We start from the raw sequence: 98,055 nt of genomic DNA on the forward strand, positions 1-98,055 counted from the left end.
GTAAATTGTGAAGTATCAACTTTATAGGTACGGTCTGGGAATTGATGCTTCATGACATCGAGCCTGAATAGCGTCAGCGCTTTTCCAATTCCCTTTTTATGAAAATCTGCGTGCACCATCCCCCAGGATAATCCCACCTCATCGCTCTGCTGATCAAGGAATATACCGCCACATCCAACCACCTCCCCTTCTTCCTGTATCAAATAATAATTGTCATCAATATCATGGTCCAGGAAGTCGGCAAAAAGCTGCAATTCCTCTTCCGCAAAAAACTTCGGTTGATTGCTTTTGAAAATAACGATGCAACGCGCTCTAAATGCAGGTGTATATTTTATAATGTCCATTTCAATTCTGCCTAGATGTTGCAGGAGTGACTAATATAAGCCGAATATCACATCAACAAAGAAGGAATCAGGTATTCAGCAGCGCGATGGCATTCTTCAATACCGGGTTCCTGTTGGTCTTTTTCCAGATCACTGATAACTCCGACTGCTGCCTGATGCCTTTGATCTCGTAAAATTTTACATCAAGGCTATAGCCATACTTCAGGGAGCTCGGCACAATTGCGACTCCAAACCCTTCTTCGACCAGCTTGAAGATCGTCAACGCATGTACCGACCGGTGAAAGACTTTTGGCCGGAACCCCTGGTCTTCACATATGCTCATGATCAGCTCAAAGTAAATCGGACTGTCGTCACTAGAGAAGAAAATAAAGGGCTCATTGCTAAGCTGGGCAATATTACTAAAGTCGGCTTCTTTCAGCGGATAGTTTTTAGGCAGCACCACAGAAAATGAATCCGTCAGCACCAGCTTTCTCTCCATAGTCTCCGGCACACGGGGCAGGCGTACAAACCCCAGGTCGAGCTTTCCCTTGTCTACCAGCTCCAGCTGCATCTTATTCGACAGTTCTTCCAGACTGGTCTGTATCCCGGGATAATCTTTGTTCAGTTTCAACAGCAGCTCTGGCAAGATCTTCTGCGCAGCAGAGCCCAGGAAACCAATCCGCAGTTCCGCTTCCTTACCCTCCTGAATGTTCTCCAGCCTTGTTTTTACCATATCCAGATGATTGAATATAAAATCCACCTCGCCCTTTAGGTAACGTCCGGCTTCCGTCAGCTCCACCTTCCGCTTGCTACGGTCGAACAGAGAGACCTTCAGGATCTCTTCCATCTGCTGGATCTGCCGGGTAAGGCCGGGCTGCGATATAAACAGCTTCTCCGCCGCTGTCCGGAATTTCAATTCCTCCGCCAGTACCTGGAAATATTTAAGATGCCGAAGATCTATCTGATAACCCACAGTTATTAGTTATTGATGTAAATGGTATTTATAAGCATCAAAACTATGGAATATCTTTGTTAAGATAAAACGAAAACCACGTGGAAAAGACATTTCAATACGGCATAGATTACCTCAGTGCAAAAAAGGCACTTGCAATCAGTAAAGGACTGATAAAAGGCATTTTAAACGATGAAACCCGTCAGAAAGTAAGACGCAGCAGCAGCATAGTGGAACACATCTCCATGTCGGACAAAGCGGTATACGGAATCAATACAGGTTTTGGCCCGCTCTGCACCACCATGATCTCCAAAGAAGATACCGTTAAGCTGCAGGAGAACATCCTGAAAAGCCATGCGGTAGGTATCGGTGAACCTGTGGCGGACGAAATCGCAGCACTAATGCTCGTCTTAAAAATACAGGCGCTGGCACAGGGATATTCGGGGATTCAGGAAAGCACACTCGACCGGATCATCTGGCACCTGGAAAACGGCGCCATTCCCATTGTGCCCATACAAGGTTCTGTAGGCGCTTCCGGTGACCTGGCACCACTCTCCCATTTGTTCCTGCCATTGATTGGCCTTGGTAAAGTACGCCACCAGGGTATCATCATCAGCACTGCAGAATTGTTTGAACAACATCAACTCCAACCCATTGCCTTGGGAGCCAAAGAAGGACTCGCTTTAATCAACGGCACCCAATTTATTGCTGCACATGCGGTAAAGGTAGTCGAGAAGATGCAGCAACTGCTGGATTCAGCAGACATCACTGCCGCACTGATGCTGGAAGGATTAATGGGTTCCACCAAACCCTTTAGTGCTGAGCTGCACCAGCTCAGGCCTTTCAAGGGAAATATACATGTTGCTGCCAGTATGACGAACCTACTGAGGGATTCCGAAATTGTAGCCGACCATGCCAACTGTGCTCGTGTGCAGGATCCCTACTCCCTGCGTTGTATCCCACAGGTACATGGTGCTTCCCGGACCGCATGGTTACACCTCAAAGAACTGCTGGAAGTGGAACTCAATTCCGTAACCGATAATCCTGTGATCTTCACCGAGGAGCTCACCATAAGTGGAGGCAATTTTCACGGGCAGCCGCTGGCAATGGCGCTCGACTATGCCTGTCTGGCGATCTCTGAAATCGGAAACATCTCCGACCGCCGCATCTACCTGTCGCTGGAAGGCAATACTCCAGGGGTGCCTAAGCTATTGTTAAAGGATACGGGACTGAACTCTGGCTTCATGATCCTCCAATATACATCCGCCGCGTTGGCCAGCGAAAACAAAGGACTGTGCTTCCCTTCAAGTGCAGATAGCATCCCAACATCACTGGGCCAGGAAGACCATGTCAGCATGGGCTCCATCAGCGGGCGCAAAGCCTTGCAGGTATTGGGCAATGTAGAAAAGATCCTGGGCATTGAGCTGTTCTCGGCAACACAGGCCATGGAGTTTCATGCGCCCTTAAAATCCAGCAAAGTACTGAACACCATACTGGCACATGTCCGTCAACATATTCCATTTATCACTGAAGATCAGGTAATGTATGACTTTATGGAACAGTGCATTGAATTTATAAAGGAGGGGCGCCTTCCTCAACTGGTAAAGGAGCTCTCGGCAAAGGAACAACTGTCGCAGGACACCCCGTATTCCGGACTTTTCGAAACCTATTAGTCTTCATCTGGAGCCAGTAACCGAAACCATGACCTTTCAAAACGAAACCATGACCTTTCAAGAACAAATCAAACAAGGTATCCCAGAGGTACTTCCTCCGGCGAAACCTTACCACAGCAGTGCCAACCACGCACCCAAACGAAAAGACATCCTCAGTCCGGAAGAAAAAAAACTCAGCCTCAGAAACGCGCTGCGCTATTTCCCCGAGGCGTGGCACGCGGACTTGGCGCCAGAATTTCTGCATGAGCTGAATACTTATGGAAGGATCTACATGCACCGCTTCCGGCCCGGCTACGAAATGTATGCACGTCCTTTTAGCGAGTATCCTGCGGAAAGCAGCGCGGCGGCATGCATCATGCTGATGATCCAGAACAACCTGAACCCTGCAGTGGCCCAGCATCCAGAGGAGCTCATCACCTATGGCGGCAATGGCAGTGTGTTTCAGAACTGGGCGCAATACCTGCTGGTGATGCAGTATTTATCAAAGATGTCCGACGAACAAACCCTGCACATTTACAGCGGTCACCCTATGGGGCTATTTCCATCACCTGCCGCAGCTCCACGCGTGGTGGTCAGCAATGGAATGATGATTCCCAATTACTCCAAACCGGATGACCTGGAGCGCTACAACGCACTTGGCGTAACGCAATACGGACAGATGACTGCCGGATCATATATGTATATCGGGCCGCAGGGGATTGTTCATGGAACGACCATCACCATCACGAATGCCTTTCGTAAGCAGCTGAAAGCAGGGGAAACACCGGCTGGAAAACTATTTCTTACTGCCGGACTGGGCGGCATGAGTGGTGCGCAAACCAAAGCTGGAAATATCGCCGGCTGTATCACTGTGTGCGCCGAAGTCAACCCAACCGCCGCAAAAAAACGTCATGCCCAAGGCTGGGTAGATGAGCTCATGGAAGACATCAACCTGCTCCTGACACGCATCAGGGTCGCAAAAGCAAACAGCGAAGTAGTATCCATAGCCTATATCGGCAACGTGGTAGAAGTATGGGAAGCATTGGCAGAAGCAGGTATAATGGTAGAAATCGGGTCCGACCAAACCTCGCTCCACAATCCATGGTCTGGAGGTTACTACCCTGCCGGCATCAGTTATGAGCAGGCAAATGTCATGATGGCCGCGGATCCGGAAAACTTCAGACAACTGGTGCAGGAATCTTTAAGAAGACATGCCTCAGCCATTGCCCTTCATGCCGCAAAGGGCACTTATTTCTTCGACTACGGCAATGCGTTTCTATTAGAATGCAGTCGCGCAGGTGCCGATGTTATGGCTGCTGATGGTATCAATTTCAAATATCCATCCTATGTTCAGGACATCCTGGGTCCGATGTGTTTCGACTATGGCTTTGGCCCTTTCCGATGGGTATGCAGCTCCGGAGAAGAGTCAGACCTCGCCCTCAGTGATCAGCTGGCGCTGGAGGTACTGGAAGAAATCAAAGCAACTGCTCCTACAGAAATCAGGCAGCAGCTGGAGGACAACATCAACTGGATCCGCGCTGCGGCCGAGAATAAACTGGTGGTAGGTTCACAGGCGAGAATCCTCTATGCCGATGCGGAAGGAAGGATGAAAATTGCTGAACGGTTCAATACCCATGTTAAAAATGGCATGCTGAAAGCGCCCATTGTCCTGGGCCGCGACCACCACGATGTGAGTGGCACAGATTCGCCCTACAGGGAAACCAGCAACATTTATGATGGCAGCAGGTTTACAGCAGACATGGCCATTCAGAATGTCATTGGCGACAGCTTCAGGGGTGCCAGCTGGGTGTCCATACATAATGGTGGTGGCGTAGGCTGGGGTGAGGTGATCAATGGCGGTTTTGGACTGGTGCTGGATGGTTCGGCTTCCGCTAACGAACGGCTAAAAAGCATGTTGCTTTTTGATGTCAACAATGGCATTGCCAGACGCAGCTGGGCACGGAACACGGAGGCAGGATTTGCCATCCGCAGAGAAATGGCCCGTACCCCCGGACTGGAAGTTACACTGCCCAACCTGGTCGACGATCAGCTACTGGAAGGACTGGACAACTGGCATAAAAATTCATAACGCACATAAAGATGAACTATTATAAATTCACTGCAATCCGTTTAGCAGATTCCTGGCTCAGTCCCGCTTACGTAGGAATTACAGCTGATGGAACGATCGGCTACCTATCGGGAACCGGTCCTACCGATATTGAAGCAACTCAGGTGACCACAGTAAATGGTGCCGTGGTGCCCGGCTTTCAGAACGCTCACTCCCATGCTTTTCAGTATGGCATGGTGGGCGCTGCAGAACAACATCAGCATGGTGCAACAGATGATTTCTGGAGCTGGAGGGAAGCGATGTACCAATGTGCGCTTCGATTTAATCCTCAGCAGGTGCAGGATGTCGCTACAGCGCTCTATCGGGAAATGCTTCGGAATGGCTATACTCATGTGGCTGAATTTCATTACCTCCATCATGACGAACAAGGTAAACCTTACGACAACCCCGCCGAAATCGGCGAGCGCCTGATTCATGCGGCAGCAACGGCTGGCATTAAGATCACCCTGGTACCGGTTTTTTATCAGAAAGGTAACTTCGGACAAGCTCCACAAGAGCGCCAGCGCCGGTTTATCTCCAAAACTACTGATGATTACTTCCGGTTGCTGGAAAACAGTAAGCAAGCAACATCGTGGTATAAGGACGCGCGACTAGGCTATGGGGTTCATTCACTTCGTGCCGTTGATGGCCGGGATATCATTGAAACAGTCGCCCAGGGGCCTCAGGACCTGCCTTTTCATCTTCATGCTGCGGAGCAATTAAAAGAGATCGGTGATTCGCAGTCCTACCTCGGCAAACGTCCAGTGGAATGGCTGCTGGACAACCTCCCTCTGGATCGTCGATTTCACGTGGTGCACTGCACGCACATGACCGAAGAAGAAACCAGACTCCTGGCACAATCGGGCGCCAACGTAGTCCTTTGCCCCGGAACTGAAGGCAACCTTGGCGACGGCATCTTTAACCTGAGCAGCTATGCTAACCATGGAGGTTCCTGGTCTATAGGCACCGATAGTCACATCAGCCTCAACCCCCTGGAAGACCTGCGCTGGCTGGACTATGCACAACGGCTGATCAGTCATAAGCGAAATACCTTTGCAGATGGTGCAGTCACGCTGATGGATACAACCCTCCAGGCCGGACGACGGGCCATGGGCACTGTAGAAAAAGAAGATTTTCCTTACTTTGAAATTGGAAAGCCATTTGACGCGGCGGTATATGATCTTGAACATCCTATGCTTTCACAAGCTCCGCTCAGACATCTCTTATCCACAATCGTCTACGCCGGAGGTACCAGTTTATTAATGGGAACCATCGTTAACGGCCAGTGGACCTATCAGAAAAACAGGTTCTAGTGGTTATCGAGCTCCCTGTTTAACGCAATGAAAGCCTCCCGAAGCAATTGTTGCATCTCCGCAGCCCTGCTCTCGCTGTAGGATGTCTCAGCATCATCCATATATTTATCTTTTGACATCTCCAGCTGCAAGGCATACTGCCCTTCCCCCGGTTTACCGAAAGAACGGGTGATGTAACCACCTTTAAAAGGGTGGTTTTCCTGCACATTCAAGCCCGTAGAAGCAAGTACTGCAGCGGCCAGTGCAGTCAGCTCCGGTGCTGCGGAACTTCCATCCACGCTGCCAAGTACCAGGTCTGGAAACGGATGCTCAGCGATGGCTGGCACATGACGACGGATAGAGTGACAATCCCAAAGCAGGGCTTTCCCAAACTGAGCTTTGGTGATGTTCAGAAGTTCCTGTACCTTCTGATGGTAAGGGTCAAAATAAAGGGATTTCCTCCTGTACATCTCTATAGGATCTACAGACTTGCGCTCATCCTTGTAAATGGGCGATCCCGAAAAATCGGTGCTTGTACACAAGGAGGTGATGACACGTCCATCGTTATAAAGGGGAATATTTTCAGGATTTCTGTTCAGGTCGATCACCCACCTGCTGTGAACTGCGGAGATCGTCATCATTCCCAGGTCATTGGCAAACCGGTACAGCTGATCTACAAACCAGTCTGTATCATCCGGTGGCAACAGCTCCTCTTTGAACTCCTGCACCAACTCCTCCGGAAAGGCTGTTCCGCAATGTGGGATGCTGAGCACAATCGGCGAGGTCAGCTGCGCTGGTAACGTGATTTTGTAAATCTCCATAAACAAATGTAGCTAAAAAAAACCTTGCTAATTTGCCTTCAGAGCCCATTTATACCAGATCTTGCGGTGCAATTGAAAAAAAGTTATTTTTTTTAAAACCTTTTTGACCTTACTAGCGTTTATATATCCAGAGAGCGTTAATTAGGGGGTTACATCGAAAGGTGAACCCTCTTTTTTATGCCTTAGATTTTCATTTTGCATTCAGGTATGTCTTCATCATCATTCCACCTTAACTTCTTCCGCCACGCGTTTGATGAAAAGATAATTTACCGTCCCACCAATCACCGCACCAACCACGGGCACCAGTCGTCTGGCGGCTCTTGACCCTATCCCCATCAGAATTTTCTCAGCAACTTCTTCCATAATATTTTTGGAGATGGCCAGCTTGGCATCTGCTTTTACAGACGAGGCCACGATCTTAAAGAAATCCTCAAATCGAATGCTGTAACGACCAGTAGTGTGGTAGGAAATGGCTAGTGTGACCCTAAACTGCTGGGTGATTAAGTTGATCACATCAAGCGGCATACCAATCACCGCAGTGCCCAGTCCGCCGATACCAGTAATGACGCCTGAGCCGGCGGCCATCAGTGCACATTGATTGATGAACCTATCAATTCCCATGCTATCCACCCCTTTTTTTATTCCAAGCTGGTCAATGTGTTTGAAGATCTGTTGAAAGCCTCCCGTGGCCAGATCACTGATACCAGTTTTAAGATCCGCCTTCACTTTTCTCATATTCAATCCCGGTAATTTCATGGTATTAATTTTAAGTACACCTGACAGGTACTACTTTCATGCCAATAAAATCCGCTATACTGATCATTCAACAGCCCGCCGAAAGGATTTAAAGAAAGGAGTGATCAAATGAAGGGTCAAATTGAGTATTTAAAATGAATGGTTAAAACGAGTGTATAAAGACTACTAGCCTTTAAGAAAATAGTCTGGAGGATACATCTTCTGTCCGTATTTCTGCGCAACTTCCTGGATATGCTTCAGACCTTCCTCGTCCAAAGGCGGTGGTGGCAGAAATTCATTTTCACGAACGGGTACACCAATTTCCAGGAACATTTCTTCCAGGCCTGACGGAACCACCACACAAAGCAGTTTTGCTAAATGATCAGACTTGTTCTTAAAACCATGTACAATGCCACCCTTTGGGATCGAAATGTAACTGCCCTTACCAGCGGTATATATTCCTTCTTCCGACTGCACCTCCACCTCTCCTTCCAGCACGTAAAAAGATTCCTGAAAATCAGGATGTGCATGTGGCCCAGGACCACCACCGGAAGGCACATGCATCTCAATAGTTGCAAATGCCCCGCCGGTCTCTGCTCCCGAAATCAACACCCGGTAATTCCCGCCAGCCACGGCAAGATGCGTGCCCTCATGAGCACTTAACGTTACGATGGTATCTTTAGCCTTTTCCATGATTGTAAATTGAAGATTAACAAGTAATTGACAATATACGGATCATACTGTTTGAAAAAAATGATTTATCCGATGCTTATTATTCAACACGCCAATTGTTGCAAGGCAGTGGTGAGTTGTAAACGCGATGATAGTATCTATAAAAACACACAATAGCTTGCAATTTATATACTCGGTTTTATCATGGTATTATTCAGACTGGGAGAAATAATGGTTCTAATACCTCACGATGAGTTTCTCCCCATTGTGCAGTCACCTCGATCACGGGAATCAGGCTCTTGCCCAACTCCGTCAATTCGTATTCTACCTTTAATGGCAACTGATTGAAAGTAATTTTGGAGATGATGCCTTGCTGGAGCAGCTGTTTCAGTTGTGAGTCCAGTATACGCCTTGATGCTTTAGGCATATGGCGGTGTAGTGCTCCCGGTCTTTTTATGCCTGAGTAGATACACCAGATCAGGCCGATCTTCCATTTCCCGCTCATCACTTCCATAAACAGGTGAAGGCCACATTCAAGCTGGACAGGTATCTTTCTTTCGTACATACCCCCAAATATAGGTCATCAGATTGTCTTATCCGATAGGGCTGAATTTAGCCATACTTGACTTTCCAGCATAACCCTTCGACCTTTGGAAGATGAAAAATAAACTATTCGGATTACATACTGGCCTGCCTGCCAGCGAACTGATACTTGGCGCTGCAAACTTTGGCAGTCGACGTCGATATGGCGCCAGTCCTGAGGAAATTGAAAAAATCCTGACTACCTACACCGATGCCGGTGGCAACTTTATTGACATAGCCGATCAGTACCAACTTGGAGAAGCGGAGGAAGTCATCGGGAAGTTCTTAGCTGGTCAGCGCGAAAACTTTATCATCTGCACCAAGTATACCAGGAGCAGTGAAAAAGAGCCTTCCTTTCAGAATTCCGGCAACCACCGTAAAGCCATGAGACAGGGTATCGAAGCCAGCCTTAAGCGGCTAAAAACAGATTACATCGACATCTATATGCCACATTATGATGATGGATACACACCAATAGATGAAATTGTACGCGGACTGGAAGACCTGGTAAAATCTGGAAAAGTTCTTTTTACCGGACTGGCCAATTTTCCTGCATGGAAAGCAGCTGCAATTGCAACTACGCTCCCACTGGCTGCATTGCAAATCGAGTATAACCTGGTGCAAAGAGTAGCAGAAAGAGAATTAATCCGGATGGCCGATCATTTCGGATTGGGCAAAATGTTTTATTCGCCCTTAGCAGGAGGATTGTTGACTGGGAAATACCGTCATGGTCAGTCGGGGCGCCTGAATGTACTTTCTCCAGATGGTGAAAAAGAAAGCGACACGACCAGGGTCATTATTGATGCCCTGGAACAGATCTCTGCTGAACTTGAAGCCAGCCCGGCACAAGTGGCGCTGGCATGGACACTGACTAAAAATGCCTTTCCCATCATTGGAGCCAGAGATCTTTCCCAACTCAATGAAAGTCTGAAAGTTTTAGAAGTAAAGTTATGTCCAGAGCATATACAACATCTGGACGCAATCAGTGCTATCCAGTTAGGGTATCCTCATGATTTGCTCAAAAGTGTACAGCCAAAATTTGACTAAAATCGAAAATCTCCCAAATGCAACAACACCTCTTCTAAATCAGATTTAAAAGAGGTGTTGTTCAAAAAGCAGATTAAACTATTATTTTAATCTCGCGATGGACTTAACATAAGTAGCATCAACAATAGCTCCTTTTGTAGCGGTAGCCGTTGCAACATCAATCTGATAAATATTATTAACGCTATTCACAACAGCGGTAGCATATACTTTACCATCATCATATAACACATCTTCAGCACCAGAATACGTAGGTGAATTCCTTACGGCAGTGATTTGTTTTGTCACAAGGTCAACGATTGCAAATTTCAGGTTGTCACTGGTCCACTGACTAGCCTGCGCACCTGTGCTGATCTGAGCAAACAGCTTATTGTTGCCAATATAAGCAGCACGTACAATTCTTCCGCCATTGGTAGCCTGTGCAGTATTGAAGTAATATGATTGGTCAAACTCACTGCTTCCAGCAGCAATTTTAAGGATACCCGCATCTTTTGTAGACTGGGAGAAACCGTAGCCATTATGAGACACGGTATAGATGTCGCCAGATTCTGTCATAAAAATCCCGGAGCGCATGAAAAATGTTCCTGCCGGCCCCACACGTGTATCTCTGATCACTTTCTGAAACTGAAAATCAGGATAGCTGTAAACAGCCACTGTTACTTCATTTGTTTTAGTAGTTGCCCATGAAATTTTATCAAATGCGAAGAACGTTTGGAATGCCTGGTTACCACGAACCACAATACCCGAGTTCCTCCACCAGTCTGTACCATTTATTGGAGATACCGATTGCATCGGCACATTTACCCTTTTTGTAATGGCGTTTGAAGCCACATCAACAGTTACAAATTCTGCATTTGTACCTTCAGTTTCACTACCTGGCATATTGACCACCAACATGGACTTACCTGTGCCATCCAAATCTTTCAACTCATCTGCAGCACGACCGAAATTCAGCCCTGTTCTAGTTGCAATCTTATTAGATGCATCAAGATATAAACCATCAACAGCTGTTACCCCAAGTCCGCCGATGCTGAAGAAGAAACTTCCGATCTTCACATAGTCACGGTATCCTTCCTGAAGTAACCCCTTACCCACTAGCGATAAGGTCCCATTCATCAGGTCGTTGGTAGGCAACACATAATTGGTGCTTTCCCCATTGGCTGTAACACCCAGCCCCAGGACATACACTTTGTCACCTGTTATTTCTTCATTGCTGACTTTGTCTTTGCTACATGAAGTTACAGCTATTGTAAGGGCAGCCAACAGCACTGCACTCAAAGATTGTCTAATTGTTTTCATTTCTTATTTAATTAATATATATTACTTGTTTATGAAATAGCGAAGTTTGACAAAAAATGACCGGCCTGGTTTCTGCAAACGGTAATTATCGAAAAGGTCATTATCGGTTAAATTACGGCCTTCCAGTGACACCGTATATTTGCCCTTGGCCATCGCATAATCTGCACTCAGGTCATGGGATGTTTGACGGGGAATGATGTCCTGGTTATTAAGCCCAAGGTGTTCCAACGTACGGTAGTATTTTTCAACGAAATTAAGAGCGTAGTTTACACTCAGCGTATTGTGTTGAATGCCTAGGTCGTTAAATTTAGTACCCAGATTTACATTACCAAAGAAATATGGAATATTAGGTACCTTGTAACCATACCCCAGGTTTCTGGTTACCACTGTCCCACCCAGGTTTGTATTTGAATTAAATTCGGTTCTGTCTGTTATATTTTGATAGGTGGCATTGACACTGGCGAAGATTCTATTTTTCCAGGTATACCGGACCTCAGCCTCCCCACCTGTTGTGGTAACCTTTCCAACATTAATATACCTATTGCCTACCGGTGCTAGTCTGGCCTGATCTACCCTGATGTAGTCTTCCGCTTTGCGATAGATAAAATTACCTTCCACATCCAGTCTGCTTTCATCTGGGAGAGGTTGACTGAAAAGAGCTCCCAGGTTGAAGTTATGGCTGCGCTCTGGTTTTATCGCGGAATTGGCAAGATAGTAAAGCCCATCCCCAAGAAATTCCGATGCTTCCGGAAGACGGTAAGCCCGCTCATAAGATGCCTTCACCTGCAAACGCGGTAAAAGATAATAGGCAGAGGCCATCCCATAACCCACATATTGTTTGTTCTGAGATATAGGCTGGTAATCAGCCTGCGTAGTTGTCGATACATTTTCAAACGATTCTCCGTGAAGGAGATATAACTTGCTGAAAGCAGTAGCGGTAAACCCTTGGTAATTCGCCTGCCACGCCAGTCCCATATTCTGTTTACGCAGACTTTGTGTAAGGTTAAAAGTATAATTATCAGGATCTTCCACGTCACTTGATTTTCTATCAAAACTGGTCAGGACGTAGTTGTAAGATAAAGAATGATGTTCATTGAGCTGATAAGAAAGGTTGGCTGTAACCAGCCCGTCATTGTCACGGTTTTTCAATTGCGTACGCCTCAGCTCCGCTGCTTCCTTATAAACGGATTCCTGTAACCAGTTGTATCTTAGCGCTGTAGTGTCAATAAAATTATTTCTGGTCATGTTGTATGCCGCATACACACTTGCCGTCAACCCTTCAGTAAAAAGGTTCGCCTTCTTATATTTTAAGGTCGGGATAAAAGAATGGCTATTCGCCGTCCGCGCACCAAAAACCTGGTCCATGGTTACACCGGTCTGTATATCTCTTTCGTTGCCAGCGGCAATGATGCCAATCAATAATTTGTCGGCAAAAGATTTACCGGTCAAACCGGCTTCTACCTGTCCACCGACAGAAGAATAATTGTCATGAAATCTTTCCACCTCCTGGATTGGCCCAGCGATACCAGTTGAGAGGTTTACCGGTGCTACATCAACCTTATAATTGTTATCCGAGTAATTGAAGAAGGTATTTGCCCTTAAGGTAAAACCAGATTTTTTATCCGTATAAGCACCAACAACAGAGGCTTTATGGGTATTAAAAGATCCATAACCATAAGAAACATCCAGAAACTGGGGATTATCCCTGGTTACCAGGTTCACCGCACCACCTAAGGCATCTCCGCCGAGGGTAACCGGTAACACGCCCTTATACACTTCCACACGCTCGACCATAGTTGTTGGCAGGTTGTTTAGCGTTAAAGAAGAACCAAAATTATCCATGGGGATACCATCAAGGAAGAATTTCACCTGTTTCCCGCTGAAACCGTTCAGGGAGAAACTGAAACCCGATCCAAGTCCCCCATCCTCGCGTACACGCACGCCCGGCAGGCGGTTGAGTACTTGATTTAGATCGGCAGAACTATTATATAGCCTTTTGGCATCGACAATATCAACATTAAAACCCTGATCTTTGATCTTTTTAGCTTCGGTTTTACCAGCCACAGTCACTTGGTTCAATGATTGTTCATCTGGTAGCAGCTTCCAGTCTAAAGACTTTTGCTCCCCTTTTGCCAGGACGACCTTCTTATACTGAGTAACGTAACCTACAGACCGCAGGAAGATTTCATAACTCCCCTCTTTCTCTAACGAGATCGTATACCTTCCATCCTTGTTTGTTTCTGCCGAAATGTTCGGGCCTTTAACGAATAAGGTAACGTGAGACATTGGCACTCCTGATTCATCAATCACCTGACCCCTGATCACCGGACGTTGCTGTGAACTAATGACAACTGGTCCAATATTATATCTTGTATCAACGTGAGCAACTGAGACTTCAGCATGAACTGCGGAGGAATTAACGATTGATCCGAAGATCACCAAAGTCCGCAATGATAGGCGGATCAACGATTTAATTTTCAAAGCTTAGTTATTTTATAATCTTCCCGGCTATCACTATAGCATTGTATAGCTTCATTAGCGTTCGCAAATATATCTATTTAGAATCATTTTCAATAGCTTATTCAATAATTAGTCTAAATAAGACGCCTAGACATTTTTATATACACGTAAGTTTCATTAATATAGCGCTTGACTGGAAGCGAAAATCTCAGAAGGTCTCCTACCGTCAGGCTTATCCATAGCAGGCAATGGCAGGATTTTTGAAGCATGTCGGAAAAGCAAAAATGAAGTATAACTTAACGCTTGTTCTCTTTATTGCAGGTTTATTTTTGAATTCCTGCGGCGGACAAAGTCCTGAAAAAACCAGGCAGGCAAAAGAGTATATCGCTTCTCTACAAGCGATGAAGCTTGGTGACCTTAAAGATCAATTAAAAAAAGATACCGTCCTGCTCAACAAGTTGATCAAAACCGCCACCTTTACTATGCAGCTGACATCACACTTTTCATCTGGTCAAAAAAGTGGTGTGCAAAAATCAGAGCCTGAATTCATCCTCAACAACAATGTATCGAAGATTACTGAGGCTTTTAAAGATTATTCCAGACAATTGTATTTTAATCAGGATTTTAACGAAAGCTACCAGGAGGATAAATTGAAGTTATATGCTGCAAATAGATTTGAATTCGAAAGCGGGTATAATGATCATAAAGAAGGGGATAGCCTATTTAAGCCCTTTGAGCAATCAATAGAAACGGTTGAAAAAGGCTACTTTTTCAAAGGCAAGAAACTCGCAGGAAAAGACATTGGACTCAAGCGTATTGATAGCATAGAAACCGAAATCAGCTTAAAACTCCCTTTAGAATTTGAAAAATTCAGCATTGAGAAATCACAAAAAATTAAACAATATAAAAATCAAACGATTGAAGTCGAATCAATTGAAGACAACATAGTCAAACTAAAAATACCAGTTGAGATTTACAGCGCTATTATTGGGTATCAGGGTTATAATGATCAGAATTTCAGGATGAACAGCAACGCTTTAAGCTCGACCCCAATTCTTGAAATCAGGAAAGATGTTAAAAGCAACTTAAAGAATCTACTGGATATCTTTTCAGCTGTGCTTAAAACCAATGATGCAAATGAAGCCAAACAGATACTAACTAAGATCAATCAGAACCAGTTAACGGCGAGGCACCATATGGCGGAATTTAACAGCTACTTTTCCGGTTTAACTGAGAAACGAATTAAAGAACTTGGCGATATACCTTTCTACGAAGAGATCGCGGAGAAAGGGAAAAACGTTATTGCCGCTGAAAATGAATTTGTATTCGTAGAATTTCCAGATGACATAAAAAAGATTGAAGTTTTTGTAGCCACAAAATTTAATGACCTTCGTCAGACCAACATGGTAAAGTTCAACAACCATCGCTCAACGCCGAAATACTTCGATGTAAATCAACCGAATATCATTTATAACACATACGAAAAAGGTAAGGGTATAACATATGGAGTGTCCAATAAAGATGGCGAGAAAATTATACCTGCAAAGTTCGACAACCTCCAGCAAGCTGGAAACGATTATTTTATCATCGATGATCAACTACAGTGGTTAGATATGGCTGGAAAAAAAATGGTTGCCTTGCCACAGTATCAGAATTATTTACAAACCTTAAAGCCTGGGTACGATGTTTTCGAAAAATCGATTGAGGATGCACCGGCAGTTGGCGTGGTATTGAATCGTACTAAAGTGATTTTGCCTTTTGAGTACCATGGTTTTGACAAATATGGAACATTTATCATTGCGCATAAAAACTCCGATGTTGATGAGCTATATGATCTAAACTTTAAGCGGCTGCCCAACCATGGAATAAAAAGTATACAGACCATTAACGAGTTTATCGCATCTGAGACCAAATACCCATTGCTTTTCGTTGCCGAAGACGACAAAAGAAAGAAAGCTTTAACAGATAAAAACCTGAAGTTGTTAACGCCATTTAAATATGAATTTATAAGTCCATTTTTTGAAATAAAAGATCATTACATCGCAGGCATCCGCACACCCGATGGCAGTAGTTACTATTACGGGCTGATCGATCAAAACGGCAAAGAAGTGGTTCCTTTTATCTTTGAAAACATTAATGACGAACTGGACAAGTCAGGAAAACTGAAATACCGCCTGAAAAATAAAGCTCAAGCTGCCCCGCTTGAGGTCTTTCTGAAAACCTATGGAAAGAAGAGCTGATGCTTCAGATTAATTGAAGCACAGCATCTGCTCCTCTACATTTAAAGCGAAAATTCCGCTAGCGGAATTTTCGCTTCAGACTGTAATAACGAAACAGAAGTCTGTCGTACCATAATGCAAACAATAAAAGCGCACCAGGAAGCAATAATGTCTTTAATGCAAAATGGCGGTAGCAAATGCCCCCAATGATCCCGCCCAGGAAGAAAAACCCAATGATCATTAATTTTAAAAACAGACTCCTTCGCAACGTCCGTTGATCCTCTTTGTCACGGTAAAAAAACAACTGTGAAAGCTCAATTCCCAAATCTGTAAAAAGTCCGGTGAGGTGCGTTGTCCTTACCACCGATTGTGACACCCTTGTAACCAGGGCATTCTGAAGCCCCATCGCAAAAAGCAGTCCTGCGGGGATGAACATCAAATGAACCAATTGTTCATTCTTCATTTGAACAGGACTTAGACTGATGGATATCAATATGAATATTTCAATTAAAATCGGAATGATATACGCATTATAAGGCTTGTTCCTGGCACCCCATTCTACGAATAGCCCGGAAACAAAGGAACCCAACAGGAAAAAGATGATATAGGATAAATACACTAAAGAAGTGCTGTAATTCTCCAGAAAAAGCTGTTCTGAGAAGTACGCGAAATGACCGGTAACATTGGTCGTCAAAGTACCTACTCCTAAAACTCCGCTAATGTTTACAAGACCTGCAACTCCGGATAAAATGGACGCTAACCTGAGATTATGGGAATACGTACCTGCTTTCCCCCTGATGCCTAAACATGTTGAATTGTTTGATGCAAATTTACATCATTTTAGGATGCCTATTTGTACAATTAATGGTATTCCAATGTCATATATAGCAGGAAAGATGTTTATTTTTTTTGTAAATTGCTTAAACAACATGCTATACATAATAAATAAATGTTATAACTTTTTTTTACATTTGAATAAGGGAACAGCCACGACATCTTCACGTTTTCTTCAACCTGTATAGCAGCAATCGTAGGTCAACACCTGATAACAGACAAACATGTAACCAATTAGAAGACGATGAAGTTGCTAATCAAGAATATGGTAAGCCTGCGCTGCAAAATGATAGTCAAGTCAGAGTTGACAAACATGGGCCTGCATTTCACTGTCGTTGAACTTGGTGAAGTAGAGATTCTGGAAGACCTGAGCAATCAGCAATATCAACAACTTCAGTCTGTATTACAAACCTATGGACTTGAGCTCATGGAAGATAAGAAGAGCATCCTGATTGAAAAAATAAAAAACATTATTGTCGAGATGGTACACTATAATGAGATTCCGATTAAAGTCAATTTCTCAGATTATCTCAGCTCCAAACTCAACTACGAATACAATTACTTATCCAATCTTTTCTCAGAATTTAAAGGAACCACCATTGAGCAGTTTATCATTGCACATAAGATAGAACGCGCGAAAGAACTAATGATCTACGATAAACTCACCCTGACCCAAATCGCGAACCAACTCGATTACAGCAGTGTATCCCACCTTTCCAGGCAATTTAAAAAAGTAACAGGGTTGACTCCCTCCTTTTTCAAACAAATGAAGGATAAGCGGTTAAAGGCCAGAGAAGATTTGTAAGTATAAAATATGATTAATTCATACCATTCTACAACTTTTAATCAGCACCTTTGCAAACGGCATTATCCGAACACATCATATGCAAGACAACAATTTTAAAGCTGAGCTGGAGAAATCAAAAGCGCATATCATCGTTGAGATCATCGAATATATACCAAATGCTGTACTAAGCAGGACCATCATAAAAAAAGCCAGTGGGAATGTAACCGTTTCTTCTTTCGACGCTGGCGAGGAGCTGGAGGAAAAAAGTTCGCCATTTGACAATTTTATCCAGATCATTGACGGAACAGCAGATTTGTTAATTAAAGGAGAGCGTTTCAAACTGTCTCTCGGACAGGGAATTATCATTCCTGCTCACGCCCTCCACTCATTCAATGCCTCGCAGCAGTTTAAAATGATTTCCACCGTGATCAAGAGCGGCTACGAAGATCAACTCTAAGTTACCTTTTCTTTCAATTTCTGTAAATTATACAACTTTTTTGTGATTTTATGCAAAGATCTCAGCGTGATAAATGTGGAGCTTTACGTAAAAATAAGGGACATAACCAGGCAGATTTGTCTAACAATGCTTTTGGCGAGTTGGGGCTCAATAAAAGGAACATCAATTCGACATAATTAAGCAAAAAGCGGTTAGCAGTTAATTGACGAGTTATTACGCCATATCAAAACTGAGAAAAAATATGACATTCCTTGTGATTGATGAATATACTCAAAATTCCTAATTATGATTGAGAACTTGGAAATGCCCGAATCAAGCGAGGATCGACTACCCTTAGGCATAGACGACATTGTTACACCAATTCAAGCTCAGCAACTCCTTATCGATGCAGTCCGGATCATGTGCAAAAGCGGCACGCATAGATTCATGGTTTTTGAAGGTACTGAAGTGCTTGGCACGCTATCCGCTAGTGAAATATCCAAATTCCTCTATCATAATAAACAAAAAGACCTCATCGCGCATAAATTGTGTTATACGATGGAAAGCTTCCTTTCACTAACAAGAAGAAAGCTTTATTAATTGACTCCCAGGGCCCGGCGACTCTTGTATTCATAACAAAAGATTTAAGTGTAAGGTTCGATTTGAAGAGGTAAGCTGGCAGCACAGTGCTGCACTGCCAGTTTACCGGTGTTTAGGCCTGCAGTTTAATTAAGCCCAGATAGGTGGTTGCAGAAAGCTCCTGTCCATCTGCCGAAACAAAGAACACCCAACCGTGGATGTCCGACTCGGCGAACAGCCTTGGTAATGTTGCGGTGACTGTTTCTGTAGACCTTGTCACATCCGGTGCAAGGATATACATGTCCCTCGTTGGGCTGTAAAACAAAAACTTCGCAACATCAGTTCCATTGGTTTTGTCTACATCACCAGCTTGGATATTAGTCCAGTCTATCTTTACCTTGTAGAGCGGTAAAGGTGTGACCACCTCTTCCATCATCATTTGCAACCAGAGGTACCTGTTTTCATCCGTCCATTTGACTTTAGCATAATCGATTTTAAAGTCAGGATAGGCACCCATCACCGCGTGCTCGTCATGGTACTGGAAAGCCTTGTTGTAAGGCGTTAGTTTGCCAGTATTTTCCTGGTATCCGATTTTGAAAATCCCCTGAGCTTTGGTAATAAAGCTTGTGATTACTTTAAACCTGGCCTGCTGAACCAGTTGTTTAAGTGTTTTAGGTTTTGTGGACTTGCGGGGCTTGGCCCTCATCGTATCCTGACCTCTTACCCTGGCACCGACTACCGGTCCAGTTTTACCGGAGAACCCTCCGATCGCTCCATGTTCAATAATTGACATAGTCTTAAAATTTAATTGTTAATAAATCTGTTCATTCAAGTTCTTCAAACCAGATGTTTCTCCGAACTCGTTGAACGAATGTAGAAACATAAAATATAACAAACTAATAATCAGATGATAACTGCGGAAGACTACGGAAGATTGCGTCGCTATTGCGGTACATTGCACCATCACGCTCCTGGAATTTCAGCTAATTCAATCGTTGGCATGGTATCGTTAACATCATCACAAAAACTATGCACATTATGATTTATATTTGTGATGGCTTCACTCAAGCAATTTTCCATAATTTATGAAGTAATTTTTTTTGAACTTTTACCATATTTTAATGACCGCCAATTTCGAAGCACTTTATAATTACACCGAACACCTTTCAGGTATCACGTTGTCAGCGGATGAAAAAAAGATCTTCTATACACATTTCAAACCAAAAAAGCTTCGGAAGCGACAGTACTTTTTGCAAGAGGGAGATGTATGTAAATACACTGGCTTTATCACCAAAGGCGCAGCAAAGACATTTACAGTAGATGAAAAAGGAAATGAGCATATTCTCAGACTGAGTGTCGAAGACTGGTGGCTGGCCGACTTTGAGAGCTTTTATAAGTTAACACCAAGCCGCTACAACATAGAAGCACTTGAAGACATGGAGATTTTACAGATCACCAACGCGGTGGTTGAGGAATATATAAAGCCTATCCCATCTTTTGCAGCCATGCAAAACGTGCTCAGCCAGAATAACACCATAGCTGCCCAAAAGAGAATGCAATCATCCATCAGCCGGACCGGAGAAGAACGCTTCCATGAATTTATCCACGATTTTCCGCACTTCCTACAGCGGTTCCCGCAAAACCTGATTGCTTCATACCTGGGTTTAACACCGGAAAGTCTGAGCCGGATACGAAAGAATTCCTTAAAATAGATTGATCATTGGTAAGCGTATTTAATGACTTTTGGTAAGATTTAGCCACCCGGCAAGCTACATCTTTGGAGTAAATAAATACAAAAGATCATGAGTAAATTAAAGAACAAAGTAGCCGTAATTACAGGTGGAAACAGCGGCATCGGGTTTGGCATCGCGGAAGCATTCAAAAATGCGGGTGCTTCGGGAGCTATTGTGGGTAGAAATCAGGAAACCTTGAAGCGGGCTGCATCTCAGTTGGGAGACGGGTTCATTGCGATCAATGGGGATGTAACCAATCCTGGCGACCTGGAGCGCATGATGAGAAATACATCCGAGCAATTTGGTAAAATAGATATTTTAGTGGCCAATGCTGGTGCAGGAACGACAGGCACAGTTGCCGACATAAGTGAATCAGACTACGATAAGACAATGGATCTTAACCTTAAAAGCGTTTATTTCACTGTCCAAAAAGCCCTACCATATATGGCGGATGGAAGCTCCATCATTCTTATTGGTTCAAATGCTGCACATCGGGCTTATCCATCATTTGGCCTTTATGGCGCTGCAAAAGCTGCTGTTATATTTTTGGCAAAAAGCTTTTCAAATGATCTGCTAGACAGAAAGATCAGGGTAAATGTCATCACGCCAGGTACCACAGATACACCAGCCTTCGATAAGTTCGTTCCGGCCGAACAAATCGAAGCGCTGAAAACACACTTTGCAGGTACGATGCCGATTGGCCGGATTGGCCAACCATCTGACATAGGCAAAACGGCCGTTTTCCTGGCTTCCGACGATTCTTCTTTCCTACTTGGAGCTGAACTGCTTGTTGATGGTGGTATGACTTATCTGGCTAAATAATTTTTCAACATCAGCGAGTATGGAAGCTAAATTTACAGCTTCCATACTCCTGCTATTATAGCGCCTGTCGCCAGGAAACATGATTTATGTGGTATTTAATTTTTTTATTTAAAAACTTTAGTGTTAATTACCCTAACATGTTTGATGTATTCGCCAGATATTTACAGGATAAAGCTGACCTAACGGAAGAGGAACTGCAGCAGATACAGCAGGTTTGTATTTTCAAGAGACTTCGTAAACAGCAATACTTACTACAAGAGGGAGATATAAATCATCATGTTTGTTATATCATGAAGGGCTGCTTACGCAATTACTGGGTGAGTGAAGATGGCTTAGAGCATATACTTAAGTTCGGCATTGAGAATTGGTAATGTCATCAACATCAGCTCTGGTGCAAGCAAAATGCCGCTGCCTGCTGCTTCGTTATATTCCGCCAGCAAGGCTGCACTGGATGCGATTACCATTTCTTTGTCTAAAGAATTGGGTTCAAGGAACGTTCGCGTGAATTCCATACTACCCGGCGCGACCGAAACGGAAGGTGCGACGAGTGCAGGTGTAACCGCAGGGAGTTATTATGAAAAGATGTTTATTGCCAATACCCCTCTTGGCCGCAGAGGCCAGCCAAATGATATTGCAAAAGCTGCTGTATTCCTGGCATCTGATGATGCGGCTTGGATCACAGGAGAACAAATTTCAGTTAGCGGCGGCATGTATGGCTTTTAGATAACGAAATTCATCATCATTTCTTGGTTACTAAAAACTCCCTTTTCTTCGAGAAGAGGGAGTTTTTAGTACACGTTGCCCGCAGACTTTAAGTAGCCGCTAATAAGTAGCTCTATCTGTATTCATTCCTAAATTGTTTGCGAATTATACTAAAAATATTAGCAAAACACACCCTGCGTTACCTATCTTTGAAAACTCAATTATCAATTGTATGCTAAAGTTCAGGAAGCACCGTCAGAAGAGAGATGTATTAGGGTTCAGACTTCCCATGTTAACACACGAGGAACCGGATCTGGATGTTTCAGAAATCATTGTCATAGATCCCGACAATACATTTTATATGAGAATGGGTAGTGAGGCCATGACCGGCTATCACATACTTAAAGACCATATCCTGGTGATCGACCGGACGCTAAAGCCGGTGCCCGGTAGCATTGTTGTCTTTTTTCACGAAGGCGAATTTTATACCCGGCAATATATGCCAGAGCATAGCAAATTGATACTTAAAGCCCAAACTGAAGAACAAAGTGTGACTATAGAAGATGGTGAATCATGGAGTTGCTGGGGTGTAGTCACTTTAACACTTAATCCGGTTCTCCAGCCAGCACATAAGATAGGGAGGTACACCCGTGTTTGCGCATGTTGACATCAATAACTGCTATGTAAGCTGTGAAAGGCTGTTCCGCCCGGAGCTGGAACGCCGCGTCGTTGTGGTATTGAGTAACAACGATGGCTGCGTGATTGCCCGGAGCAACGAGGCAAAAGCGATCGGCATCAAGATGGCCGATGCCGAATTTATAGTGCGCGAAAGGTTAAAAGAAAGTAATGCAGTCATCTTTAGCAGCAATTATGCGCTGTATGCGGATATGAGCGCCCGGCTGATGAATAATCTGGCAAGGTATACCTATACGCTGATGGTCTATAGCATAGATGAGGCTTTCATGGCCTTGGGTAATATTAAAGGCATTGACCTTAGTCAGCATGCAGCAACCATCAGCAATAATGTTTTTCGTGACACCGGATTGCCAATTACTGTAGGTGTGGGTCCTACCCTCTCCTTGGCTAAGCTGGCCAATAAAGCCGCCAAAAAGCAAGGTCGTAATTTTATGGTGTTAGATACGGAAGAAAAAATCAATGCAATGGTGCAAACCTTTCCGATTGAAGATGTCTGGGGAATTGGTATGGCTTACTATAACAAGCTAAGGGAAATCAATATCCAAACCGCCCATGATTTCAGATCGCTCAAAGCGGATTTTGTGCGAAAGCAAATGACTGTTCAAGGATGGCGGCTACATCAGGAACTTTGGGGGATTCCATGCAATGTGATCAAAGATGTGGCAGAGCGCTCAAAAGGCATAGAATCCAGTCAGAGTTTCAACACTTACCAAACTACCCTCGAAAAGGTGGAAGAAGCTGTAGCCATGCATGCTGGCACAGTAGCTTTAAAATTGAGACAACAAAAAAGCATGGCACTGAACCTCACCGTTTATCTGCGTACCAATAAACACAATGTAAAGCATGACCAGTATTACCCCAGCCTCACCGTAAAAATTCCTTTCGCCGCCAATAGTGTGCATGAACTAACCCAGGTATGCGTGCAGGCATTACGGGCAATCTGGCAACCGGGTTACAATTACCTGAAGACAGGCGTGCGTGCAACAGGGATCATACCGGAAGGTGAAGTACAGAATAATCTTTTCAATGAATATGACAATAGCCGCAAGCAGGAGATTTCTAAACTGCTGGACCAGATCAATGATCGTTATGGTAGAGGGACGCTGAGGCTAGGTGTGGAGGGATTTGACAAAACCTGGAAAATGAAACAGGATTATCTCAGCAGACAGTATACGACCAATTGGGCAGAAATCATTGTTACGCGATAAGTAACAAGCTGCCAGCAATTTGTATATTTTTACTAAAATTATTAGCTTTACGTATTAAATCTTTTTAGCTATGTGTGGACACGTTGAAATTGGAGAACAAAAGGATATTAAAATCATCAAACGCGATGGCGGTTCCTACACCGCAAAAAATAACTCAGCAGGCAATCCAGGCTCTATGCTGCCTGTCGTAACAGATGCCCTTCCCGATAAAGTGCAGCAATACCGCTGGGGACTGCTGTCTATTGACGACGACAAGATCCATAGCAAAAACAGACATGCCCGTATCGAATCCTTATTCTTGGCTCCTCTGTGGCAGGATTTGATTGGCAGGAAACACTGCGTAGTACGAATTCAGGCTTTTTTTGAATATAATAAGGAACAGGAACGAAGCTACCGGATCGAGCGCAAGGACGGTCAGCCCTTTTACATTGCTGGTTTATGGGACATTTGGTTCGACATCAAAACAGGTATACTCCTCCCTACCTTTACCATGATCACCATGCCGCCAAATTCGGCCATGTCAGCAATCCATGATCGGATGCCCGCGATACTTGAACGTACTGATGTGAAGAAATGGATCAATGGCAGCTACACTGGAGTACAGCGTGTGGCATGGCTTCGTGCTAATCCATGCTCATCCGATCAGTTAAAAATCAGTATTCATAAAGATAATAAATCATAAAGGCGCTGGATTGTACTGACAAACTGCACCAGCCGCTGTTACATTGCCAATTCGGTAGTCCGATGCTGGTGTTTTTTAATACTACGAGTATTCATCAAGTACTTTAACTTTGTGTGATGAAAACGAAAATATCAATTGTCGTAACGTTGCTATTCATTGTTATCGGCTGCACTGCCGACACTGAGCCATCAACTAAAACAACTAAAGGTCACGATGCAATGCGACCGGCAATTAATCAGCCTGATAAGGTGCAAGCACAGGCAAAAGAATATCCTCCCCATCCCTACTTACTCGACTCATTGCCGCTGAATACCATACTTATAAATGGAAACAGTCCGCAGTTAACAATCCATCAGTTTTATAAAATCTATCCCAGACAGAGCAATGTTAAAAAATCAGTTTGGGAATGTGGTAGCCCTTTCGATAGTATAGATAGAGATTGGATGATCAAGACTTATGGCCCATACGACCAGCAACACGGCACATTCAAAAACTACGATGGTCAAATCACCACAATGTCCGTAAATACAGCAGAATACGCTACCAATGGGCACATGGTGTTGTTAGTCAATGCAGCATCAGCAAGTAATACGGTGATCATTCCATCCCATCGGATCAAATTAAATTCACAAACCAAAACTGCCGAGTTCGAGAAGCTCTTTCCTAATGTCCGTCCGGAACAAACCGGAGATACTAGCGTCGTCAGATACCGCATTCCCATAAAGCATGACTATGATGATGCCTTTCTTTTCTATTTTAAAGATGGTAAATTTGATCACATTGATCTATGGTTCTTGCTGTGCTAAACTTATTTACAACGTTTGCCTTGACCTCCTGGTACCAAAAGTCTTTGATAAATTTAATCTGAAACGGATTTTAGTGCTTCATTAAATTTCTGCAGATGTCGTGAGATATGTATTGTGTTGTATTCAAAATGCCAAATATTTATGATGAAAGATTCACAAATCAACTTTGTTTACAATATCTGATTGTTTACTGACAGTAAACGCAAAGAAAAACAAACAATATGACTGTTCATGATCTGTGAGAACAAGGAATGAATGCGTTATCCAAAGTTTGTATTCGCCCCTATTATTTATCCAAAAATAGTCGATGCCATGTACCAGTAAATCCGGAAACAAGTACGGTTCTCCTTTAGCCACATTCGATTCAAAGACAAGTATTTATGTAAAAAGCCTTTTTCCTTAAAACTGCCGAAACTGGCTACTTTTTGCATAACTTAAAATAAAAAACAAAAATATTTAAACTAATCTGTGATTTTTGATCCACCACTCACACATATTGGATATGTCTTATAATTCGGGTGAAACTAAAATCAGGTTTATAGAAATCATTCGTGAAAACGATGGTCTTATTTACAAAGTTTCCAAAATGTATTCTAACAGTTTTGAAGATGAGCAGGATCTGTTTCAGGATATCGTTTATCAATTATGGAAAAGCTTTTCATCTTTTCGGAACGAATCCAAAATCACGACCTGGATGTACCGGATTGCGCTAAATACTGGAATACACTACTTGGATAAGGGAAAAAAGAAAGCGCATAAGGTTTCACTGGACGAAACTCTGCTAAATAGACCAGAGATAATTGATGAATCTAAGCAGGATCAGTACGACATGATGTTTGCCCAGATTAAAAGACTGAACGATATCGAGAGGGGAATCATCTTCCTTTACCTTGAAGGAAAGGCCCACGATGAAATTGCTATGATCACAGGCTTTACAATTACAAATATTGGAACCCGCATAGGCCGGATTAAGCAAAAACTAATTTCACAAATAAATTTAAATAAAGCAGGCAATGGAATTTAAAGAACTAGAAAACCAATGGAAAGAAATGTCCGGCAAAATTGACAACCAGAAAAAATTGGCCGATTCTAAAATAATTAAAATGACAGAAATCAATTACACAAATAAAATTAATAAAATGAAATTCCCGGAAATTACAGGCGCCGTTGTTTGCTGTGTTGCATTGTTTTTTATTGTCAGCGGCATGCATAAACTTGAACCATGGTATTTAATGATGTGCGGGATAGTTTCCGCAATCATGCTGATACTAATGCCGGTGATATCCATAAGGGCAGTTTTTAAGATTCAGTCTTTCGATGTTTCGACAAACAATTATAAGCAAACACTATCAGCGTATAACAAAAACAAAATGCATTTTATAAACGTCCAAAAGCTTAGTATGTGCCTCGGTGCATTATTATTCGTAACGATTTTGCCGGTTATAGGTAAGTTAATGAGCGGAAAAGATTTGTTTAAGTCTACTTTCATTTGGTATATATATTCTGTAGGCTTTCCATTCCTCTACTATTTTGATCACTGGGTATTCAAAAAATACAATAGCGCGTTAAGTAAAGCCGAAGACATTATCAGAAAGTTAGAAGATTAATAACAATTCATCATTAACTGTTTAATCTGAAGCAAATTATAAGCTGCAAGTTAAGATAAGCCCTGATTGTTTTTGATGCAAGGTTGGCCTATATTCATGTTACTTATTTGTTCACATAGAGATGGGCCAATCCTGTCAAACTTCGAAGTTTTGACTGCGACAAAAAGCAGGTGCTTTTAGCATATCATCCCGTTTAAATATCCACACTTCAATAGCCAAATATTTGTTCAAGTGTCAGTTGCTTTACCTCACCGTATTTTTTCAGCGTGTCCTGATTAACGTTTTTTTCAGCACCCAAAACGCAGTAATTGTATGGCTTGCCAGATAACTTCTGCTTGTGAAAATTCCGGATATCATCTAAAGTCAACGACTGCATGGCTTCATATTGCGCTTTTCGCGAATCACTCGCATACCCCAATTTTTTATCCGCAAAATATGCCCGTATAATCCCATCGTTCGTAATGCGGGACGTCTCAAGCCGGTTAATTACGCTTGCCTTCGACAGCGCAAAGCCGCTTTCAGACACAGGCAAATCGCTGATCAGCTCATTCATGGACGTCATCGCATCGTTCATCTTATCAGCCTGACACCCTACATAAGCGATGGTATAAGCCTGCTTTTCCCTGCTGTCGGGCGTCCAAACCATCGCATAAGTCGAATAGGCTAGCGCCTTAGACTCCCGGATTGTCTGTGACACCAGCGATCCCATCCCGTCACCGAAGTAATTATTAAACGTAGTGATGGTTGCTGCTTTTTCGGGGTTGTATGCTTCGATGTTGCGTATCCAGGCGATCTCCGTTTGAACCATGTCATAGTTGGCAAAATAAACTTTAGGCGCTGCTAAAGGGCTATATGTAAATTTCTTCACCACCGGGGTGTCCCTGAATTTGCGGGGTAAATGATGCAATCCGGCTATCTCCTTTGAAAATAAAGCGGCACTATTGGGACCATAATAGGTAATGATGTGCTCATACTGATTCAGGCCATGAAGCAGCCCGACCAGATCTTCCGCCTTTAATTTCCTGATCTCATCATTGGTTATTACATAATTGAAGGGATTATCTGCACCATACTGCGCATAATCCATCAGTCCGGCCATGATCAGGTCCTTTTTTAGCTTTGCATTGTCACGGGATTTAAGGTTGCGGCCCTTAAGATTTGCCAAGGCTTGTTCATCAACCTTACAGTTTGACAACAGATTTTCAAGCAAAGCCACCGCCTGGTCAAAATTCTCCTGCAGTCCCCCTATCGATATACTGGTCTTTTCTTTACTTACCATAACACTATAGCTGCACGCCATGTTATAAAACAACCTGTTAATTTCCTCACTAGAATATTTATCTGTGCCCAGAAATGCGAGATATTCCGCCGCATAAGGGAGCAGCTTGTTATGGTGTGCACCCATATTAAAATGATAGGTCATTCTAAAAAGCCCATTTTCGGTGTTTTTAACGGAAATTATCTCGGCCGCCCCGGCTTTACTAAAGCTCAGGTCCCGCTTGTAGTCCAGAAATTTTGCCGAGATCGGCTTTACCGGCGCGTCGGCAATGCGTTTAGCAAAAGGCGACACCTCATTAGCATTGGTCTGTACCGCAGTAATCTCCGGCTTGCTTATTTTCGTCATGTCTTCATGGGCGCCTTTGTGTTTAAATACAGCAACGTAATTATCGGCAAAAAACCGGTTCGCAAACGCTACAATTTCCTGCTTTGTAACTTTAGACATGAGATCGGTCCCGCTTAGCATCTTTTCCCATTCCTGCCCCTTGTTCATCACAAAGGCTTCTACCAGATTATCCGCGCGGGTGTCATTGCTTTCAAAATCCTGGAGTTCCGAAAGTTTCATATTGGCGACTGTTGCTGCGATCAGGCCCTCGTCAAAATCACCTCTTTTTAATAAGTCAATCTGGCTCAACAACAAATCCTTCACCTGCTGCAGGGTTTGCCCTTCCTTCGGAGCGCCGGTCAGCACAAACATACTGTAGTCTTTTTTCTGGTAATAGCTGGCCCCTGCACCCATCATCTTCTGCTGCTGAGCGATATTAACGTCGATCAGCCCAGCCTTTCCGTTGGCCAGGATCCTGCTGGTCAGGTTCAGGAGCATACTTTCATAAGTGTTCTGAGCGCCGCCCCGGTATCCAACATGCAAAGCTTCTGCGCCCGGACCAGAAATATCAATGCTGGTTGACCTTAATATGGCGGCTTCAGGAACAGGCGCATAGGGCGTAAATGTTTTCGCTTCCATGTATCGGAAAGCCTCATCAATTTTCCGGATCAAGTCATCGTAGTCGAAGTCGCCCGCCATGATGATCGCCATATTGTTGGGAACATAATATTTTTCATAATACGCCTTGATTTCAACAAGCGAGGGATTCTTCAGATGCTCAATGGTGCCAATGGTAGTTTGCCGACCATAATTGTGCGTGGGAAACAGTGCCGCCATCATCGTTTCATACATTTTGCTCCGATCATCGTCAAGCCCCCTGTTCTTTTCTTCGTAAACGGCCTCTAATTCCGTGTGGAACATTCGGAATACGGGAGACCGAAAGCGCTCGGCCTGTACAGCGATGAACTTGTCGACTGCATTTGACGGAAGGTCTTCAATATAGACGGTTTTCTCGGAAGATGTGTAGGCATTGGTCGACGAACTCCCGATTGTTTTCATCAGTTTATCGTACTCGTTGGCGATGGCGTACCTGGAAGCCGCTCCCGAAACTGCATCGATCTCTTTGTAAATCGCCTGCCGCCGTGTCTCATCTGCGGTCTGCCGGTACGTCTCGTAAAGCGATGTGATCTTGTCCAGCAAAGGTTTCTCCTTCCCATAATCAAGGGTCCCGAAACGGTCTGTTCCTTTAAACAACAGGTGCTCCAGGTAGTGCGCCAGTCCGGTGCTGCTTGCCGGATCTGTGTTACTGCCGGCGCGGACCGCCATTCTGAAGACAATATTTGGTTCTTTATTATTTTGCGACAGGACCACCGTCAAGCCGTTCTTAAGCGTGTAAAACCTGGCCTTAAGCGGGTCGTTGCTTACATACCTGTACTCATAACCTGCCGATGATGCGGTCTTCCAGCTGTGCTTCTCCTGAGCCTGAACGAACAGTCCACAGGAAACCAGCAGAACAGGCAATGCGCTTTTAAAAAATTTCATCATATATCCTTTCAATTCCATTAATCCAACAGTTCCCTGAGCTTGTTTTCAAGCATCTCTCCTCTTAAGTCCTTAGCCACGATTTTTCCTGATGGATCAACCAGTAAGTTGCTGGGGATGGCCCGGATACCGAAAAATACCGACACTTCATTGTCCCAGCCTTTCAAATCGGACAACTGTGTCCATGGCATTTTGTCGTCCCGGATGGCCTTCTTCCAGTTGGCCGCTTTGTCGTCCAGGGAAATCCCCAGAACGGTGAAGCCTTTATCCTTAAAAGCTTGGTATGCTTTCAGTACATTCGGATTTTCTGCGCGGCAAGGCATACACCAGCTCGCCCAGAAATCCACCAATACGTACTTACCTTTGAAATTGCTGAAGCTGACCACATTACCGGTAGTATCAGCCTGTGCAAAAACTTTCACCTGCGTGCCGATCTGGCTGTTTGCCATAACGCTCAATTGGCGGGCGATTCTCTTCCCTGCAAGGGTCTCTTTTGCCGACTTGTGAAGCATGGCATACAAGCGGCCTATCTCCTGGTAATCATTCTCCAGCCCGATCAGATACACGCTGTATGGACTTTTAGGGTGACCAGCTATAAACTGTGCCGTTCTGGCCGAAAACTGCTTTCTGTTTTCCTCCCGCTGTTGCTCAATTGCAGCTTTCTCCGCTTCAGAGGTGGCTCTTTTTAAGCGGACATATAGGGAATCCCATTGGACCCTCAAGTCCTCGGTCAGCAATACAAAGGCATCATGATCCCGCTGCATGGGTGCTCCGGTGAGCTTGTAAGAAGCAATGGAATCTTTAATTCCGGTAAGCTTCATGCGACCAGGCGTTGCAAAAAAGAAATAGTGGTTACCACCGGCACTCAGGGAAACTCGCACGGGCTCATTCAGGTCCGCTTTCCAGGTGAAGACGTCATTTGAGGCGGTCAACGTATCTGTCGTAGATCCCCCATCCTTATTGTAAAAGATTTCAACGGTATCGCTGCCAAGGCCTTTAAGCCTTCCGGAAAGTATCGTGTTTTGTGCCCTGGAAGTCATTGTCAGGGTAAGCAGTGCAATGAATACACCACTCAGGTATTTCAGTTTTTTCATCAGTGTTCAGATTTATAGGAATAAAAGCGCTCCGGAAACACATCGCTTCCAGAGCGCATACTAATAGCGCGTTAAACTTTTCTTATGGTTTACTAGTTTTATGGTTTAGCGGTACCCCTCGTTTTGGCTCAGGGCCGTATTAAGGTCCCGCTGGTCCTGAGGTATCGGGTATAAGGCCGCTCCCGGAGTATAACCGGCCTTCTCCGCGTTCAGTACAGTTGCGGCAGAGGTCGACGGGGTAACGTTTCGTTTCAAATCAAACCAGCGGTTTCCCCATTCAAAACACAACTCCACCTGCCGTTCATGCATAACGGCGTTTAATACGGCCTCCTGCGAAGTCACATCTGCCGTGCTGCCCTCCAGCCCGGCCCGCTTGCGAATGATATCGATATCTGACAAGGCGCCAGCGAGATTGTTCAGCCGGGCAGCAGCTTCGGCCCGGATAAGCAAAACCTCGGCCAGCCTGAAGATCATATAACCCTCAAGAGGTAGGTCGGTTGCCTGCCGGTTACGATACTTGAAGGGATAGCTAAGCGCATTGCCATTCACTACTGTTGTACCCACCCAGCGTTGCCGGCGCTGGTCGCCAGCCTCAAACTTGTTCAAAAGAAAAGGCGTCACGAGATACCTGGGCGTCGTTGCTCCGGAAGGTATAAAATTCTGCGCCTCGGCGGTCTGCTGATAGGAGTTTTTGGCTGGTATCTGCCATATGGCTTCCTCGCTTTCATCAAGAAACACCGCATCTAAAGGCACCTCTGCCAGACCGTATACATTTGAGCCGACGATGTCACCGGCCTCCTTATACGCCGCTTGCCATTTACCCTGGTAAAGATATACCTTGGCTAACAAAGTCTTCGCTGCATACAGGTTCGGCCGGTATCTTGCCCCCGAGGGGTAATCCGGGGAGAGCTTACTGAGCGCATCGCTCAGGTCGGCTACAATCTGTGTATATACCGCGTCCACGGAAGCTCTGGGCAAACGCGAATTCACGCGGTAGTCTGTCGACGTGACCAGGGGTACTCCGCCAAAGATATTGACCAGGTTAAAGTAGTATAATGCCCTTAGCACCTTCATTTCTCCGGTAATCTGATTTACAAAGGAGGTCGATAGCTTGTCATTGTTTGCGATCCCTTCGAGTACATCATTTACCTGGTACAGGCCTTGATAGGGATATTGCCACAGCGAAATGATGCTCGAGTTGATTGGTGTAAGGGAATAGTTATAAAACTGGGGCTGATCTGAAGCGCCTTGGGTGGTCGACAGCTCATCGGCGGAAAGACCTGTAGCTATGGTAAAGTTACCATCGCTGTAGCCGAAGCCCTTCGACTGGTTGTAGGTATACACGCCGGCAACAACCGACATAACCGATGTGCTGTCTGCGAATTGCTGTTCCCTGGTAATGAACGATGGTGGGTTAGCGGGTATCTCTACCAGCTTTTTGCAGGATGCGAGTATGCTGACCATGATCAGGACATAACCTGCGCTGAATATATTTTTATTGAATGACCTTGTTTTCATGACAATTTAAAATTTAAAGTTCAAACCAAATGCGACGATCCGCTGAAGCGGGAAGGCCGTAAAGGTGCCCGGCTGTTCAGGATCGCCCGCTTTATAGTTCGTAATTGTAAAAAGGTTCTGTGCATTCATGTAAATGCTGCCGCTTCTGACATGTATTTTCTGCAGGAAATTTCCCGGCAAGGCATAGGATAAGGCCACCGTCTTGACGCGCAAGTACGTATTATCGCTGTAAACTCCGTCAGACCGCGTGAAGGGCGGAATCGTACTTAGAGAACCGGAGTAAAAGCTGCTGCCTAACCGTTGTATCGTCGCCTGATCATTCGGGTTTTTCCAGTATTTGCCCAATATCTCAGCCGGCTGGTTGGCAATCGATCCAGGAAAGTCGGTGTTGTAAAGCGCAGCGAGGTAATTAGGTGCATTGCTGCTTGAAAACTGGCAGAAGACATATAGTCCGAAATTACCGTAAGTAAAATTATTACCAAAACCGCCCATATACTTCACTTCCATATCTCCTAGGGGGACCTCATCACCGCCATTGGCCACCCTGCCTGATCTTGGACTGGAGGTCACCTCGCCGTTTCTATCGTAAAACTCATAAAGCCCGGTCGTTGGGTTAACCCCTTTATACCTATAGCCTATAATGGTCGAAACCGGCTGCCCGATAATATATTTGTTGGCATACGCAGAGGACTCCAGGTTGGGGAACTCAAGCAGTTTGTTCCGGTTTAATGTTAAGTTAAAGGTGGTCGACCAGGTAAAATCCCGCCCTTTCACATTCGTGGTCGTCGCAGTAAACTCCCAGCCCTTATTCTGCACCACCGCATCCAGATTTCCAAACACACGCGTAAAACCACTTTGAGCAGCCAAAGGCATATCTACCAACTGGTTGCCTTCCCTATTGCGGTAATACGTAGCGTTTAAAACCACCCGGTTATCTATAAAACCAAGATCCAGCGACAAGTTCAGGGCTTTCTTTGTGGCCCAGCTGAAATCCGGGTTATAAAGATTGTAGGCATAAGCCTGTTTGATGTCCTGGAATGCCGGTACTCCCGATAAATTCTGATACAATGCCTGGTAAGAATAAGCCCTGGAAGCATCGCCTCCGGATGTTCCGTAACTTCCGGATAACTTTCCATAGGTCAGTGTTGGGAAACTATCAAACAGGCTTTCTTCCGAAAATATCCAGCCCGCACCTACAGAGGCGAAATTACCGAACTGCCGCCCCGGCCCGAAATTACTGGAGCCGTCTCTTCTGCCCGAGACCTCGACAATGTATTTCTCGTCATGAACATATTTAAGTCGCGCAAAACCGGCATTGTACCTAAGCATATCCAAGGTTTGGGAAGGATAGGTCGTCGTGGCCCCGATGATTGTCCTCAGAAAATAATCGCTTGAGTAGCCGTAGCCCTCCACGCGGTAGGCATCGCTGGTCACCTTTTTATAAGTAGCGCCCAGTAAGGCGGTCAGCACACCTTTGCCCAATGGCAAGGTATAATTCAGCTGCGGCTCCACGTTAATCGTCTGGGCCACATTATCGCCAAAGGCCGCACTTGGCTCCGCGTAAGTAGGCTCCTGGGAACTGGCCGGGTTTTCAGAACGTTCCTCCGTGCTGCTCCGGTTATAGCCTATATTGGCACCGATCGTCAGGCCGGTCAACACCTTGTAAGAAAGATTGAGCGCCGTGTTGAAGTTGTAATTCTGAAGGTACACCCGCCGCAAAAGCCCTGCGTAAAAGTTTTGGCCGTCTAAGGAATATCCCTTGTAGTTCCAGATCAGGTTTCCCGACGCATCTTTCAGATCGGGCAGATTTGGTGCAAGCACGACACTCTGGTTACCACCATAAGCGGCTGAGTTGTTCTGGTCGTAGCCATAGTCTGTAACCAGATCGAGAGTAAATCGGTTATTGGCCGAAGCACTGTGCAAAGCACTGTGTAAAGTAAATCGCTGGTTGGAGAAATCGCCTGGATAATTGTAGTTGGAACGGGTATAGCCTGCCGCAACCAGGTAAGTGCTCGCCGCAGTTCCGCCAGACACTGTGGCATGGAAGTCGGTATTATTTGTTGTCCTACCCCTGATGAGCTTTTGCCAGTTCGTGTATTTATTCTGGTCGAAAAGTGTCAGATCGGGCGCATAATTGCTATAGTCTTCCGGATTACCCGAAGGTGTAAGTTCATCTGCAGCAAAGGCTTCTCTCCGCAGCTGAAGATATTGTTGCGTATTCAGCATTTCAACCGGACGGGCCACGAAGTTGAACTGCGTATTGAGGTTCACGTCTAAGGTTGTTTGTCCGGACTTACCCCGTTTCGTTGTGATCAGCACGACCCCGTTTGCACCCTGCGAACCGTAAATGGAGGTAGCAGCGGCATCTTTAAGGATAGTGATGCTCTCAATGTCGTTGGGATTGATACTGTTAAAGGGACTGATCCCTGTAGCCTGGCTGATGCCGCCCGTAAAGGACTGTGCAGTTGCCAGACTGTTGAGCTGGTTGATGTTAACGTTTTGCTGAGCGAAGGGCACCCCGTCGATAATAAACAGGGGCTGGTCGTAGGGCTTCACCTGGAGTGTCGTGCCCAGGGTATTCTGACCGCGCACCTGTACCAGCGCTGTGGAACCCGGCACGCCGTTGCTGCCATTAACTGCAAGTCCCGCAATCCTGCCCTGCAGGGCGAGCAGCGGATTGGTCACCGGCTGCTTTTCAATCTCACTGGCATTTACTGAAGCTACCGAGCCGACACTAAAGCGCTTTTCCTCGTTACCGTAGGCAATAACCTGCACCTCGTTCAGCTTCGACTCGATCAGCTCAAGTATAAGATCACCAAGTTCTGCACGTACCACTACGCGCCTTGTCAGATAACCCACATAAGAAATTTCAATCTCTGCTTTTTCATTCACTCCCCCCAAATAGAAAGTGCCGTTTGTGCTGGTTATGGTGTTTTTAGATCCTCCCACTACGGCTATGTTAGCGCCCGCAAGAGGCCTGCCGTTGGCGTCTACAATGCGGCCGCGTACCTCAATTTTTGCAAAAATTGCGCTTACCTTCTCAAGAATGGAGGGCTCTTTCTTTTTGATAACAATTGTTTTTTCGATAAGCACATAGGTAAAAGGCTGATTCTTCAGGCAGGCACTTAAAGCGTCCTGAATAGTAGCATCATGGATGTTCAGGCTCACTGGCTTCGCGTTTAGCAGCAGGTTTTCCTTCACGACAAAGTCGTACCCGCTTTGCTGCCGGATCGCGTTAAAGACCTGTTCAAGCGACAGATCTCTTCCTTTAAGGGAGATCCTTTGCCCGTAACTGGCAGCCGAGACCTGCATAAAGGTGAATAGCAATAATACGGTGGTTAGTCGCATAATGAGCAGAATTTTAGCCGCATAGCCTTTAGGCACCGCAGGGTTATTGGTGTAAAATTTATACATTTGTTTTGTCTGGTTAGTTGATAAGTCAAATTATTTCGCCTGATCCGGACCATTGGCCAGTTGTGTAGCAACCACATCTGGCTTTTTTATGGATCATTCCGATATTGTCTGGTAGCTATTTCGTCACCGTAACCCTCCTTCCTTCTACGTCAAAATGAACTTCCCCTGTTTCCTCTATTACTTTCAATATGGCAGATATATTTTTAGACCGGGAGACCACGCCTACCAGTTTCAGGTTTGAAGGAGCAGAGGGGGCGTAAACGATTTCCACATTATACCATCGCGCGATCTTGCGCATCAAAACATCAAGATCAGTATCATTTAATACGAAGTCCCCATTCTTCCAGGCAACAGCACCCGCTATGTTTACCGCGTTCACCCGGATTACACCAGCAGGGCTAACGGTAGACTGCTCACCCGGCCGCAGCCTGACCTTCTCCGACGACCATACATTGACGCTGCCCTCCAGCAAGGTGGTTTTTATAACCGGCTCATCATCGTAAGCGTTGATGTTGAAATGAGTTCCAAGGACTTCGACCGTCTGATTTCTGGAAGACACCAGAAAAGGTACATGACCTGCAGTTTTCGCAACCTCAAAATAAACCTCACCACGGACCTTCACCTTCCGGACTTTCGCTCCTGTAAATGAGGCGGGGTATGTTATAGAGGAGCCCGCATTCAGCCAGACTTTAGTCTGGTCGGGCAGGATCAACTGATACTGTTGTCCCTTTGATGTACTCAGCGTGTTGAAAGATTGCTCCCGGCCGCTGGCTTCGCTTTCATCAGCCTGATACGCCACCTGACCTTTGGAGGTTTTAACAATGCTCGTTCCCGATTCTTCTGCAAGTTTACCGTTCAGAGCATCCGAGAGGCTTATGCTCCGCCCGTTGCCCAAGGTTAAAGTCGCACTATTTGTCCCGGCCGGAATGTCCTTTAACCCACTTATACTAACGGTTTCCCTTTCTGTCGTAGTCAAATTAAACCATAGCAGCGCAGCCGATCCAACGATCAGTAAGACAGCTGCAGCAATAATTTTATAGGAGAAAGGATAAGCCTCTTTGGCTTTAAGTTTACTGAGCGTTTTATTCCAAACAGCATCCTCATCCAAAGAATTATATTGAATCAGTAAATCGCGTAGCCGCTCTTCGGTCCCAAACTGCTCCTGCAGATACCTGCTATTTTGAGGAGAGGCATCGATCCATGCATTTAATTCAGCAACTTGTTCTTCGCTAAGTTCCCCCTTTAAATAGCCGGAAATAAGCTTTGAAATGTAAAATTGATCTTTTAGCATCGGTCGGGTTTGGTTCCTATGTTTATTATAGAAACGAAGCAGCGTCCGGTTCAACCCATAAAACCTAAGATTTTTTAACGTCCTTCGATAAAGAGCAGTAAAGCAACTACTCCCATCGAAGAAATGCCCCTTTTCAGCATCGCCGTTTTCAGCAAATTTACCGCCCTGGCTTTATAATTACGTACTGTTTGTTCAGAGAGGCCCAGCTGATCTGCAATTTCCTCCGTCTTTTTCAGATCAAAATAAATCAGCTTAAACACCTCCCTGTAGTTATCCGGCAGCATCGCTATCTCCTCGTCCAGTATTGCAAGAACCTCCGCCGTGATGATGTGTTTTAAAATCGTATCCTCCGCACCCTCCTGCTTACTTGAATACGCTTTTTGTGCAAGGGTTTTAACCTTCTCGCGACGTATATAATCCAGGCACGCATTTCGGCAGCTGATATAGAGAAAAGCTTTTATGTTTTCCTCGGTTTGAAAATCCCGTCTTCGTTCCCAAAGTTTAGCAAAACACTCCGCTACTATGTCTTCAGCCTCCAACGGATCGTTAATAAGGCGGTTTGCGAAAAAGCCAAGAGACCTTGCGTGAAGCTTAAAACAAAATGACAGGGCCGAATGATCGCCCCTGCGGAGAGATTCCGTCCATTTCGTTTGCCCCTGCCATGCCATCATAAATCCTTGTATTTGCGACTCAATATCTTAAAATATTTTGACTCTACCAGATTTTACATGACGTTACCCGATAAAACGATCGTTTAATCGAATATCCGGTCCACTAGCTTTAGAACAGATTGTAAATTTAATCTAAGCTGGAGCAAACTTCTACGTAATTGATTTTTAAAATGCTAATCAAATTAAAGGTATCTCAACTTTCAACGCTGGAATGATGTGAGGGAATGGGAAAATAAAAAAAATGGCTTCTGGTGTGATATAAGATTTACATCACGCCAGAAGCTTATTAATAAACACTATGAGTGTTGTCAATAGCGCTAAAGTCTATCCTGCCACTTTTAAAGAATCAATGAGATCGTTCGCTAATCCCAAATGAAACTGAAGGACTATTGGACTTCCCGGAAATGTGCCGGACACCCTTGCAGTAAGTACCCCAGTTGAGCCAGACTCCTCGTATTTGAGTGGTTCCATTGAAGACTGATAAGCCTCATTTGCATGTTCGATCCACTGGCGAATTTCGTGCTTGCCAGTATGTACTTTGCCTTCGTCATGAACGATGGCCGATTCAGTAAAGCATTCTGTGTAAGCTTTGCTGTCATAATTGTTCTGCGTCTCTACGAAGCGCGCTACTACTTTAGGTAATTCCATGATGATATAATTAAGTTTTAAATAGTCGGTACCGTTCCGCCGTCAATGACGAAATTTGTTCCTGTCAAGTAATTGGCTCTTGGAGATACTAAAAAGCCAACTAATTCAGCTACTTCTTCCGGCTCGGCGGGCCTGCCGTAAGGTATTCCACCCAACGCATTCATGACACTTTGCTGAGCTTCTTCTACTGTACTATTTGCATTTCTCGCAATTTCCCCCAAAAAGGCTGTCGATGCTGCTGTGTTTATCCATCCTGGCGAAACAGTTAGTACGCGGACACCTTTTGGCGTAACTTCATTTGATAAACTTTTACTGTAATTGATTAATCCTGCTTTTGAAGCTGCATACGGCAAAGTAGAATCATGTAGCGGCAATTTGCCCTGGATGGAAGCGATGTGAATAATAACACCACTTTTCCGATCGATCATTTGCGGTAAAAATCCCCGGTCAAGCCTAACCGGAGCAAGTAAATTAGCTTGTAGGGTTGATATCCAATCTTCATCACTCAATACTGAAAAACCACCGGCGGGTGTTGATGAAGCACCCAGGTTGTTCACCAGGATATCCAGCCTGCCATATGTCGACAGCACTTCGCTGATAACTTTTTGTGCATCTTCTGCCTTGCTCAGATCACCCGCAATAAAATTCACCTCCGGATCGGGCTGATCGGGCTTGTTCCTTGCTGTGATGATGACGGTTGCACCTGCCGCCTTCAAACGTTCTGCTATTGCTTTTCCGGCACCTTTTGTGCCACCTGTTACCAACGCTATTTTACCAGATAATTCGTTACTGTAATTGATTTCCTGTGTCATAATTATTTTTGTTTCCGAACAAATTTCGATAGTACGCCGGTATCAAACAATTACGGAGTTACGAATCAAATAGGGATAAATTTATCCGTATTGCTCAGCTGCCGAGTGTCTTGTATATTTGTACTTATGTATGAAAAGAAGACTACCCCCTCCCTTAACTGTGGTCTTGACCTGGTAGGAGAAGTGCTCTATGGCAAATGGAAGATTCGCATCCTATGGTTCATCCATCAAGGCCACCTACGGCCGAGTGAACTTCAACGGAAAATCCCGGACGTAACGAGGCGCGTACTTAATGTGCAACTGAAGGAGCTTGAAGATCATGAACTGGTCACTAAGAAAATTTTTCCCGTATTGCCCCCGAAAGTTGAATACAGCCTTACCGAATTCGGTAAAACACTTATCCCATTGATCAGTGCTATTGGCCTCTGGGGTGACGAAAATCAAGATCGGCTGAGGAGAGTGATTTTGAAGCACAACCAGAAATCATCAAACGAGACGGAGAATCGGTATGACGAAGCTCTGCCAGTTCCACAGAAGCTTTCACACTAACCGGTTCCTGCAGCTATTCCTTTAAAATTTTCCCTGTCCCATATTTTACAAATATAAAGGGCTATATAAGCCCTTCATCCTCAAAGAAGAAGTAACCACTTTGGTTAAGATTGATAATTTTCCCCCTGGTTATAAATTGCAAACCAGTTTACATTTGAGCCGAACATGTAAACCAATCGGTTATTTAGTTTACATCTGCACTTATGATGTTAACTAAATAAAACTATGATTATTGGAAAATTGATAAAACAACCGGAAGGCTTCACCGCATTTATACCTGGTGAATTTCCAGCAAAAGAACTAATGGACTTTCCATTTTGATGAAGCTAAAAGATCAATCCCAAAGCTCAAATTAAATCATTTGAAGACCGATCACCTTCAAATTAATTCGCCCCTTTTCTAGCCCCTTGAAGCAAAAAAGCCAGCAGTTATGTATAACTACTGGCAAAGTAAGTGGTCTCGGAGATACAAGACTCGAACTTTTTTATTGATGACCTGCGGAATGCCGCTGGTTTAGAAGATGATTTGTTTAATCCCCTTCCTCCAGGTTTAACGGGGCTTTAGTAGTCAAAATTTTTAAGGCTAGCATGGAATCTTTGATGGCCTTTTTGTTTACTCATAAAAACCTCATGATCGGATACGAGCGGTTACCTTATAATGTTTCCTTAGAAGGTCAAGCTTTTAATTAATGCTCTAATAAACTCTAATTAAAAAGATGTGTTAATTACATCTAAAACCCTCTTTTATCAATTTCGTCTAATAACCCTCTAATTGATCGCGACTAAATAATGTCATTTATTAGAGCAATCTTTAAACACCTTCTTGGTAATAATCATCATTTAATATCCATTTAGGCTTTGCAAATGTCCCCTCATTTTGGATCATCTCTTTTTTCCTCATTTCTGACAGTAGGTTATTCACCTTAAACTTCTTTTGTTGCTCATCCATCCACCCAGGAAGTTTATTAGACAATAATTCATCTATATCTTTTCGTTCTACCTGTTTATGGTGTTTGATGAACTGAATGATGAGGTCTAAATAATAAGCCTTATCAAAAGCCCTGTTCTTCGTATATCCCGCTTTTTGTCCTGCTTGACTAGCAACCTTCAATGAAAGATAGTAATTTGGTTTTCTACCTTCTATTAGTTTCTTAGCCCTGAGATGCTTCTCTTCCTGATTGGATAGTCTCTTTCCTTTCTGGACTTTATCAAGTGCGATTATTTCCTCAAGTGTTAACTCCTTATGCTGCGCAAGTATATTAGCAAACTCCGTATCAAGTACTTTCCCAGTAATAGTCACCTTAACTTTACCCCCTGAAAGATCATAATCAGGTAATGGAAACAACCGCTGCCGCTGATAATTAAAAATCTTTTTTATCCCGCCCCCCGCAGTATCTACCATCTTGAGATTAAACATGGCCGTTGCCAAGAACTTGTTTCTATAGAATTCTTCAGGAGAGTCATCCATTACCACTGTCTCAACAGATCCTGGAATAAAAGCACCGTAATTTGTAAATATAAGTTCATCATCCTCCTTTTCGATCACATTGATCCTACCACCTTTCGTATAGTCTTGATGAGCGATACAGTTATTTAGCGCTTCACGAATACTGTAAGGCTCATACCTCAATGTCTCCTCCGGAAATAAAGTAGATTGGGTAATGTATCTGTACTTAAGATTCCGGATCTTATTATAGACCTTGTCCACGGCCAACAAAAAAGGACAAGTGAACACTTCATAGTCCTTCTCCATATTGTCAGCACCTTTCAGTACCCATCTGATTTTGATTTCAGCAGGACTCAAAAAATGCTCTGATTCTTCACGACCGAGTAAAATGATAGCTGTTTTTGTGATTTTATTTTTAATAGTGATCTTGGCCTTATTCAAAAACGTGATATCATCCCAACTTGCACCTTCAGCTTCCTTTGCCGGAAATTTACTAAAGTAATTTATCCTAGCAACATGGATTGCCTCAGGATCAAGATCGTCTATTGTTGCACCGTGAACAATTTCTGCACTCAAATCGCTGACCTGTGACTGAGCTCTGATGCGTTCAATTTTCTCTATGTTTAACGGTACTAACTCCTCACCATTTCTGGCATAATAGTGACCTTCAAAAGAAATAGGCATACCTTGAGGAGCAGGTGGTATTTGAAAAAGCAGTACACGTTTTCCGTCAATTTTAAATTCGTGTATATCTACAAACGTAACTTTAGGGTCTGTCTTATTTGCTATTTCACCTTTAAGACTATTTAGTTTTTGATGTTCTAGACGAAATGCTGTCCCAATAATCTTTCTCCTATCAGTAACACCCATGACAAACCAAGCTGAAGCATGACGGCCAAGGTTTGCCTCATTTGATAGTGCAGAGAAATATTTACCAAGTTTAGAAAAGTCATAACTTGTGTTAGCTTCCTTGAACTCAACTGTTTCATTTTCGCCAGGGAGGTTAATCAAATCGTTTAACTTTTGTTTCAAATATTCCTTGTCCATGCCAATTACTACTATTTAAGCAAAGCTATATAATATATTATACATTTTAGGATAATGGGGAAGAGTGACTTTTGATGTCCAAATTTTAAAATGCACATGTTCAAAAACGTGAACTCATCCACCGCTAAATAAAAAAAGACCTCCTGATATTCATCTAAAGGTCTTCTGTTAAACCATTTTATCCGATATGAAAACTTTCGGATAATCTTCCCATGTTGTTCCCCAGGTGGGAAGTTATGTGGTCCCGACGAGAATCGAACTCGTATCTTAATTCAGGTGGGTTCCATTTAACGGCGGAACTCGGATACGGTTTAACTGCTTATATCGCTTTTGACGCTCGATTGTAGATTTTTGTATTGTTGAATGCCTGTTATTTCGTCAAATTTTTAAAGCAGCAGCGGCTTTTCTGCATTAGAAAAGCCGCTTAAAAGTTATTACAGTCTCCAAAAGTTATCCTAACAGACTACTGCCCATCTCCTTCCCGCAGCAAACGAATTACGTCCGATTTCCGGAAACGGTTAGATCCGTTGATCTTTATTGGTATCAATATCTTCCTCTCAATCCAATAATCGAGCGTTCGTGGCGAACGGTCTATCTTCATCAATACTTCCTTTGTGCTTAAATACTCTTCTTCCTTCTCCTCCAGTTTCTGAAAGAAACCTGTCATGCTCTTCATCACGCTCAACTGCTCCTTCTGACCATTGATCAGAAGTTTTAATAGAATGCTAATATATTTCATGTGTTTAGGGATTTAGAAATGATGATCTGTCCGGTATAGACGCTATTGGAAATCATTTTTTGATTTCCGGAACGGAAACTCATATAGGTTTCTACTATGGTTACTCCTTTTAGCTTAGGCAGTGCAAGTACCGCGCGAAGTGAAGATCTTTTTCCGCCGGCAATAACAAACACTGCATGATGGATCTCCGGATAGTAAGCCAGTAGCATAACCTGATCAGAGGCATAAGAAGCCCCCGGGCCAGCCGGATCGTCCCAGGTAAATTGCAATTCATTACCCTGCAACTCGACGCGTGGTTCAGCCGGAGCTTGTAATGTTCCTTTCGAAAGGATCATTTTCGTATAATCAAACTGTACATTCGGATAGGTCCCAGATGCGGCGTCAAAATTCAGCGAGACTGCGATGTTGTGGGGATTCTTCTTTTGTTTTTTCGCCGTTACCTCAAAGCCGATATTGATGTAAGGATAAACCGAACTAAGCACTTTAATAACGGTACTCATCTTTTGTCGTACCGTTCGCTGCTTATCACTGACGGAATTGGTCTTCCCGATTGTTCTGGAAACAAGTTTGCCATTTAAAATGTAGAAGACAACGTTTCCAATTCTTCCTGTTGAGGCTTCACTACCATAGCCTGTTTTTTTGTGTATTGCCATATATGTATTTATTTAAGTTTTACAAGTATTAATATTTCAGCCTGTCCTTTTTATAGGTATAAACCCTGCTAAAAACGCGTTGGCTATGCTTTCCGCTGTGCTTTTATAGCCTCTGGCTAAACAATTTCCTAACCAATGGTTACGCAATGGTTACGCAACCCTTTTCCAACAGCGAACAAGGTGCGAACGAGCACACAATAAGGTCTACTCAAAGACCTTAAGTTCTCAAGTCTTCAGTATATCTCGTACAAACTTGAAAACCTGCTCTACCTGGGACAAATCAGCGGTAAATAAATCAAGATCCAGTCGTTCTATAGGTTCATTCTCTCTACAGCACCTCACTTTAGCCAAACTGCCAAAGGCAACCTCATCACACATTTGCTTAACTTGTGCAGGATTAAGTTTTAGCTTCAGGTTGATTAAGGCAAAATTCCCGGAATTTGAAAAGTGAAGTGTTCCGATTTCGCTGTAATTGTTGTAGATAGCAGTCAGTCTGTAAGTTGCTTTTTTCCTGTGCTCGGCAATCTTCAATTGTTGGCTATAGATGAGATCGTTATTGTAAGCATCAACTAAGGCCATCTTATTTACACGTTCCAATCGCGTATCCTTTTTCGTTACATTTTTGGCAAACTTATGTATATAAGGGTTGAAACCAACCACCACTTCTATCGCTTCAAACAAATACCCTACCCTGCTTATCGGAAAGCAGTAGAGCACAATTCCACTTCTGAGGGCCAGACTCAACCCGGGTATTGGCCTGGTTTGATAATTGTCATCCCAAATGATGATATAAAATCCGTACTGCGCGGCCATTTCCAATAACCCCACCCAGCGCTCGGCACAGGTGGGTTCAAAGTAAGAATGATCTGAACCTGGACGCATTAGCACTACCCTGACAGTTTGATGCTTGCAATAGGCGCTCAAATTATCCAGGTTGATCCCACATTCATCGGAAGTAACAAATTCTATGTTCAGGTTTAACAAATTCAATTCCGAAATCAAATCCTCATCCATGCAATCAACGATGAGGCTGTCTCTCTCGTTAGTCAGCGTCCTTAAAATGGCTTTTATAGTTTTACCCTCCCGGGAGATACAGGATGAATTCTCTGGGAACCAGAGCCCCTTTTGATGCAACATCTCATAGATGACTTGATTCAAAGCTTCATCAGACTCCTTGTTATTTTTCTTTTTTCTGTTTTCATCTATAAAATTCTGACAAAGATGGGAGTCAAAGCTCCAATCATATTCCTTTTGTCCGATGGTCAGATAATTTGGTTCTTTGAAATTAATGTTGCTCGACTTGCGATTGACAATTTGAGAAGGTAAGGTAAAAGCCGGCGTAGGGACTTTTTCCGTTGGACAGGGATTGGTCATAAATGTTGCCACTTTTTTTTCTGTATATAAAATACCATGGATTTCCCTCAGCTCTTTATAAGCTAATCCCACATTTCCCGGTTTTGTGCCTAAGTGTTTGGCAAAATTGTTTATGGATGGCATTCTAAATTTAGGGGGATATTGTTCAGCAAGGTACTTCTGACGTATAAAATTTATGATTTGATGTTTGTGGCTCTTACCCTTCCTGTTTGAGGGTTTTAATTTGAAGTCGTTAGTCCAATCTTGTATCAATTTGAGATTCATTTACAGGCGCTAATAATAAACAAAAGGAGATTTATGCAATAATAGCAATCAATGTCATAGTTATAAAATAATTCTATCTATATTAATATTACTGAACGTCCTTTATTAAAAATCTTTACAAAAGATTGATTTGCAGCGCAATAGATGGAAGTAAAAACCAGTTATTTGTTTTGAAAAGTGTTCAGATCACGTTTGGAGTTTGGATGTGGTGAACTTTTTTAACTGACGATTAGCAGCTACTTACCATCCTGAGGCAGGATTTCAATGACAATAAGCCCCTCTTGCCGCCAGAACTGTAGTACGGAATGTTAGGTTCATAAATTCATGTGAATAAATATCAATAAATGCTATAATTTACTAAAAATTATATTTTATTAACTGTTAAAAACATTAAAAATACTATTAGTATATTTACAATATCAAGATTAAACGGGGGTAGCTCTTGGATAATTTTGATAAATTTTAATTGATTTGGCTTTTAAATCAACGAAACTTTGCATCAGTAGGCCTAGTAAACCAGAACAAGCAAAGTATGGATTGATAGACGGCCCAATTTCTGTAACTTTACCCAGAAATATGGGCGTCTTCCGTGCTGCTTGTTCGGGAACTTCGGTTCCTACCCATACTAGGGGGTACTGATGCGTGCGGGAGGCGACCATATTTTATTGTTCCCTCCTGCTATTAGGATCATTGCTTTATTGCCCTTAAACCCAAAAAGCAATGATGACCTTAAACTCTTACCCTACTTCCGTTACCTTATCAACTTTCAATCTTGAACGGCATTGTCGTATGCCCTTAATCATATTCATTAACCCGGATCCACCAGGTTAACCCTAACCTCCTTTTTCCCTTTTTTATCTTTTGCCATTTCAAGGATTTTATCCCCATGGCAGAGCTATGTCCAATTTTTTAACCTCTAAAAAACAGCAACAATGAAAACCTACATTAACAGCAGCAACCTGAACCTGGAGATCATTTTTCAGGTGATGAAAAAACGGATTGCCAAAGGATTCAAATCCAGCGATCTTTCCTTCCTGATTGGAAAAGAACACAACTACATAGACGGTGTAGAAAGCCTTGTTACACCATCCTATACCACACAAGATCTGAATTTCATTTCTGAAGCTTTGGAAGAACAGATCAACCCATCACCCGATGACACGGATATCAAAGAATATCCACTCTTTATCAATATAGAACGGCATCTCTTTGAATCCAGATACTTCCATATTTGCACCTCTTACTCATCCGTTGGGCACGCCCATGTTTATTTCATCCTCACTGAAGATGCCGACCTGAGACCAAAGCCGGTATTCGCTCAGATGCAATATGATCAGCACGACCTGGTTAAACAAAAAATAGGCGCAATGCGGGACGAAGGATATTTTGAACAGCCCAAATGGCCTTACCAGATCTACCAGCACATCAGCAGAACCCTTGGACTAACCATTGATCCCCGATTGCTTAAAGACCTTTTGGATGACTTCTGCCTGGGCGATGGATTGGGAGGATTAAAAAAGCAATACGACAACGACCGATATCAGTACGTATTTAACGCTACCCGCATCCGTTCTATTTTAGCAAAATCTAAATCGCTTTAACCATGTATGAATTAAGTAAAGGAATGGCCACGATCCATATTCCCATTTTTGAAGATTTTGAATCTACCTTCATCCTGGAACTACAGAGAGACCTCGTCTCGGTAATGGACATGATCCAGATGGCGCGGAAAACGTCTGACCTGGATGATTATCCCCAGGGAAACATGGAAAGTATTTTCCAGTTGTACAGGGCACTCATGCCTACACGGGAAGAAATTGAAGAAACACACCCATTTATTGAAGACTTATAAACCATTACGTCATGTTAAAGAACCTCCACAATATCCCAAGCATCGAGCTGAGTTTCAAGCCTAAATTCAAGCTCTGTGACCGTCCAAAAGTAAGCAGGTCACATGACCTCTATCAGATCCTGATGAACAACTGGAATCAAAATACCATCGGCTTTATCGAAGAATTCAAAGTGATTCTGCTCAACACATCAGGCATCGTATTGGGACTGCTCCCTGTTGCGTCAGGTGGAATTGGTGGGGTGTTAGTAGACATCAGAATTATACTGGTAGCAGCAATCAACAGTGGCGCCAGTGGAATCGTACTCGCACACAACCATCCCTCGATGAACCTTGCTCCAAGCAAGGCAGACATTGACATCACCAATCAGATCAAACAAGGCGCTGCGCTTTTGAACATCAAGCTGATTGACCACCTGATCATTAGTAATGATGGTTATCTAAGCTTTGCTGATCAGCAGATGCTCAACACCAAACAGCCAAGGCAGCTATTAGAAAACTTCGAAATGACGTTGGTCTAAGTTAGCCAGCCTAATATACAGGAATGAAAGTTATTCGGGCGATGCCCGAATAACTTGTACGCATCAAAATATCATTTAATTGGCACTCCATTTATTGTTCTCAGTATTTCCGTCAGGCAATACTTCATCTGGATCTATGGTTACCTCAACAAGGTCCTCTGTTGTTGGATATCTTACTGTCCACCCTTTGTTTTTCATCCAAACATCAACGGGAATCTTAATTCGATCAGACTTCCCACTTTTTGTTTTTATACCAAGAATGATGGGCAATGGCATCTTTTCCATATTAACCACCCGAATGGTATAGGCGACCAAAGCACCGTTTTCTTTGATTGGCTTTACTTCGGCAATGGCCTGGTCGTTTTTCCAGTTATTCAAAAACCAGCTTCTCCAAAACCAGGACAGGTCTTCCCCTGCACCATTTTCCATTGACCGGAAAAAGTCAAATGGAGTAGGATGTTTGTAGGCCCAATTTCTGATATACTCTTTAAATGCATAGTCGAAACGCTCCTTACCAAGGATCTGTTCCCGCAGCAGCGTCAAGGCATTTGCAGGCTTATCGTATAAATTGATCCCGATGTTCCATTCGGACATGCCATCTGGAATCAACATGACGTTCTCGACAGCAGGCAGACCTAGTATAGTGCCGATAGAATGCCATGGCCAGGCGCCCGGATCATACTCGCCTTTATTGAACTCTACAGTCGAAATTCGGTTAATAAAACTATTGAATCCCTCGTCCATCCATCCAAACTTCCGCTCATTCGAGCCAACGATCATTGGAAACCAGGTGTGACCAAGCTCATGGTCCACTACCCCCCATGCATCAGCCCCTTTTGCATCCCATCTACAAAAAACAATCCCGGGATATTCCATTCCGCCTAAATTAGCAGCAATATTTACCGCCATAGGATAAGGATATTCAAACCACGTGTTTGAGTAGTGTTCAACACTCGCCTTCACGTACTCCACTCCTCTCCCATAGCTGTCTCTGCCATTGCTTTCTATCGGCTGTGCAGAAACGGCAAGCGATTTTTTACCACTTGGCAAATTGATGCGCGCAGCATCCAGTACAAATGCCTTCGACGATGCCCAGGCCGCATCCCTGGCGTTAGTAATCTTGAACTTCCAAACCAGATTGTCTTTTGGCGGCCGCGACGTTGGCTCAGTTACCTCTGCCTCGGTGCGGATGTGAACGATCGCATCACTTGACTTAGCCGCATTCCATCTTCGTAACTGTTCTGCAGTAAAAACTTCCTGCGGATTTAACAGTTCGCCTGAACCCATAACCAAGTGGCTGGCCGGTGCAGTAACCGAATAGTTGATATCGCCATACTCGCAGTAAAACTCACCACCACCCCAGTAAGGCAAGGTATTCCATCCAATAACGTCGTCATAGACGCACATGCGTGGAAACCACTGTCCGACGGCATAAATTTCCCCGTTCTTTGTTGTAAAGTGACCGGTGCGATCCGAACCTTCTTTTGGAATGATATACGAATAGTTCATTTTGATGGTGATGACATCCCCGCTGGGAGCCATTGGCTGATCCAAACGGATCTGCATCCGTGTGTCTTCGATAAGCGAAGTAAATTTTACCTGCCTGGATTTTCTGGAAACACTCACATTTGAGATTTTATAACCGCCGTCAAACTTCTCGCCCTGTGCACCATACCTGCTGCCCGGAGCTGTGATCGCAAACCCTCTCGAGCTTTCCTTGAATGTATTTTGGTCCAACTGCAACCAGAGAAATTGCAGATGGTCCGGACTGTTGTTTTTATAGGTAATGGTAATTACCCCGCTTACTTCATGCTTCGCTTCATCCAGGCTTACGGCAATTGTGTAATCTACCCTATTTTGCCAGTATTTTGGTCCCGGTACGCCACTGGCCGATCTCCTGTCGTTTCCATCCTGGGTGTAAAATAAAGGATCAAATGCAGCAGAAGGGCTATAGTTGCTTACCCCTAACTTTGATGGGGTCTGTTGCGCGAATGCATGAAATTGGGAGACACAAAGTAAGGCGATGCCGCAAATAAAGAATTTAAACATTGAAATGATTGTCTTTAGTTATAGGATCTACGCTTATTAAATTGCCTTTTGTGATTGCTCAATCATCGCAGCTATTTCTTCAACCGCAGCCTCCTGGCCACCGGAAAAACCTACGACCGAAAAACGGATATTGCCGTTTTTGTCTATCACTATTTTAGCCGGAATCCCCCCAACGTTATAGCTTTGGGCAACGGGGTTAGCACCCTTATCATTCTTAAGGTCCATCAGCACTTCAAAAGGATAATGGTTTTCCATCATATAATTTTTTGCAAGCATTGGCGCATTTGCATCATTTTCGTAGGTATGAATGAACAAAAATTTCACATTGGGATCGTCCTTGAAGCGCTCAACAGCATTTTTCATGATTGGAAAAGAAGCTTTACAAGGCCCGCACCATGTTGCCCAGAAATCAAGAACAACTGTTTTCCCTTTTAAATCTGCCAGTGAAACGGTTTTCCCGTCCAGATCCTTTAAACTGAAGTTTGCTGCAGGAGTATTTATGATCGTTTTCGATACATCCTCCCTGATTTTCTCCACCATTGCTTTATTGACAGAAACCAGATAGGCATCATAATCTGCATTACTCCCTTTCACCTTGCCAAATAAGATTTTTAAATTGCGCTTCATCGATTCGGAGGCTAAACCCAATTTTGCTGCCTTATCCAGCACTTCGAAACCCTCACTGTCCTTACCCAATTGCATCAATACAGACGCATAGGACTCGTATGCTTCTGCATCTGCATATTCAGGACGTCCATATAACTGCTTGAGTACCGGTAAGGCTGCCTGGTAATTCTTCTGCGTAACGTACAATTTGCTTAACGCTTTTGCGTAAATAGGATATCCCGAGGCAGCAATTTGCACAGCCGGGTCATAATTATTGGATATGACACAGCGATAGGAATGGACCAGGGCCCTGTTATACAACTCAATTGCCAACTTAAAATGTCCTTTTTTTTCCAGGTCAGAAGCCACGTTTGCCCAGCCTTGCGCTTTCCAGGACTGGGTTTCCATCATATTGGCATACTTCATTGCCTTGGCCGTATTATTCACTCTTGCATAGGCAGACGCCACAGAATAGCGTGCGTGATCATACTGTATCCTGTCGGCAGAATCACTCTTCAGCACTGGGAATTTCTGGAGCCAGGTGGCATATAACTTTTCCTTTTTTACAGCGTCTTTTTCATCGTAGATCAGGCGTAAGTTTTCGCTTCTGGAGCTGCCCGTCTTTTTTGGTTGATCATTTCCTTGTGCAAAAACTTGATAAGCTGAAAGTTGCAGCATGACCATTAGTATTAAAAGATTCTTTTTCATATAGCTTGATTAGTGGGAAAGTGTGCTTTCGCCTTTTGTTTATTTTTTGTTCGTAATTATGGATGGATATCGGCAATCAGGGATTGGGATATAGATTTGGATTGGCTTGCAGTTCGCCGATAGGAATTGGGAATAGGGCGGCAGTCGGCTTCCAGGAAGGTTTTGCTACACTCAAAACCGCATCTATGGTTTTTGTGCGTTTTAAATCTATCCAGCGGTTTCCCCATTCACAAAATAACTCCACCTGGCGCTCATGTAATATTGCCTTCAGAAGATCGGATTTGACATTTGTGCTGATATCCGCACGGTCTTCTGCCCTGTCTCTGATCCTATTTAAATCTGCCAATGCTTCCGGATACCTATCCAGCTGTGCATAAGCTTCGGCACGGATTAAGTAAACATCAGCTAACCTCAAAATCATGTAATCTTCCAGAGGAGTTTGATCGGCGGCATTGTTTTTATACTTAAACGGATAATAATATTTCGTGCCGTCAACCGTATTGAAGCTGGCCCAGGTGTTTAGACGAGGATCGTTCGGTTCAAATGCACTGAGCAGCTGCTCAGAAAGTGTATAATCGGGCTGATAATCGGAACTGAAAGGAATAAAAGCAGCTCCTTCAGGCGTTTGCTGGTAAGGACCCTTTGCTGGAAGCTGCCAAATGGCTTCCTTACTGCCACTTAAAAACACGCCATTTAACGGCTCCAACTGATAGAGCGGAGATCCAATCACACCATTTGCCGCAGCGATCGCATTTTGATACTGCCCAAGATATAAATACACTTTTGACAGTAATGCCTGTGCAACGTGCAGGTTAGGCCGTTTGCGTCCAGCTGATGGATAGTTAAAAGTCAAGGATTGTTGGGCCTCCGTTAAATCTGATAAAATAAAGGCAAGTACATCAGCTACTGAGGACCTTCCTGCCTTTTGCGTGATTTTATAATCCGTAGAGGTCACAATGGGTACATCCCCCCAGAGATTGATCATGTGATAATAATAAAGCGCACGATCCACTTTTAGTTCCCCAATCAATTGCGTCTTTAAGTTGGAGCTTATTGCATTGGTAGCCGTGATGCCTTCGATACAAAGATTGATTTGAAATATGTTTTTATAGGCATCAGACCACATGGAGCGAACATAGGAATTATCCGGAGCGATGGTATTGTTATAAAAGTCAGCAACACCAAAAGCGTTTGGACCTACAGTGAGTTCATCTGCGCTTAATCCAGTATTGATGGTAATTAAGCCGCTGGCGAATTGGGCATAAGATGCAGCGGTTGCGAAGTTGCTGTAAACTCCTGATACAGCAGCAATGATATTGGTACTATCAGAAAACACACGGTCTGCAGATACCTGATTTTTTGGATTTAATGGTATGTCAATTAATTTATTGCAGGAGGCCAGTATTGACCCAATTGAAATGACCACCGAAAGCGCTATTGTATTCAGAAATGTTGTCTGTCTCATAACTATAAATTTATTGTAAGACCAAAATTGATGGTGCGTTGTATAGGAAAACTAAAAATATCCGTAAGCTCCGGATCACCCACTTTATAATTGGTCAGCAGGAATAGATTTTGTCCATTTACGTACAGCTTCCCGTCAGATATTCCAAGTTTTTTCGAAAATCCAGTTGGGAGTGTGTAAGACAGCGCAGCTGTTCTTAACCTCACATAAGAGCCGTCACTATAGGCGCCGGATGACATCGTGAAATAATACGCGGGCATGTTGAAGCCCCTTGTAAATTTTTGAATGGAAGCCACATCACCCTGCTTAGTCCAGCGGTCTAAAATTTCCACCGGCTGATTGTACATCGCCCCCGGTCTGGTATTGGCATACAAACTCCTTAAATAATTTGCCTGCTGCTTGCGTTGAAACTGAAAATGGAAGTATAAACTGAACCGCTTATAACTGATCGTATTTCCCAACCCACCGATAAACTTTGGTGCAGTGTTGGCAATGGTCTGAAGGTCCCCTCCCTCAGACGGGATTCCATATACCGGATCGGAGGTGACAGAACCATCACTTTTGTAAAATTCAAAAAAGCCGGTCTCTGAGTTCACCCCCTTAAGGCGATATCCTTTTTCAATATTGACGGATTCGCCTATGGTATAAAGTGCCGCATAGGCAGATTCTGCTAAGCCGGGAAATGCAATCAGTTTATTTCTGTTGGCTGAAATATTGAAGCTGGTGTTCCAGCTGAAATTCTGAGTCGTAATGTTTTTGGAGGTCAGATTGAACTCAAGCCCTTTGTTTTGTACAACTGCGGGGAAGTTCGACAATACAGAAGAAAATCCAGTTTGGGATGGCAGGGAGTAGTTGACCAGCTGATTCCCGGTCCTGTCCCTATAATAGGTTAAGTTCAGCAACACACGCTCTTTAAAAAAACCAAGGTCCAAACCAAGGTTCAGTGATTTTTTGGTGTCCCAGCCGTAATCTGGATTGTAAAGGTTTTGCACGTACAAAGGACGTACGCCCTGGAAATCCGGCATGGACGTATTGGTGGTAAAAAGCTGCTGATATTGATAAGGACTGGTCGCATCGGTACCTACCGTTCCATAACTCCCAGACAACTTACCATAGGAGATGACCTCATTTGCAAATTTAAAAAAGCGTTCCTCTGAGAAAATCCAGCCCAGCCCAACGGCTCCGAAATCCGCATATTTTCTCCCAACTCCGAAATTACTTGAACCATCCCTTCTACCGGAAACCTGCACAATATATTTACTGTCGTAGGTATAACCCAACCTTGCGAAAGCCCCGATATATTTGTAGGGATTGTAGGAGTCAGTAGCCTGGATGGTAGCTGCCGAAGCAATCGAACCCAATAATGCTTCGTCGCTGAATCTGGTTCCATTCAGCTGAATTCTTGAAACGTTGTTCTTTTTATAGGTACCTCCCAATAGTGCGGTAAAAATCCCTTTCCCGAAATTCCGCTGATAGTTTAGCTGTGGCTCGATGTTGATCGTTTCAAAAGTATTAGTTGTAAAGGAAGCACTTGAGACAGGATTGTTCCTCGGGTTAATTGTGCTGGCAGGAATTTGCTGATCTTCATTGCTGAGTAGTCGGTTGTAACCGAGATTGATATTGAACTTAAGACCTTCAACTATGCGGTAACCTAAGGCAAGTGAATTCTTCAGGTTATAAGCATTCAACAGACTTGGTTGCTTTAAGGCCGCGGAGTATTGAACAAATTGAGAGGTATTATATCCTTTGTAATTCCAATTGGGTTTGCCCTCAGCGGTATATAAATCTGGAAAATTCGGGGGCGTTAAGATACTTGACACGAGCGATGGAGAGGCCGCTGAGTTGTTTCTTTCATACGAATAATCAAACCCAAAATCTACAGTAAACCGGTTGTCCGGTGATGCATAGTTCAGATTGGAATGCAACGTAAAGCGCTGATCATAAAAGTTGCCATTAAAATTATATTCAGACTTGTTGTAACCTGGTGAGATGAGGAAGGTGATCCGATCAGAGCCCCCCGACAAGCTTACATGCGCATCTGTGTTTCTGGCTGTTCTGGAAAGATAATAGTCTACCCAGTCGGTACTTTTATCCTGATCAAAAAGTAGCAGGTCCGGATAGGCTAAAGGTGAAGCTGTGGAAAGGTTGACACCATCATTTGCTAATGCTTCGCGCCTGTAAGCCAGGTATTGATCCAGATTTAACAACTCATATTTCCTTGAAGCAGAATTTACAGCGGTGTTAAAAGTGGCTTGTAACTTTGTTTTTCCAGCTTTGCCCTTTTTTGTCGTGATTAATATGACCCCATTTGCTCCCTGTGTTCCGTAGATGGCGGTAGCAGAAATGTCCTTTAATATGGTGATGCTCTCAATATCGGACGGATTTAAGTTATTGAACGGACTCATTCCGCCGAAGCTTAATGTCCCATCGCCACCACCAAAGGAACTTAACGAATTGATATTGACGTTCTGCGCAGCAGTAGGGACACCATCAATCACAAACAATGGCTGGTCATAAGGCTTTTGACCAAAACCAATTTGCGACAATGAGTTTTGTCCCCTAACCTGAACTTTGATTCCAGCACCCGGCGCGCCTGAAGTCGGTGTAATATTCAAACCTGGAACAAGGCCTTCCAGTGCAGCCAGGGGATTACTGATCGGCTGTTTTTCTATTGCATCTGCCTGTACGGAAAATGTTGAGCCCACACTGAGGCGTCGCGATTCGGTGCCATAACCAATAATCTGAACTTCATCGAGCTTTGAATCGTTTAGTTCCAGAACAATGTCTTCCATATCAGGTTTTGCTTTTAATCGTTTGGTGACATAACCGACATGAGAGATCTCAAGGGTGGCTGTTTCAACAATCCCTGCCATGAAAAAAACGCCGTTGGCATCGGGAGTGGTGCGGTTCCTGCCAGGGTATGCGATGATATTAGCGCCTGGAAGTGCCTTCCCGGATTTATCTACCACCCGGCCACGCACGTCGATAGCCGAAAAACGATCGAGGACACGTTTGAGGAGGGAAGGTTCACTCCTCGTAATACTTACCGTGGTACCCTCGATGTTATACCTCAGGTTCAATCCATTTAAAACCGCCTTAACAGCATGATCGACGTCAAGGTTGGTGATGGATACATTGATTTTTTGGTCAGCAGATATGGTTTTACCATCATAGTAAAAGTCATACCCGCTTTGCTTGCGGATCTCTTTCAATACAGACTCCAAAGGGACGTTCTTCCTGGAGATGTTGATGCGCTGGCCAAATGTGCTGGCACTGACCTGCAGGAAAGATGCTATAAGTATTACGGTGGTTAGTCGCATAATTAGCAGTAAGCGATGGTATAATGGTCTAGGTATACCAAGTTTCCTAGTATTTTTTTGATACATTTGTTTGGTTTGTTAAGCAGGAATGCCTGTACTTTCGAAGGTTTAGGGCATCCTGTGGTTCAGCAATTGATTAGTTGATTGTTTTCAAACTTTTACCAGGAGTGTTCGTAGCACTTCTGGTTCGTTTTTAAAGCCTAGCTTTCCTGTCGTAAAGTTTTTCTCATTCTTTTGTGTTAGTGGTGAATAAATTGATGAATTGAATATTATCGGGATACATACACCTTTCTGCCTTCCACTCTAAAATGCACCTGACCGGTCGACTCAATGAGTCTCAATACAGCAGACAGGGGCCGGTTTCTTGAAATCCAGCCGCCGGATTCAATATCATCCGGCACAGACTGGTCATAGATCATCTCCACGTTGTACCAACGCTCAATGTTTCGCATAGCAGTTTTAAAGTTTACATGGTTCAGATAGAAATCATCCTCTTTCCAGGCGGTTATATTTTCGAGGTTCGCAGGGCTGACTTTGATGTGATGTCCATTGTTTAAGGCCTGCTCGCCGGGCTTGAGCAATACGCCGTTGCCAGTGGGAGAGACAATCTTCACACTGCCCTCTACCAAGGTTGTCGCTACTGCAGGTTCATCCCCGTAAGCCATTACATTAAAGTGCGTACCTAAAACCTCAATCTTCTGGCTGCTCGTTTCAACAATGAACGGTACACGCTCATTGGTTGGCTTTGTCAGCTTGGCAATCTCAAAAAAAGCTTCCCCCTTAAGACGGACGATACGCTTCCCCTGCTCCATCAACGTTGCTGAATAGGTCAGGCTTGAGGCAGCATTCAAATACACCAAGGAGCCATCAGGCAAACGTACCTGATAAGTTTCCCCATTGGCTGTAGCTATGGTATTCATCTTGTTGGCGCCCTCTTGCAATTCCTTTACTTCATAAACCAGCTTGCCATCAGCAGATTTCGTAATGACTACGCCAGCCTCTTCTGCCAGTTCGCCATTCAATACATCAGACAACCTGATCTTTTTACCGTTGGCCAGCGTCAGCGTAGCGCCTTGTCGGCCGGGAGCCACATCGTTTTTATAGGCCACATTATCGGTCTTATTTTCTCTTTGAACATTGAAGTAGAATAACCCCGCACCTAAAACCATGACCGCCACAGCTGCTGCAACCGCAATTCGTGGCCAGATGGAACGAACGGATTTTTTATACTGTGGCTGAGCGACCACTTTCAGGTATAGCTCATCAAATCGTTCTATGTTCAGGTCTTGTTGCTCCTCACCATTTGTCTGATGCCAATGACTGTTCATTAAGTCCTCAATTGTCTGATTCCATTCTGGATCAACTATTGCGGCCTTCCATTCCAGCAGTTCATCAGGCGACATCTGATCACCTAAAAATCTTTCATGCAGGTATTGCAATCTGTTTTTGTCCATTTGATTGTCTAAAATTCATTAATGGGAAACACTAAATTAACGTCCTTTCTTATCTGAACGGACGGGAAAGAAAACAGGGTGAGTTGAAAATAAATTTTATGGTAATAATTTGAAGATCACCAGCAGCGCGGCGATGTCTGTGTGCTGCTTCAGATATTCCCGAAGAAACTTCAACGCGAGTTTCATGTGAGAATGCACCGTGGAGACCGACAGGTTCAATTCTTTTGCAGCTTCCTCATATTTTAATCCATCCTGGTGACAAAGTTTGTATACCTGTCTCTGCTGGGGAGTCAATAGCTTGATCCCTTCATCCAGCACCTTTTTGGTATCCTTCAGGATAATGAGTTCTTCGGTATGGTTGTGAGCTTCCTGCCAGTTTACGGCAACGTCCAGATCTACATGATTTTCCAGCACCTTCCTGCGTAACACATCGATGGATCGATTACGCACAAGAACCTGGAAATAGCCGTCCAGGTTTCCAATAGGAAGTGAATTAGGGTCACGGAGCCATAGTTTCAGAAATACCTCCTGGATGATTTCTTCAGCATCCGTTTCCGACTTAACATATTTGAGGGCATAACTGAAGATCTTGCGATAATAGCTGTCATAGATGACTTTGAAGGCCCTTTGGTTACCCCCGGCAATTTCCGTCAATAGCTCTTGTTCAGAAAACTCCCCTTTGCCTGTCATCTTTTTTACAAACCTTTATTAACGATATAGCTATTGATATGCTGGAACAAGTTTCACAAATACCTGGACAATAGCAAGAAAAAAAGTACAATAAAATAAATTGCAACAGTTCCATCCGGAGACTGTTGCAATTGTTACCCTAAATTTTACTGCATATGATGTATTGTATTCAATTACTATTTGATAAGCTCAGCAATTTTTTGTTCAACTTCTTCTCCTCTTAAATCCCTGGCAATAATTTTTCCGGAAGGGTCAATTAAAAAATTAGCTGGAATGGTCTTGATGCCATACAATACTGCCGCCTCATTTCTCCAAAAATTGAGGTCAGATACATTTGTCCAGGACATTCCATCCTTTTCAATCGCCTTTAGCCAGGCTTCTTTGTCCTTAGCCTTATCAAGCGAGACGCTTAAAATTGTAAAGTTCTTGTCCTTATATTTATTGTAAGCGCTAACAAGCATTGGTGTTTCCGCGCGACAGGGGCCGCACCAGGATGCCCAGAAGTCAAGTAACACATACTTACCTTTAAAATCTGAAAGGCGAACAGGTTTTCCACTCCTATCGGGCTGCGTGAAATCCATGGCCATCAGTCCAATTCTTGTCTTCTTTAATCCATCGATTTGTTCCTGGATACTCTTGCCCAGGTCGGATGCCCGTACTTCTGGTGAAAACTTGTTGAACTCTGATAGGAAACCATCATAATTCGTGTTCAAGTCCATAGCGCCCGTTTCCAGGTAAGCAATGAGTGCCACATAAGAATTGTAGTGGCCTGGTATAAACTGCCTTTTTATTTTCCTGGTTTCGAGTTCAAGCTCCACTTGTTTTGCCATGAGATCGCGGCGAAAAGCCGTGTCCATTCGCTCTTTTTCTGGCATTGACCTGTTTAACTTCATCAACGAATCATTTTTGCTGGTAACAGGTTTGAGGAGTGTGAGTAAAGTCCTGTAATCGTCATTGAGTGGAGATCCGGTAACTACTGCATCCTTAATGAAAGGTGTGGCAGATTTTACGTTCATCTTTAGCGGTTCCAGGTAAATCTTTATTTGGTCAGTAACACCCTTGGTGTGGGTAAGGGATAGGTAACCATCTCTGACACCCGACAAAGGACCACTTAGGACAAACTTACCGCCCAGTACCCTGGAAGAGTCCGTGATCAGACCAGCGTCGGTATTGTATCGCATGTATGCCATAGACTTTTCATCTGTCCCATTTATTTGGCCATACACGGAATAGCGCTTTTGCGCCTTGCCGTTAACAGCCAACAGGCACATAAGGGCAAATATTAATGTTCTCATTTTTGTTTCTTTAGATAAATTCATTTCAGTGACAAATAAGCAGGGTTGCAAACCTGGTTTAATTGTACCCTGGGTTCTGGTCAAGAAAAGTATTTGTTTTCGTTTCTGTCAATGGCACCGGATAAAGTGCATCGGTAGCTTCCCATCCAGGTTTAAGAGGAGCTAAAACTGCATTGGCTTTACCGGTTCTTTTCAAATCAAACCACCTGTGCCCCCATTCGGCAAATAGCTCAACCCGGCGTTCCCTGGCAATGGCTGCCAGAACCTCGTCTTTGGTTACAGCGGTTGTACCGTTCAGCCCCGCACGTTCCCGAATTTTATTGAGGTCTGTGCGGGCAGCGTCAAGCAGGTTCTGCTGCGCCAATGCTTCCGCACGGATCAGGTACTGCTCGCCTATACGAAAGATCATATAATCTTCCATTGGGGTGACAGTGGCATCGGTGTTTTTATACTTCGCGGGGTATAGATAATCAACACCAGCGACGGAATTTATCCCCATCCATTGCAGCTTCCTTTTGTCCGTTAAACCTGCAGCGTTTTCATCTAACGCATTTTCCAGATCTTCAGTAATCAGGTACTGTGGTACATCCGAAGGATTCCTTGGAAAAAGCGCATCAGCCTCGGATGTCTGGCCCCACAAATTCAGCGTCAGCACCTGCCAGATGGCTTCTTTGCTTCCATCGATAAATACACCATTGGGTTCTACAAGTTCATAGATCCCGGCGCCGATAACCAGTCCTGCCATATCAGATGCATCTTTCCATTGCCCTTTGTACAAGTATACCCTGGAAAGTAAAGCCCGGGCGGCATTGATGTTCGGACGTACACGTCCTGCCGTTGGGTAGGCATCTGTCAACAGCGTAATTGATTCAGTGAGATCGCTGATGATAAAAGTATAGATTTCATCTACTGTAGACCTTGGCATTACACCGTTCACTCTGTAGTCCGTAGTTTTGACCATTGGAATTTTACCGAAAACGTTCACCAAATTAAAATAGTAAAGGGCCCGTGTTAAAAGAGCCTCTCCACGCCCCTGCCGTTTAAATGACTCCGAAAGTTTTGGATTATCTGCGATGCCCTCCAAAAATGCATTGGTCTGGTAGATGCCGCGGTAACCGGTAGTCCACATCTCGGCGGCGATCCCGTTGTCAGTGCGCATGCTGTTCCCAAACGTTTCGTCCACAGCCGGAGTAGAAACTGTGTTCATCAGCTCGTCTGCAGACAAACCGGTGAATACGCTCAGGGTCCCCCCGTTGATGCTGCTCAGATAGGTGCCCGTATTAAAATTCGCGTAAAGCCCAACCAGCGCACCAAGCGCATTTTTATCGCTCGAATAAACCCCTTCAGCTGATATTTTATCTGGTGGATTTGGTGGAATTTCAATCAACTTCTTACATGCAGCGAGTGAGAGACCGAGTGTCATGGTCAACACCATCAGTAATTGACTATAGTAATTTCTTGTAGGATATTTCATGATTACTAGTGTTAAAAGTTAAAAGAAAGACCGCCGACAATGGTACGTTGGAGCGGAATGGTGTAAAGAGATCCTGCCTGTTCAGGATCACCCAGCTCATAGCCGGAGATGGTGAATAAGTTTTGTGCATTGACGTACAGACGGCAGTTTTTTACCCCCAATCGTTTCACAATATTCTCCGGGAAAGTGTAGGAAAGCGAAACGGTTTTCAACCTGAGGTAAGATGCATCACCATAAGCGCCGTCAGACATTTTAAAGGCATTGACGGAATTGGTCGGCGCCCCATTTAAAGTGGAAATGCGTTGCATAACGGCCTGATCATCTCCCGGCTTCTGCCAATACTTCCCAATTACTGCTTCAGGCAAATTGAACAACTGACCAGGTACACCGTAATTATAAATACCACCCAGGTAATTGATGCCGCGCTTTTTGGTGAACTGGAAGAACGCATTCAGACTCCAGCCTTTGTAGCTCAGTGTATTCCCAAATCCTCCTGCGAATTTAGGATCGGTATCGAATAAGGGCTGTAAATCGCCGCCAGTGCTGACGTGTTGATTTGACGGTGCGCTAGATACCTGACCATTGGCCTTGTAAAACTCGAAAAGACCCGTGGTCTGGTTGATGCCTTTGTACTTAAAGCCCTGTACCAAGGAAGCACTTTTACCAACAGTATAAAACTGAGCATAGGAAGATGACGCTATACCGGGAAACTCAGCAACAATATTCCGGTTGAAACCGATGTTAAAATTGCTGGTCCACCTGAAACTGCCACGCTGTAAATTGGTCGACGATAGGGAAATTTCCAATCCCTTATTCTGCATGGTAGCAGGAAAATTATCCAATACCGAATTGAAACCGGCCTGTGCTGGCAGCACGTAAGCAAGCAGCTCGTTAGTTGTCCGGTTTAAATATCCGGTGACATTCAGCAACAAACGATTGTCGAAAAAGCCAAGGTCGATAGCAGCGTTCCATGATTTTTTGATCGACCAGCTGTAATCAGGATTGAAGAGGTTAACCGGTGTGTATACCCTGGTTCCCTGATAGGTCCCCGTAGTGGTGCTCTGGGCGATTTCGTAGAAAGCCTGGTAACTGTAAGGAGCGATACCGTCAGAACCATTCGTACCATAATTGGCCGACAGCTTTCCGAAGCTGATCAAAGGCAGACTCCTGGCGAATGCTTTTTCTTCAGAAAAAATCCATCCAATACCTGCGGAGCCAAAGTTACCGAACTTTTTGCCTGGTCCGAAATTGCTGGAGCCATCTCTTCTTCCAGTGATGCTCAGGATATACTTGTTATCGAATATATAACCGATACGGGCGAACCCAGCTACATACTTGTAAATATTCCCCGAATTACCAGCAGTGATGGTCGCCGCACCTGATACAGCACCTAATAAATCGTCATTTGGGTAATTAACCCCTCTCATGAAGTCTGTGGAATTGTTTAATTTCTTATAGGTTCCCCCAGCCAGCACACTGAGCACACCGCCACCAATTTCACGTTCATAATTCAACTGCGGCTCGATGTTGATGGACTGGTAAACGGTATTGCTGAAATTCGCCGAGGAGAGGTAAGTAAGTCCATTGGGATCCAGTGCCGCCAAAGGTGTTGCCGAATAGTTGCTCCCTGTAGTCCGGTTATAGCCGAAATTACTGCTGATGGTGAGGTTAGGAATAACCTGGTAAGCAATCCTGGCAGTTGAATTCAGGTTGTAAGCCTGTACGTTGGCCGGCTGGCGGAGTCTGGCATACTGGTTAACACCATACGAATAGGTGCTGTACTTCCAGACCAGGTTACCATTGGCATCAACCATTTCCGGGAAATTTGGTACCGTAGACATGGCAGCTGCGACTGATGGCTGCGCACTCGCATTGTTTTTATTGTAGGCATAATCGGTGCCGAAGTCAACAGTAAGTTTATTGTCTGTAGAACGATAAGTATAACCACTATGCAGGGTGAAGCGATTTTCAGCAAAGTCACCCGGAAAATTATAGGAACTGCGTCCATATCCTCCTGAAAGTATAAAAGTGGAATTGGCCTGTCCCCCACTAAAACTCATGTGGATGTCTGTATTGACCGGCATGCGGTCAAAAAATTCATCGTACCAGTCAATACTTCTTTCCGGATCGAAGATGCGGACATCCCGGTAAGTGTTCAGGTTACTAGGCGTGAAAACAACCTTGTCATTTGCGATCGCTTCATTTCTGATGGCCAGATATTGAGTGGTATTCATCATAGCCAGCTTCCTGGTAGGAACAGTGACCCCTGAATTCGCATTGATGCTCAATGAAGGCTTCCCAACTTTACCTTTTTCGGTGGTGATCAGGACGACACCATTTGCTCCCTGAGATCCATAGATGGAGGTGGCATCGGCATCTTTTAAAATGCTGATGCTTTCAATGTCTGCCGGATTGATGGTACCGAAAGGGCTGATCCCGTTATCTGGGATGATACCTTCACTATTTGAGCTCACGCCTTGGGTAAGCAGGTTACCCAGACTATTGTTCTGGGCGGCAAAAGGCACGCCGTCTACGATAAATAAAGGTTGATCGTATTTCACCGCACCTGCAAAAGGCTGTGTACGCAGGGAGTTCTGTCCCCTGATCTGCAATTTCACCGCTGAACCTGGTGCGCCCCCTGTAGGTGAGATATTGAGTCCCGGTACCTGCCCCTGCAAGGCAAGTAACACATTTGACACCGGCTGATTGGCAATTGTAGTTGCGTCGACTGTTGCAATGGATCCGACACTGAATCTCTTCGTATTCTTTCCATAGGCGATCACTTGTATCTGATCCAATTGTGAAGTAGCCTGCGCAAGGGTAATCTTCAGGTTGATCGATTCTCCACCAACATTCACCTGCCGTTGCTGTTTCTCAAAACCGATAAAACTGACGCTGAGTTTATAAGATCCGGAAGGAATTGAAGAAAAGGAGAACTTTCCATAATTATCAGTAAGTGCATGATAAGATTTGGCACCCTTCAGGTCTACGGATGCACCTGGCAATAAACGCCCAAGGGAATCCGTGACCGTTCCGGAAACACTGCCATCCACCAGGCGAGCCATGATTGCTTCCAGGATGGAAGGCTTTTTATCATCCGACATTAATACGACATTGTTTTTAACAATCTGCCATTTCAATGGCAGATCATTCAATGTTTCCTTCAAGGCCTGCTGAATGTCTGCGTCCTTGATGTCTACAGAGATCCTGGTGTCCGGCAAATCCTTACGGTCGTAGAAGAACACATATCCAGATTGCTGTTTGATTGACTTTAAAGCGTCGGCAATAGTAACATTGTTGGCCTTAAGTGTTATTTTCTGTCCATAGGTGTTCGCTGAAACCTGAACCTGGAACAACAGGATAAGTATGGTAATTAACTTCATGGTCAATAGAAGTTTAGGTGGTAGCCACGGAAATAGCATACCTCGTGCAAAAGGATTTAAATTCATACCTTTATAAGGTTTAGGTTTTTACAAGAATATATATCGTTATCGTTCTTCCGAATTATCGGCATTAGGTTGACCTGAACACCTGCGCAAGGATCCTGAGAAATCCTTGCGCTATGTTTTACTGGAGGCCAGCCTTTTTCAGAGTTAGTGGGGTCGTAGCTGTCTTTTCATGTCTTTTAGTTTGGTTGGTTTAGTGGATTCTCGAGATGATTTAAGGGGATATAATGACTTTCTTACCTTCTATTTCAAACTTGACTTTTGCAAAGCCAATAATTTTTAAGGCCTCCGCGAAAGAGACATTTCTATAAATATCGCCGGTGAACTGGCGAACAGGCATCTTACCCGTATAGATGACTTCGATGTTGTACCAACGTGCAAACTGCCTCAAAACCGTCTCCACACTGGCATCTTCAAAATGGAAAAATCCGTTCTTCCAGGCGATGAAATTTTCTGCTTCGACATTCTGAACAGAGATAACATCAGTGGAAGACAACACCGCCTGCTGTCCCGGTTTCAGTGTCACCCTACTGCCGGAAGCTTCCGTTGATGCAGACGAGGACAGAGAAACCCTGACAATCCCTTCGAGAAGTGTTGTTTTCACCGCTTTTTCATCAGTATAGCTGTTGACATTAAAGTGTGTACCCAATACTTCAATCTGCTGCCTGTTGGTTTCGACGATGAAAGGCACAAGCATCTGCGCGCGACTCCCTTTTCCGACAGGCCTGGAAACCCGGGCAACTTCGAAATAACCTTCTCCCTGCAACTTAACACGCCTTTCCGGGGAGTTCGCATAAGAAGATTCGTAGGTAATGGAAGAGGCAGCATTCAGGTAAACCACAGTACCATCCGGTAGCTTCACCTGATAGGTTTCACCTTTTGCGGTAGATAGCGTATTGTAATGCCTCATTTTCCCTTCTGCCGCGGCTGGCGCATCGGAAATGTGATATTGTAACGTGCCATCGCTGGTCTTGGTGATGGTGATTCCCGCTTCATTGGCAATTGTACCGTTATTGGCGCCCGACAGCCGGATCTTCTTTCCATTTGCCAGTGTCAGCGTCGCCGCCTGATTGCCGGGTAAGATTTTTTCCATAGCCAGCTGATCCTGGCGCTCCTCCCGATTCTTGTTAAAGAAGTAAGCTCCTACGCAGATCACAATTGCCGCCGCCGCAGCAGCTCCTAAACGGGACCATAAAGGGCGCACCTTTGTTGTCAGTACTGGCGCTTTACCGGATTTAAACACTTGCCGCAGCATGCTTTCCGACTGAGATTGCTCCAGGGAGTAGTCGTCGGTCTGGCTTAGAAAAGCAACGGATAAGAGCTCATCAACGTTATTGTTGTAAGCCGGATCATCTATGTAGTCCCAAAATTCCTGCTGCTCTTGTTGCGTCGCCTTTTTAGCGACATGCAGCGCGAAGAGTTCCTGAAGCCTTTCGGAGGTATTCATATTTTGTTAGCCATTTTATAACATTGACACCAACGGTAAAACTTCGGGGTATACAAAATATCGAATCAGTTAGAAATAAATACAAACAACTGATTTACAGCGATTTTATTTTATCAAAACCAATGCAATTGCGGGGTACAGAAAAGCATTTCTCCGTAAATGTTCGCGGATTTTACTCAATGCATGTTTCATATGAACATGAACAGTACCTGGAGAAATCCCCATTTGGGCGGCAGCCTCGTCATATTTCATTCCCTGCTGATGACAGAGCTGATAGGCCATCTTTTGTTGCGGGCTGAGTAGGTCTACTGCCTGCGAAACGACACGAAGTGTCTCCTTATAGTCCAGTAATTGCAAGGTTGAATCTTCGATTTCCAGTCCCGCCAGTTCCAGATCACCGGTGATTCTTGACCTTTTGGACAGTGCCCTTAATTGGTTGAAGGCATGGTTACGAACCAGCCTGTTCAGGTAAGCGATGAAGTGTTCGACCTCCAAAAGGCTTGCGCGCGAATGCCAGATTTTAATGAATACCTCCTGCACAAGGTCCAGGGCCATCTCCTCTGAATGTGTCAGCTTCCTGCCGTAGCTATATACAAATCGTTGATAATGGTTGAATAAATTGGTAAAGGCATACTGATCTCCCTGAGCTATTCTGGATAGAATTTCTTTTTCATTTAAGAGGGGACTGACTACCATTTATTGCTCTTAAGATCTTTATAATTTAAGTTCAGGCTGCAATCCTTATGCTTCCCCATAGATTTTTGAAAATCTGGTGTATTTACTTCAACTATGAAAGTATGAAGCTAACACCCGGCTTTTCCTACGAGCAAATATAGCTTTAAAAAATACTAAGTAGTGACTTTGCAGCGGAGAACAGCAGAGAAACAGAAGATTTTGTACATGATGGTATCACCCAAATCAAAAAAATGCCATGAAGTTCACCTCTACGGTGATCTTCATGGCATTTAATCATGCTCAAATGATGAGATCAGGATATGGGCGAACTCGCAACTGATACCCAATCCACCCACATCATCGTTTTACTCAGAACATTTAAATTGGCATTGTTGAACATAGGTCCGCCAACGCATAAATTAAACAGAATGTTATGGGCGCTAAAGTTTTGCAACTGCAGGTTGGCATTGACAGAATTGGTGTAGGTGGCCACAGTAGCACCATCTAGTTGTATGACAATCGTCATTGATCCATTGTCATTGATCCAGAACATGTCGTAATTGTGCCAACCATCACCAGAGGCGTAAGACCGCTCACAACTTGTCCCTAGTTGATTGACACCTGTGGAAGTCCCATAAAACAAATTGCTGGCGTAGGTTTCGCTTCCGCCGAACGAGTAACCTTCAACGATATCTGTCTCGCCATTGACAGGCCAGTTGGATTCGTTGGTCATCCAAAATGCCGGCCAGACACCATACGTCTGCTTAAAAGATTTATATGCTGCACCTTCAAGCGCGATTAGTTTAATCCTCGCCCGGATCCAATACTTCTGATTGACGGGTGGCTTAAAGCTGGCTTTCGACTTGACATGCCCGGAAGCAAATGCATTTGCACTACCCGGTTTAGTAGCACTGAGGACCAGGCAATCCGTCTGGTCGTAATAACCAATACTCACACCTGCATTCGCATAAGTACAATAAGAAGAATTGTAGTCCGTGCGATTCGTCACCGTCCAATTGGCGGTATTTAACGTGGCAAAATCGTCTCTGAAGATTTCAGTCCATACATCCGCTCTTTTTGCAACAGACTCCTCCTTTGTAATGGAGTCTTCTTTTTTAATCGCCTTCAACTCTTGTCCCTCCAGTTGTTCACATGAAGTCAGGCAAATAAGGACCGCCACGGTAGCCAGCATTCTGGCCTTTTTAAATGTTTTTTTCATTGATTTTAGCTTTGAAATTAATATATAATTGACCACTCCCCTGTTCCGAATTATTAATGAGACACCCTTATCCAATCAATTTCCATTTTAGCAGGCAGTTCGCTGTCTAGGATTAACCCGGGCCAGGTATCAGGCCCTCCAACAGCATAATCGAAAATCACATAAAAAGGGACATCAAAGGGCCATTGTTTCTTCTCCGCTTCATCAGGAAGGTGCAGGTTTTTATAGCGGAATGTTTCCCGGCCGTTGACCATAAACACGATTTCTTCCGCATTCCATTTCATACCATACACATTAAAATCATCTGCCACAATAGGCGAAGTGGCGGTGACTTCAGGAGTCTTATTGCCCAGGATATTTGTGAAGTGAGAATGGACGGTGTGGTGAACAATTTTTTCGTGGTTCAACTGTTCCATGATGTCTATCTCTCCACCGTAAGGCCAGCCTCCCGGGTATTTGCCCGTCTGCGGCATCAGCCAAATGGCTGGCCAGCCTCCTTTTGCAGTTTTAGTAAATTTGGCCCGAACTTCAACTTTTCCATATTGGAAAGAGAACTTGTTGCGGGACTCCAGACCTGAAGTCTGATACTTGCCATCTTTGATTTCGGCTTTCAAAACCAGCATGCCCTTATCCACATAAACATGGTCATAACTTTTTGAGAGGTAGCGGTTCCAGTCGGAAGTACCGGGATCGCACAGTGACCATTTATTGGGGTCAGGAATGGCTGAGGTTTGTTCGAAGTTGTCTTCGAAAATCACATTGCCAAGCTTGTCGACGGAAAAAGCATAGATGATCCTGGACTTGTCGGGATTGACCATCATTCCACTGGACCTAAAACTCACCGGCAAAACATACCTGGCAGGTTGAAGCTGGGCAATCTTATGGGGATTGTAAGTCAAGATACCCGCACCGGTTTTCTGTCCTTCGGGTAAACTAACTCCGGATTTTTCGATAGAATAACACGATTCCGGCAGCAACACATAGTTGGCATTGGTCGCACGATTTAACGAGTCCAGCGCTTCGGGCGCAGCCTGAAATGTAATGGTGGTAGCGAAGTCCTGTATGCCACCTTTAGTGACCGATAGCATTAACGTTTTTGTTTCATCCACATCGCTGGCAAATATCTCGGCGACAGATGAATTTGCGGAAGATACCCATCCCATCAGGTCCTCATTCTCCTTTTCTTTTTTACAACTTGAGACCAGGACCATTAGGGTCAGCATCTGCAGCCACAAGGATTTATGTTTAAAAAGCATATCTATCTTTTTTTATGATAAGTGTAAAGTATTTAAGCTGCAAGGCCGGCTAATTGTGCCTTTGTCCCTGAGCAATGTATTGGTAAGTATTCAAAAGGTACTGTGTAGCATTATGGCCGTTCATCGCTCTCACCCACGTAGAAATCATCGAAGTAAAATATTCCATCTTCGTAGGCCTGAATCCTTAACACGCGGTCATTCTCGTCTGCACCCGGTGTATACTCAAAAGACTTGGTTACCCATTGACCCTTGGCGATGTCAGGGATCCAAAGGAAGAACTGGTGCCAGTTAGGGATGAGCCAAAAATTCAGGCCGTTACCTGTCGTTGAGGGATCTACCCAGATGTTATATTTAAACAGATATTTTTTACCGGCTTTCAAATTAAATTTCGCACCGACACTTTCGGCATGCACACCATTATTCGCAGCGGTCTTGACCAGCTTCATGCTATAGCGTCCGCTGGAAGCTTTGTCTGTCGTAAACGAAACTGCGCCGTCACCATCCGCCCTTACCCAACTTGATCCGCCGTTCTCAAAACCAAACTCCTGGGAAGAAAGCAGGTTGCTACTGTGCATGACGACCTTTTGATTGGAAAACGATGCAAGACTTCTTGAATCTGTGGATGATAAATTCCCACCTGCATAAGAAACTGTGATCACATCGGAACCATAAATCTTATCCGACAGCTGAAGCTGCAGTTTGGTCGCATCTCCAGGCTTAGTGCTTACCGACCGAACGCTGAACGATTTACCGTTTAGTTTCGGCCCCGAAACCGCAACGCTAAAGAATTGTTGCTGATTGGTAAAAGGGGCAAACTCACTATTAAAGGGGATCTCTATCGTTTCATTAGCCAGTTCAATGATCTCCCCTGAGATCACAAATGGACTTTTTGAAGGAATCACTTTAATGGGATTTGGAATTTCGATATCGTCCCAATCACCAGGAATGTGCTGACCCGTACGGCTGGATTGGAACTTCCCGGAGAAAACACCCATCTTTTTAAATACTATGGTAGCAGCGGAATCTGTACTCACTTCTCCCCCTATGGTCCAGCGCCTGGTATCCGGACGACCTATTGTGGTCAGATCGATAAATTCCAGGCTTTGACCCGCTTCAACATAAATTGTATCTGCACTGAGTGGTACAACAACACCCTTCTGTTTGATTTGGATGTTTGCAACGATTGTGTCGTAAACATCGACGGTAAAAGTGGTGTCGACTACATACATGTTGCCGACCTTTTCTGAATTGGCTACTTTTTCAGAAAAGGTATTGTATAAACGCACTTGCTGAAGACCACCTTTTTTAAAAAGGACGTTGACACTCTTTTCCGGAGATCTCAACTCTGTTCCGGAAATGAACTGATCTAAAAGACTGTCCTGAGCAGTGATTTTCCCTTTCAGGAAGAAGCTACCGTCGTTGATGATCCATAAATGACTAGTTGGATTTTTTGATACGTCTGTAAAGGAGACAAAATCATTTATGCCTATCCTAAAAGCCTTCTCGCGGAACTGACTGGTATACCAACCTGAATCAGAAAATTGATTGGGTTCAATGTATTCTTTTGAACAGCCATAAAAGACCATCAGAAAAAAAAGGATCAGATAATGTGTGCATTTATATGAGCCCGAAACTATTTTGGTTGAAATCATGATTTCCTATAAATATGATGTTGCTGGTGATTAATGTTTTTTTACTTCTTGCCGTTCAAATCCGGATTGGAAATGATCTCACTACTTGGAAGTGGCCAATAGGCATGAGCCTCCTGGTTATAGTTACCTGCTGCCTGCGCATAATCCTGAATTACTTTGTAACCGTCCTTACTTCCCTCATTGAGTATTGACTCCCACCTCCAGTCGGGCGTGTTATCGACCTTCACATACTGAAAGTGTTCACCGTAATAACGTTTCTGGGACAGCTCCAGAAAACGTTGTTTAGTGATGCCCCACCTCCTCATATCGATGGTGCGGACTGCATTGCCTTCAATTGAAAGCTCCAGCGGACGCTCCAGGTACATTAGGTGATCCATTAAAGACTGCGCGGTGTAAGTCACATTATCATGCTCCGCATTGGGAAACTCCCCACTGCCATTCGTGCCCAGCAGTTGAAGCGCAGAGCGGTGCCTTACCTTGTTGATCAATGCCATCGCCTCCTGTATGGCACCTTCCTGGATCAGACACTCTGCCTGCATCAGGTAAACATCTGCCAACCGGATTACCCGGACGTTCACACCCGAGCGTATGTTTGGTACTATGTCCGTTTCATTTCTTACGATGTCCCAGTTGGTATATTTCCTGAAGTACGCCGTTTCCTGGTTGTTAAAATACGTAGCCTGTGCAGTCGTTAGTCCGTAATATTTCAAATCCGGATCGTCGACCAGGGCAATGGAATACGAGGTCCGCAGCGAATACTTGCGCAGCCGCTGTGTACCATCCGGGTCGCTGACAAAGTTCCGGGGATCAGTTTTATCCAGCTTATCATTTTTGTAGGCCATGATTAGCCATGAGCTTGGGTATAACGTTTTCCATCCTCCTACCGGACTCAGCGCATAACTTAAGGTATTGGAAACCTGGTCTTCCGACCATACGCTGATCTCTCCTTTATATTTAAGGGAATAGCCGATCTCCAGGATAGATTCTGAATTCAACTCATTCCGCGTGGTAAAGTTGTCTCCAATATCATTGACCAATGCATAACCATAGGCAGGATTTTCGATCACATCTTTAAAATAGGTTTTGGCAGTTGCATAATCTTTATCATACAAATAACTCTGTCCCAGCAGGCTTGCTGCAGCTCCGGCAGTTACCCTTCCCAAATCCCGCTCGATCGTCCATTTCCCGGGAAGATTTTCGTGCGCAAACTTTAAATCAGCCAGATAAAACGCCTGCACTTCAGTGGCAGGTTTGACAGACTGGTAAAACTCACTTTCATTTTGCGGGACGAAATCGTAAATAATCACACTCCCTTTATTGAAAGAATTGTGCAGGTAGAAGTAGAACATTCCCCTGAAAAACCGGGCCTGGGCCAAGATGCCATTCCCACGCTGTGTTTCCGCAGCTGTTTTGAAACCAGCCGATAAGTCTGTGACGGCTTTAATTACTTGATTGGCCCTAAAAATTCCTCTGTAGAGCGCTTCCCATTTTGAATTTGCTGCCTGGGAAGCGTTCGTGAACATTTGCAGATAATATTCGTTTGACGTGTTCGGACGCCCGTAACCGGGATAAGTCAGATCGCTTCTGTTGGATTCCGCCTCAATTGCCAGGACATTTGGATTTTTAAAAGCGGAGTATACGGAAGTCAGACCTGCATCGCAGTCATCCAGGGTCTTCCAAAAATTATCAGTTGCCAGTTTGTTAGGATTGACCTCCTCTAAGAATTTCTGGCAGGACATTGAAAACACGGATATCATGGTTAATGTCAGGATCAACTTTATTTTTTGCATAACTCTAAGTCTAAAAGATTAAAAATTAACTTGGACACCCGCCCTGTAAATGGCACCTATCGGATAGTTTCCTTTGTCAATGCCTCGGGATTCAAGACCATCATTGCCCACCTCAGGATCGAATCCCTTGTACTTGGTAATGGTGATCGGATTCTGGGCCGCAACGTAAACCCGTAGGTTTGAGGCGAAGCGGATCAGCTTGGGAGAAAATTTATAGCCCAATGAGATGTTTCTCAGACGGATATAACTACCGTTTTCAATCCAGTAGTCAGAATAGCCACGGTAGTTGTCATGTGAACCACCCCTATTGGCCGGAATATTTGAATCTGGATTGCGTGGAGACCATTGGTACACCAGATCTCTGTGCGTTCCCCCTAAGTAGGCATAGATCCGGCTGCTGTTGACAACTTCGTTGCCAAAGGAACCATACCACTGCATGGCAAGGTCGAAGCCTTTGTAAGCACAGCTGATATTTGATCCTATGACATATTCAGGAGCACCGCTACCATAATAAACGCGGTCATCATCAGTTAATTTGTTGTCATTGTTGGAATCGATGTATTGCAAGTCGCCCAGCTTAGCCGTAGGCACAAGCTTTTTATAGGTCAGCAGCTGTTCCTCTGTTTTTATCACGCCATTCGTTGGCATCAGAAAGAATGCACCGGCTTCGTATCCTTCCTTGATGACCGTCAGCCGATCCGGGTTGGAGATTCCATCCACAGCAGTTCCCCCGTTCATGTAGGCGATTTTATTCGCACCACTCATCTTGGTAATCTTGTTCACATTGCGCGCGAAGTTTACGCCAAACTTCCAGGAGAAAGTACCATCATGGGCGTAGTTGGCTGCCAGTTCAACGCCTTTATTATTCATGTTACCAACATTAAGGATCACGGTGCTGTTCTGACCCGTTCCTGTTGAGCTGGGTACCAGTAGAGGGAATAACATATCCCGTTTGTCCGTATTGTAAAGGTCGCCGGTGAAGGTTAGCTTATTATTTAAAAAGGTAAGGTCAAAACCGACATTACTTTGCGCCGTAGTTTCCCACTTTACATTTTTGTTGGCAAAGGCGGTTTGGATGGCCCCCAATGTCAGGTGATCAGATGTTTCAGGACCAAAAACGTAGTCTTTCCCAATCGTTATTGCGGCAGCATTGCTGTAGTCCTGGAAGTTCTGATTTCCAGTAGTACCATAGCTTGCCCTGATTTTCAGCGTATTGATCACATTGGCGACGGGTTTCCAGAACTGCTCATCTGACACATTCCAGCCTGCGGATACAGACGGAAATGTTCCCCATCTGTAGTCTTTGGAAAATCTAGAAGAACCATCCCGTCTGGCACTCACGCTCAGGAGATACCGGCCTTTGTAATCATATTGGACACGCGCCAGCATACCAATCAATGAATTCGTCCGGTCCTGGTCCCAGTCAGTTCCCGAACCGGCATTGGGATCGGCCGTGGCACCGTTCAGCACGACGACGTTGTTGTTGATCAGATCAAATTTCTGAGCGAAGAAACTCGTGTACTGGTACCTTTCCACAGAAAACAGTCCCAGAACTTTCAACTGGTGATCACCGAAACGTTTGCTGTAATTTGCGGAATTTTCCCATGCCAAACTTGATGATTTGTCGCTGGAATTATAGACACCTGACCGCTGAGCCATAGGAATCAAATTGCCTAAGTTATCATACGCTTTAAACAGGGGATTTACCCTGATCCGGGTATTATCGGTATAGCTCCCACCAAACCTGGTTGTGAGCTTGACACTCTCTACCAGATCATAATCAACCTGCAGGTTAAAGTTTGTATGGTTTCCGTTTCTTTTATCTTTGGTTTTCAGTTGTGAGGACAGGTAGCTCAAGTTGATCGTCTCGTTACTTCCCGGAATTCCCCCATTTGAAACTTCTTCCTGATCAGGATCAATTAATGGCTGGTAGGGCTGATATTTGTAAGCATCCAGCAGGATCTGCCAGGGTTCATATTCCTGTTTATCCAAACGCAGACCTATACCCGTGTTGATGTTCCATTTCCCTTCACGTATAGATGTATTGGCCCTCACATTAAATCGATCAAAGCCAGAGTTGATGATCATACCGCTTTGTTTGATGTAGTTGGCACTAACATTATAGGTCAGGTCCTGCTTCCCACCCGAAACACTTAAGCTATGATTTTGCATCGGACTATTGTCGCGTTCAATGACATCACTCATCTTTGTGTTATTCGTGAAGTAATACCTGTTCTCTTCCAGGGGTGTCCAGGTATCTCCAATAGGTGTCCCATTGAAATGGTAAGCATTGATGAACATCGCATAGATGCTCTCATCGAAATTCATTACGGGAATGCCGGAGGTAATTTTCTGCGTTCCCACATAACTATCGACGTCGACCTTCATTTTCCCCGACTTGCCTTTCTTTGTAGTGATCAGAATGACACCACCCGCTCCGCGCGTACCGTAGATCGCCGCAGAAGCAGCATCTTTTAAAATATCAACCGATTCAATTTCGTTTACACTCAACTGTGGATCAGCATTATATGGGATCCCATCCACTACAAAAAGAGGCTCGTTGCGTCCTGTTACAGAACTCAGGCCTCGTATCTGGATGTTGGACACGGCTCCCGGGCGACCCGAGCTTGCCTGAACCGTGACACCAGGGACCTGCCCCTGCAATGCGGTACCAAGATCTGCGGTAGCAGACTGTGACAGAACTGAGTTGGTAACTCTTCCTACGGCGCCGGTCACTTCTTTTTTCTTTTGGGTACCATAACCGATGACCACCACCTCATCCAGCTTTTCCGAGCTGGATTCCAAAATTACATTCAGGGCCCCTTCCTTTACAGCCACTTCTTTTACCTGGAATCCAAGATAGCTGAAGGACAAGATCTGGTTTGGACTGGCGCCTCTGATGACATATTCTCCTGCATTGTTAGTGGTCGTGCCGACAGACGTTCCCTTGATTTTAATGGAAACACCGGGCAGCACCCCACCTTTATTATCGGAAACCTTCCCGGTAACAGTGATGTTCTGGGCAATCAACTCAGCACAGAATAATAAGAAAAAAGTGAATAGTAATAGTTTTTTCATTCGCATAGGTTTATTTGGTTAGAAATTGAAATGATTAAAGCCCGACAGTTGTCGTAGCTCAATCACACACTGGCAACTGCGCAGCATTGCCGCAAACAGAAAGGAAGATGATCATGCAGAAGGGAATCGAATAAGCACCACCCCGATGGGCCTGATCCCATAATTGGGATTAAGAAAACTCACGTTCATATTATTTGGTTATGTTGTAGTTACAAATATGTTTCTAATATCTATCGCCAAGGGGGTAGGAACTTATGCATTTGGGGGTAGTTTTGTATCCGCCTATTTTGCGTGAATACCGCATTAAATTACCTATAGTCAGCCGAAATCATTGCCAAATCACATTGTCGTTTACAGCTATTTTTTGAAATTCGGAGCTGAATAAAGCGGCTACCCGTTTAGAAAAACGGATTTTTCGCAGGATTTGCATTCATGAGCTTTAACAGAAAACGTAAGTATGAAAAGGTCTACAGGCAAGTGATCATTGAGCAACATCTGGAGTACGGAGCAAAGCACATTTGGAAAAGCAATTCATATTAAGTTCAGCCGATAGCATTTATGAATGGCTTTTTGGAATATATTTACAAATTCAAAACGATATTATGAGAGACCGTAAGATCTTAGTTATTGAGGACAACGACGAGGTCAGAGAATTTATCAAAATGTGTTTGGAGGGGGAATATGCGATCATGGAAGCACGCGATGGTAAGGAAGGATGGCAGACAGCTGCCGAACACCTTCCTGATCTGATCATATCCGACATCATGATGCCTGAGATGGATGGCAATGAATTTTGTAAGCTGGTGAGACAAGATGAGCGTACCAGCCATATCCCTGTCATCATGCTGACGGCAAAGGTTGCACTTGAGCAGCAATTAGAAGGTCTGGAAAGTGGCGCGGACATTTATTTGACTAAGCCTTACAACATTCAGTTACTCAAATCGTACATCAGCAATTTGTTGAGGTCTAAGGAAACCTTAAGACAGCGTTACAGCCAGAAGATATTTTTGGAGCCCACCATGGTGGAAATAGGCACTGTCGATAAAAAGTTCATGGAAAAACTCATGAACATTATCGAAGCGAATCTCCATGACACCGATTTTCATGTGGCGGTGCTCGCGGAGAAGATCGGGATGAGCAAGGCTGTGCTTTATAAAAAATTTTATGCCCTTGCCCAGACGCCCATTGGAGAGTTCATCAAGACGATACGTCTGAAGAAAGCTGCCATCCTGCTGACGAACGATAAGTTTAACATTTCCGAAGTGGCCTGGGAAGTAGGATTTAGTGACCGAAAATACTTTAGTAAAGAGTTCAAACGCTTCTTTGGGAAGTCGCCATCAGAATACATCGCCAGCAACAACTAACCAGCAGGTCGATAAAAATTAAAGGCGAAACGCACTTACCTGAGCAAGAACTCAAAATGGGGCGTAATGAGATTGCCAAATATCAGGCGGTTTTAAAATGATGTTAATTTTCGATAAATTGCAGTGTGATCAGAAGGCCGTCAACATATGCTAAACATACCGACCAAAAGTTAGCTGCCCTTTTACAGCAGGGCGACGAATACGCCTACACAGAAATTTTTGAGCGTTATAAGGTATTGCTGTACAAACATGCCTACCGATTATTGGGAGATGAGGATGAAGCGAATGACATCATTTCCGATCTCTTTTTAGCTTTGTGGCAAAAAAGAGAAAGCCTTAACCTGCAGGTATCTCTTTCTTCTTACCTGTATGGCTCCATTAGAAACCGCGTTTTTGACCTGATGACGCACCAGAAGGTGATTGTACGTTACCTCGATTCTATCCAGGAATTTATAGCGCAGGGACATTACGAAACTGACGAACGCATCCGGGCAAAGGAATTGGCTGCGATCATTGAGCGGGAAATTGCCGCATTGCCACCTAAAATGCGTCAGGTATTTGAGTTCAGTCGCATGGGTGACCTTTCTTATAAAGAGATTGGCGAAATGCTGGATATCACTGAGGGCACAGTTAAACAGCAGGTGCACAATGCCGTAAAAACTTTGCGATTGAAAATCCATTCCTTTATGGTACTCTTTTCATTGTTATAAATTTTCATTTTCATCTATAACCTAGCCTTTGCTTTGCCGTCTTAATGGTATAAGGGATCATCAGCCTTTGCATTATGGACGAAAAAGAAGTCAACACTTTAATTGAAAAATACCAGAACGGAACCATTTCCGCCGGTGAAAAAGCAATCCTGGAAAGCTGGTACAACCAGCAGGCCGCAGCGCGCCCGCTGAACCTCAGTGATGAAACACTTGAGCGTAACCTGGAGAAAGTAAGCAGCCGTCTTCCACTAAAATATCCTGCTCAACATAAAAGATTATGGCCTCGTGTTGCGGTAGCCGCATCGATTGTAATGCTGATGGGCGCCGGACTCTTCTACTATCGGTACCCGCAATTCAGCCAGCAGGTTAATGTGGTGCAGCAGGATATTGGACCGGGTGGAAACAAAGCCTACCTGACGCTGGCAGATGGAAAGAAAATTTCCCTGACTGACGCCGCTAATGGTGCGATCGCAACGCAGCCTGGCATGAGCATCACAAAAACCGCGGACGGGCAGTTAATTTATTCCATCGTGCAAGAACATGACGGCAGAGCAAAAGCCGGTTACAATACCATAGAAACCCCTAAGGGTGGGCAGTTTCGGGTACGGTTACCTGATGGTACGGAGGTTTGGCTCAATTCGCAATCTTCGTTGCGTTATCCGACGTCCTTTGAATCACTGGATGAACGCCGCGTGGAATTCGCTGGAGAAGGTTATTTTGAGGTAGCTAAAGACCAGGCACATCCTTTCATTGTGAAGAGCAATGGTCAGACGGTAAAAGTATTGGGTACGCATTTTAATATCAATAACTATGCAGATGAACAGGCAACAAAAACCACCCTGTTGGAAGGTTCAGTTCAACTGAACGGACAGACCATACTCAAACCCGGCGAACAGGCCACATTACCGGCTTCTGGCAAAATCAGCATCAGTCAGATTGACGTGGACGAGGCCGTGGCCTGGAAGAACGGCAGGTTCAATTTCGCGGATGAGAATATCGAAAGCATTATGCGCAAGCTGGAGCGGTGGTACAATGTGGAGGTGAGCTACGAAGGCACACCGCCGACTGAAACGTTTACGGCTTCGATTGGCCGCTTTGACAACATCAGCAAGATCCTGAATAAATTATCTTACACAAATCATGTTCACTTTAAGATTAAAGGAAGGAGGATTACGGTTATGAGGTAACGCTACTATCCTGACCGGTGACCTAATAAAAGCAAAGCGAGAGTGCTTCGACCTACTCCCGCTTCTGTGTCTGGCATCCGGCTGAATTACTTTTTCGAATTGACATCAACTTTACACCAAACAACCAAAATTAATGAAAATTAATGGAAAACCTCTGGGCGGTCACACCATGACCCTGCCCGGAAAACAATATTTACGCGTGATGAAACTTACCATGCTGTTGATGAGCTTTTGCCTTTTACAAGTAAGTGCCATCACCAAAGCTCAGGTGTACCTGACAACGAAGGGAGAGCCACTTCAGAAAGTATTGAAATCGGTGAGCAAGCAAAGTGGCTATTACTTTGTTTACACCACCGCCGATTTAAAGGATCTGAAAACGGGCACCATCAATCTTAAAAATGCTTCCATCGAGGCGGCGCTGAAGGCCTGTTTTGAGGGCCAGCCACTCATATATGAAATCGCCGATAAAACGGTGATGATTAAAAAGAAGGAGAAATCGCTGATAGATAAGGTGGCCGACTTTTTTCAGGCCATCGACGTGAGGGGAAAAGTCAGGGATGAACAAGGCCAGCCCTTGCCCGGTGCGTCCATTAAGGTGAAGGACGGCACTCAGACGGCGACGACAAATACGGATGGCGAATTCACATTGCGTAATGTGGATCCTGGAGCGACATTAGTGATTAGTTTTATTGGCTTTCAGCCTGTAGAATTGAGGGCTTCAGAAGTTAAAGGAACCATCACCATGCGTGCTGTTAATAATGCGTTAACAGAAGTTACGGTAACCTCAGGTTATCAGAGTATATTAAAAGAGCGTGCAACGGGGGCCTTTGATCAGGTTGGACAGGATGTATTGGCGAATCGGCCGGTGTCAAATCCATCTACAGCATTACAAGGCTTGGTGGCTGGCATGCAAGGCAAAGAAAATGCGGATGGTTCCGTATCCTTCCTGATCAGGGGAAGCAGTTCCATGTATGGTGAGAGAGCGCCGCTTCTGGTCGTAGATGGCTTTCCTCTTGCCAACAATGATTTCTCTACCATTAATCCGAATGACATTGAATCGGTAACGGTATTGAAAGATGCCGCTGCAGCTTCCATCTGGGGTGCCCGTGCAGCAAACGGTGTGATCGTGATTGCCACTAAAAGATCAAAAAGTGGCAAAAATGGCCTGACGGTTAACGCGAGTGCCTTTACCCGGATTTCTGAACGCACAAATGTGAACGACCTGGTGCCGATAGCTACCTCAGCGGAGCAGATCAACCTGGAAAGGATGGCTTTTCAAAACAGGTGGGTGTTCAGGGAAACAGCCGGTTCTTTTCCTGACGATCTGACTAAACCCCTCACCCTTGGCCAGGAGTTGCTTTACGCGAATAAAAATGGCACACTCAGCACTGCCGCTATGAATGCGGGCTTAGACAGTTTGAGCAGGATAAACAATCAGGGTCAGATTGGCGATTTGTTGTTACGCAGGGCAGTGTTGAGTCAATATAACGTAGATTTTTCCATGTTAGGCGACAAGTCAAAATCTTATGCCTCGCTGTTATTTGAAGATAACAAAACGCGTTACCAGGGTTCGGGTTACAAACGTTATGGTTTGAATTTCAGCAATGAGTATAAGTTCACAGATTTTCTGACCTTCAATTTTGGCCTGTATCTTCAGTATAAAGAGCAAACGACCAGTGGCGCGACGCCTACCGAACTGAGGAACCTTTCGCCTTATGAAACACTGTTAAAACCTGACGGAAATTACGCCGTAAATTTAAATACCTATAACCGGGAAGTGTTGTCTGGATTGCCCTTAAACGACTTTCCATATGCTGATTTAAGTTACAACTTATTGAGGGAGGTAAGAGGACGCAATTTCAAAAGCCAGGATTACAACGCCAGAATTCAGGCGGGATTTAATGTACGGATCATTCCAGGGTTAAACTTCGACACCAAACTGCAGTACGAGCGCGGTAAAACAGATAACGAGAACTATTACAGCGACGACACTTTTTACGTAAGGAGCATGGTGGATGAGAATGTCGAATACTTTTCAGACACCAGAACCATCGGCAGGCAGTTCGTACCTAAGGGCGGTATCGCGCAGAACAGCAATGCGAATGCGGCCAGCTATGTATTCCGTAACCAGTTGACACTCGTCAAAGATTTCGGCACCAAGCACAGCATTAACGCGATTGCCGGTATGGAAATCTCTCAATACCGTAGGGATACCCGGGCCAATCCATGGTTATATGGTTACTATCCTGGCAAGCTGGAGACAACTTTGCCCCCATATGGATACGGAAGTTCCGCAGCACCACTGCTGGACATTTATGGTTACGACACAGAATTGCAAGGTGGTTCTGCATTACTTGGTTACGGATTAGACCGCTTTGTGTCCTACTACAGCAACGCTGCATATACGTATGACCGGAAATATACCATTTCCGGAAGTGTGCGAACCGATGCTTCCAATTTTATCACCAGAACACCATCTCTGCGATGGGCACCACTCTGGTCAGTTGGCGGTTTATGGAACATAAAAGCAGAAGGCTTTGCTGAAAACATCAGTTGGTTAGACCGGTTGAGTCTGCGTGTGACCCATGGCCGAAACGGAAACGTTGAAAAAACAACATCAACCAACACCTTATTGAAGGTATCGACCTCTCCAAATTTAGCGACAGGTACCATTACCGCATTGATATCCGACAATGGTAACCCCACCCTGAGATGGGAAAAAACAACCACTACCAATCTGGGGATAGATTATGTATTGTTTAAAGGAAAGGTCTTCGGTAAATTGGATCTGTACAATAAAAAAGGCACAGACATTACCGGCGTAATCGCATTACCTGCCGCGGCTGGCAGCACCAGTCAGAAGTTCAACAATGCAGGTATTACCAACCGTGGTATTGAGTTGGAGCTGGGAACGCAATTAAAATTGCCTGGCATCCCTGTTACCTATACGACATCCTTAAATTACGCCTACAATAAAAATATAGTAAATGATTTATATTATCCCGCGCTGAACGCTGCGCAGATGTTGGACATCCCTAATGCCTTTGTGGAGGGACGGCCAATAAATCCTGTCTATTCATTGACCTACGCAGGCACAATTGCAGGTGTGCCGCAGGTTTCGGGCCCTAATGGCCAGCCGAGCACATTCAACAGCTATACGCTCCTCTCCGGTGTAGGATCGCGGTTTCTTAATTACGAGGGTACTGCGATTCCACCGCATACCGCCGGTTGGTACAACACATTTGGTTACCGCAACTTCAGCTTGTCGGTATTGTTGATCGGGAAATTCGGGGGTGTGTACCGCAACGACATCTACAATTACAACTTTGCCTACGTGGGCTCAAGGAAAACGATCGCCAACAGGTATATATCGGATGTCTATGCAGGTCGTACGGACATCCCTCCATTTCCAAACCCTAATGAAAGTAACATCTACCTGTGGAATCAGTACCTCCCTTATTTAAGTGGTTTGGTGGAGCGCTCATCATACATCGAGTGTAAGGAAATCATGTTAAATTATACTTTACCGGCAACGATGATCGAGAAGACCAAACTGCGCAATGTAAAAGTGTTCGCCCAACTGAGAGATCTGGGAATGGTATGGACAGCCAATAAAAAAGGATACAATCCGGATTGGCTGCCAGGAACGGAACGCCCACTGACTACCTGCACTTTTGGTCTTAACATAGGATTTTAACCACTGGCTTTTGAAGATTACTAAAATGAAAAAATTAAACATACTTCTGTTGGTGCTCGGGCTGACTTGCCTGGCATCATGCAAAAAATATCTGGATGAGCCCAATAAAATTCAGGCCGACATCAAAACGGTGGAACAGCTACAGGCCTTGCTGGACAACGTTACTGGCACTGATCCCGATGGGTATGATTCCGGAGTTCCCTTTGGTTATGAGGGCACTAACGGGACAGCAATTTACTCTACTGACGATACCGAGATCAAACCCGAATTGTATAAGAATTACCCGAATGCGTTTAGCCTCACAAGCCTGTATTATTATACGCTGGACATCGACAACATCATTGGAGAAGCTTCAGATCCGCTTTGGAACAATGAGTTCCGAAAAATATTCAACGCCAATGTTGTGCTTGCGAATGCGGACAATGTATCGGGCGATGTAGCGATGATCAACCGGGTGAAAGCCGATGCCTACTTCGTTAGGGCTTACAGCTACTGGACGTTGGTGAACTATTATTGCCTACCTTATTCGCAGGCTAACCTTAACGAAAAGGGCCTGCCCATAAAACGGACGACGGACTATGCAGAATCTTTAAAACGCGCATCCCTGAAAGAGACTTACGATTTCATCTTATCAGACGTCGCTCAGGCACAGTCGCTGGTCAATTACAATGATGTTCAGGCTGCAATGAGGTGGCGTGTCAGCAAACCCGCTCTTGATGCATTTTTAAGCAGGTATTATTTGTTCACCGGCGATTATGACAAGTCCGTTCAACATGCCAACAGCGCATTGCTATCGCAAACGGCAAAACTGGTGGATTTTAAGACCATACCAGCCGGCAACCCGGCTACCTACAGCAATCCGGCGGCAACGTTAACCTACTCGGCCTTAAATGACTATTCACCTACCAGATTTTTTAAATGGGATGAGTTTTATTATACCCGTTTTACCTGGTCCACCACTCAATGGAACATTCCAAGCACGAACCTGCTTTCGGTGTATGATCAGACTAACGATCTTCGTTTCCTTTTATTGATGATCCCTGACGGCGGGCGCAGGTTCAACGTAATCACGCCAACGACCTACCGTTATACTTATTTCAATGATGGAGGATTCTTGCCTTCGGGTCCAACCATTGCAGAGGTTCTATTAAACAAAGCAGAAGCATTAGCCCGCAAAGGCGAAATAACAACTGCTTTGGAGACAGCCAACACCTTGCGTACCAAGAGAATGAAAACGTATGTTGCACTAACGGCAAACAGTCCGGCAGATGCACTGATCCAAATCCTGCAGGAGCGTAGGCGGGAATTGCCTTTTAGCTTTCGCTGGGCTGACATCAGGCGTTTTAGCGTAAATGAAACACCAGGGGACGACGTGACCGTTACACACACTTTTTATAAAATGGGTATAGGTTCAGTAGACTTGAATACCATTCAAACATATACTCTTCCTGTTAAAAGCCTTCGTTACGCGGTACCCATCAATGGTGTAGAGATCACAGCGGGACAGGGACAAATTGAACAAAACAACTATTAGTTACGCTGATCAAACTGAAATGAACGTAATAAAAACCTTATACAGCGCAGCTATTTTAGCTGCGCTCGTAAGCGCGCCGCTTGCAAAATCGACTGCGCAATCTAAAAAAACCGACGCAAAAAGTGTCGTTGCCAAGCCATCCTTAGCCCAGCTTAAAAATAAAGTATTGAAAAATCCTGATGACATTAATAACATCCAGGACTACTACGATGCTTTTCTGGACGCCAATCCAGGTCATGAAAAACAGCTGAAATTGCAAATGCAAAATTGGGTAAAGCAATTCCCTTCAAATCCCCTGTTTCCTGTATATCTAAAACGGGCAACCAAATTAGCCGCCAGAACAACGGACAAAAATGCGCTTGACCGATTGAAAAGGGCCGTTGAGGCCTCGCCCGATAGCATGAGCAGCCATGTTGCCTATATCGAAGCCATTGGTCCTGATGGTCCTGAGGTAGCAAGTCGATACGAAGAATTGATGAAAGCATTTCCTGAAAATGCCAATGTACCCTATGCATTGGGAAAAGCCTATATTGAAAAAGAAAGCCCCAAAGCCAGGCCCTACCTCTTGAAGGCGGTGGAGATTAATCCGCAATTTGCCCGGGCATGGTATTATTTGTGGGTGGACGACCTGCGTTGGGGCCGCTTTGATGAAGGATGGGAATATCTGAAAAAGGCGATTGCTGCCGATCCTACAAATCCGGAATATCAATATCGGTACGCCTTATCATTCATGGGCCTTGATCAGGGAAAATTTAGTGATTTAAGCATCAAAGTGGCAAAGGATTTTCCAACCACAGAATATGCAGTTCGTGCCCTGGGTTATTTAGCCAGCAGTTCGGCAACAGCCGAAGAGCGGATTAAAAGTTATCAGCTGCTGCACGAAAACTTTCCTGCGGAAAAAGGCGCGCCTTACATGACTTCTTATTTTGATGTCCTGTTGTCAACAGACCCTGAAAAAGCGAGGGCGCTTGCTGTCGAAATGAAAGATGTAAAAGACGCTGAAGGCGATAATTGGACTGATCTTGTAACGCAGGCCGACCTTTTTATTCAGGCAAAAAAATTATTGGACCAGCGTAAGCCTTTGGAAGGACTGGCTGTTTTAAACAAAATAAAACTGTCTAAGTATTCCCAGTTCGGCCGTGAAAGTCTTTTATTTTTAAAAGCGGAAGCCACTGATCAAACCGGAAACCATTCTTCTGCTTATGACCAGCTGATGAAGGTGTTCGTCAAAGACCCGTCGCCGGCACTGCAAATGGCATTAGATGGCTATGGAGCTAAACTTGGTAAAAATCAGGATGCAGTTAAAGCTGACATCTATCAAAATCTTTTAAGCAAAGCCAAGCCTGCAACACCGTTTACCTTAAAAAAATATATTGGCGAAGGGAATGCCTCACTGTCCGATTATAAAGGAAAGGTGTTGTTATTGACCTATTGGTTTCCGGGATGCGGACCCTGTCGGGCCGAGATGCCTTTTTTTGAAAATGTGGTTAAACAATATCAAAAGGGCGAGTTGGCCTATGTGGGTATCAACATTGTGGCCGAACAAGACCAATATGTTATTCCTTTTCACAACTCCAGCGGTTTTAGCTTTACACCATTGGCGGAGGTAAAAGGAAGGGATAAAGGCAATTTAGAAAATTACGGCGCGGCGCCGACCAATTTTTTGATAGATAAGAATGGACGCATTGTTTTCAGCGATTTTATGATTGGTGCGGAGAACGAAACACACCTCAAAATGATGATTGATCTACTACTCAATGCACCCAATGAATTCACGCAAGGAAAATAATGATAAAATGATCATGAAAAAGAATCTGGTAATAATCAGCATCCTGACCTTGGTAACGATAACCACTTTGGGTCAACAGAAAAAGAAAGATAATTTTAAACTCTTCGGCTCAATTGCGCCAGGTGCTTCAGGTACAGCGTATTTGTATTATGAATACGAGAATACAATTAGAACCGACAGCACCAATGTCATCAATGGCAAGTTTAAGATAGCAGGAAAAGTGGAAGGGCCTGTTTTTGCGAGACTGATTTTTAGTTCATCATCTGCGGATGCCCTCAGGTCCGCAAGATTGAGCTTTTATCTGGAGCCTGGCACGTTAAGCATTTCATCACCAGATACACTGAAAAGTGTCGTTGTTTCTGGTTCTAAATCAGATATTGATTTCCTGCCTATTCGCAAAGCTTTGATGACCTATACAGGGAAATTACGCAAATTAAATGAGGAAGCCCGGAAGTATCAGGCCACTAACGATACTGCAGGCATTTCGACGGTACGTCGCAAAATGGATCAATTGGAATTGGATTTCAAAAATGACACCTACAGAAAATTCGTTGAGCAACAGCCGGCTTCACCAGTATCCCTACACGCGTTAAACGAGGTGGCGGGTAACTATTTGGATCCTGAAGAAATTGAACCGTTGTTCAACAAGCTCAGTCTGCAAGTACGTAAGTCAAAAGCAGGTAGAGATTTCGCTGAGAAAATTGCAATCTCTAAAGCGACCTTGCCTGGTGGCTATTTACCCGATTTCTCACAGCCCGATTCATCAGGCAACTTAGTTAGCTTATCTTCATTCAAAGGGAAATATGTGTTGATAGATTTTTGGGCGAGTTGGTGTGGCCCTTGCCGTGCGGAAAGCCCTAGCCTGGTGAAGGCATTTAACGCTTATAAAGATCGAGGCTTTACGATCTTTGGTGTGTCACTGGATAAAAATAAAAAAAGCTGGTTAAAAGCGATCCAGGTGGATAAATTATACTGGACACAGGTCTCAGATCTTAAATACTGGGATAACGATATTGCCAAAAAATTTGATATCCGGTTCATACCTCAAAATATATTGTTAGATCCTACCGGAAAGGTTATTGCCCGTAATTTAAAAGGCGAAGAGTTGGATCAAACTTTGGGTAAAATTTTTAAATAGACCTTGCCTGTGCAAGATCGCGAGTGCTTAGAAAAGTCCCTTAAACAGCGGGAGCATTGAAAAATCCAAACAAATTAAAGTCAAAAAAACGAGCAAAAACTAGGGTTTACTGCTCGTTTTTTTGATTACAATAAATCTGGAACTGCGTTTTTCAGGCTCAGCTTCCAACCACTTCAATTTTTCCATGCAATCAAAAACACCCCCAATTAAAGACGAAACCACCCCTTCTACTTAACGTTTTAGCAGGAAGTGCCATATGCAACATTCAAGGGAAATAATTAGATTTACACGAATGCCTGACAAGACCACTAGATCACTTAGCCCAGCGACATAAGATTCTACGCTGCCCATCTGTAGGAATGGCCTACTCCGACGAAATCAACAGTTTGTTAAAAAACGCAGCGTTGGACGGGTTCAAGGATATGTTAGGAACAGTAAATAGTTAGCCTCTGAAAATGGATCTTAGATAAATGCACAGTCCTATCAAAAATAAAAAGGTAAGAATGTTATATGCTATCTGCCTGTACCTCATTGCATGGACTTTTCAGATTTGTGGATTTGCCCAAGTAGCATACTGTCAGGGACCTGTTTTTTTCAAACACCTGACCGTTGAGCATGGCCTCTCTTCCAGCTCTGTCCTTTCATTTACACAAGATAAGAGCGGATTTATTTGGATTGGGACAATGGATGGTCTGAATCGATTTGACGGACGCAAAATGAAGGTTTTCAAATCTTTTTATAAGGACAATATCATCGAGCAAAATATTCAGATTAACAAACTGATGGCCGATGAGAAACAAAACATCTGGATTGGAACCAATAACGGCTTATATATTTACGACACTGCACAGGATTCGTTTCAGGTCCTTTTCCAGTCCGGCCGCGAAAGCCCCAGAAGCCTGACGAACAACAACATTAAAGCAATCTGGGAAGACCATCAGGGATACGTTTGGGTGGGAACCGAGGCGGGGTTGAATAAAATAGCATCTGAGCAAAACGGGAAGTACCGATTTCTACCCATTGACAGTAACCTTCAAGGCAAAAACATTCAAACGATATTTGAAGATGGCCGTAAGCACATACTGGTGGGAACTACAAGTGGTTTATTTATTGTGCCGGACAAACGGGTCAGCGGAAAAAAATATGAAACGCTGGCAGCCGAGTTAATTGGGAAAGAGATCACCTGCATTGCGGAAGACCAAAAAGGACAGCTTTGGATTGGCACAAACAGACACGGCCTATATAAAATAGATCAGGGACTCGCCAACTGGAAGCGCTATACCCATGTACAAGGAAAAGATTCGGGATTGACCAGTAACCATATCACTAAAATAGCTATGGACGGCAAGGGCAGAATCTGGCTGGGGACATTAAAAGGCTTAAACTTATATGATCCGACACGAGACGATTTCAAAACCTTCCAACATAACTCAGCGGATCGACAGTCGCTGAGTAACAATGGAATTTTCGATTTATACGTAGACAAACAAGGATCTGTATGGATCGCTACATTTTTTGGTGGAGTGAACATCATCGAGGCTTTAACGACCAACTTTAAAGTGTACCAAACCAGTGATCAAAAAAATAGCATTAGTAGTAACATCATCAGTGCCGTTGCAGAGGGAACGGACAACAATCTTTGGGTAGGCACGGAAGACGAAGGGTTGAATCTCTTTGACAGAAAACGGAAAACATTCCATCATTATAAAAATAGCGAAAGCGTCCCTTCCTCATTGGGTTCAAATAACGTTAAAGCCTTGTTGAAAGACACAAGAGGCAGAATGTGGATCGGTTTGTATAATGGTGGGTTAGATCTATTCGAAAATAAAGTTTTCAAACACTTCAGGTATGATGACAAGATTAACCCAATAAAATCAAACGATGTTACCTGCTTGCTTGAAGACAGGAATAAAATGATCTGGATAGGCCATCAGGCGCGTGGTATAAACATCTATGATCCAGAAGCCAGGAAGATGACGACACTTGAATCCCTCTACCCCGGCCAGAAGCTATCCAATAGCTACATCACCTGTTTCTTTCAGGATTCCAAAAATAACATTTGGATCGGCACCAAGCAGGGCCTGAACAGAGTGGATGCGAACGGGAGGTCAATAAAGTATTTCTTAAGAAAGCAATTTCCAGATCAGCTCAACTCCGATATCATCAATTGCGTTACGGAAGACAAAAATAATGTCATTTGGATAGGCACCTATGCTGGTCTTACACGATATGACCCTGCTAAAAATAAGTTTAAAACCTTCACCCTAACAGATGGTTTGTCGGGAAATATGATTGTTGGAATCCTGGTGGATGATAAAAATAACCTATGGTTGAGCACCAATAACGGCTTATCGAAGTTCGATGTGAGCAGCGGACGTTTCTCCATTTATAACACACATGATGGCTTACCCGCTAATGTATTCAATTACAGCTCTTTTTATAAAGACAGTAAAGCAAATCTATTCTTTGGAAGCCATAATGGCCTGGTTGAGTTTTTACCGCAAGAGATAGAAACCAACCATACTGCGCCGGAAGTTAAGCTGACGGGATTATACCTTGCCGGCAGGCAGGTCACAGCACGGGACCCGTCACGAATACTTTCCAAAAGTATAACCGACACCAAAGGATTGACCCTGAGCTACGACCAGAACCTGGTTTCGATTGAATATGCAATCCTGAATCTGATTAAACCAGAAAAGAGTATGTCCGCTTATAAACTTGAAGGTTACGATAAAAACTGGGTTTACACGCATTCGCCTACCGCATCTTTCACTAACCTGCCCACAGGAAAATATTCATTGCTTGTCAAAAGCTGCAACAACGACGGCGGCTGGGGTAAACAGCAAAAGCTATTGGAAATTGTAATTCTTCCGCCTTTCTGGCTTACATGGTGGGCATATACCTTCTACATCCTGCTTACTTTTACGGTCACAGGTGGAATTTTTTATTTTTTTAACTCCAGGGCTATCTTACTCCGGAACCTCCGGTTTGAGCAAATGACCAGTGCGAAACAGCGCGAAGTACACCAGATGAAAATGGACTTTTTTACTCATATCTCCCATGAAATCCGCACACCACTTACGATGATCATGGGACCTGTGGAGATGTTAAAAAGTCTCATCCCCCCAAAGTCTTCCAATCAAAAGCTAGTCAGCTCTATCCAAAACAATGCGGAGCGATTGTTAAAACTGACCAATGACTTAATGGACTTCAGGAAGGCCGATGCGGGTCATACGCAATTAAAAATCGCAGCGGGTGACATCATTAAATTCAGCAAAAGCATTTATGAAAAATTTACTGAAAATGCTTCTGTACAGCAAATAGATTATAATTTTTCAAGCACTCATGAATCTGTCATCCTGTATTTCGATCCCGAACATCTTGAAATCGTACTCACAAATCTGCTATCTAATGCCCTGAAGTTTACTCCAGGCGGAAAGAGAATTTCCATGCAAATTTCGTTGACTGCGGAGTTTACAGAAATTAAGGTTATCGATAGCGGGATTGGGATTTCTGCCGAAGACCAGTCCAAAATTTTCACCAATTTTTACCAGATAGATGCAATAGGAAACAAGAAGCCTGGGTCAGGAATTGGACTTGCCTTTTCAAAAAGTCTTATTGAACTGCATCATGGTAAAATATCTTTCTACAGTATCTTAAATAAGGATAATGAAAACGAGACCTGCTTTTCTGTTTTTTTGAGACTAGGCAAGGACCACTTTGATAAAAAAGCTTTTGAATAGCGCTGTAAATGAATTTAAATCAATTTTTCAGATAGCTAAAATCAACTTCTTTGACCTGCTCAGCACTATTTCCAACATAAATTTTGAAGTCACCTGGTTCTGCCACATAAGCCAGATCAGCGTTATAAAATTTTATATCTTCTTCGGTAATGGTGAAACTGATTTCCCTGCTTTCACCTGGCATCAATGCTATTTTTGTAAATTTCTTAAGTTCCTTTACCGGCCTGGTTATAGAACCGGCCATATCCCTAATGTACAGTTGCACCACTTCCTCTCCCAATCTGGTTCCGGTATTTTTAACATCAACTTTCACTTTGATTGTTCCGCCGGGCGACAAGACTTTTTTATCCACCATTGGCGCCGTAATTCCGAATGTGGTATAACTTAACCCGTATCCAAACGGAAATAAAGGTTCGTTGCTAGCATCGAGATAGTTTGATCTGTATTTAGTGAAACCATGTTTGTCATTTTGAGGCCTTCCTGTGTTCTTGTGATTATAGTACACCGGAATCTGCCCTACATTGCGGGGGAAACTCGCCGTAATTTTTCCGCCAGGGTTGACATCGCCGAACAGGACGTCGGCGATTGCGAGTCCTGACTCCGTACCGCCGAACCATGCATTCAATATTGATGGCACATGTTCATTTTCCCAGGACAAATCCAGCGGCCTGCCATTAAACAATACCAGCACCAAAGGTTTTGCGGTCTTTAATAGTGCCTCAAGTAGTCTCTGTTGTACCTGCGGAACATTAATATCAGTCCTGCTCGCGCTTTCTCCGCTCATCTCGGAGGCCTCGCCCAATGCAGCCACAATTACATCGGCCTTCATCGCTACAGCAACTGCTTCCTTGATCATTTCATTTTCATTCCGATCATCCCGCGGTATGGTACGCCCGAACATGGTACCACGTGTCTGTTGCGCACTGTCCTGCATGAGGTTAGATCCCTTTGCCAGCAAGATCCTGACTTTACTCCCCCCCACCTGCTCAAGGCCTTCTTTTAAGGATACAGCAGTGTTTAAATTTGCGGAGACACTCCAGGTACCGACCATGTTTGCTTTGCTATCAGCCAGGGGACCAATAAGCGCAATGGTTCCGGATTTTTTGAGTGGAAGCGTCTGTTTTTCATTTTTTAAAAGGACTACCGATTTACCGGCTACTTTTCTTGCGAAGGCCCGGTGATCAGCAGTGAAGATTTCTTTCTCAGCACGCTGCTCATTACAATAACGATAGGGATCTTCAAAAAGACCGAGCTTGTACTTGGCTTCAAGAACCATCCGGCATGCTCTGTCAATGTCTTTCTCTGATACCTTTTTCTCCTCTAAGGAATTCGTCAAGGTGGTAATAAATCCCTCACCTACCATGTCCATATCTATTCCTGCGTTCAGGGCTTTAGCCGAAACTTCCTGCAGCCCGCCCAGGCCATGATCGATCATCTCGTTAATGCCGGTATAGTCGGTCACCAGCATTCCTGAAAAACCCCATTCCTTTCTTAACACATCGGTCAGCAGCCATTTATTTGCCGTTGCGGGGATTCCGTCCACTTCATTGAACGACGCCATTACAGACGCCGCCCCAGCATCAATTGCCGCTTTGTAAGGCAGGAAGTATTCGTTATACATTCTTGATCTACCCATATCTACCGTATTATAATCACGACCCGATTCCGACGCTCCATATAAAGCAAAGTGTTTAACACATGCCAACAAGGTATTCTCTTTTGACAAGTCGTCACCCTGATATCCTTTGACCATTGCTTTAGCGATCTCAGCACCGAGATAAGGATCTTCGCCGCTTCCTTCAGCCACACGCCCCCAACGTGGATCCCTGGAAATGTCTACCATAGGAGAAAATGTCCAGTTGATCCCATCGGCCGTAGCTTCCTGTGCAGCAATACGCGCAGTTTTTTCGATCAATTTCGGATCCCAGGTAGCAGATAGCGCCAAAGGAATTGGAAAAATGGTTTTATAACCGTGGATGACATCGAGTCCGAAAATAAGGGGGATTTTTAACCGTGTTTTGGTCACGGCAATTTCCTGTGCCTTTCTGATTTTAGCTACGGTGATGATGTTCAAAAACCCGCCGACCTGTCCCTTGAGAATTTTACCCTCCGCATCCTTATTTACAGAAGAGCCCGTAATTGCCTGCTCTCCGGTAAGCAGGTTCAACTGACCGATCTTTTCTTCTAAGGTCATCCGGCCGAGCAGGTCTGATAAAAATTTATTCATGGTTGCTGAGTCCTGCCCAGACGCCGAAGTGACTCTTGAGCTTTGCTGAGCATGCACGGTAAAGCCATTGAAGGTAATAAATAGAAAGATGATCAAAAAAAACTGACGCCTGAATTTCATTTGTTTGGGTGGTTTATTCGGTTATTGTTCGATTGTATAAATTGTTAATGTTGCTACGACTAGCAAGGTATCAGACCAGTCGATCTGGATACGAATATCATAGTAAACGTGGGTATCAATGGGGTATGATCTTATTGATAAGGGGGTATTTTTGAACCTCTGGCATTCAGATGAACTTGGAGATCATATCGGGGGATGAGGATATGTACAAGAAACCGCGCATGATTATTCCGCAGCCTTTGAAAAATAGGTATGTCAAATCGCCTTTAAGCGTTCGTTGGGGATATGAGAATTATTTATCAGCTATTGGCAGCTAGAGATTAAGGATTATTATGATTCTCTTCCTTTGACAATTAACTCCCGGTGTTCCTCGCCCCATTCTGAAAGCACGCCGATGATGGATCTTGTTGATTGGCCATATTCAGTTAATTCATAAGTGACGGAGATGGGCGCCGTGTCGTTCACCGTTCGCTTGATCAAATGATTAGTCTCCATTTCCTTCAGCTCTCTGCTCAGCGCTTTTCCGGATATGCCTGTGATATTCCGGAGCAGCTCTGAATAGCGCATCGGGCTAAATAGCAGCCCGGTTATAATATAGATTTTCCATTTTCCGCCGAGAACGTACATGGCGTCGTGTACACCCATAATGGCTTTTTTGCACTGATGTGTTGGAGTGGGGGTTACTTTAAACATGGTTACCTGATTGTCACTATTACTTTTTGGTATTTAGTGACAAAAGTAAACCAATTATTATGAGTTTTGCTGAATAAATACAAGAAAATGAAAACTATAGAAAATCTTAAATGGCGTTATGCCGTTAAAAAGTTCAATACAGAAAAGGTATCAACAGCAGATCTTAATGAAATACTTGAAGCTACAAATCTTTCGGCTTCATCAACTGGTATTCAGCCATACCGTGTTTTTGTGGTAGAAAACACGTCGCTTAGACAAAAACTTGGAGAGGGATCATTTAATGCACAGATCGCTGAATCTTCACACCTTTTGGTCTTTGCTGCATTTGATAAACTAACTCAGGAACACATAGACGCTTTCATTGCGCATCTTGCCAGGGAAAGAAATCTTCCGGAAGAAGCGTTGGCGGACTATAAAGCTGCTTTGGTAGGTGGTCTGCTTTCGCGAGCTGACGAAGAAAATTTCAACTGGTCCGCGAGACAAGCATACATCGCCCTGGGAACAGCTTTAGTTGCTGCAGCGGAACTGAAAATAGATTCGACACCGATGGAAGGTTTTGACAGCGAAAAGTTTGACTCCTTGCTTGGACTCAAAGAGAAAGGACTTAAATCTGTCGTGACATTAGCCCTCGGATACCGTGATGCGGTAAACGATGCTTATGCAGCAGTAAAAAAAGTAAGGCTTCCCATTGAGGAGTTTGCCACATTCGTGGTATAGCGCGTCGTAAATAGCAGCGAACAAGTTATAGGCATGATCAACATATTGAAAAAGCCATAACTGAGCTTATAATAATTTGGTTCGGTGATGATCGCAAGCTGGTACCGTCACCGAACCATCAATGACCGTCACCGAACCACCAATGCGATTTAAATGATTTGATTCTCCGGGGCTGTGAACATAATTCCGTTCTCCGGGGCTGTGAACATGCCGGTAAAAATCCCTCACGCTCAAAGACAAAATTCAGATCAGCGTTTCAACTTGCCAGGGGTAACTGCAAATTTCTTCCTGAAAGCATTGCTGAAATGCGGTACAGAAGAATAACCCAACATGAAGGCTACCGATTTTATAGAGGTGCCTTCCAGCAGCAGCTCCCTGGCGTAATTTAACCTGTAGTCGCTCAAATAGCCGAAGATGCTGTTATCAAAGAGTCCTTTGAATCCCTGTTTGAGTTTAAATTCGTTGAGTCCGCATAATTTCGCCAGTTCAGCGACAGATGGTGGCTCATGAATATGTTCAATCAGATAGTCCCGGGCATAATAAAGGCAATCGCGGTCGTATGTCGAATTTAAAGTCTCAGGCTGTTTTTTAGTGATCGCCTGCTCAAATGCCTCTGCCTGAAGCACAAGTAGCTCCACACATTTCGATTCGATCAGCATGCGCTTTAATCCTTCAGCGTAATTACAATGAAGGATATCATTGATGCAGTTCTGCATGGCCCAGGAAATGGGAAGGTTTTGTTCTGACAGCTGTGCATAGCGCCCACGATCGGCATAGTCGGCCAGAATCTGCAACGCCCTTGTCGAGTTTTCCGACAGCTGCAGGAATTTATCTTTGGAAAAATGGACTTCAAAAAAACGGTAACTGTGTTTGGTATCGTACTCGCCGGTACCATCCAGCTGGGGCATGTAGATGATATTCTGCTGATTGGAACCAAAAACATATTGCTGCCTGTTCACCTGGTTGAATATGGTTCCGCCACCCGACAAGGTAAAGCGAAGCTTAATCATATCTGGCACATCATCAGTTGGCCGGAAATAAATCTGTTCCTGCTTGAAGAGGATATCGCCATAAACGATGTATATACCGGGAATATTGATCTGTACCAGCTCGGCGTCACTAAAAGAAAAGTTATATTTCTCCTTTCGTTCAGTCACCAATGCGCTCTTGACAGGAACGTCATCAAACCCACCTCCAACATTTTTCCATGCGCCGTAATCCTTGCCAACATTGATTCCCATAATCGCAATTATCATTAAAAAAAACCGAATGAATACAATATGGATGTCATCAATTCTATTTTGTGTAAATGAAAATCCTTTTTATGTAAAGATGCGGAATGGTTAATATTCAATTTTGCCGGGATTACGGGTGACCGAAACCAACTAATACCGATGTTATGGATAAACGAGCAATATTGAATAGATCAACACAAGAAAAACTGTCCGAACCTCTCCCACTTAAAGACAACATTATTCTTAAATTACTGGATGAATTGGCGCTTAAAGGCCACACACGTTTACTCGAAATAGGGCATTTAGCTGCTGAGCGACTACCTTATAAGTTACAAAACACTGAAAACACGGTCTATTTCGGAGCTTACGGTGCGACAACAGCGGCGACAAGCATCTTTACAAATCATAGAACTGACAGAAGGCGACAATTAAATGAACCGGCAGCTGAAAAGCTCAATTTTCAGGATGCCTTTTTTGATGGTTGTTTTATGGTCGACCAAATTTATTTCTGGTCTGATCCCCTTCCCTATTTTGCAGAAATCTACCGCGTATTAAAACCAGGAGGAAAAATGAACCTTGCTTTTGTGGAGAAAAGCGCTGGAAGCCACCTCCCATGGACGCAGTCTGACTTCAGCTTTTACAAAATTGACGAAGTCACATCATTTTTGAGAAAATCAGGTTTTGTAAACATCATCACCAATGAAATTACTGCAACTGTAACAGACCACCATGGACGACAAACAAGCCGACCATATATCGTTATCTCTGGTCAGAAACTAAATTCATAAGCTATTTCCATGCTGCTTAACGCTCCATTCGATCTCAGTCCAGTTCGGCCGTCGACGCTAAGCCTGCACTGACAATAATGCCGTAGTGTTATATAAGGATAGTGGATTTTCGGGATCAAAGATGAACTAGCCAATTATAGGGTTAAGGCGAGCAATCATGCTGGTGAACCGACTCGTCATAACTATCAATTACAGAATATGTTTGTTAACTTTGACATTCATGAAAAAGCAATATCATTTAAAAGCACTCCTGCTTCTAGTCGCGATATTGAATATCACTATCCTGGTGACGCAACTGAACACTCCACATCAGCCAAGTTTGCAGCAGGTGCTGACAATGATGATCAGTTCTGCGGTTTCGTTGTCTGCATGCTGGTTCGTGCATGCAAAAATGAAAATGCATCCACCTGTCGGGTGGCCACGTTACACCAGAATGGCAGTTAGTCTGGTTGCCGGATTGCTGACCATGCTGTTGATTGATTACCTTCTGGATTTGATAACCCCAAAACAGTTCGTCATTGGCGATCCGGCAGTACCTCCAGGCTTCCTGATCCGTTTATTGGCCTGTTTTTTAATGAGCATACTTTGTTATGCCGTCTTCCACGCGCTCTTCACCAGCGATATGCTGCAACGCACCCATAATGAGATAGAACAACTGAAGCAGGTTGGCTTACGGGCTCAGGTGATTGGCCTACAGCAACAGCTCAGCCCCCATTTCCTTTTCAACTCACTGAGTACACTTAAAAGTCTGTCACAAGACGAAGTGACCAAGGAATTTATCTTTCAGCTCTCCCTCATTTACCGCTATTTGCTTGCTGGTGCTGAGCGGCAAGTGGTGACAATGTCTGATGAACTGGAGTTTGTGAGGGCTTACACCTTTATACAGGAAAAACGTTTCGGCTTTGCCGTCTCGGTTAGCATTGATATACCCGAACATTACATGAATGCATTATTACCCCCTTTATCAGTACAACTACTGATAGAGAATGCAATAAAACACAATGCGTTTTCACCTGAGCAACCGCTGGACATCAAGATCCATATTGACAACAGTGATCAACTGATCGTTACCAACACACTCAGACCAAAAAACACCAATACGGAAGGTACCGGTCTCGGCTTGCAGAATATCCGGGAGCGATTCCAGTTATTATTGAATAAAGAGATCACCGTTACCGTATCAGCAGACCATTTTGTAGTAAGCTTACCTTTAACAAAACATGAAGATCATCATCATTGAAGACGAATTACCCACAGCGCAGGAGTTAAAGTCTATTCTCGAAAACTTGATGAAGGGATTATTGTCGAGGCAATCTCACTTCTGTGTCGGGTGCAATCAAATGGCTGGAGTCACATCAGCCACCCGACCTGATATTTTCTGATATCCAGCTGGGAGATGGACTA

The 98,055-nt window shown here is 44.1% G+C and carries 73 protein-coding genes (1 of these 73 cut by a window edge); 32 read left to right on the top strand and 41 right to left on the bottom strand.

The window, feature by feature from the left end:
* Together PBAL39_RS13255 and PBAL39_RS13260 are read right to left on the bottom strand one after the other, a co-directional pair.
* Positions 1-344 carry the 5' portion of a GNAT family N-acetyltransferase gene (locus PBAL39_RS13255; RefSeq protein ID WP_008242245.1) on the bottom strand. The gene continues 115 nt to the left of window position 1, outside the view, so the window shows 344 of its 459 coding nt (coding positions 1-344); it begins with the start codon at positions 342-344; its stop codon lies beyond the left edge, outside the window.
* A 67-nt stretch (positions 345-411) separates the two neighbouring features.
* A complete protein-coding gene (locus PBAL39_RS13260; RefSeq protein WP_008242247.1) occupies positions 412-1,296 on the bottom strand; it encodes a LysR family transcriptional regulator in 885 nt (294 codons plus the stop codon).
* Between the two features lie 80 nt (positions 1,297-1,376).
* Between PBAL39_RS13260 and hutH the strand changes: the two genes are divergently transcribed.
* From hutH to hutF, 3 genes are read left to right on the top strand one after another with little or no spacing between them, the layout of a single operon-like run.
* Positions 1,377-2,948 (top strand): histidine ammonia-lyase, encoded by a 1,572-nt coding sequence (gene hutH / locus PBAL39_RS13265; RefSeq protein WP_008242248.1) that lies wholly within the window; start codon positions 1,377-1,379, stop codon positions 2,946-2,948.
* Positions 2,949-2,997: 49 nt separating this feature from the next.
* Positions 2,998-5,016 (top strand): urocanate hydratase, encoded by a 2,019-nt coding sequence (locus PBAL39_RS13270; RefSeq protein ID WP_039866593.1) that lies wholly within the window; start codon positions 2,998-3,000, stop codon positions 5,014-5,016.
* Between the two features lie 11 nt (positions 5,017-5,027).
* Positions 5,028-6,347, top strand: a complete 1,320-nt coding sequence (hutF, locus tag PBAL39_RS13275; RefSeq protein ID WP_008242252.1) for a formimidoylglutamate deiminase — start codon at positions 5,028-5,030, stop codon at positions 6,345-6,347.
* On the opposite strand, the gene PBAL39_RS13280 is transcribed toward hutF, so the two are convergent.
* The 4 genes from PBAL39_RS13280 to PBAL39_RS13295 form a co-directional block, all read right to left on the bottom strand.
* On the bottom strand, positions 6,344-7,147 hold the full coding sequence (locus tag PBAL39_RS13280) for an N-formylglutamate amidohydrolase (RefSeq protein WP_008242260.1): 804 nt from the start codon (positions 7,145-7,147) through the stop codon (positions 6,344-6,346). The two genes, hutF and PBAL39_RS13280, sit on opposite strands and share 4 nt — an antisense overlap.
* 219 nt (positions 7,148-7,366) lie before the next feature.
* Positions 7,367-7,903, bottom strand: coding sequence for a hypothetical protein (locus PBAL39_RS13285; RefSeq protein WP_008242261.1), 537 nt, complete (start codon positions 7,901-7,903; stop codon positions 7,367-7,369).
* 165 nt (positions 7,904-8,068) lie between these two features.
* Entirely contained in the window at positions 8,069-8,575 is a 507-nt protein-coding gene (locus PBAL39_RS13290) for a cupin domain-containing protein (protein ID WP_008242263.1), read from the bottom strand.
* 193 nt (positions 8,576-8,768) lie between these two features.
* On the bottom strand, positions 8,769-9,119 hold the full coding sequence (locus PBAL39_RS13295; RefSeq protein WP_008242264.1) for a helix-turn-helix domain-containing protein: 351 nt from the start codon (positions 9,117-9,119) through the stop codon (positions 8,769-8,771).
* A 92-nt stretch (positions 9,120-9,211) separates the two neighbouring features.
* Between PBAL39_RS13295 and PBAL39_RS13300 the strand changes: the two genes are divergently transcribed.
* Positions 9,212-10,183 carry an aldo/keto reductase gene (locus PBAL39_RS13300; protein ID WP_008242265.1) on the top strand — a complete coding sequence of 324 codons (972 nt, stop codon included), beginning with the start codon at positions 9,212-9,214 and terminating at the stop codon, positions 10,181-10,183.
* A gap of 81 nt (positions 10,184-10,264) precedes the next feature.
* Here the strand turns inward: PBAL39_RS13300 and PBAL39_RS13305 are convergent, their stop codons facing one another.
* The gene (locus PBAL39_RS13305) at positions 10,265-11,479 is read right to left on the bottom strand and encodes a DUF4374 domain-containing protein (RefSeq protein WP_008242266.1); all 1,215 of its coding nucleotides are present in this window, start codon (positions 11,477-11,479) and stop codon (positions 10,265-10,267) included.
* A gap of 21 nt (positions 11,480-11,500) precedes the next feature.
* Positions 11,501-13,960, bottom strand: coding sequence for a TonB-dependent receptor (locus PBAL39_RS13310; protein WP_157274019.1), 2,460 nt, complete (start codon positions 13,958-13,960; stop codon positions 11,501-11,503).
* Between the two features lie 629 nt (positions 13,961-14,589).
* On the opposite strand from PBAL39_RS13310, the gene PBAL39_RS13315 reads away from it, so the two are divergent.
* The gene (locus PBAL39_RS13315) at positions 14,590-16,179 is read left to right on the top strand and encodes a WG repeat-containing protein (protein ID WP_198139820.1); all 1,590 of its coding nucleotides are present in this window, start codon (positions 14,590-14,592) and stop codon (positions 16,177-16,179) included.
* Positions 16,180-16,237: 58 nt separating this feature from the next.
* Here the strand turns inward: PBAL39_RS13315 and PBAL39_RS13320 are convergent, their stop codons facing one another.
* Positions 16,238-16,957, bottom strand: coding sequence for a YoaK family protein (locus PBAL39_RS13320; RefSeq protein ID WP_157274021.1), 720 nt, complete (start codon positions 16,955-16,957; stop codon positions 16,238-16,240).
* Positions 16,958-17,236: 279 nt separating this feature from the next.
* Here PBAL39_RS13320 and PBAL39_RS13325 point away from each other — a divergent pair, with 279 nt between their 5' ends.
* The 3 genes from PBAL39_RS13325 to PBAL39_RS13335 all read left to right on the top strand — a co-directional run bounded on the left by PBAL39_RS13325 (position 17,237) and on the right by PBAL39_RS13335 (position 18,815).
* Entirely contained in the window at positions 17,237-17,797 is a 561-nt protein-coding gene (locus PBAL39_RS13325) for an AraC family transcriptional regulator (protein WP_008242270.1), read from the top strand.
* A 79-nt stretch (positions 17,798-17,876) separates the two neighbouring features.
* The gene (locus PBAL39_RS13330) at positions 17,877-18,236 is read left to right on the top strand and encodes a cupin domain-containing protein (RefSeq protein ID WP_008242271.1); all 360 of its coding nucleotides are present in this window, start codon (positions 17,877-17,879) and stop codon (positions 18,234-18,236) included.
* Positions 18,237-18,521: 285 nt separating this feature from the next.
* Positions 18,522-18,815 carry a hypothetical protein gene (locus tag PBAL39_RS13335; RefSeq protein WP_008242272.1) on the top strand — a complete coding sequence of 98 codons (294 nt, stop codon included), beginning with the start codon at positions 18,522-18,524 and terminating at the stop codon, positions 18,813-18,815.
* 112 nt (positions 18,816-18,927) lie between these two features.
* On the opposite strand, the gene PBAL39_RS13340 is transcribed toward PBAL39_RS13335, so the two are convergent.
* The gene (locus PBAL39_RS13340) at positions 18,928-19,587 is read right to left on the bottom strand and encodes a DUF6266 family protein (protein WP_008242273.1); all 660 of its coding nucleotides are present in this window, start codon (positions 19,585-19,587) and stop codon (positions 18,928-18,930) included.
* 328 nt (positions 19,588-19,915) lie between these two features.
* On the opposite strand from PBAL39_RS13340, the gene PBAL39_RS13345 reads away from it, so the two are divergent.
* From PBAL39_RS13345 to PBAL39_RS13390, 9 genes are all read left to right on the top strand, one after another.
* On the top strand, positions 19,916-20,506 hold the full coding sequence (locus PBAL39_RS13345) for a Crp/Fnr family transcriptional regulator (RefSeq protein ID WP_008242274.1): 591 nt from the start codon (positions 19,916-19,918) through the stop codon (positions 20,504-20,506).
* Positions 20,507-20,596: 90 nt separating this feature from the next.
* Complete coding sequence (locus tag PBAL39_RS13350; protein WP_008242275.1) at positions 20,597-21,349, top strand: SDR family NAD(P)-dependent oxidoreductase; 753 nt, start codon at positions 20,597-20,599, stop codon at positions 21,347-21,349.
* A gap of 357 nt (positions 21,350-21,706) precedes the next feature.
* On the top strand, positions 21,707-22,072 hold the full coding sequence (locus tag PBAL39_RS13360; RefSeq protein WP_008242277.1) for an SDR family NAD(P)-dependent oxidoreductase: 366 nt from the start codon (positions 21,707-21,709) through the stop codon (positions 22,070-22,072).
* Between the two features lie 211 nt (positions 22,073-22,283).
* Complete coding sequence (locus tag PBAL39_RS24690) at positions 22,284-22,718, top strand: LexA family transcriptional regulator (protein WP_008242278.1); 435 nt, start codon at positions 22,284-22,286, stop codon at positions 22,716-22,718.
* Positions 22,702-23,955, top strand: coding sequence for a Y-family DNA polymerase (locus tag PBAL39_RS13370; RefSeq protein ID WP_008242281.1), 1,254 nt, complete (start codon positions 22,702-22,704; stop codon positions 23,953-23,955). Before PBAL39_RS24690 ends, PBAL39_RS13370 begins: the two co-directional genes overlap by 17 nt.
* A 70-nt stretch (positions 23,956-24,025) precedes the next feature.
* Positions 24,026-24,637 (top strand): SOS response-associated peptidase family protein, encoded by a 612-nt coding sequence (locus tag PBAL39_RS13375; RefSeq protein WP_008242282.1) that lies wholly within the window; start codon positions 24,026-24,028, stop codon positions 24,635-24,637.
* A gap of 116 nt (positions 24,638-24,753) precedes the next feature.
* Positions 24,754-25,443, top strand: coding sequence for a hypothetical protein (locus tag PBAL39_RS13380; protein ID WP_008242284.1), 690 nt, complete (start codon positions 24,754-24,756; stop codon positions 25,441-25,443).
* A 502-nt stretch (positions 25,444-25,945) separates the two neighbouring features.
* Positions 25,946-26,467 carry an RNA polymerase sigma factor gene (locus tag PBAL39_RS13385; RefSeq protein WP_008242286.1) on the top strand — a complete coding sequence of 174 codons (522 nt, stop codon included), beginning with the start codon at positions 25,946-25,948 and terminating at the stop codon, positions 26,465-26,467.
* Positions 26,457-27,050: a hypothetical protein gene (locus tag PBAL39_RS13390; protein WP_008242288.1), complete on the top strand. Its 594-nt coding sequence runs from the start codon at positions 26,457-26,459 to the stop codon at positions 27,048-27,050. Before PBAL39_RS13385 ends, PBAL39_RS13390 begins: the two co-directional genes overlap by 11 nt.
* Before the next feature lie 208 nt (positions 27,051-27,258).
* Here the strand turns inward: PBAL39_RS13390 and PBAL39_RS13395 are convergent, their stop codons facing one another.
* From PBAL39_RS13395 to PBAL39_RS13430, 8 genes are all read right to left on the bottom strand, one after another.
* Positions 27,259-30,198: a pitrilysin family protein gene (locus tag PBAL39_RS13395; protein WP_232282953.1), complete on the bottom strand. Its 2,940-nt coding sequence runs from the start codon at positions 30,196-30,198 to the stop codon at positions 27,259-27,261.
* A gap of 17 nt (positions 30,199-30,215) precedes the next feature.
* A complete protein-coding gene (locus PBAL39_RS24695; RefSeq protein ID WP_008242293.1) occupies positions 30,216-31,289 on the bottom strand; it encodes a TlpA disulfide reductase family protein in 1,074 nt (357 codons plus the stop codon).
* Between the two features lie 105 nt (positions 31,290-31,394).
* Positions 31,395-32,807, bottom strand: coding sequence for a RagB/SusD family nutrient uptake outer membrane protein (locus tag PBAL39_RS13405; RefSeq protein ID WP_008242296.1), 1,413 nt, complete (start codon positions 32,805-32,807; stop codon positions 31,395-31,397).
* 6 nt (positions 32,808-32,813) lie between these two features.
* Positions 32,814-36,221 (bottom strand): SusC/RagA family TonB-linked outer membrane protein, encoded by a 3,408-nt coding sequence (locus tag PBAL39_RS13410; protein ID WP_008242297.1) that lies wholly within the window; start codon positions 36,219-36,221, stop codon positions 32,814-32,816.
* Between the two features lie 115 nt (positions 36,222-36,336).
* A complete protein-coding gene (locus PBAL39_RS13415; RefSeq protein ID WP_008242300.1) occupies positions 36,337-37,512 on the bottom strand; it encodes a FecR domain-containing protein in 1,176 nt (391 codons plus the stop codon).
* 74 nt (positions 37,513-37,586) lie between these two features.
* Positions 37,587-38,183: an RNA polymerase sigma factor gene (locus PBAL39_RS24700; RefSeq protein ID WP_008242302.1), complete on the bottom strand. Its 597-nt coding sequence runs from the start codon at positions 38,181-38,183 to the stop codon at positions 37,587-37,589.
* Positions 38,184-38,507: 324 nt separating this feature from the next.
* Positions 38,508-38,831: a nuclear transport factor 2 family protein gene (locus PBAL39_RS13425; protein WP_008242305.1), complete on the bottom strand. Its 324-nt coding sequence runs from the start codon at positions 38,829-38,831 to the stop codon at positions 38,508-38,510.
* 17 nt (positions 38,832-38,848) lie between these two features.
* The gene (locus tag PBAL39_RS13430; RefSeq protein WP_008242307.1) at positions 38,849-39,643 is read right to left on the bottom strand and encodes an SDR family oxidoreductase; all 795 of its coding nucleotides are present in this window, start codon (positions 39,641-39,643) and stop codon (positions 38,849-38,851) included.
* 126 nt (positions 39,644-39,769) lie between these two features.
* Between PBAL39_RS13430 and PBAL39_RS13435 the strand changes: the two genes are divergently transcribed.
* Positions 39,770-40,192: a helix-turn-helix domain-containing protein gene (locus tag PBAL39_RS13435; protein ID WP_008242308.1), complete on the top strand. Its 423-nt coding sequence runs from the start codon at positions 39,770-39,772 to the stop codon at positions 40,190-40,192.
* An 810-nt stretch (positions 40,193-41,002) separates the two neighbouring features.
* Here PBAL39_RS13435 and PBAL39_RS13440 read toward each other — a convergent pair.
* The 4 genes from PBAL39_RS13440 to PBAL39_RS13455 all read right to left on the bottom strand — a co-directional run bounded on the left by PBAL39_RS13440 (position 41,003) and on the right by PBAL39_RS13455 (position 45,574).
* A complete protein-coding gene (locus PBAL39_RS13440) occupies positions 41,003-42,685 on the bottom strand; it encodes an RNA-binding domain-containing protein (RefSeq protein ID WP_008242309.1) in 1,683 nt (560 codons plus the stop codon).
* 463 nt (positions 42,686-43,148) lie between these two features.
* Complete coding sequence (locus PBAL39_RS13445) at positions 43,149-43,424, bottom strand: helix-turn-helix domain-containing protein (RefSeq protein WP_008242312.1); 276 nt, start codon at positions 43,422-43,424, stop codon at positions 43,149-43,151.
* On the bottom strand, positions 43,421-44,077 hold the full coding sequence (locus PBAL39_RS13450; RefSeq protein WP_008242320.1) for a DUF6266 family protein: 657 nt from the start codon (positions 44,075-44,077) through the stop codon (positions 43,421-43,423). Before PBAL39_RS13450 ends, PBAL39_RS13445 begins: the two co-directional genes overlap by 4 nt.
* A 225-nt stretch (positions 44,078-44,302) precedes the next feature.
* A complete protein-coding gene (locus PBAL39_RS13455) occupies positions 44,303-45,574 on the bottom strand; it encodes a hypothetical protein (RefSeq protein ID WP_008242321.1) in 1,272 nt (423 codons plus the stop codon).
* Positions 45,575-46,647: 1,073 nt separating this feature from the next.
* Here PBAL39_RS13455 and PBAL39_RS13460 point away from each other — a divergent pair.
* Genes PBAL39_RS13460 through PBAL39_RS13470 form a run of 3 tightly spaced genes read left to right on the top strand, consistent with a single transcriptional unit; the run spans position 46,648 to position 48,085 of the window.
* Complete coding sequence (locus PBAL39_RS13460; protein WP_008242323.1) at positions 46,648-47,316, top strand: hypothetical protein; 669 nt, start codon at positions 46,648-46,650, stop codon at positions 47,314-47,316.
* Positions 47,317-47,318: 2 nt separating this feature from the next.
* Positions 47,319-47,567 (top strand): hypothetical protein, encoded by a 249-nt coding sequence (locus PBAL39_RS13465; RefSeq protein ID WP_008242324.1) that lies wholly within the window; start codon positions 47,319-47,321, stop codon positions 47,565-47,567.
* Between the two features lie 11 nt (positions 47,568-47,578).
* The gene (locus PBAL39_RS13470; protein ID WP_008242333.1) at positions 47,579-48,085 is read left to right on the top strand and encodes a JAB domain-containing protein; all 507 of its coding nucleotides are present in this window, start codon (positions 47,579-47,581) and stop codon (positions 48,083-48,085) included.
* Between the two features lie 75 nt (positions 48,086-48,160).
* On the opposite strand, the gene PBAL39_RS13475 is transcribed toward PBAL39_RS13470, so the two are convergent.
* The 16 genes from PBAL39_RS13475 to PBAL39_RS13550 form a co-directional block, all read right to left on the bottom strand.
* Positions 48,161-50,134 (bottom strand): M1 family metallopeptidase, encoded by a 1,974-nt coding sequence (locus tag PBAL39_RS13475; RefSeq protein ID WP_008242334.1) that lies wholly within the window; start codon positions 50,132-50,134, stop codon positions 48,161-48,163.
* A gap of 36 nt (positions 50,135-50,170) precedes the next feature.
* Positions 50,171-51,448, bottom strand: coding sequence for a redoxin domain-containing protein (locus PBAL39_RS13480; protein ID WP_083801750.1), 1,278 nt, complete (start codon positions 51,446-51,448; stop codon positions 50,171-50,173).
* Positions 51,449-51,524: 76 nt separating this feature from the next.
* Positions 51,525-52,913 (bottom strand): RagB/SusD family nutrient uptake outer membrane protein, encoded by a 1,389-nt coding sequence (locus PBAL39_RS13485; protein ID WP_008242336.1) that lies wholly within the window; start codon positions 52,911-52,913, stop codon positions 51,525-51,527.
* 2 nt (positions 52,914-52,915) lie between these two features.
* Positions 52,916-56,233, bottom strand: a complete 3,318-nt coding sequence (locus PBAL39_RS13490; RefSeq protein WP_008242337.1) for a SusC/RagA family TonB-linked outer membrane protein — start codon at positions 56,231-56,233, stop codon at positions 52,916-52,918.
* Between the two features lie 269 nt (positions 56,234-56,502).
* Positions 56,503-57,687: a FecR family protein gene (locus PBAL39_RS13495; RefSeq protein ID WP_008242338.1), complete on the bottom strand. Its 1,185-nt coding sequence runs from the start codon at positions 57,685-57,687 to the stop codon at positions 56,503-56,505.
* A gap of 96 nt (positions 57,688-57,783) precedes the next feature.
* Entirely contained in the window at positions 57,784-58,377 is a 594-nt protein-coding gene (locus tag PBAL39_RS13500) for an RNA polymerase sigma factor (protein WP_008242340.1), read from the bottom strand.
* 176 nt (positions 58,378-58,553) lie between these two features.
* A complete protein-coding gene (locus PBAL39_RS13505) occupies positions 58,554-59,672 on the bottom strand; it encodes a TlpA disulfide reductase family protein (RefSeq protein WP_039866611.1) in 1,119 nt (372 codons plus the stop codon).
* A gap of 58 nt (positions 59,673-59,730) precedes the next feature.
* Positions 59,731-61,146 carry a RagB/SusD family nutrient uptake outer membrane protein gene (locus PBAL39_RS13510; protein WP_008242345.1) on the bottom strand — a complete coding sequence of 472 codons (1,416 nt, stop codon included), beginning with the start codon at positions 61,144-61,146 and terminating at the stop codon, positions 59,731-59,733.
* 11 nt (positions 61,147-61,157) lie between these two features.
* Positions 61,158-64,529, bottom strand: a complete 3,372-nt coding sequence (locus PBAL39_RS13515; RefSeq protein WP_008242346.1) for a SusC/RagA family TonB-linked outer membrane protein — start codon at positions 64,527-64,529, stop codon at positions 61,158-61,160.
* A 277-nt stretch (positions 64,530-64,806) separates the two neighbouring features.
* On the bottom strand, positions 64,807-66,039 hold the full coding sequence (locus PBAL39_RS13520) for a FecR family protein (RefSeq protein ID WP_008242347.1): 1,233 nt from the start codon (positions 66,037-66,039) through the stop codon (positions 64,807-64,809).
* Positions 66,040-66,144: 105 nt separating this feature from the next.
* Complete coding sequence (locus PBAL39_RS13525) at positions 66,145-66,735, bottom strand: RNA polymerase sigma factor (RefSeq protein ID WP_008242348.1); 591 nt, start codon at positions 66,733-66,735, stop codon at positions 66,145-66,147.
* Positions 66,736-67,027: 292 nt separating this feature from the next.
* Positions 67,028-67,933 carry a family 16 glycosylhydrolase gene (locus PBAL39_RS13530; protein WP_008242350.1) on the bottom strand — a complete coding sequence of 302 codons (906 nt, stop codon included), beginning with the start codon at positions 67,931-67,933 and terminating at the stop codon, positions 67,028-67,030.
* A 53-nt stretch (positions 67,934-67,986) separates the two neighbouring features.
* Entirely contained in the window at positions 67,987-69,189 is a 1,203-nt protein-coding gene (locus PBAL39_RS24705) for a family 16 glycosylhydrolase (protein ID WP_008242351.1), read from the bottom strand.
* 110 nt (positions 69,190-69,299) lie between these two features.
* Positions 69,300-70,841 (bottom strand): hypothetical protein, encoded by a 1,542-nt coding sequence (locus PBAL39_RS13540; RefSeq protein ID WP_008242352.1) that lies wholly within the window; start codon positions 70,839-70,841, stop codon positions 69,300-69,302.
* A 41-nt stretch (positions 70,842-70,882) separates the two neighbouring features.
* Positions 70,883-72,631, bottom strand: coding sequence for a RagB/SusD family nutrient uptake outer membrane protein (locus PBAL39_RS13545; protein ID WP_008242353.1), 1,749 nt, complete (start codon positions 72,629-72,631; stop codon positions 70,883-70,885).
* Positions 72,632-72,649: 18 nt separating this feature from the next.
* Positions 72,650-75,709, bottom strand: coding sequence for a TonB-dependent receptor (locus PBAL39_RS13550; protein WP_008242354.1), 3,060 nt, complete (start codon positions 75,707-75,709; stop codon positions 72,650-72,652).
* Between the two features lie 602 nt (positions 75,710-76,311).
* Here PBAL39_RS13550 and PBAL39_RS13555 point away from each other — a divergent pair.
* The 8 genes from PBAL39_RS13555 (at position 76,312) to PBAL39_RS13590 (ending at position 90,871) form a co-directional block, all read left to right on the top strand.
* The gene (locus tag PBAL39_RS13555; RefSeq protein WP_008242355.1) at positions 76,312-77,073 is read left to right on the top strand and encodes a response regulator; all 762 of its coding nucleotides are present in this window, start codon (positions 76,312-76,314) and stop codon (positions 77,071-77,073) included.
* A 125-nt stretch (positions 77,074-77,198) separates the two neighbouring features.
* Positions 77,199-77,783: an RNA polymerase sigma factor gene (locus tag PBAL39_RS13560; protein ID WP_008242356.1), complete on the top strand. Its 585-nt coding sequence runs from the start codon at positions 77,199-77,201 to the stop codon at positions 77,781-77,783.
* Positions 77,784-77,857: 74 nt separating this feature from the next.
* A complete protein-coding gene (locus tag PBAL39_RS13565; protein WP_008242359.1) occupies positions 77,858-78,970 on the top strand; it encodes a FecR family protein in 1,113 nt (370 codons plus the stop codon).
* A 133-nt stretch (positions 78,971-79,103) separates the two neighbouring features.
* Complete coding sequence (locus PBAL39_RS13570; protein ID WP_008242365.1) at positions 79,104-82,667, top strand: SusC/RagA family TonB-linked outer membrane protein; 3,564 nt, start codon at positions 79,104-79,106, stop codon at positions 82,665-82,667.
* Between the two features lie 25 nt (positions 82,668-82,692).
* A complete protein-coding gene (locus PBAL39_RS13575) occupies positions 82,693-84,201 on the top strand; it encodes a RagB/SusD family nutrient uptake outer membrane protein (protein WP_008242366.1) in 1,509 nt (502 codons plus the stop codon).
* 19 nt (positions 84,202-84,220) lie between these two features.
* Complete coding sequence (locus PBAL39_RS24710) at positions 84,221-85,990, top strand: redoxin family protein (protein WP_008242368.1); 1,770 nt, start codon at positions 84,221-84,223, stop codon at positions 85,988-85,990.
* A gap of 13 nt (positions 85,991-86,003) precedes the next feature.
* The gene (locus tag PBAL39_RS13585) at positions 86,004-87,128 is read left to right on the top strand and encodes a TlpA disulfide reductase family protein (protein WP_198139821.1); all 1,125 of its coding nucleotides are present in this window, start codon (positions 86,004-86,006) and stop codon (positions 87,126-87,128) included.
* 503 nt (positions 87,129-87,631) lie between these two features.
* Positions 87,632-90,871: a two-component regulator propeller domain-containing protein gene (locus PBAL39_RS13590; RefSeq protein WP_198139822.1), complete on the top strand. Its 3,240-nt coding sequence runs from the start codon at positions 87,632-87,634 to the stop codon at positions 90,869-90,871.
* A gap of 19 nt (positions 90,872-90,890) precedes the next feature.
* Here the strand turns inward: PBAL39_RS13590 and bglX are convergent, their stop codons facing one another.
* Positions 90,891-93,218 (bottom strand): beta-glucosidase BglX, encoded by a 2,328-nt coding sequence (gene bglX, locus PBAL39_RS13595; protein ID WP_008242374.1) that lies wholly within the window; start codon positions 93,216-93,218, stop codon positions 90,891-90,893.
* A gap of 330 nt (positions 93,219-93,548) precedes the next feature.
* Positions 93,549-93,863: a helix-turn-helix domain-containing protein gene (locus tag PBAL39_RS13600; RefSeq protein WP_008242376.1), complete on the bottom strand. Its 315-nt coding sequence runs from the start codon at positions 93,861-93,863 to the stop codon at positions 93,549-93,551.
* A 135-nt stretch (positions 93,864-93,998) separates the two neighbouring features.
* Between PBAL39_RS13600 and PBAL39_RS13605 the strand changes: the two genes are divergently transcribed.
* Positions 93,999-94,628, top strand: a complete 630-nt coding sequence (locus tag PBAL39_RS13605; RefSeq protein ID WP_008242377.1) for an NAD(P)H-dependent oxidoreductase — start codon at positions 93,999-94,001, stop codon at positions 94,626-94,628.
* 248 nt (positions 94,629-94,876) lie between these two features.
* Here the strand turns inward: PBAL39_RS13605 and PBAL39_RS13610 are convergent, their stop codons facing one another.
* Positions 94,877-95,869 (bottom strand): AraC family transcriptional regulator, encoded by a 993-nt coding sequence (locus tag PBAL39_RS13610; RefSeq protein ID WP_008242380.1) that lies wholly within the window; start codon positions 95,867-95,869, stop codon positions 94,877-94,879.
* A 158-nt stretch (positions 95,870-96,027) separates the two neighbouring features.
* On the opposite strand from PBAL39_RS13610, the gene PBAL39_RS13615 reads away from it, so the two are divergent.
* Positions 96,028-96,651, top strand: a complete 624-nt coding sequence (locus tag PBAL39_RS13615; protein ID WP_008242381.1) for a class I SAM-dependent methyltransferase — start codon at positions 96,028-96,030, stop codon at positions 96,649-96,651.
* 220 nt (positions 96,652-96,871) lie between these two features.
* The gene (locus tag PBAL39_RS24715; protein WP_008242382.1) at positions 96,872-97,891 is read left to right on the top strand and encodes a sensor histidine kinase; all 1,020 of its coding nucleotides are present in this window, start codon (positions 96,872-96,874) and stop codon (positions 97,889-97,891) included.
* Positions 97,892-98,055: the final 164 nt, after the last annotated feature.

This window comes from Pedobacter sp. BAL39 (assembly GCF_000170795.1).
GTDB lineage: Bacteria > Bacteroidota > Bacteroidia > Sphingobacteriales > Sphingobacteriaceae > Pedobacter.

Coding starts and splice junctions, on each gene's coding strand:
- PBAL39_RS13295 (WP_008242264.1), bottom strand. CDS start 9,119: ATGTACGAAAGAAAGATACCTGTCCAGCTTGAATGTGGCCTTCACCTG.
- PBAL39_RS24710 (WP_008242368.1), top strand. CDS start 84,221: ATGAACGTAATAAAAACCTTATACAGCGCAGCTATTTTAGCTGCGCTC.
- PBAL39_RS13480 (WP_083801750.1), bottom strand. CDS start 51,448: ATGAAAAAGAATCTTTTAATACTAATGGTCATGCTGCAACTTTCAGCT.
- PBAL39_RS13415 (WP_008242300.1), bottom strand. CDS start 37,512: ATGCTAAAAGATCAATTTTACATTTCAAAGCTTATTTCCGGCTATTTA.
- hutF (WP_008242252.1), top strand. CDS start 5,028: ATGAACTATTATAAATTCACTGCAATCCGTTTAGCAGATTCCTGGCTC.
- PBAL39_RS13495 (WP_008242338.1), bottom strand. CDS start 57,687: ATGGACAAAAACAGATTGCAATACCTGCATGAAAGATTTTTAGGTGAT.
- PBAL39_RS13325 (WP_008242270.1), top strand. CDS start 17,237: ATGAAGTTGCTAATCAAGAATATGGTAAGCCTGCGCTGCAAAATGATA.
- PBAL39_RS13460 (WP_008242323.1), top strand. CDS start 46,648: ATGAAAACCTACATTAACAGCAGCAACCTGAACCTGGAGATCATTTTT.
- PBAL39_RS13585 (WP_198139821.1), top strand. CDS start 86,004: ATGAAAAAGAATCTGGTAATAATCAGCATCCTGACCTTGGTAACGATA.
- PBAL39_RS13430 (WP_008242307.1), bottom strand. CDS start 39,643: ATGACACAGGAAATCAATTACAGTAACGAATTATCTGGTAAAATAGCG.
- PBAL39_RS13335 (WP_008242272.1), top strand. CDS start 18,522: ATGATTGAGAACTTGGAAATGCCCGAATCAAGCGAGGATCGACTACCC.
- PBAL39_RS13600 (WP_008242376.1), bottom strand. CDS start 93,863: ATGGGTGTACACGACGCCATGTACGTTCTCGGCGGAAAATGGAAAATC.
- PBAL39_RS13340 (WP_008242273.1), bottom strand. CDS start 19,587: ATGTCAATTATTGAACATGGAGCGATCGGAGGGTTCTCCGGTAAAACT.
- PBAL39_RS24715 (WP_008242382.1), top strand. CDS start 96,872: ATGAAAAAGCAATATCATTTAAAAGCACTCCTGCTTCTAGTCGCGATA.
- PBAL39_RS13505 (WP_039866611.1), bottom strand. CDS start 59,672: ATGAGAACATTAATATTTGCCCTTATGTGCCTGTTGGCTGTTAACGGC.
- PBAL39_RS13435 (WP_008242308.1), top strand. CDS start 39,770: ATGTATGAAAAGAAGACTACCCCCTCCCTTAACTGTGGTCTTGACCTG.
- PBAL39_RS13350 (WP_008242275.1), top strand. CDS start 20,597: ATGAGTAAATTAAAGAACAAAGTAGCCGTAATTACAGGTGGAAACAGC.
- PBAL39_RS13390 (WP_008242288.1), top strand. CDS start 26,457: ATGGAATTTAAAGAACTAGAAAACCAATGGAAAGAAATGTCCGGCAAA.
- PBAL39_RS24705 (WP_008242351.1), bottom strand. CDS start 69,189: ATGCTTTTTAAACATAAATCCTTGTGGCTGCAGATGCTGACCCTAATG.
- PBAL39_RS13615 (WP_008242381.1), top strand. CDS start 96,028: ATGGATAAACGAGCAATATTGAATAGATCAACACAAGAAAAACTGTCC.
- PBAL39_RS13280 (WP_008242260.1), bottom strand. CDS start 7,147: ATGGAGATTTACAAAATCACGTTACCAGCGCAGCTGACCTCGCCGATT.
- PBAL39_RS13510 (WP_008242345.1), bottom strand. CDS start 61,146: ATGAAATATCCTACAAGAAATTACTATAGTCAATTACTGATGGTGTTG.
- PBAL39_RS13380 (WP_008242284.1), top strand. CDS start 24,754: ATGAAAACGAAAATATCAATTGTCGTAACGTTGCTATTCATTGTTATC.
- PBAL39_RS13345 (WP_008242274.1), top strand. CDS start 19,916: ATGACCGCCAATTTCGAAGCACTTTATAATTACACCGAACACCTTTCA.
- PBAL39_RS13425 (WP_008242305.1), bottom strand. CDS start 38,831: ATGGAATTACCTAAAGTAGTAGCGCGCTTCGTAGAGACGCAGAACAAT.
- PBAL39_RS13590 (WP_198139822.1), top strand. CDS start 87,632: ATGTTATATGCTATCTGCCTGTACCTCATTGCATGGACTTTTCAGATT.
- PBAL39_RS13475 (WP_008242334.1), bottom strand. CDS start 50,134: ATGTTTAAATTCTTTATTTGCGGCATCGCCTTACTTTGTGTCTCCCAA.
- PBAL39_RS13455 (WP_008242321.1), bottom strand. CDS start 45,574: ATGCCATCCATAAACAATTTTGCCAAACACTTAGGCACAAAACCGGGA.
- PBAL39_RS13555 (WP_008242355.1), top strand. CDS start 76,312: ATGAGAGACCGTAAGATCTTAGTTATTGAGGACAACGACGAGGTCAGA.
- PBAL39_RS13485 (WP_008242336.1), bottom strand. CDS start 52,913: ATGAGACAGACAACATTTCTGAATACAATAGCGCTTTCGGTGGTCATT.
- PBAL39_RS13570 (WP_008242365.1), top strand. CDS start 79,104: ATGAAAATTAATGGAAAACCTCTGGGCGGTCACACCATGACCCTGCCC.
- PBAL39_RS13500 (WP_008242340.1), bottom strand. CDS start 58,377: ATGACAGGCAAAGGGGAGTTTTCTGAACAAGAGCTATTGACGGAAATT.
- PBAL39_RS13530 (WP_008242350.1), bottom strand. CDS start 67,933: ATGAAAAAAACATTTAAAAAGGCCAGAATGCTGGCTACCGTGGCGGTC.
- PBAL39_RS13540 (WP_008242352.1), bottom strand. CDS start 70,841: ATGATTTCAACCAAAATAGTTTCGGGCTCATATAAATGCACACATTAT.
- PBAL39_RS13395 (WP_232282953.1), bottom strand. CDS start 30,198: ATGATGAAATTTTTTAAAAGCGCATTGCCTGTTCTGCTGGTTTCCTGT.
- PBAL39_RS13470 (WP_008242333.1), top strand. CDS start 47,579: ATGTTAAAGAACCTCCACAATATCCCAAGCATCGAGCTGAGTTTCAAG.
- PBAL39_RS13300 (WP_008242265.1), top strand. CDS start 9,212: ATGAAAAATAAACTATTCGGATTACATACTGGCCTGCCTGCCAGCGAA.
- PBAL39_RS13605 (WP_008242377.1), top strand. CDS start 93,999: ATGAAAACTATAGAAAATCTTAAATGGCGTTATGCCGTTAAAAAGTTC.
- PBAL39_RS13525 (WP_008242348.1), bottom strand. CDS start 66,735: ATGGTAGTCAGTCCCCTCTTAAATGAAAAAGAAATTCTATCCAGAATA.
- PBAL39_RS13375 (WP_008242282.1), top strand. CDS start 24,026: ATGTGTGGACACGTTGAAATTGGAGAACAAAAGGATATTAAAATCATC.
- PBAL39_RS13270 (WP_039866593.1), top strand. CDS start 2,998: ATGACCTTTCAAGAACAAATCAAACAAGGTATCCCAGAGGTACTTCCT.
- PBAL39_RS13445 (WP_008242312.1), bottom strand. CDS start 43,424: ATGAAATATATTAGCATTCTATTAAAACTTCTGATCAATGGTCAGAAG.
- PBAL39_RS13575 (WP_008242366.1), top strand. CDS start 82,693: ATGAAAAAATTAAACATACTTCTGTTGGTGCTCGGGCTGACTTGCCTG.
- PBAL39_RS13330 (WP_008242271.1), top strand. CDS start 17,877: ATGCAAGACAACAATTTTAAAGCTGAGCTGGAGAAATCAAAAGCGCAT.
- PBAL39_RS13285 (WP_008242261.1), bottom strand. CDS start 7,903: ATGAAATTACCGGGATTGAATATGAGAAAAGTGAAGGCGGATCTTAAA.
- PBAL39_RS13305 (WP_008242266.1), bottom strand. CDS start 11,479: ATGAAAACAATTAGACAATCTTTGAGTGCAGTGCTGTTGGCTGCCCTT.
- PBAL39_RS24695 (WP_008242293.1), bottom strand. CDS start 31,289: ATGAAAAAACTGAAATACCTGAGTGGTGTATTCATTGCACTGCTTACC.
- PBAL39_RS13515 (WP_008242346.1), bottom strand. CDS start 64,529: ATGAAGTTAATTACCATACTTATCCTGTTGTTCCAGGTTCAGGTTTCA.
- bglX (WP_008242374.1), bottom strand. CDS start 93,218: ATGAAATTCAGGCGTCAGTTTTTTTTGATCATCTTTCTATTTATTACC.
- PBAL39_RS13465 (WP_008242324.1), top strand. CDS start 47,319: ATGTATGAATTAAGTAAAGGAATGGCCACGATCCATATTCCCATTTTT.
- PBAL39_RS24690 (WP_008242278.1), top strand. CDS start 22,284: ATGCTAAAGTTCAGGAAGCACCGTCAGAAGAGAGATGTATTAGGGTTC.
- PBAL39_RS13545 (WP_008242353.1), bottom strand. CDS start 72,631: ATGCAAAAAATAAAGTTGATCCTGACATTAACCATGATATCCGTGTTT.
- PBAL39_RS13565 (WP_008242359.1), top strand. CDS start 77,858: ATGGACGAAAAAGAAGTCAACACTTTAATTGAAAAATACCAGAACGGA.
- PBAL39_RS13610 (WP_008242380.1), bottom strand. CDS start 95,869: ATGGGAATCAATGTTGGCAAGGATTACGGCGCATGGAAAAATGTTGGA.
- PBAL39_RS13385 (WP_008242286.1), top strand. CDS start 25,946: ATGTCTTATAATTCGGGTGAAACTAAAATCAGGTTTATAGAAATCATT.
- PBAL39_RS13550 (WP_008242354.1), bottom strand. CDS start 75,709: ATGAAAAAACTATTACTATTCACTTTTTTCTTATTATTCTGTGCTGAG.
- PBAL39_RS13520 (WP_008242347.1), bottom strand. CDS start 66,039: ATGAATACCTCCGAAAGGCTTCAGGAACTCTTCGCGCTGCATGTCGCT.
- PBAL39_RS24700 (WP_008242302.1), bottom strand. CDS start 38,183: ATGATGGCATGGCAGGGGCAAACGAAATGGACGGAATCTCTCCGCAGG.
- PBAL39_RS13490 (WP_008242337.1), bottom strand. CDS start 56,233: ATGCGACTAACCACCGTAATACTTATAGCATCTTTCCTGCAGGTCAGT.
- PBAL39_RS13450 (WP_008242320.1), bottom strand. CDS start 44,077: ATGGCAATACACAAAAAAACAGGCTATGGTAGTGAAGCCTCAACAGGA.
- PBAL39_RS13440 (WP_008242309.1), bottom strand. CDS start 42,685: ATGGACAAGGAATATTTGAAACAAAAGTTAAACGATTTGATTAACCTC.
- PBAL39_RS13410 (WP_008242297.1), bottom strand. CDS start 36,221: ATGTATAAATTTTACACCAATAACCCTGCGGTGCCTAAAGGCTATGCG.
- PBAL39_RS13405 (WP_008242296.1), bottom strand. CDS start 32,807: ATGAAAACAAGGTCATTCAATAAAAATATATTCAGCGCAGGTTATGTC.
- PBAL39_RS13290 (WP_008242263.1), bottom strand. CDS start 8,575: ATGGAAAAGGCTAAAGATACCATCGTAACGTTAAGTGCTCATGAGGGC.